The organism is Tissierella sp. P1, assembly GCF_002266425.1.
In the GTDB taxonomy this organism is placed as follows: Bacteria; Bacillota; Clostridia; order Tissierellales; family Tissierellaceae; genus Tissierella; species Tissierella carlieri.
In genome coordinates, this window is the sequence record NZ_NPMN01000001.1 from 115,343 (window position 1) to 230,685 (window position 115,343).

106 protein-coding genes, 4 tRNA genes, 4 pseudogenes and 1 riboswitch (1 of these 115 cut by a window edge) are annotated in these 115,343 nt (G+C 32.5%); of the genes and pseudogenes, 85 read left to right on the top strand and 29 right to left on the bottom strand.

Annotation, left to right across the window (positions count from 1 at the left end):
* Positions 1 to 129: 129 nt before the first annotated feature.
* From CIW83_RS00535 to CIW83_RS00560, 6 genes are all read right to left on the bottom strand, one after another.
* On the bottom strand, positions 130 to 1,143 hold the full coding sequence (locus tag CIW83_RS00535; protein ID WP_201259603.1) for a hypothetical protein: 1,014 nt from the start codon (positions 1,141 to 1,143) through the stop codon (positions 130 to 132).
* A gap of 174 nt (positions 1,144 to 1,317) precedes the next feature.
* Complete coding sequence (locus CIW83_RS00540; RefSeq protein WP_094898735.1) at positions 1,318 to 2,802, bottom strand: NAD(P)/FAD-dependent oxidoreductase; 1,485 nt, start codon at positions 2,800 to 2,802, stop codon at positions 1,318 to 1,320.
* Positions 2,803 to 2,807: 5 nt separating this feature from the next.
* Entirely contained in the window at positions 2,808 to 3,380 is a 573-nt protein-coding gene (locus CIW83_RS00545; RefSeq protein WP_094898736.1) for a TetR/AcrR family transcriptional regulator, read from the bottom strand.
* A gap of 266 nt (positions 3,381 to 3,646) precedes the next feature.
* Positions 3,647 to 3,722 (bottom strand) — tRNA-Thr (locus CIW83_RS00550).
* A gap of 136 nt (positions 3,723 to 3,858) precedes the next feature.
* Positions 3,859 to 3,935 (bottom strand) — tRNA-Asp (locus CIW83_RS00555).
* Between the two features lie 96 nt (positions 3,936 to 4,031).
* Positions 4,032 to 4,106, bottom strand: a tRNA-Glu gene (locus CIW83_RS00560).
* Between the two features lie 614 nt (positions 4,107 to 4,720).
* Between CIW83_RS00560 and CIW83_RS00565 the strand changes: the two genes are divergently transcribed.
* Positions 4,721 to 7,465: a calcium-translocating P-type ATPase, PMCA-type gene (locus CIW83_RS00565; protein WP_094898737.1), complete on the top strand. Its 2,745-nt coding sequence runs from the start codon at positions 4,721 to 4,723 to the stop codon at positions 7,463 to 7,465.
* A gap of 22 nt (positions 7,466 to 7,487) precedes the next feature.
* Here the strand turns inward: CIW83_RS00565 and CIW83_RS00570 are convergent, their stop codons facing one another.
* On the bottom strand, positions 7,488 to 8,111 hold the full coding sequence (locus CIW83_RS00570) for a manganese efflux pump (protein ID WP_094898738.1): 624 nt from the start codon (positions 8,109 to 8,111) through the stop codon (positions 7,488 to 7,490).
* A gap of 157 nt (positions 8,112 to 8,268) precedes the next feature.
* Between CIW83_RS00570 and CIW83_RS00575 the strand changes: the two genes are divergently transcribed.
* The 5 genes from CIW83_RS00575 to CIW83_RS00595 all read left to right on the top strand — a co-directional run bounded on the left by CIW83_RS00575 (position 8,269) and on the right by CIW83_RS00595 (position 11,823).
* Positions 8,269 to 8,360 (top strand) — tRNA-Ser (locus tag CIW83_RS00575).
* Between the two features lie 118 nt (positions 8,361 to 8,478).
* A complete protein-coding gene (locus CIW83_RS00580; protein ID WP_094898739.1) occupies positions 8,479 to 9,942 on the top strand; it encodes a serine hydrolase in 1,464 nt (487 codons plus the stop codon).
* A 208-nt stretch (positions 9,943 to 10,150) separates the two neighbouring features.
* Positions 10,151 to 10,891 (top strand): AraC family transcriptional regulator, encoded by a 741-nt coding sequence (locus tag CIW83_RS00585; protein WP_143598494.1) that lies wholly within the window; start codon positions 10,151 to 10,153, stop codon positions 10,889 to 10,891.
* On the top strand, positions 10,882 to 11,121 hold the full coding sequence (locus tag CIW83_RS00590; RefSeq protein ID WP_094898741.1) for a hypothetical protein: 240 nt from the start codon (positions 10,882 to 10,884) through the stop codon (positions 11,119 to 11,121). Before CIW83_RS00585 ends, CIW83_RS00590 begins: the two co-directional genes overlap by 10 nt.
* A 288-nt stretch (positions 11,122 to 11,409) precedes the next feature.
* Positions 11,410 to 11,823, top strand: coding sequence for a DUF3788 domain-containing protein (locus CIW83_RS00595; protein WP_094898742.1), 414 nt, complete (start codon positions 11,410 to 11,412; stop codon positions 11,821 to 11,823).
* A gap of 178 nt (positions 11,824 to 12,001) precedes the next feature.
* Here CIW83_RS00595 and CIW83_RS00600 read toward each other — a convergent pair whose 3' ends face one another.
* On the bottom strand, positions 12,002 to 12,928 hold the full coding sequence (locus tag CIW83_RS00600) for a DUF1848 domain-containing protein (RefSeq protein ID WP_094898743.1): 927 nt from the start codon (positions 12,926 to 12,928) through the stop codon (positions 12,002 to 12,004).
* 319 nt (positions 12,929 to 13,247) lie between these two features.
* Between CIW83_RS00600 and CIW83_RS00605 the strand changes: the two genes are divergently transcribed.
* From CIW83_RS00605 to CIW83_RS00635, 7 genes are all read left to right on the top strand, one after another.
* Positions 13,248 to 13,922, top strand: a complete 675-nt coding sequence (locus tag CIW83_RS00605) for a response regulator transcription factor (protein ID WP_201259604.1) — start codon at positions 13,248 to 13,250, stop codon at positions 13,920 to 13,922.
* 9 nt (positions 13,923 to 13,931) lie between these two features.
* Positions 13,932 to 15,197: a HAMP domain-containing sensor histidine kinase gene (locus CIW83_RS00610; protein ID WP_094898744.1), complete on the top strand. Its 1,266-nt coding sequence runs from the start codon at positions 13,932 to 13,934 to the stop codon at positions 15,195 to 15,197.
* Between the two features lie 245 nt (positions 15,198 to 15,442).
* A complete protein-coding gene (locus tag CIW83_RS00615; protein WP_094898745.1) occupies positions 15,443 to 16,288 on the top strand; it encodes a GNAT family N-acetyltransferase in 846 nt (281 codons plus the stop codon).
* 122 nt (positions 16,289 to 16,410) lie between these two features.
* Entirely contained in the window at positions 16,411 to 17,169 is a 759-nt protein-coding gene (locus tag CIW83_RS00620; RefSeq protein WP_094898746.1) for an ABC transporter ATP-binding protein, read from the top strand.
* 2 nt (positions 17,170 to 17,171) lie between these two features.
* Entirely contained in the window at positions 17,172 to 18,908 is a 1,737-nt protein-coding gene (locus CIW83_RS00625) for an ABC transporter permease (RefSeq protein WP_094898747.1), read from the top strand.
* Complete coding sequence (locus CIW83_RS00630) at positions 18,905 to 19,507, top strand: FtsX-like permease family protein (RefSeq protein ID WP_094898748.1); 603 nt, start codon at positions 18,905 to 18,907, stop codon at positions 19,505 to 19,507. The genes CIW83_RS00625 and CIW83_RS00630 overlap by 4 nt, the downstream gene beginning before the upstream one ends.
* Before the next feature lie 80 nt (positions 19,508 to 19,587).
* A complete protein-coding gene (locus CIW83_RS00635) occupies positions 19,588 to 20,346 on the top strand; it encodes a transposase (protein ID WP_094898749.1) in 759 nt (252 codons plus the stop codon).
* Positions 20,347 to 20,369: 23 nt separating this feature from the next.
* Here CIW83_RS00635 and CIW83_RS24720 read toward each other — a convergent pair whose 3' ends face one another.
* From CIW83_RS24720 to CIW83_RS00680, 9 genes and pseudogenes are all read right to left on the bottom strand, one after another.
* Complete coding sequence (locus tag CIW83_RS24720; RefSeq protein ID WP_369819346.1) at positions 20,370 to 20,744, bottom strand: DUF3788 domain-containing protein; 375 nt, start codon at positions 20,742 to 20,744, stop codon at positions 20,370 to 20,372.
* A 75-nt stretch (positions 20,745 to 20,819) separates the two neighbouring features.
* Entirely contained in the window at positions 20,820 to 21,728 is a 909-nt protein-coding gene (locus CIW83_RS00645; RefSeq protein ID WP_094898750.1) for a helix-turn-helix domain-containing protein, read from the bottom strand.
* Between the two features lie 651 nt (positions 21,729 to 22,379).
* Complete coding sequence (locus tag CIW83_RS00650) at positions 22,380 to 22,781, bottom strand: arsenate reductase ArsC (RefSeq protein WP_094898751.1); 402 nt, start codon at positions 22,779 to 22,781, stop codon at positions 22,380 to 22,382.
* A gap of 22 nt (positions 22,782 to 22,803) precedes the next feature.
* Complete coding sequence (gene arsB, locus CIW83_RS00655) at positions 22,804 to 23,859, bottom strand: ACR3 family arsenite efflux transporter (RefSeq protein ID WP_094898752.1); 1,056 nt, start codon at positions 23,857 to 23,859, stop codon at positions 22,804 to 22,806.
* A 50-nt stretch (positions 23,860 to 23,909) separates the two neighbouring features.
* A pseudogene (gene arsA / locus CIW83_RS24725) lies at positions 23,910 to 25,654 on the bottom strand (arsenical pump-driving ATPase).
* Positions 25,655 to 25,673: 19 nt separating this feature from the next.
* Positions 25,674 to 26,060 (bottom strand): arsenite efflux transporter metallochaperone ArsD, encoded by a 387-nt coding sequence (gene arsD / locus CIW83_RS00665; RefSeq protein ID WP_094898753.1) that lies wholly within the window; start codon positions 26,058 to 26,060, stop codon positions 25,674 to 25,676.
* A gap of 20 nt (positions 26,061 to 26,080) precedes the next feature.
* A complete protein-coding gene (locus CIW83_RS00670) occupies positions 26,081 to 26,404 on the bottom strand; it encodes a metalloregulator ArsR/SmtB family transcription factor (protein WP_094898754.1) in 324 nt (107 codons plus the stop codon).
* 196 nt (positions 26,405 to 26,600) lie between these two features.
* Entirely contained in the window at positions 26,601 to 27,605 is a 1,005-nt protein-coding gene (locus CIW83_RS00675) for a permease (RefSeq protein ID WP_094898755.1), read from the bottom strand.
* Positions 27,606 to 27,641: 36 nt separating this feature from the next.
* On the bottom strand, positions 27,642 to 27,932 hold the full coding sequence (locus CIW83_RS00680) for a helix-turn-helix transcriptional regulator (protein WP_094898756.1): 291 nt from the start codon (positions 27,930 to 27,932) through the stop codon (positions 27,642 to 27,644).
* Positions 27,933 to 28,207: 275 nt separating this feature from the next.
* Here CIW83_RS00680 and CIW83_RS00685 point away from each other — a divergent pair, with 275 nt between their 5' ends.
* From CIW83_RS00685 to CIW83_RS00740, 12 genes are all read left to right on the top strand, one after another.
* Positions 28,208 to 29,197 carry a sulfurtransferase gene (locus CIW83_RS00685; protein WP_094898757.1) on the top strand — a complete coding sequence of 330 codons (990 nt, stop codon included), beginning with the start codon at positions 28,208 to 28,210 and terminating at the stop codon, positions 29,195 to 29,197.
* 73 nt (positions 29,198 to 29,270) lie between these two features.
* Positions 29,271 to 29,966 carry a TVP38/TMEM64 family protein gene (locus CIW83_RS00690; RefSeq protein WP_201259606.1) on the top strand — a complete coding sequence of 232 codons (696 nt, stop codon included), beginning with the start codon at positions 29,271 to 29,273 and terminating at the stop codon, positions 29,964 to 29,966.
* Positions 29,967 to 30,032: 66 nt separating this feature from the next.
* On the top strand, positions 30,033 to 31,142 hold the full coding sequence (locus CIW83_RS00695; RefSeq protein ID WP_094898758.1) for a (Fe-S)-binding protein: 1,110 nt from the start codon (positions 30,033 to 30,035) through the stop codon (positions 31,140 to 31,142).
* 4 nt (positions 31,143 to 31,146) lie between these two features.
* Positions 31,147 to 31,806, top strand: a complete 660-nt coding sequence (locus CIW83_RS00700; RefSeq protein WP_094898759.1) for a TVP38/TMEM64 family protein — start codon at positions 31,147 to 31,149, stop codon at positions 31,804 to 31,806.
* Positions 31,799 to 33,037: an ABC transporter substrate-binding protein gene (locus tag CIW83_RS00705; protein WP_094898760.1), complete on the top strand. Its 1,239-nt coding sequence runs from the start codon at positions 31,799 to 31,801 to the stop codon at positions 33,035 to 33,037. The genes CIW83_RS00700 and CIW83_RS00705 overlap by 8 nt, the downstream gene beginning before the upstream one ends.
* 1 nt (position 33,038) lies before the next feature.
* Positions 33,039 to 33,902, top strand: a complete 864-nt coding sequence (locus CIW83_RS00710; protein ID WP_094898761.1) for an ABC transporter permease — start codon at positions 33,039 to 33,041, stop codon at positions 33,900 to 33,902.
* 4 nt (positions 33,903 to 33,906) lie between these two features.
* Positions 33,907 to 34,722, top strand: a complete 816-nt coding sequence (locus CIW83_RS00715; protein WP_094898762.1) for an ABC transporter permease — start codon at positions 33,907 to 33,909, stop codon at positions 34,720 to 34,722.
* Positions 34,715 to 35,740 (top strand): ABC transporter ATP-binding protein, encoded by a 1,026-nt coding sequence (locus tag CIW83_RS00720; RefSeq protein WP_094898763.1) that lies wholly within the window; start codon positions 34,715 to 34,717, stop codon positions 35,738 to 35,740. Before CIW83_RS00715 ends, CIW83_RS00720 begins: the two co-directional genes overlap by 8 nt.
* A gap of 4 nt (positions 35,741 to 35,744) precedes the next feature.
* On the top strand, positions 35,745 to 36,419 hold the full coding sequence (locus tag CIW83_RS00725) for a TIGR04283 family arsenosugar biosynthesis glycosyltransferase (protein ID WP_094898764.1): 675 nt from the start codon (positions 35,745 to 35,747) through the stop codon (positions 36,417 to 36,419).
* The gene (locus tag CIW83_RS00730; RefSeq protein ID WP_094898765.1) at positions 36,419 to 37,126 is read left to right on the top strand and encodes a TIGR04282 family arsenosugar biosynthesis glycosyltransferase; all 708 of its coding nucleotides are present in this window, start codon (positions 36,419 to 36,421) and stop codon (positions 37,124 to 37,126) included. Before CIW83_RS00725 ends, CIW83_RS00730 begins: the two co-directional genes overlap by 1 nt.
* On the top strand, positions 37,098 to 38,087 hold the full coding sequence (locus CIW83_RS00735) for a phosphotransferase (protein WP_201259607.1): 990 nt from the start codon (positions 37,098 to 37,100) through the stop codon (positions 38,085 to 38,087). The genes CIW83_RS00730 and CIW83_RS00735 overlap by 29 nt, the downstream gene beginning before the upstream one ends.
* A 202-nt stretch (positions 38,088 to 38,289) precedes the next feature.
* Positions 38,290 to 39,027 carry a rhodanese-like domain-containing protein gene (locus tag CIW83_RS00740; RefSeq protein ID WP_094898767.1) on the top strand — a complete coding sequence of 246 codons (738 nt, stop codon included), beginning with the start codon at positions 38,290 to 38,292 and terminating at the stop codon, positions 39,025 to 39,027.
* Between the two features lie 87 nt (positions 39,028 to 39,114).
* Here the strand turns inward: CIW83_RS00740 and CIW83_RS00745 are convergent, their stop codons facing one another.
* On the bottom strand, positions 39,115 to 39,999 hold the full coding sequence (locus CIW83_RS00745) for a nucleoside hydrolase (RefSeq protein ID WP_094898768.1): 885 nt from the start codon (positions 39,997 to 39,999) through the stop codon (positions 39,115 to 39,117).
* Positions 40,000 to 40,380: 381 nt separating this feature from the next.
* On the opposite strand from CIW83_RS00745, the gene CIW83_RS00750 reads away from it, so the two are divergent.
* From CIW83_RS00750 to CIW83_RS00765, 4 genes are all read left to right on the top strand, one after another.
* Positions 40,381 to 41,178, top strand: a complete 798-nt coding sequence (locus tag CIW83_RS00750; RefSeq protein WP_094898769.1) for an ABC transporter permease — start codon at positions 40,381 to 40,383, stop codon at positions 41,176 to 41,178.
* Between the two features lie 26 nt (positions 41,179 to 41,204).
* Positions 41,205 to 42,206 carry an ABC transporter substrate-binding protein gene (locus CIW83_RS00755; RefSeq protein WP_094898770.1) on the top strand — a complete coding sequence of 334 codons (1,002 nt, stop codon included), beginning with the start codon at positions 41,205 to 41,207 and terminating at the stop codon, positions 42,204 to 42,206.
* 116 nt (positions 42,207 to 42,322) lie between these two features.
* Positions 42,323 to 43,336, top strand: coding sequence for an ABC transporter ATP-binding protein (locus CIW83_RS00760; protein ID WP_094898771.1), 1,014 nt, complete (start codon positions 42,323 to 42,325; stop codon positions 43,334 to 43,336).
* Between the two features lie 27 nt (positions 43,337 to 43,363).
* Positions 43,364 to 43,912, top strand: coding sequence for a CD3072 family TudS-related putative desulfidase (locus CIW83_RS00765; RefSeq protein ID WP_094898772.1), 549 nt, complete (start codon positions 43,364 to 43,366; stop codon positions 43,910 to 43,912).
* A 263-nt stretch (positions 43,913 to 44,175) separates the two neighbouring features.
* On the opposite strand, the gene CIW83_RS00770 is transcribed toward CIW83_RS00765, so the two are convergent.
* The 3 genes from CIW83_RS00770 to CIW83_RS00780 all read right to left on the bottom strand — a co-directional run bounded on the left by CIW83_RS00770 (position 44,176) and on the right by CIW83_RS00780 (position 46,474).
* The gene (locus CIW83_RS00770; RefSeq protein ID WP_094898773.1) at positions 44,176 to 45,234 is read right to left on the bottom strand and encodes a DUF4179 domain-containing protein; all 1,059 of its coding nucleotides are present in this window, start codon (positions 45,232 to 45,234) and stop codon (positions 44,176 to 44,178) included.
* Positions 45,227 to 45,715, bottom strand: coding sequence for an RNA polymerase sigma factor (locus tag CIW83_RS00775; RefSeq protein WP_094898774.1), 489 nt, complete (start codon positions 45,713 to 45,715; stop codon positions 45,227 to 45,229). Before CIW83_RS00775 ends, CIW83_RS00770 begins: the two co-directional genes overlap by 8 nt.
* A 384-nt stretch (positions 45,716 to 46,099) precedes the next feature.
* Positions 46,100 to 46,474, bottom strand: a complete 375-nt coding sequence (locus CIW83_RS00780; protein ID WP_094898775.1) for a metal-dependent transcriptional regulator — start codon at positions 46,472 to 46,474, stop codon at positions 46,100 to 46,102.
* 237 nt (positions 46,475 to 46,711) lie between these two features.
* Here CIW83_RS00780 and CIW83_RS00785 point away from each other — a divergent pair, with 237 nt between their 5' ends.
* The 13 genes from CIW83_RS00785 (at position 46,712) to CIW83_RS00835 (ending at position 60,578) form a co-directional block, all read left to right on the top strand.
* Positions 46,712 to 47,701, top strand: a complete 990-nt coding sequence (locus CIW83_RS00785; RefSeq protein ID WP_094898776.1) for an AraC family transcriptional regulator — start codon at positions 46,712 to 46,714, stop codon at positions 47,699 to 47,701.
* Positions 47,702 to 47,824: 123 nt separating this feature from the next.
* Positions 47,825 to 48,358 (top strand): ABC transporter permease, encoded by a 534-nt coding sequence (locus CIW83_RS22520; RefSeq protein ID WP_201259608.1) that lies wholly within the window; start codon positions 47,825 to 47,827, stop codon positions 48,356 to 48,358.
* Positions 48,328 to 48,780: an ABC transporter permease gene (locus tag CIW83_RS22525; protein WP_201259609.1), complete on the top strand. Its 453-nt coding sequence runs from the start codon at positions 48,328 to 48,330 to the stop codon at positions 48,778 to 48,780. Before CIW83_RS22520 ends, CIW83_RS22525 begins: the two co-directional genes overlap by 31 nt.
* A complete protein-coding gene (locus CIW83_RS00795; RefSeq protein WP_094898777.1) occupies positions 48,777 to 49,577 on the top strand; it encodes an ABC transporter permease in 801 nt (266 codons plus the stop codon). Before CIW83_RS22525 ends, CIW83_RS00795 begins: the two co-directional genes overlap by 4 nt.
* On the top strand, positions 49,570 to 49,914 hold the full coding sequence (locus tag CIW83_RS24135; protein WP_201259610.1) for an ATP-binding cassette domain-containing protein: 345 nt from the start codon (positions 49,570 to 49,572) through the stop codon (positions 49,912 to 49,914). Before CIW83_RS00795 ends, CIW83_RS24135 begins: the two co-directional genes overlap by 8 nt.
* Entirely contained in the window at positions 49,905 to 50,360 is a 456-nt protein-coding gene (locus CIW83_RS24140; protein WP_201259611.1) for an ATP-binding cassette domain-containing protein, read from the top strand. Before CIW83_RS24135 ends, CIW83_RS24140 begins: the two co-directional genes overlap by 10 nt.
* Entirely contained in the window at positions 50,345 to 51,067 is a 723-nt protein-coding gene (locus tag CIW83_RS00805) for an ATP-binding cassette domain-containing protein (protein WP_201259612.1), read from the top strand. Before CIW83_RS24140 ends, CIW83_RS00805 begins: the two co-directional genes overlap by 16 nt.
* A complete protein-coding gene (locus tag CIW83_RS00810; RefSeq protein ID WP_094898779.1) occupies positions 51,064 to 52,680 on the top strand; it encodes a nickel ABC transporter substrate-binding protein in 1,617 nt (538 codons plus the stop codon). The genes CIW83_RS00805 and CIW83_RS00810 overlap by 4 nt, the downstream gene beginning before the upstream one ends.
* 120 nt (positions 52,681 to 52,800) lie before the next feature.
* Positions 52,801 to 54,618 (top strand): ABC transporter ATP-binding protein, encoded by a 1,818-nt coding sequence (locus CIW83_RS00815; RefSeq protein ID WP_094898780.1) that lies wholly within the window; start codon positions 52,801 to 52,803, stop codon positions 54,616 to 54,618.
* A complete protein-coding gene (locus CIW83_RS00820; RefSeq protein ID WP_094898781.1) occupies positions 54,615 to 56,345 on the top strand; it encodes an ABC transporter ATP-binding protein in 1,731 nt (576 codons plus the stop codon). Before CIW83_RS00815 ends, CIW83_RS00820 begins: the two co-directional genes overlap by 4 nt.
* A gap of 267 nt (positions 56,346 to 56,612) precedes the next feature.
* Positions 56,613 to 56,972, top strand: coding sequence for a BlaI/MecI/CopY family transcriptional regulator (locus tag CIW83_RS00825; RefSeq protein ID WP_094898782.1), 360 nt, complete (start codon positions 56,613 to 56,615; stop codon positions 56,970 to 56,972).
* A complete protein-coding gene (locus CIW83_RS00830; RefSeq protein ID WP_094898783.1) occupies positions 56,969 to 58,912 on the top strand; it encodes a DUF5301 domain-containing protein in 1,944 nt (647 codons plus the stop codon). Before CIW83_RS00825 ends, CIW83_RS00830 begins: the two co-directional genes overlap by 4 nt.
* 415 nt (positions 58,913 to 59,327) lie before the next feature.
* Positions 59,328 to 60,578 (top strand): nucleotide sugar dehydrogenase, encoded by a 1,251-nt coding sequence (locus CIW83_RS00835; RefSeq protein ID WP_094898784.1) that lies wholly within the window; start codon positions 59,328 to 59,330, stop codon positions 60,576 to 60,578.
* A gap of 216 nt (positions 60,579 to 60,794) precedes the next feature.
* Here the strand turns inward: CIW83_RS00835 and CIW83_RS00840 are convergent, their stop codons facing one another.
* On the bottom strand, positions 60,795 to 61,115 hold the full coding sequence (locus CIW83_RS00840) for a CGGC domain-containing protein (protein WP_094898785.1): 321 nt from the start codon (positions 61,113 to 61,115) through the stop codon (positions 60,795 to 60,797).
* A 174-nt stretch (positions 61,116 to 61,289) separates the two neighbouring features.
* Positions 61,290 to 61,475, top strand: a riboswitch (cobalamin riboswitch).
* Positions 61,476 to 61,686: 211 nt separating this feature from the next.
* Between CIW83_RS00840 and CIW83_RS00845 the strand changes: the two genes are divergently transcribed.
* The 28 genes and pseudogenes from CIW83_RS00845 (at position 61,687) to CIW83_RS00975 (ending at position 91,277) form a co-directional block, all read left to right on the top strand.
* Positions 61,687 to 62,742: an ABC transporter substrate-binding protein gene (locus CIW83_RS00845; protein WP_094898786.1), complete on the top strand. Its 1,056-nt coding sequence runs from the start codon at positions 61,687 to 61,689 to the stop codon at positions 62,740 to 62,742.
* The gene (locus CIW83_RS00850; protein WP_094898787.1) at positions 62,732 to 63,730 is read left to right on the top strand and encodes an iron ABC transporter permease; all 999 of its coding nucleotides are present in this window, start codon (positions 62,732 to 62,734) and stop codon (positions 63,728 to 63,730) included. Before CIW83_RS00845 ends, CIW83_RS00850 begins: the two co-directional genes overlap by 11 nt.
* A gap of 4 nt (positions 63,731 to 63,734) precedes the next feature.
* Complete coding sequence (locus CIW83_RS00855; RefSeq protein ID WP_094898788.1) at positions 63,735 to 64,526, top strand: ABC transporter ATP-binding protein; 792 nt, start codon at positions 63,735 to 63,737, stop codon at positions 64,524 to 64,526.
* A 22-nt stretch (positions 64,527 to 64,548) separates the two neighbouring features.
* On the top strand, positions 64,549 to 68,262 hold the full coding sequence (bchH, locus tag CIW83_RS00860; RefSeq protein ID WP_094898789.1) for a magnesium chelatase subunit H: 3,714 nt from the start codon (positions 64,549 to 64,551) through the stop codon (positions 68,260 to 68,262).
* A 14-nt stretch (positions 68,263 to 68,276) separates the two neighbouring features.
* Complete coding sequence (locus tag CIW83_RS00865) at positions 68,277 to 69,311, top strand: ATP-binding protein (RefSeq protein ID WP_094898790.1); 1,035 nt, start codon at positions 68,277 to 68,279, stop codon at positions 69,309 to 69,311.
* Complete coding sequence (locus CIW83_RS00870; RefSeq protein ID WP_201259613.1) at positions 69,271 to 71,193, top strand: magnesium chelatase subunit D family protein; 1,923 nt, start codon at positions 69,271 to 69,273, stop codon at positions 71,191 to 71,193. Before CIW83_RS00865 ends, CIW83_RS00870 begins: the two co-directional genes overlap by 41 nt.
* A 146-nt stretch (positions 71,194 to 71,339) precedes the next feature.
* Positions 71,340 to 71,900, top strand: a complete 561-nt coding sequence (locus CIW83_RS00875) for a hypothetical protein (protein WP_094898791.1) — start codon at positions 71,340 to 71,342, stop codon at positions 71,898 to 71,900.
* A gap of 197 nt (positions 71,901 to 72,097) precedes the next feature.
* Positions 72,098 to 72,442: a DUF1622 domain-containing protein gene (locus CIW83_RS00880; RefSeq protein WP_094898792.1), complete on the top strand. Its 345-nt coding sequence runs from the start codon at positions 72,098 to 72,100 to the stop codon at positions 72,440 to 72,442.
* Positions 72,443 to 72,496: 54 nt separating this feature from the next.
* Entirely contained in the window at positions 72,497 to 73,405 is a 909-nt protein-coding gene (locus CIW83_RS00885) for a nucleoside hydrolase (protein ID WP_094898793.1), read from the top strand.
* 87 nt (positions 73,406 to 73,492) lie between these two features.
* Entirely contained in the window at positions 73,493 to 74,029 is a 537-nt protein-coding gene (locus CIW83_RS22540) for a hypothetical protein (protein WP_201259614.1), read from the top strand.
* An 8-nt stretch (positions 74,030 to 74,037) separates the two neighbouring features.
* Entirely contained in the window at positions 74,038 to 75,267 is a 1,230-nt protein-coding gene (locus CIW83_RS00890) for a thiamine pyrophosphate-dependent enzyme (protein WP_201259615.1), read from the top strand.
* Positions 75,268 to 75,837, top strand: coding sequence for an indolepyruvate oxidoreductase subunit beta (locus CIW83_RS00895; RefSeq protein ID WP_094898794.1), 570 nt, complete (start codon positions 75,268 to 75,270; stop codon positions 75,835 to 75,837).
* A 250-nt stretch (positions 75,838 to 76,087) separates the two neighbouring features.
* A complete protein-coding gene (locus tag CIW83_RS00900; protein ID WP_094898795.1) occupies positions 76,088 to 76,405 on the top strand; it encodes a hypothetical protein in 318 nt (105 codons plus the stop codon).
* A gap of 10 nt (positions 76,406 to 76,415) precedes the next feature.
* Positions 76,416 to 77,471: a V-type ATPase subunit gene (locus CIW83_RS00905; RefSeq protein WP_094898796.1), complete on the top strand. Its 1,056-nt coding sequence runs from the start codon at positions 76,416 to 76,418 to the stop codon at positions 77,469 to 77,471.
* Positions 77,471 to 79,408, top strand: coding sequence for a V-type ATP synthase subunit I (locus tag CIW83_RS00910; protein ID WP_094898797.1), 1,938 nt, complete (start codon positions 77,471 to 77,473; stop codon positions 79,406 to 79,408). Before CIW83_RS00905 ends, CIW83_RS00910 begins: the two co-directional genes overlap by 1 nt.
* A gap of 15 nt (positions 79,409 to 79,423) precedes the next feature.
* On the top strand, positions 79,424 to 79,846 hold the full coding sequence (locus CIW83_RS00915; RefSeq protein WP_094898798.1) for an ATP synthase subunit C: 423 nt from the start codon (positions 79,424 to 79,426) through the stop codon (positions 79,844 to 79,846).
* Between the two features lies 1 nt (position 79,847).
* Complete coding sequence (locus CIW83_RS00920; RefSeq protein ID WP_094898799.1) at positions 79,848 to 80,153, top strand: V-type ATP synthase subunit F; 306 nt, start codon at positions 79,848 to 79,850, stop codon at positions 80,151 to 80,153.
* Positions 80,154 to 80,164: 11 nt separating this feature from the next.
* On the top strand, positions 80,165 to 80,794 hold the full coding sequence (locus CIW83_RS00925) for a V-type ATP synthase subunit E (protein ID WP_094898800.1): 630 nt from the start codon (positions 80,165 to 80,167) through the stop codon (positions 80,792 to 80,794).
* Positions 80,787 to 82,559 carry a V-type ATP synthase subunit A gene (locus tag CIW83_RS00930; RefSeq protein WP_094898801.1) on the top strand — a complete coding sequence of 591 codons (1,773 nt, stop codon included), beginning with the start codon at positions 80,787 to 80,789 and terminating at the stop codon, positions 82,557 to 82,559. The genes CIW83_RS00925 and CIW83_RS00930 overlap by 8 nt, the downstream gene beginning before the upstream one ends.
* 11 nt (positions 82,560 to 82,570) lie before the next feature.
* A pseudogene (locus CIW83_RS00935) lies at positions 82,571 to 83,946 on the top strand (V-type ATP synthase subunit B).
* Positions 83,947 to 83,955: 9 nt separating this feature from the next.
* A pseudogene (locus tag CIW83_RS00940) lies at positions 83,956 to 84,566 on the top strand (V-type ATP synthase subunit D).
* Positions 84,567 to 84,783: 217 nt separating this feature from the next.
* Entirely contained in the window at positions 84,784 to 85,377 is a 594-nt protein-coding gene (locus tag CIW83_RS00945; RefSeq protein ID WP_094898802.1) for a DUF6709 family protein, read from the top strand.
* On the top strand, positions 85,368 to 85,868 hold the full coding sequence (locus tag CIW83_RS00950) for a DUF6709 family protein (RefSeq protein WP_094898803.1): 501 nt from the start codon (positions 85,368 to 85,370) through the stop codon (positions 85,866 to 85,868). The genes CIW83_RS00945 and CIW83_RS00950 overlap by 10 nt, the downstream gene beginning before the upstream one ends.
* Positions 85,869 to 85,918: 50 nt before the next feature.
* Positions 85,919 to 86,554 (top strand): hypothetical protein, encoded by a 636-nt coding sequence (locus tag CIW83_RS00955; RefSeq protein WP_094898804.1) that lies wholly within the window; start codon positions 85,919 to 85,921, stop codon positions 86,552 to 86,554.
* 367 nt (positions 86,555 to 86,921) lie between these two features.
* The gene (locus CIW83_RS00960) at positions 86,922 to 87,863 is read left to right on the top strand and encodes a MoxR family ATPase (RefSeq protein WP_094898805.1); all 942 of its coding nucleotides are present in this window, start codon (positions 86,922 to 86,924) and stop codon (positions 87,861 to 87,863) included.
* 8 nt (positions 87,864 to 87,871) lie between these two features.
* Entirely contained in the window at positions 87,872 to 88,948 is a 1,077-nt protein-coding gene (locus CIW83_RS00965) for a DUF58 domain-containing protein (protein WP_158219977.1), read from the top strand.
* Complete coding sequence (locus CIW83_RS00970) at positions 88,949 to 90,154, top strand: hypothetical protein (RefSeq protein WP_094898807.1); 1,206 nt, start codon at positions 88,949 to 88,951, stop codon at positions 90,152 to 90,154. It abuts the gene before it with no gap.
* Between the two features lie 250 nt (positions 90,155 to 90,404).
* A complete protein-coding gene (locus CIW83_RS00975) occupies positions 90,405 to 91,277 on the top strand; it encodes a hypothetical protein (protein WP_094898808.1) in 873 nt (290 codons plus the stop codon).
* A gap of 62 nt (positions 91,278 to 91,339) precedes the next feature.
* On the opposite strand, the gene CIW83_RS00980 is transcribed toward CIW83_RS00975, so the two are convergent.
* From CIW83_RS00980 to CIW83_RS01000, 6 genes and pseudogenes are all read right to left on the bottom strand, one after another.
* Positions 91,340 to 92,794 carry a nicotinate phosphoribosyltransferase gene (locus tag CIW83_RS00980; protein WP_094898809.1) on the bottom strand — a complete coding sequence of 485 codons (1,455 nt, stop codon included), beginning with the start codon at positions 92,792 to 92,794 and terminating at the stop codon, positions 91,340 to 91,342.
* 655 nt (positions 92,795 to 93,449) lie between these two features.
* Positions 93,450 to 93,713, bottom strand: a complete 264-nt coding sequence (locus CIW83_RS00985) for a hypothetical protein (RefSeq protein WP_094898810.1) — start codon at positions 93,711 to 93,713, stop codon at positions 93,450 to 93,452.
* A gap of 10 nt (positions 93,714 to 93,723) precedes the next feature.
* Complete coding sequence (locus CIW83_RS22545) at positions 93,724 to 93,972, bottom strand: nucleoside recognition domain-containing protein (protein WP_201259616.1); 249 nt, start codon at positions 93,970 to 93,972, stop codon at positions 93,724 to 93,726.
* A 2-nt stretch (positions 93,973 to 93,974) separates the two neighbouring features.
* Positions 93,975 to 95,698: pseudogene (feoB, locus tag CIW83_RS00990) on the bottom strand (ferrous iron transport protein B); the annotation flags it as partial.
* A gap of 69 nt (positions 95,699 to 95,767) precedes the next feature.
* Positions 95,768 to 95,992 carry a ferrous iron transport protein A gene (locus CIW83_RS00995; protein ID WP_094898811.1) on the bottom strand — a complete coding sequence of 75 codons (225 nt, stop codon included), beginning with the start codon at positions 95,990 to 95,992 and terminating at the stop codon, positions 95,768 to 95,770.
* A gap of 125 nt (positions 95,993 to 96,117) precedes the next feature.
* On the bottom strand, positions 96,118 to 97,830 hold the full coding sequence (locus tag CIW83_RS01000; RefSeq protein WP_094898812.1) for a sigma-54-dependent Fis family transcriptional regulator: 1,713 nt from the start codon (positions 97,828 to 97,830) through the stop codon (positions 96,118 to 96,120).
* Between the two features lie 217 nt (positions 97,831 to 98,047).
* On the opposite strand from CIW83_RS01000, the gene CIW83_RS01005 reads away from it, so the two are divergent.
* The 9 genes from CIW83_RS01005 to CIW83_RS01045 all read left to right on the top strand — a co-directional run bounded on the left by CIW83_RS01005 (position 98,048) and on the right by CIW83_RS01045 (position 108,052).
* Positions 98,048 to 98,824: an SDR family NAD(P)-dependent oxidoreductase gene (locus CIW83_RS01005; RefSeq protein ID WP_094898907.1), complete on the top strand. Its 777-nt coding sequence runs from the start codon at positions 98,048 to 98,050 to the stop codon at positions 98,822 to 98,824.
* Between the two features lie 21 nt (positions 98,825 to 98,845).
* Positions 98,846 to 100,249 (top strand): aminomethyl-transferring glycine dehydrogenase subunit GcvPA, encoded by a 1,404-nt coding sequence (gene gcvPA, locus CIW83_RS01010; RefSeq protein WP_094898813.1) that lies wholly within the window; start codon positions 98,846 to 98,848, stop codon positions 100,247 to 100,249.
* A 21-nt stretch (positions 100,250 to 100,270) separates the two neighbouring features.
* Entirely contained in the window at positions 100,271 to 101,833 is a 1,563-nt protein-coding gene (gcvPB, locus tag CIW83_RS01015) for an aminomethyl-transferring glycine dehydrogenase subunit GcvPB (protein WP_094898814.1), read from the top strand.
* 15 nt (positions 101,834 to 101,848) lie between these two features.
* Positions 101,849 to 102,967 carry an ATP-NAD kinase family protein gene (locus tag CIW83_RS01020; RefSeq protein WP_094898815.1) on the top strand — a complete coding sequence of 373 codons (1,119 nt, stop codon included), beginning with the start codon at positions 101,849 to 101,851 and terminating at the stop codon, positions 102,965 to 102,967.
* 87 nt (positions 102,968 to 103,054) lie between these two features.
* Positions 103,055 to 104,512, top strand: coding sequence for a Na+/H+ antiporter NhaC family protein (locus tag CIW83_RS01025; protein ID WP_094898816.1), 1,458 nt, complete (start codon positions 103,055 to 103,057; stop codon positions 104,510 to 104,512).
* A gap of 213 nt (positions 104,513 to 104,725) precedes the next feature.
* The gene (locus CIW83_RS01030) at positions 104,726 to 107,098 is read left to right on the top strand and encodes a heavy metal translocating P-type ATPase (protein WP_094898817.1); all 2,373 of its coding nucleotides are present in this window, start codon (positions 104,726 to 104,728) and stop codon (positions 107,096 to 107,098) included.
* 129 nt (positions 107,099 to 107,227) lie between these two features.
* The gene (locus CIW83_RS01035) at positions 107,228 to 107,434 is read left to right on the top strand and encodes a heavy-metal-associated domain-containing protein (RefSeq protein WP_094898818.1); all 207 of its coding nucleotides are present in this window, start codon (positions 107,228 to 107,230) and stop codon (positions 107,432 to 107,434) included.
* 14 nt (positions 107,435 to 107,448) lie between these two features.
* The gene (locus CIW83_RS01040) at positions 107,449 to 107,718 is read left to right on the top strand and encodes a metal-sensing transcriptional repressor (RefSeq protein ID WP_094898819.1); all 270 of its coding nucleotides are present in this window, start codon (positions 107,449 to 107,451) and stop codon (positions 107,716 to 107,718) included.
* A 184-nt stretch (positions 107,719 to 107,902) separates the two neighbouring features.
* Positions 107,903 to 108,052 (top strand): aspartyl-phosphate phosphatase Spo0E family protein, encoded by a 150-nt coding sequence (locus CIW83_RS01045; RefSeq protein WP_094898820.1) that lies wholly within the window; start codon positions 107,903 to 107,905, stop codon positions 108,050 to 108,052.
* Positions 108,053 to 108,250: 198 nt separating this feature from the next.
* On the opposite strand, the gene CIW83_RS01050 is transcribed toward CIW83_RS01045, so the two are convergent.
* Positions 108,251 to 108,646, bottom strand: a complete 396-nt coding sequence (locus CIW83_RS01050) for a helix-turn-helix domain-containing protein (RefSeq protein ID WP_094898821.1) — start codon at positions 108,644 to 108,646, stop codon at positions 108,251 to 108,253.
* Positions 108,647 to 108,800: 154 nt separating this feature from the next.
* Here CIW83_RS01050 and CIW83_RS01055 point away from each other — a divergent pair, with 154 nt between their 5' ends.
* The 6 genes from CIW83_RS01055 to CIW83_RS01080 form a co-directional block, all read left to right on the top strand.
* Positions 108,801 to 109,010 carry an aspartyl-phosphate phosphatase Spo0E family protein gene (locus CIW83_RS01055; RefSeq protein ID WP_143598496.1) on the top strand — a complete coding sequence of 70 codons (210 nt, stop codon included), beginning with the start codon at positions 108,801 to 108,803 and terminating at the stop codon, positions 109,008 to 109,010.
* A 62-nt stretch (positions 109,011 to 109,072) separates the two neighbouring features.
* Positions 109,073 to 110,020, top strand: a complete 948-nt coding sequence (locus CIW83_RS01060; protein WP_094898823.1) for a DnaJ C-terminal domain-containing protein — start codon at positions 109,073 to 109,075, stop codon at positions 110,018 to 110,020.
* A 191-nt stretch (positions 110,021 to 110,211) separates the two neighbouring features.
* Positions 110,212 to 112,809 carry an ATP-dependent chaperone ClpB gene (gene clpB, locus CIW83_RS01065; RefSeq protein WP_094898824.1) on the top strand — a complete coding sequence of 866 codons (2,598 nt, stop codon included), beginning with the start codon at positions 110,212 to 110,214 and terminating at the stop codon, positions 112,807 to 112,809.
* 172 nt (positions 112,810 to 112,981) lie between these two features.
* A complete protein-coding gene (locus CIW83_RS01070) occupies positions 112,982 to 113,791 on the top strand; it encodes a GNAT family N-acetyltransferase (protein WP_094898825.1) in 810 nt (269 codons plus the stop codon).
* Positions 113,792 to 113,912: 121 nt separating this feature from the next.
* Positions 113,913 to 114,182, top strand: a complete 270-nt coding sequence (locus tag CIW83_RS01075; protein ID WP_094898826.1) for a CD3324 family protein — start codon at positions 113,913 to 113,915, stop codon at positions 114,180 to 114,182.
* A 364-nt stretch (positions 114,183 to 114,546) separates the two neighbouring features.
* Positions 114,547 to 115,343 carry the start of a sigma-54-dependent Fis family transcriptional regulator gene (locus CIW83_RS01080; RefSeq protein WP_094898827.1) on the top strand. It continues 1,231 nt past the right edge of the window, so the window shows 797 of its 2,028 coding nt (coding positions 1-797); it begins with the start codon at positions 114,547 to 114,549; the stop codon falls past the right edge of the window.

Consider the following 115,343-nt stretch of genomic DNA (forward strand, 5'->3'; position numbering starts at 1 on the left):
CACATAAACATATATAGAAATACCCAGACCTCCTTGTTTTTTCAATTATATATAGAAAACAAGTAAGGAACTGGGTTTCGTTTAAAGCTATACTCCAATATATTGATATACTAGATTATTTTAGTTTTTTTATACATTGGCAGTAGAAACTAAAATTGGTTTTTGTCCACTGAAACCTCCTTCTTCATTTACGGTAATCGAAAAAATATGCGGAGTCATCATAAATATTGTTGAAGTTGCATCAGCCACAACAATTATGCCATATTCGTTAATATGCACATCACCAGAAGCACTTGTATTAGGACCTGCAGTTACAGATATGCTGTCACCTACTGTAACATAATTATAGATGTTCTTAAGCTGGTCAGTATCGCAATTCTGAGGAAATTGGCTAGGTGGACTTAAATAAGTTATGGAATCATCATAAATACTATTTGGAAAATAAAGCATTGTTATTTTGTCGATATTAAAAGCAAATGATTCTTCTTCTGATTGAAGAACGAGCATTGGTATACTTTCAGCATCAGGAGCTTGGTAAAGGGAATGAATTGGTCCTGAAACTGTTGCAAGTCTATTTGAGAAAATACTAACAGAATCACCTTGATATATATTGACTATTTGTTCTAAAACATGAGCAAATTGCTCTAAAGCAAAGCAACGGCTATTATCAGCTATATCACTGTTTAAATAAAAAACTCGCAGATTAGCTTTAGATGGTATCGTATTTGAGAAAAAAACAGTAGTATTTGATGTATTTACCAATGAGATGTTGATAGGGGCATCACTAACATCTAGAATAGCTATTCCATTCATATTACCTGTTTTATTTGGTGAATTGCTATCAAATTCATGACCTTTGTCAGAAATTAACTTAAAAATAACGCTGCGTGAACCGAAGATTGACTGCATAGCTACATACCAATCAATGACATATAGACCATTTTCAGAAATAGTAATGGTACCTGTTATATTATTATAACTTATATTTCCTATCATACTAATTGTCTCATCAAATATAACATTATTATTGTTTAAAATACTATTATCATTATTTTTTTGAAGTTGTAATATTGTATTATTCATAATTACACCCTTTTTATATAGTTTAAATTGATCTTTATATATTATATGCCTTCGATTCAAAAGTGTTAAATACAATAGCCGCAAGTGAAGATTAAGGATATATTCATAATTTATCATATAAACTTAAAAATCCATTGTTGGTAGCAACGGATTTTTAATGAGGATCCATCTTAAGGATGTACGTTTTATATTTCTCTTTATAGGTACCTTAAAAATTAAAGTTATTTTACTGTTCTAAACATTTCCCTGAAATACCATATCAGTATCCCTGCATAAATATTGTACTGATTTTCGGCCCGTTTCAAGGGCAACAGGAAGTCCTCCGGGAATTATAAGTCGGTGGCCAGCAAAATAAAGATTGGATATACTTTCAGGCTTTGAGGGATAGGGATGCATTTTTACACCTTTACCCATAATTGACATCCATGAACCCTTATAAGAATTCAGATAGCGCTCATAAGTCAAAGGAGTAGCGATATCCCATACTTCTACCTTACCGGCAGTTTGAGGATATTTTTTTGCCAAAACAGCAATGAAGTTTTCCGCAAGCTTTTGCTTTTCAGATTCATAGCTACCCTTTATCTTCTGCTCTTTCCACCATTCATAGCTATCTCCTGGAAATATAGAAGTAATGGCAGTACATCCATTTGGAGCATAGCCTTCATAAGTCGCATAGTTATTTATACTGATTTCCTTGATTTCTTTTCCAGCACAGAATACCGGAGTATCACTTGTAAAGACCATACTTTCATGAATATTAGACAAGTCCTCTTTGATTCCTAAACAAATAAAAGTATTTAGCATAGGTTTGGTTTCAGAGCGCATCTTATCCGCCCATGGCTCTTTAAGTGGGTTGTCAAATAGAGTGTCAATCGCAGCCAGTGTATCTTGTGTGATGATGACTGCATCTGCAGAGATTTCTGTCCCATTAAAAACAATACCCGTAGCACTACCACTTTTAATCATAATCTTTTCAACTTTACTATTATATTTTATCACACCGCCTAAAGCTTCAAATCGTTTTGCTATCCTGCCAGCCATGGCAAGTGAACCGCCTGAAGGGTATCCTCCATCACCTTTTGCAAGGGTTGACAATGTGAAAAGCATGCTTGTGGCATTGTTATCATCGCTGACAACATTTCTGAATAAATCTTGTAAAAAAGGACTTTTATACCGCATAGCATATTCTTTTACCGTTTGATCTGAGTAGAAAGACATTCTAAAAAATGCAGGAATCATAGAAATCAATTTTGATATCGGTATAGCGGATTTTTCTTTAACCTTTACGTTTTTAATATCCGTAATGGGCATATCCACTTTCATAAATTTTTTCAAATCCCTGCAAAGGCAGATTATTTCCTTTTTATCTTCGGGTGATAACTCAATCAAATGAGACTGTAGTTTATCAATATCTCGATATAAAAAAGCCATCTTTCCCTTATCTTCAAAGGTAAAAAACGGGTCGCGGTTATAAATGGAAGTATTGTCATCCAATGCCCCGATTTCACGCCAAAGCTTATGGAGGGCAGTTTTTGGAGAAGAACCCGTCAGCCAGTGCATGCCACCTTCAAAGAGATAGCCCTTTCTTTTCCAGCTTGTAGATGCACCGCCTGGAATGGAATGAGCCTCATAAATCACAACATCAAAACCACTTTGGCGGGCATATACGCCTGCCGTTAGTCCAGCAATACCGGCACCGATAATAATAACCTTTTTCATCAGCCTTACCTCCTTATTATATCAATAATCCAATCACTATCAGGACATGGTGAATTTGGATTAAGCGCAATTTCCTCCGCAATGCCCCTTACGGCAGACCAAAAAGCAATTGAAAGAGCATAAGGGTCACCGCTGCGGATCGTACATTCTTCCTGACCTTTCAAAATCAGCTCAGAAGTTGGCTTATAAATATTAAAACTGGCAAGCATCTCTTTGACATAATCAGGAGCTGCTTCATTATAAAAGGCTTGATTCATCAATACAAACATCTTTGCAGTAAATGGCTCGGCTTTAATATAATGAAAAATTTGTCTTGCGACATCTTCAAAAAAGGCAAGAGGTTCTTTTTCAGTAGGAGCCATAACACTCATGGGTCCTGAAATGCCAAGACTTATCAATTCTTCATATAGTTTTTCCTTTGAAGCGAAATAATGAAACAACAATCCGACACTCATACCAACTTGCTCTGCAATGTCACTTACTTTTGTAGCAGAATATCCCTTGCGTATGAATAAATCCAGTCCAGCATTCAGTATCTCATTTCTTCGCTTTTCTTTTTGTTTTTCACGAATTCCCATTATTAAATCTCCATTCATTGAATATATATTCAATATTATATACCTATTATTGAGATTTGTAAACATTTTTCAAGAGAGTTCATAGGTTTCCAATATATATGATATTAAGAATGCTATTATAACAATGATAGAGATGTTTTTAATGATTTTTCTATAAAATACGAAAATGACACTGAATTTGAAAGAAAACTTTCAAATTCAGTGTCATTTTGTTTTGGTAAAAAACAAAGTACATAGGTTAATCTATGTACTTTGTTAAAATATTCTGGAGCTGGCGAGAGGAATTGAACCCCCAACCTACTGATTACAAGTCAGTTGCTCTGCCGATTGAGCTACGCCAGCACTTGTTTAATTCACAATTATCAGTTCACATTTCACAATTGAAAAACCAAACTCTCAAACCAATATTCTTAGTTTTGCTCAGAATATCATTTCTAACGCTTCTCAATTGTGCATTGTGCATCGTGAATTGATTTTTTGGCGACCTGGAAGGGACTCGAACCCTCGACCTCCAGCGTGACAGGCTGGCATTCTAACCATCTGAACTACCAGGCCAAATGTTTAAATTCATAATTGTCATTCCACAGTTCACAATTGAAATTTAAAAGACCAATAAAACGTTATTTAATTGTGCATTGTGAATTATAATTTTGGTGACCCCACCGGGATTCGAACCCGGGTTACCGCCGTGAAAGGGCGATGTCTTAACCGCTTGACCATGGGGCCATATCTGTCGTCAAAAACAACCTTTTTTATTATACTACGATTTATAAAATTTGTCAAAGGAAAAGTTTAAATATTTTTAGATATTTTGAGGAATGTTAATCTTTCTATATTTATATTAATTTTATCACTCTAGGATTAATGATTTAGGTCTCAATTTAGGGAAAAATAAAATAAGCAAATCTCTAGAATTAGCAAAAATTAGCTTGTTTTGTAACTAATTTTCACTCCTTTGAATAAAATAGTATAAAGGGATAGGAGTGTTAGTTATGAGAAGATACTTTAGCAGAAATAACGACACAAGAATGCTGATAAGAAGAATATCTGGAACAATAGGCATTATTATAATGCTTTGTATAGTCCCTTTCAAATTTCTAATGTTTGCTATAGGGTTAATCTGCTTAATTTTTGCTCTATTAATATAAAGATAAGATAGGGTTTGTCATTTTCTAAAGAATGGCAAGCCTTATTTTGTTCTATTTTATATAAATTACTTTAAATAAATTTCATAAAATAAAAAATGATGCATTAAATCAAAAAAATTCACATATGATTAGAAGGACAAGTCGTAGCATAACTTTGTATTAAATATTAGTTTACTACTGAGGAGGGGTGTTATGATATATTTTAATAGGGATAGGACGGAAGTTATAGAAGAACTTATGTCAGATGAAAAGAATGGTTTGAGTGATCTAGATATTAAAGCAGCACAGGAGAAATATGGACCAAACGAGTTTTCAAAAAGTAAGACAAGTTCATCCTGGGATGATTTATCAGATCCTCTGATAATTATACTTTTGATTGCAGCAGCCATAAGTTTTTTAATTGGAGAGTACATAGATGCAATTGGAATAATTTTGGCTATAACTTTAGGTTCTGTAATTGGGTACTTAACAGAAGAAAAATCTAAACAAGCTGCCGAAGAATTATCTAAAATAACGGAAAATATTTTTATTAAATGTATTCGAAATGGAGAAGTAAATCTTGTATTAAAAAATGATTTAGTCCCAGGTGATATCGTGCTCTTAGAGACAGGAAATATTGTTCCAGCTGATGGTAGAATATTGGAGTCAATGGGACTAAAGGCAAGAGAGGATATGCTAACTGGTGAATCTGATGATGTTGATAAGCATGCAGATATAATAGTTGAGATGGAAAAGGTTGAAGTCAAAGGAAATACTATAATTCAAGAACCAGTTCCAGCAAAACAAATAAATATGCTATTTGGTGGTACCCTTATTGCCAGCGGAAGAGGCAAAATGATAATAACTGCAATAGGTGATTCAACTCAAATGGGCAAGATTGCTCAAAGTATAAATGAGGTAGATAATGAAACACCACTCCAAATAAAATTAGGCGATTTAGGTAAAAACATTGCCAAACTATCAGGTTCCATTGCACTAATATTATTTATATTTATGATATTAAAGATGCTTATTCAAAAATTAATTATTATTGATAGCTCTGGAATTATTCCGTTTTTTAATTCAATTAAACCAGTGAAAAATGCCTTTGTTGTTTGTGTTGCCCTTGTAGTTGCTGCTGTACCTGAAGGGCTTCCTACAATGATTAATATGACTCTTGCTATTACAATGCAGAAGATGGCAAAGATAAATGCATTGATAACAAAAAAAGAATCTTGTGAAACAATAGGGTCAATTTCAGTTATCTGTTCCGATAAAACAGGAACATTGACACAAAATAGAATGACTGTAGAAAAGGTTTTTGTTAATGGAGACTATAAAGAAAAGTATGATTCAAATGAGAGCTACTTTATAGATAACTGTATAATAAATTCAACAGCTGATATAAAGTATATAAATAGGGAATGGCAATATATGGGAAGTGCAACAGAATGTGCATTATTGGTATATTTAGAAGACAAGCAGTATTTTGAATATAGGAAAAGTAAAGATATTACTTATCAGATTCCCTTTACGTCGAAGACAAAGAGAATGGATACAATTATTAGAGAAGGAGAGGATTATGTACTTTTATCTAAGGGGGCACCTGAGATTATTTTAGATTCTTGTGAATATGAATATTTAAATGGTCAGATTGTTAAACTTACAAAAGATAGAAAGCAATATATTGTTGAACAGATAAAAAAGCTTCAAGTTCAAGCAATGAGAGCATTAGGGTTTGCTTATAAAAAAACATCTAAATCAAATATTAATACATTTAACAACACTAATGTGGATCTTTATGAAAAGAATCTAATATTTACAGGATTTGTAGGTATCAGAGATCCTCTAAGGCCTGATGTAAAAGATGCAATTTCTATTGCAGAGAAAGCTGGAGTGAAGACTAAGATGCTAACTGGTGATAATATTAATACAGCAGTAGCTATTGGATATGAACTAGGATTATTAGAGAACAATAATAGAGCTGTAGAATCAACCTTTATAGATGCTCTCTCAGATCAGGAACTAAGAGAGGAAATAAAGACTATTTCAATAGTAGCTAGATCAAAACCTGAAACAAAGATGAGGATAGTAGAAGCCCTTCAAGATAATGGTGAAGTTGTAGCAGTAACGGGTGATGGAATAAATGATGTCCCCGCATTAGTAAAGGCAGATGTAGGTATAGCTATGGGTATTGCTGGTACAGAAGTAACCAAAAAATCTGCTAGCATAATTTTAACAGATGATAGTTTTAGCACTATAGTAAGAGGAATACAGTGGGGAAGAGGTATATATGAAAATTTTCAGAGATTTATTCAATTTCAGTTAACTGTCAATATAGTAGCTTTTTTAATAGCAATAATTTCTCAAATTATAGGTAGAGATATGCCTTTTACAACAATACAGTTATTGTGGATTAATATAATAATGGACGGGCCGCCAGCCTTATCTTTAGGCTTAGAGCCAGTAAGAGAAGATTTATTAAATAGAAAGCCTATTAAGAAAAATAGTAACATTATCTCGGAAACTATGTTAAAGTCAATTATTGTTAATTCAATTTTTATTACTCTAATATTATTTATACAAATGTTTTGGAATCCTTTAGGGGTATCAACAAGTAATTATAGCCAAGCTGGTATTTACGTTGGTAATGAAATGCAGACATCATTATTCGCATTATTGGCTTTTAGTGCTTTATTTAATGCTTTAAATTGCAGAGAATTTGGATTAAATAGTATAATCCCTAACTTTAGGAAAAATAATTTGGCATTGATAACATTACTTGCAACAGGATGTGCACAGATAATATTTATGACATATTATAATTATTTCTTTAATACAGTACCTTTAAGATTTGCGGTCTGGGTAAAGATTATAATTATGGCTTCTGCAGTTGTATGGGCTAATGAAATTTTAAAATATTTCCTACGATCAATGCGTTCAAAAACCACATATTAGTATGTGGTTTTTGATGCTTTTTCTATATTAACTTAATGATTGCCAAACAAATAAGGATTATGCCAGAGAGCCAAGATAAATTAATTTTTGATTTTTCGGCAAATTTTCTACCAATAAGTAATCCAAACCATATAAAGACTGAGTTTGTAATTAATGAAAACAACACCACAAGTTTTAAATTAATTGATCCCAAAGCGCTGGCAAAACCTAAAACAACAGCATCAATAGAAAGTGCAACTCCAAGATAGAGAATTTCTTTTAAGCTAATCTTTTCTACATTTATTAAATCATTTTTTATTTGATTGATATATATATTAGTTACAAATGTCAAATCAAATAATGTAAATATATATTTTTTAACTAATCCTTGATTTTTAGATATATAGGTTTTAGAAATACCTTGTAATAAATAAAATAAACCTAATGATCCTAAAGTGGCAAAACTTATTATTAAGGCACTGTTACCTGGAAGGATATTTCTTACCATAGCCCCACAAAATATAGATAGAGCCAATATTGAAGTGCTAATAAGGTTAAGGATTTGTATTGATAAAAAAGGTATTTTAACCTTATTTGCTCCATAAGCAATACTTGCTACAAATGAATCTAAGGAGCATGATAATGCAAATAAAAAAGCTTCTAGCATGATGATCTCCCTTCTCTTAAAAATATCAATCTAATATATATAATATCCTTATAGTTTTAATTTGTGCTTAAATAAATATTAAATGGAAGATAAATTTAATGCTCCCTCACCTGTTAAATTTTATTTTTGTATGTTATAATATGAAGGTAAATAATAGGGAGAGATGTCCGAGAGGTTGAAGGTGGCGGTCTCGAAAACCGTTGTGCAGTGCAAGCTGCACCGTGGGTTCAAATCCCACTCTCTCCGCCAGAAAGATAGGACAAAACAGATGCAAGATATCATCTGTTTTGTCCTAATTTTTTATGTTATACTAAGTTGAAGATAATTTATATTATCCGTACAGGTATTTTTTATAATGGAGGTTTCAATGAAAAAGATCATCGTTATCATGATAGCATCACTTATGCTATTCACAGGATTCGCAACACCAGTTTATGCACTATCGGATGCACAATCTGCGGCAATACAAGCATTGCTTGATGATGCCTGTCGCATATCTGGTGTACCGGGTATGTCAATTTCTATAATCACTGGAGAGGAAATGTTCTACTTTTCCTCTGGCTACGCAGACCGTGATAAAAGGTTGCCCGCCAGTGAAAACACTCTATACGAGCTGGCTTCGGTTAGTAAGGCTTTTACTGGTGTGGCCATTTTACTGTTAGAGGAGCAGGGACTACTGTCCATGACCGACCCTGTTCAGAAATATTTGCCTTGGCTTACGATGGAGTATAAAGGTATGCCTGTTGATATGCAGAGCTTTACACTTAATAACTTTCTTCACCATACCAGCGGCTTGACAAATCGAAAGCATATTCAAAGCATCCCGCAAGGCAGTACGCCAGATATGTTGCGAAAAACCGTGGAAGCATTGGTAGATGCTGAACTGGCATTTGCCCCTGGTGAGCAATACGAGTATGGAACTGTCAATTATGATGTATTAGGTTTGGTTATTGAGGTTGTGTCTGGTCAAAGCTATGAAAGCTTTATGACGGAGCAGGTATTTCGCCCCTTGAGCTTATATCATACTTATGTTTATAAAGAAGAAGCCCAAGCAACCGGGCAACTGGCGCAGGGCTACCGATCTTCTTTTTTTATAACAAGCCCATATAACGCCCCAGATTATGCCGGTAACAAACCGGCGGGATATATCATGTCCTGCACAAAGGATATGGCGCATTGGATGAATATACAGATGGGTGGTGTACAAGATATACCTGAAGTATTTAAAGCGGTTATCATGAAATCACATCATGGAGACGTATCTGTACCGGATGTCAATGGAATGTATTATGCGGCAGGATGGATGGTAAACGCTGACAAAACAATTATTGAGCACTCGGGGGGTAATCCCAATTTCTCAACCGAAGTGGTAATACTGCCAAATGAACGAACAGCCTTCTGCCTGCTAACCAACGGCGCTAATACCAATATCGGTCTGGTAAAAGGTATTAAAGATATATTGGACGGCAATCTTACGCAGTCGTATAAAATAAGCGGCATACAGTTTTTGGACATCATTCTTTCGTTTACCACAATTATTGTTTGCCTGTTGGCTATCATTTTCTTTATTTTGGGGTTACGCAGAAAGAAAATGAATGATCGGCAATCAATAACAAAAAAGAGAATATTCATAACCGTTGTTTGGCTAATGGTTACTGTTGCCATATGCATTATGTGCTGGATTTTCCCGATGTTCTTCGGATACGATTGGTCAACGTTACTTATTTGGCAAACATATAGTATTCTTACAGTTTTGATTTCACTGGCGCTATTAACTGCTTCTATTACATTCTTTGTATACACTCGCCAGCATAATGCCGTGTCCCGATAATGAGTATAATCTTACCTGCATCTATTTTGACCTAATAGCACAAATTCATCAGGCTAAAAAAGATATAGAGTTGTTTCTTTTTTAGCCTAAGTTTTATGATAGAATAAATTAAGATAGTTATAGGATGGTTAATAATGGACATTTGAAGTAATGATTATATAGTATATAATGAACCTTGCAGCAATTAATTTATTTTGCAGGGTATTTTTTGGCTGATTATGATACATTTATTTCGGAGGAGATAAATATGGAGTGGGTAACAAAGTTAAATGAAGCGATAAGTTATATCGAAGAGAATATTAAGGGTAAGATTGATTATGCCACTGCAGCACGTATTGCATGCTGTTCACTTACACGTTTTCAACGAACATTTTCCTTGGTTTCGGATACGACAATTGGAGATTATGTTCGATACAGGAAAATGGCATTGGCAGCTGATGAATTGAAAAGTTCCAGTATAAAAGTAATCGATCTTGCATTGAAATATGGCTACGATTCCCCGGATTCATTTACACGAGCATTTCAAAAATTTCATGGAATGTCACCCACCACCGTGCGTAAATTAGGGGTGTCAAAGGCTTATCCAGCCATCTCGTTCCAAATAAATATTAACGGAGGAAATGTTTATATGGGAAAAAAACCAGTAATACAAATTGAGGAATTCGTCGGCAAGCAAGTGGTCTCATTCTTTGCAGATCAAGTTGATCCCGAAAAACATGCATGGAATTTAATGCGCACTTGGGTGAAAAGTAATATCAAGGATTATTCTATGAGAAGATACATTGGATGTGCACCTAAAGGACATCATCCACAGGGTGAGCAGCATAAATCAAACGAAGGCCCTGTTAAACATGAATATTATGCACAAATGATTCTATCGACAACGAAGATATTAGCGATTTATGTAAGGATGTGGATATATGTACTGCGCCACAAGGCTTGTTTTTAATAGGAGATATAATTTTTAACGAATTTCACGATGATGGCACAATAGATATCGGGACATCCATGCAAAAATCATCTCAAATAATGTTTGACTGCATGAATGAAATCGGAGGTTATGAGCTGGACTTTAATCATCGATGCTTTTATGAAGAACATATTTTTCCTAAAGAATGGTTTTATGGAGCGGATGAAATGGCTGAAATGAAGCTATGGCTACCAATTAAGAAGGTGTAATCAATATATATATATTTTAGGCATAATGCCAGTAAAACCTGTTATCAGTAAGATTTTGATTTAAATTTACGCCGTATCTGTCCAAAGTCGGGTACGATATCAAACGATACCATTTTTATGGGAGAAGTTAAGCATTATAACATACTGTATAATATAATCAAGGGTATCTTTTTTACTAACTTTCTAAAATTATTAGACTAGGAAAGATAGTAATTTGTGTCTTCTCAGTCTAAGTTTTGTATGTTATATTTGAAAAGAGAATTCATTTTTAGCAAGGAGATATATCTTATGTATGAACGTATGCTCGATAAATTAAAAGAACCTTCCCTAAACGAAATGATAAAGTATTGCGGAATTACAGGAGAGCTATTTGAATGTCTTAATCAAGAGATTTTATTTAAGTACAAAACAGAATTTAAGATTCGTTTTCCCTATGGAAATCATTATGGATGGGGAATAAAACACAAATCCAAAAACGAACATATCTGTGATATTTTTGCTGAGAAAGACGCATTTACAATAATGATACGATTAACAAATAAACAAATAGATAAAATCTATTGGGAATTATCTGCATATACACAAGAAATATGCGACAATAAATACCCTTGTGGAGAGGGGGGATGGCTTAAATATCGGGTAGTTTCTAATGAATATATGGAGGACGCATTTAAGCTATTAAATACAAAATTACAAAAATGATTACTACATAATTATTAGCATAATCTTATCTGCCCTTATTTTGTGATAATAATACAGAATATTAGGTCTAAAAAGATGCCGTGGGTTAATCCCATGGCATCAGTATTTTGAAGGACTCAACTATAATTTTTATAAACATATGGAAACTCTATACATTTTGAAGGAGTATATACTGCCATTAAAACAGCTTTAATTGCCTAAGGATATTAGAATTCACTTTTCTATCTATAATTTTTTCATCATCTATTACTTCACCAATTAATAATTCTCCCATTGGATTGTGTTTGCTGCAGTTTTTGGCAACAGATGAATCACTGTAATTTGCATAACAATAAATACATCCGTTTTTACAGGTGTTGTATGCACCAATGTCAAAGCTTTTAAAGCAGCCGCAGCTATCACGCTGATTTTTGTCAGCGACAATATTAAGTTTTTCTCCGAGAATACGCTCAATAACATCTTTATCTATGCAGGAAGCCTTTTGGATTCCATATATCTGCAAGTTTATGTTTTCACAGCATGCTTTTATTGTTAATCCGTACTCTTTGGCACATTTACTCATAAAGATACTAATTTCTGCCATTTCCTCTTTAGAGGTAGGACGAATGGACTTTGTTTTAATCTTTGAATACATGTCTACAAAACTTATGGTTACTATTTCTGTAAAGTTATGTAATTTATCGCACATTCTTTCAAATTGTTTCTTGTGATAAGCTATATCAAGAACATCATTAAGTATTAAAGGGTCATATCTCCATAAGACACGTTCTTTACCAATTATTTTACTGAGTTCTATAAATGTATCTTCTATATCCGATTTATTACGCAGATTCCTCTCAATAGAACTGTCATAAGGGGTGAGGGTAAATTGAAAATAATACTTATATCCCAAACCATCAAGTATGGGCAACTTATCCATAATATTCTGTGCATCCTTAGTCCAAAATACAATACAGTCAATTACATCAGGAGACAAATCTATTCTACTGATTTGTCTGTGATTCATTGGATTCCGGGACAAAACATATCCAGCATTTAAACGATTAATGAACCACCTAGAATAATGGCAAGGTATATCTGTTCTGCGAGATGCGGAGATTATCATTATTTCACTTCTCCTCTCTGTATTAATTAGAAAAGCATTTCTAAGATTTACATATTTCTCCAAGACTAATTTATGACAGATAACATAAAGATTTGTATAAATATTTTTTAGCAGTTTTGGAGGTTTAGCCCCAAGGCATGTTGAAAAAATCAATTAAATGTAAATTCATTATACTTCAATAATGAAAAAAAGAAAAGAACTGTCTATGTACTATAGAAAAGTGCAATAAAGCTGTAAAACAAGAGACATTTACATCCTAGTATACATATGATAAAATGCAAGCAAATGGATTTTTACTTTCTGGAGAGGAAGATGTGCTATGGTGAAATATGACTGCTTAATAGTTGATGATGAAGAAGCATTATCTCAAAGTACCTGTGAATATTTCAATATGTTTGGAGTGAAAACCTTTTGGGCAGCAGATGAAAGGGCGTGTTCTGATTTTTTAAGCCAAAATAAAACGGATTTAATACTTTTAGATATTAACTTAGGGAAGTCCTCAGGATTTGAAATATGCAAGAAATTGAGAAATACAACTGATATACCTATCCTCTTCATAAGTGCAAGAACAAGTGATGATGATGTACTACTTGGTCTTAATGTAGGTGGAGATGACTATATTCAAAAGCCATACTCATTGAATATTCTTTTAGCTAAAGTCAGGGCTGTATTGAAACGATATAGGGGATACGAGGATATATTCTATTTTGGGAGTTTTAAAATCGACTTTATTATGGAAAAGCTTATGAATGATGAGAAGGAAATTAGATTAAAGGCTATGGAATATAAACTACTTGCTTATTTAATTCAAAACAGAAACCGTAATATTTCAAAAGAGGAACTTTTTCAAAAGGTTTGGGGTGACGCGATTACCAGTGATGGAACACTAAATGTTCATATTAGAAGACTTCGTGAGAAAATCGAAGAAAATCCAAATGAACCACATTATATTAAAACCTTATGGGGGACAGGCTATGCATTTGAAACTGATTAGGAGTTTAAGATGAATATTAAAAAATTAACTGCTTTAGCAATTACTATTTTTTTAATTGGTATGAGTATAATACTTTATGTTTTCAATAACACCGAAGATATTAGAATTGATACTGTTGTGGTAAATGATATTACCCAGTCCTTGGCAAAACAGTGGGATAATCTAGATAAATTAGATTTACCTTGTTTAAAATATGGACTTGACTATGTTGTTTTGGATAATAAAGGAAACTTCATAGGAGCAACAAGAGAAGGTCTTAACGAGAATATAAATTCTGCTGTAAATAATCGAGATACAATAGTTGATATTTTACTTGATACAAAAGTTTTGGGTAAGCTTATTATTTATAATAATACAAATGAACTTTGGAAACAGCATAGAGATAATTTGCTTATGACTTCTTTACTAATCGTAACGTCTACTACTTTGTTTTGGCTTGCCTATGGAATGTATATAGACAGAACTATTTTTAGACCATTTCGCAAACTGCAAGCTTTCGCCCGACATGTAGCGGCAGGTGAATTAGATATGCCCCTTGAAATGGATGAAGGTAATATCTTTGGTGCATTTACAGAAAGCTTTGACTTAATGAGAGAGGAACTGGCTAAAGCAAGGGAAAACGAAAGAAAAGCCAGTCAGAGCAAGAAGGAGCTGGTGGCATCATTGAGTCATGATATAAAGACACCTGTTGCATCAATAAAGGCTGTTTCTGAAATTATGATAGTAAAATCTAATAGTGAAGAAGATAAAAAACAATTGGGTATCATTAATTCAAAAGCAGATCAGATAAATATACTTATAAATAATATATTTAATGCTACTTTAGAAGAATTGCAAGAATTAAAGGTTATAGCGGGAGAAATATGGAGTACAGAATTATATGATTTAATAAAAAATGCTGATTATAATAACAGAGCTATAGTATCTATAATTCCCGAATGTATTGTTTCGGTAGATAGATTGAGGCTCTTACAGGTTATTGATAACATAATAAGTAACTCATATAAATATGCAGATACGTCAATTAATATCATTGGAAATATAAAAGGTCAGTATCTTGAGTTAGAGTTTAAAGACTACGGGTTGGGTATACCATCGGAAGAGGCACCCCTTCTATTTAATAAATTCTATCGTGGAAAAAATTCAATAGGGAAGAGTGGTACAGGACTTGGACTATATATTTCCAAATATCTGATGAATAAAATGCAGGGTGATATTGAATATAAAGCTACAGATAGTGGATTTGTCTTAATTCTCAAATTACGTATTTCATAAAAGATAACTGTCTTAGATGTAGCCTATCTTTTACAGCCTTTTTTAACATGGCTTTTATGCTATAATTGGCGTATGATTATTCATATGATAGGGAATAGAGCTATGGCAAATATTATAAAAGGATTAGAAACTACATTCAACGAAGTTGTCGAAAATTATGACAAAATGTGTCCGACATATAGATAGACTAGAATTGAAAATGTAGATTATATATAATGTTAACTTAGTTAGAGAAAGGAAAGAACATGAAAATTAAAGTCAAGGAAATGTCTGATATTGATTATGAAAAAGTAAATAAGCTTATTGATTTTGAAGATGCAGATGCTGAATTTCTAATGGCATATAATAATAGAGAAAAAAATATATATTGCCTTTATAACTATGATAAACTAGTAGGTATTGCACAAATCATTATCAATAAGAGGGCATTTTTGTATATTTTTATTAATCCCTCTTATAGAGGTAATGGAATTGGATTTAATGCTCTTAAGCTGTGTGAGGAAAAACTATATGAAAATGACATTGAGCAAATTATGACAACATATCGAATTGACAATTCTTACTCAAAAGCATTTGCGAATAAACATGGATATATGAGGAAGTTTTCTTCAGTTTATATGAAGTATTCAGGGATCCAGTTTGATGTACAAGAGCCATCTATTAGAAATTACTGTGATGATGATTATGAATCTGCACACGAAATGTATGCGGAGGCTTTTCATGAGATGCGGATTAGTGTAGGTGATTTTCTTGATTCAGTTATTGAACAACCTAATGACAAAATGCGTCAATACTGGGCTGAAACATCAAATGAGCGCTTGGTATATATTAGAAATAGTGAAATAGTTGGTTACGCTCATATTGATGGAAACGAAATAGGGAGTGTTTCAGTAAAATCACAAAAACAAGGGCAAGGTATTGAACGAAGCTTTGTAAAATATATTTGCAATAAAATTCTTGCAGAGGGAAATGAGGCGGTTTTTCTTTATTGTGTTGTGGGGAATAGAGCCAAAAGTTTATATGACAGTTTGGGATTTCAAGAAATATATACCTGTGAGTATGCAACAAAATTAAACTCATTAAATATTTAAGAATTGGTTAAGAAATGATTAAAGACTGGTTAAGGATTTACAATATATAATAGGGCTGTAAAAGATGAACTGCTTTAAATGCAGCAAACTTTTAACAGTCTTATTTTTGTAGGAGGGAATCAATGAAAAATGTGATTATATCAACTAATAAGCTTTGTAAGACCTTTTCAAACGGAGGAATGCAGCAGCATGTACTTAAGAATCTGGATATTGAAATATTTGAAGGAGATTTTACTATCATAATGGGTTCATCTGGAGCAGGAAAATCTACCCTTTTATATGCATTATCAGGTATGGATAAACCAACTTTGGGCTCCATTAAATTTTTTGATGAGGAGATTACAAAGCTATCCAATGATAAACTGGCAGTTTTTAGGAGGGCTAATTGTGGATTTGTATTTCAGCAAATGTTTCTTTTGGATAATATGAGTATATTGGATAATATACTTATGAGCGGTTTGCTCCTAAGCAAGGATAGAAAAGAAATTACAGCAAGAGCAAAGGAACTCTTTATACAGGTTGGATTAGATGAAACAATATGGAGAAAATTTCCCACCCAATTGTCAGGGGGAGAGGTTCAGCGTGCTGCAATTGTCCGTGCATTGATTAATCAACCAAAAGTAATTTTTGCCGATGAGCCCACAGGCTCTCTTAATTCAGCAGCAGGCAAAACAGTACTTGATATGCTTACTGAAGTAAATAACAAAGGACAAAGTGTCATCATGGTTACCCATGATTTGAAATCAGCTAGGAGGGGAAATAGAATTCTATATATGCGTGACGGTGTTATTCATGGAGTTTGCGACTTAGGAAAGTATATAAGTGGTGATAGAGAACGGCATATTAAACTCCAAGGATTTCTCGCCGAAATGGGGTGGTAAATATGAAGAAAATTTTTATGTTAAGTTTCGCAAATATACGAAAATCTAAAGGACAGACAGTTTCTCTTTTTATAATGTTTTTGGTGGCAGGGTTTTTATTAAATGCAGGTTTACTTGTGTTTATAAACTTCGGAAACTTTTTTGAAAAAATAACTGATGAACTTAATACATCTGATGCTTATCATATAATAGGTATGAACCTATATAATGAAGAAGTAGATCGATATATTAGAAATAATCATAATGTTTTAGAAATGGAAAAGTTTGATTCATTATATGCTTGGGCATCCATACCTTATAATGGTGATACACGTGAGCTAGCATTTCTCTTAAATGATGGAGATTTAGAGCGTAATCTTTCTAAATGGAAACTTATAGGAGAGTATTTGCCAACAGATTCCATGTCAATATACGTTCCATATGTATTAAATGTTGACGGAGGCTATGAGCTTAATGACGAATTTGAAATGAAAATTGATGATACAATTATTGAGTTTACCATAAAAGGTTTTACGGAGGATGGGTTTTTCAGTTCTGTAGACACTGGGGTTTTGGGACTTTATATGCCTCATGAAACCTATGAAAAAGTAAGAGAGATATTAGGTGATAGCTATAAAGGTACAGTTGTTTTTACTAATCTTATTAAAAACGATAAATCCCTTGAAACAGGAATCAGAGAATTGATTGAACAGGATAATATGATGACAAGGTCAGTATTGAGTATAGACTTACCTATTATACAGCTGTCTCGTACTATGATGGCAAGTATGACAGCAGCGATGATAGTAGTCTTTTCTGCTATTGTTGCGTCAGTATGCTTGATAGTTATCAGGTTTAAAATCAATAACAATATAGAAGAGGATATGATGAAAATCGGTTCATTAAAGGCCATAGGTTATACTAGCAGACAAATTATATATTCCATTGCTCTACAGTTTCTTTTAATAGCATTTGCAGGCAGTATAGGGGGAATAAGTATATCCTATTTTACAATTCCCATATATTCTCTTATATTTGAAAGTCAGTCTGGATTACATTGGGTACAAGGATTTGATGGTATAATCAGCGGAATTACCTTGAGCATAATTCTATTGGCAGTAGTAATGGTAACTTTAATCAGTGCAGCACGTATTCGAAGACTTCATCCCATCATAGCTTTGAGAGGCGGTATAATAACACATAATTTCCGTAAAAATTATCTACCTCTCCATAAATCGAAGCGTAATTTAACTATTGTCCTTGCCTTTAAATCAATGTTCCAGAATATGAAACAGAGTATTATGATAGGAATAATATTGATAGCAGTATCTTTTTCCAGTACCTTTGCAGTTATAATGTTCTATAATTCAGCAATTGATACTAAGGCATTTAATGAGATTCCGGGAGTTGAACTTTCAAATGTTATGGCTGTGTTAAATGATGATGCTGATACTGATCAACTGGTAAAGAAAATACGGAATTTAGATGGTGTGAGAAAAGTTCAATTCATAGATGAAACCATGGTTAAAATAGATGATAATGACACCCTTACCTATGTTATGGAGGACTATTCTAAGAAGGAAACTGATATAATCTATGAGGGAAGGTATCCTATTCATATAAATGAGGTAGTTATCTCGGGGCATTTGGCAGAGATGCTTCAAAAGAATATTGAAGATAATATTACATTAAAGAATGGTGAGAGAGAAGTAGAATTTATTATTACAGGTTTATCTCAAGGCATTAATAGAGGCTTATGAAAATCTTTATGACATATGATTCAATACTTAAGCTTAACCCAGATTTTAAACAGCAAAATCTACAAATATATCTGAATAAAGGAGCAGATGTCCCTGAATTTATAAAGACCCTTGAAAATTCATATGGAGACTCTATAATGACAATAGTAGATGCAGATAAGAATATGGAACAGAGTATAGGAATCTATATATCCATTGTTTCAAAGGTTGGAATTGCAATTTTGATTATAACAATGGCTGTAGTTGTTTTTGTTTTATACCTTATCATTAGTTCAGCCATTATAAGAAGAAAACATGAATTAGGAATACAAAAAGCAGTTGGATTTACAACATTCCAGCTTATGAACCAGATTTCCTTTGGTTTTATGCCTCCTGTAATTATTGGGGTATTTATAGGGACTATAGCGGGAATGACACAAGGAAATAAAATTATGTCAATAGCGCAGAGGTCAATGGGTGTTATGAAAGCAAATTATATAATAAATACTCTTTGGATTATTTCATTTAGTATTGCTATTGTAATTATATCTTATATTACATCAATGCTTATTACTTATAGCATTCGTAAAATATCAGCATATAAGCTAGTAAGTGAGTAACACAAGGGGACGGTTCTCCTGTGTCATTTTATATTGTTATCGCCTATGGTTTATGCTAAGCTAAAATAGAGGTGATTTCTATGCCAAGAAAGTCAAGAGAAAAAAGTGATACAGGAATATATCATGTGATGCTGCGGGGGATAAATGGACAAATAATATTTGAAGATAATGAGGATTATGAAAGATTAATCCAAAGTATTGGAGAGTATAAAGGAGTATGTGAGTACGAGATATATGCCTATTGTCTCATGAGCAATCATATACATTTGCTAATGAAAGAAGGAAAAGAAGACCTTGGAATAGTCTTTAGAAGAATAGGAGCAAGCTATGTCTATTGGTACAATGGAAAATATAGTAGAACTGGACATCTATTTCAAGATAGATATAAATCTGAGGTAGTAGAAAATGATGAATATTTTTTAACTGTACTAAGATATATTCACCAAAACCCTATTAAGGCAGGTATTGAAAGAGAGATAGGAAGATATCCTTGGAGTAGCTATAATGAATATCTAGGAAAAGAGGGAATCTGTAATGCTAAATTTGCACTAGGATTCTTCGGACAGGATGAAAAAAGTGCAATAGCAGCGTTTGAAAAATTCAACTATGAAGAAAATAATGATAAATGCCTTGAATATGAGAAGTCACTAAGAATAGATGATAATGAAGCAAGAAAAATTATAATGGAATTATTTGGAGTAGAGGATACAATTGGAATTCAAAAACTCGAAAAAGAAAAAAGAGATAAAGTCATTAAAAAATTAAAGGATAGAGGATTATCAATAAGGCAAATCGAGAGACTGACAGGAATTAGTTTTAGTATAATAAGAAGAACATGACACAGAAGAACCGTCCCTCTGTGTCATGTTGATTTTACCCGTATTTGAATTAAACTGATTACATCATCCAGAACCTTAGGTTCTGTAACTTTAATCATTAACCAGCGGCTTCCATGAGAAGAAGTAGTGTTCTGATATAGGTTTTGTGTGTATTTGGCATAGGATGGGAGCATTAATTGGGTTTCAAGACTCTCTTTATTGCTGATTACTATAAGAGCAATATAGAATCCTGACATGGGATAAAGTGTACATAAGGATTTTCCATATTTTCGGTATTTCACATTCCAACCGGGCTGCATGGAGCACTGGCTGTAATATAGTTTTGGATTAATATGATAAATACTTTGTAAAAACAAATTCAACCTTTGCCAAAGCTGAGTATTCACATATCTATTGATTTCATCTAATGAAGCTGATTATTTGGACCATATAATGCACTCCACTTCATACTTTTCTCTCCTTTTCTACAAGAGTTATTCTTCGGGTATAGGCATTACCCATACCTCCATACTAGTTGTATCTGGACTATGGTTTGTATAGCGTTCAATTGCAAAAGGTTTAGAAATAAGCTTATGATTTGGGAGCCATGTTTCAAACATATATTTATGAGCCTTGTATATTGCATCCATTACAAGATGTTCAAAGTCTTCCGCCTCAAAAGAACAGACTATATATTCTCCTTTAGGCAATTCCCATGAGGAAAAACCTAGAATCTCTTCATTAGAAGAAGCCTCAGCTCCAGCAAAATAACGGTAATAGCCATCCTTGGTTCCCATATAAGTAACACCAAGTTCGTCACCACCCTCTTTTAACCCTTCAATAGTCGGTTTACTTTCGTGAAAAATATTCCATAGCTTTCCAAGTGCATCTACACCAGTGTTACCGCTACCGGGCATCTGATCAATTGGTTCTTCTAATATAAGTCCAATAAAATATTGGGGAGATGAAATATTTCTTCGTGTAATTTCAAGAACAATTCCATCAGAAACCAAAGGAACATTCTCGTCCACAAGGGTATAATTCAGTAACAGCTGGGGTTTTACAAAATGATTTAGACGAACTGGATTGGTACGGTATTCCTCCGGAGTCATTCCAAAGGCATCTTTAAAGGCTCGTGTGAAAGTTTCGTGAGATGAAAAGCCAAAATCTAAAGCGATATCCAGAATTCGCTCATTGTTATCTTGCAAACCTTCAGATGCTTTTGCAAGACGGCGTAGCTTAATATATTCATTCACTGGCTTTTTGACTAATCGACTGAACAGCCTTTGATAATAAAATTGAGACAGTGAAGCAAGTTTTGCAAGAGCAGCAATTTTAATTTCCTCTGAAAGATGTTCCTCAATATAGTCTATGGTTATTTGTATTTGTTCCCATGCGTGCATATCTAAGCACCTCCTTATAAATAGAATAACATACCTATAATCAATTGGCTTGACCTCCAATGCCCTTTTATAAGGTTATTTATTTGCAGATAATCATATCATAATAGCAATTTGTATTTTACTTTCCATAATTAAATTTCAGATTGATCATTTTACTTGAGGCAATACGTTTCGTTGTGCTAGGTGATTTATGAGTAAGAGACAGTATCAGATAATTACTAACGTTTATTGTTAGATTGGCATGTATTTCGAAGGTGAAAAATTTCGGTACAATAATAAAATATTTGGTTATCCTCGGTAAAAATGTTGAGTAAATAAAGTGATAATGATACTTATGATTTTTATGGATATGGCATCTAGATTATAAAGAAAAATGATTAAATATACTCTCTGAATTTTGGAGGCTGTGATTATGTCGTCAGTTTTATGTTATCATATTATTCATAGCAAAACACAAACATCATACAGGTAAGCAATTTTAGTATAATGTATGACATCTCAAGAAATATTAAAATAATCTCTTGTGATGTAATAAGCATTTCTAATTTAGCTATAGCTTGATAGAATGCCATATTTATCTATACTTTCAGAAAAAAGGCTTTGAACACTTTCAATTGTTCAAAGCCTTTTAATATTATAAATGTATGCTTACTAAATTTCATTGTTTCTAACTCTTTTAATCAAATCTTCCACTTTTTCCTTTATTATATCTCTAGTTTCCCGATAGTCTTCAATGAGTCCACCAGATGGGTCTGTTAGCCCCCAATCCTCGATATGACTATTTGGAACAAAGGGACACACTACATTACATCCCATAGTTATAAGAATATCTACTTCCTCGGGTATATTAGATAATAACTTAGGATAGTGACCACTCATATCTATACCTGCTTCTTCCATTACTTGTACTGCCAAAGGCTTTACTTTTGGATAATTTTCAGTTCCTGCTGAATATACTTCCAATATATCACTACCTAATTTTTTCGCCCAGCCTTCTGCCATTTGAGAACGGCATGAATTGTGAACGCATATAAAAGCAACCTTCTTTTTCATTTAGTATTCCTCCAAATAAAGATTATTTAGCTTTATTAAACCATCCCCTTGTATTGTTTGCTATCCTTACAAGAGTAAGCATTACTGGAACTTCAACAAGTACACCTACTACAGTTGCTATTGCTGCTCCAGATTTCAATCCAAATAAAGAAATAGCTACTGCTACTGCTAGTTCAAAGAAATTTGATGCTCCAATCATACCTGCTGGTGCAGCCACATCATGAGGTAATTTCCATGCTTTCGCCCATAAATAAGCAACAAAGAATATAAGAAATGTCTGTATTATTAGAGGTACTGCTATCAATACTATATTCATAGGATTATCAACGATTATTTGACCTTGGAAAGAGAATATAATTATTAAAGTTAATAAAAGTCCTATTATTGTAACATTACTAAACTTTGGAATAAAGGTTTTTTCAAAGTATTCTAATCCTTTATTTTTAGTGATAACTACCCTTGAAATCCAACCAGCAGATAGTGGTATAACTACAAATAATACAACTGATAAAAATAATGTGGCCCACGGAATTGATATATCACTCATACCTAATAAGAAAGCAACTATAGGAACGAATCCAACTAATATTATAAGGTCATTTGTGGCCACTTGAACAAGAGTATACGCTGGGTCACCTTTAGTTAAATGACTCCAAACAAATACCATAGCAGTACAAGGTGCTGCTCCTAAAAGTACTGCCCCTGCAAGATAATCCTTTGCTAAGTCGGGGGATATAACGCTTTTAAATACTACATTAAAGAAAAATACTGCTATCGCGTACATTGTAAATGGTTTAATCAACCAGTTTGTAACCCATGTAATTATAAGTCCTTTTGGATTTTCACCAACTCTTTTTATACTATGAAAATCAACCTTTAACATCATTGGATAAATCATTAACCATATAAGAATAGCTACTGGTATAGAAACACTTGCATATTCAAACTTACTTAAAAATTCAGGTATATTTGGGAGATAGACTCCGATAAGTACTCCTACCACCATACATATAGCAACCCATAATGTAAGGTATTTTTCAAAGAAACTAATTCCTGATTGTAGATTTTCTTTTGCCATATCTATATTCCCCTTTCATATGAAATTACTAATTTGAATCTAAGTAAGCTCTATTTTAAGAGCTTACTTAGATTTTGACCCTTTACTTCTTCTGGGATCCACTTAATCACTGCAAAATCTCCGTCAGATATCTCATTTACTTTATTAATCCATTGTATCTCATTACTTGCCTTTACTTTTAAGATTTCATTAGTTGTATTAGTTGCATAGAAGCTTGAGTTAATAATCCACCATTTACTATAGATACCAGCCCTATTTAAGTCCTCCTGTAATCCCATAGCTTCATGAACAGGAGTGGTTTCAGCAAGTGTAACTATTATAACTTCGGTTTGACTACTATCTCTTAACTTAGGCAATAACTTCTTAACTGACTCAGGTATATCTCCTTGTGTTCGTGCAATTTCTCTATTATAGCTTTGTGTGGATTCTAATAATAACAGAGTATGACCTGTTGGAGCTGTATCGATGACTACTACTTCATTTTGTGAACGTTCTACTATTTCAGCAAAGGCTCTAAATACTGCAATTTCTTGAGTACAAGGAGATCTTAAATCTTCTTCAATATAAGCAATATCATCATCAGTCATGGTTTCCTTAGCTTTATTTAGTACTTCTTCTTGATATTTTTCTAGTTCTTTCTTTTCATCTATATTACTTATTGTAATTCCGTAACTTTCATCTATAACAAAGTTTAAATGTGCTGCAGGATCGGTTGTTGTTAAATGAACCTTCTTTCCTTTTTTAGCTAATTCAACAGCAATAGTAGCAGCTATTGTAGTTTTACCGACTCCACCTTTACCCATAGTAAAGATAACCTTTTTATCTCTTCTATATAAATCTTCTATTATAATATTAAGTGAAGGGATATTATCAACAGTTAATTTATCATCATTATATTTAATATTATCACTTTTAAAAAATGCTCTTAGGTTTTCCAAACCCGTCATATTATAAGGTCTTAAAGGAATTTTATAGGTTTCAATATTTTTAAGTCCTTCTGGTATTTCTTTTAATGCATTTTGTTGTTTGTCAAAAATAGCATTAGAAAGATAATCATCATGATCTCTAAGGGCTCCATTAACTATTAGAAGCTGATTACTTATTCCGATGTCTTTTAGCTCATTAGAAGCTCTATCAGCTTCTTTTAAAGTCGATACTTCAGGTCGGGAGATTAGTATAAGTGTAGTTTTTTCTTTGTCCGCTAGATTCTCTACTGCATTTTTATAGACTTCCTTTTTAGCTTCAAGTCCTGATAATTGGCCTAAACATGATGCGCATGAGTGCTTTCGCTAATGAAATTAGTCCATGCTGATGGAAGTTGAAGCATCCTTAGTGTATGACCTGTTGGTGCAGTATCAAATATAATATGATCATATTCTTCGGCTGTTTTTTCATCAGTTATAAAACCAGAGAATTCATTGAAAGCTGCTATTTCAACTGTACATGAACCTGAAAGCTGCTCTTCCATATTTTTTAGTACAACTTCTGGTAGCTTACCTCTATATGGTGATAATACAGATTCCTTATATTCAGCAGCAGCATCTTCTGGGTCAAAATTGGCTACTACTAGATTAGGGATTTCATCTATAGGCACACCTTTATTATTTAACTCTGTTTCAAATACATCTTGAAGGTTTGAAGCAGGGTCAGTACTGATAAGCATAATTCTTTTACCCTCATCAGCTAAAGCAACTGCAATAGCACAAGCAGTTGAGGTTTTTCCAACGCCACCTTTTCCGGTAAAAAATAAGTATTTTGTTAGGTTTATATCTTTTAAATTAAAATCTTTAAACATAATACACCTCTTTTCTATTTTAACAACATCCTTTTCCTCCACAACAGCCATTGTTTTGCTTTTTAGATTTTCTAGCTTCTAATTCAGACATGATATATTCCTTTGGTATCTCCAGCATCTTTATAAATTCCTCATTAGTTGGATATTCCTTTATTTTTACGACTTCTCCATCAACTATTGTAATAGGAAGAACATCTACACCTTCATCATTTAACATCTTATTTACTATTTTATTATCCACAAATATTTGAGGATTGTTGGTTAAATTATGTCTTTCAACTAATACTCCTTTTTTTTCTAACCTATTAATAACAGTTGCAACTCTTAAAAGCTCCTTATCAACAGATGGTCCACATACTCCTGTTGCACAGCACATAGCTGGGTCAAAGATTATCATTTTTTTCATACTTAGTTCCCTCCTATTATTTATTTACAGCCACATTTTGATATACCTTTACAGATGCAATCTTCAGTATCAGTTATAATATTCATTAAAAATAGAATAATTTTATTACATTCCATTAAATTTAAAGAATAGTGATTCCAAAGCCCATCTTTTCTAATATTTACTAGATTAGACTCCATTAAAACCTTCATGTGGTGAGAAAGGGTAGGCTGAGAAAAGTCAAAATGCTCTAATATATCACAGGCGCACATCTCACCACAAGATAATATATCAAGTATTTGAAGTCTCTTTGGATCTGATAATGCTTTAATAATTTTTGAGTTTTCTTCATAATTAACTTTCATTTAATCACTCCCTACATAGATATATGTCTATATAATAAATTATATGCACTTGGGAAAGCGTTGTCAATAGCACATGTAAATATAATTACAATATTTATTGATAGATGATTATCTATACATGGTATATATTTATAGATTTGAAAATGTTAGTAAAAATAAAATCCAGTCAAGAGAATTAATCTTGACTGGATTTTATTCATATAAATAAATATCCAAATATATTAAAGGCATATCCTATAATAAGTATTCCTAGAGTAACTACACCAATAAATATACCTAGAAGCTTTCTCTTAACAACCTTAGAAAGCATAATCATTGAAGGAAGGGAAAGTGCTGTTACACCCATCATAAAAGATAGAGCTGTTCCTAATCCTACTCCTTTTAATACTAATGCCTCTGCAATGGGTAATGTACCAAATATATCTGCATACATGGGTATGCCTACAAAGGTAGCTATTAATACAGAGTACCATTTATCTTGACCTAGTATTGCTGATATAAAAGATTCTGGAATATAGTTATGGATGGCAGCTCCAATTCCAACACCTATAAAGATATACATCCATACTTTCTTTATAATATCTAATACCTGCTCCTTAGCAAAGTTTATTCTATCTATAACTGCTAATTTCTGATCCGCTATATCAAGTACAGGATTGTTAAAAACAAAAGATTCCACATATTTTTCTAATCTGAATTTACTTATAACTGTTCCGCCAACTACAGCGAGGATTATACCGACTATAACATATGCTATAGCTATTTTCCAATTGAATATACTAGCCAATAGAATAATAGATGCTAAATCTACTAAAGGTGATGAAATTAAAAATGAAAATGTAGTACCAATGGGTAGGCCTGCACTAGTAAATCCAATGAATAACGGTATAGAAGAGCAGGAACAAAATGGTGTAACAGTACCAAGTAAAGCAGCTAAGATATTTGCTGTAATTCCATGGAATCTACCTAGTATCTTCCTAGTTCTTTCTGGTGGAAAAAAAGATTGAATATAGGAAATTCCAAATATCAATATTGAAAGTAAGATAAATATCTTAATTACATCATAGATGAAGAAGTGGATGCTTCCACCTAGTCTACTATGAATATCTAAGCCAAAAATATTTTCTACAAGAAGTTTAATTAGATTGAAAAGCCATTCCATTTTAAGTAATTGTGTATTTAGCCATTTTAAAATAACCATATATTTCACCTTCTTTAAATATTATTAGACAATTGATTAGATCTCTTCATAATGATTATCTATATCATTAAACAAGTCTTTTAATAGTTCTAAGGAATCCTTATTGATGGAGTATTTCATCCATATGCCATCCTTTCTTCCATTAACAAGCCCAGAATCGCATAATGTTTTCATATGATAAGAAAGTGTAGGTTGTGTAATATGGAATTCTTCCAATAATTTACATGCACAAAGCTCTCCGCTGGAAAGCATATGAAAGATTTTAATCCTTGTTTCATCTCCTAATGCCTTTAAAAGCAACGCATAATCTGTATAAGATATATTCATGTCTTCACTTCCCTTCTCTATAGTAGAATATTTTATAGAATTCAATAACACATAGATGAATATCTATATGTTAATTATATTACTATATATAGATAAATGTCAATGTGTTAGAAAAATTATTTAAATAAGCTACTTAATAGTTGCAGAACATATAAAAAATATCTATATATAAACAAAAACTATAGATAATCTTGATTTTATTTAAATTATTTCATATGTTAAAATTTAATCGGTGTTAAGAAGTGAAAGTAATGTCATATAAAGGAGTGGGTTAGGTGAAAAGATTTAAATTTATACTAATAGTTATTCTAGCCTTAGGATTAATAGTTGGTGGATGTTCAAATAAAAAAGATGTAGTAGATGAAGGAAATCATCAGCAACCTCCAGTTGGAGAAGGAAAGGAATCAGTAAATGAATTAGAAGAGGATACTATAGAGTTTGTAGATACCAGCTATATGGTAAGTGCTGACTGGCTAAAGGAAAATATGGCAAAAGAAAATCTACTAATATTAGATGCTAGAGGAGCAGATGCTCATAAAAAAGGTCATATACCAGGAGCTATAGCTATTATGTGGCAAGAGTTTTCAAATATGGAAGGTGCACCTGGTAAAGAGCCTAATTGGGGTACGGTTCTTGAAGCGAAAGCTTTATCTGAAAAACTGTCAGCATACGGAATAACGAAAGATAAAGAAATCGTTGTATATACAACTTCTCCAGATGGATGGGGAGAAGATGGAAGAATAGTATGGATGCTGAGAAGAGCAGGATTTGAGAATACAAAGATATTAGATGGCGGATTTGAATACTGGACGTCAAAAGACTATGAAGTATCTAAAGATGATGTAGTACCGACTCCTGCAACTGTTGTGATAGAATTCTTAGATAATAAGACAAATATAGATACTGAAGAATTGGCAGACAACTTGGATAATCTTGTAATAATTGATGTGAGGGGAAAAGATGAATATAACGGAGCTACAAATTTTGGTGAACCAAGAGGAGGTCATTTGCCGGGAGCTATTAATATAACTTTTAGCCAATTCTTGAACAAAAATGGTACTTTAAAAACAGCAAAAGAAATAAAAGATATACTTGATTCTAATGGAATTAACAAAGATGATGAAATAGTAACATATTGTACAGCAGGTATTCGCTCTGCTCATATGCAAATAGTATTAACTATGATGGGATATGATAACGTAAGGAACTATGATGCTAGCTTCTATAGTTGGTCTGGAAATGCTGATTTAGAAGTAGAAAAATAATACAGATAAATATATAGACTCTAATCTATTTCTAGGAGAATAGAGATATATTTGCAGGAAGGTTGTTGATACTTTGAAAAATATAAAAAAATCCACATGGATTAAATTAGGTGTTGTATTGGGATTAATTTTGATATACTTCTTTGTTAGTCCAGTTAGAAATGCTATAAAACAAATTATATTTATATTTAGTATGCTAGATGTAGATGCAGTAAAAGGGTATATATTGTCCTTCGGTATATGGGCACCTATAATATCATTCTTGCTTATGGTATTCCAGTCAGTAGCTGCACCATTACCAGCCTTTTTAATTACCTTTGCCAACGCAGGATTATTTGGATGGGTGAAGGGAGCAATTCTTTCTTGGACATCTGCTATGGCAGGAGCAGCCCTATGTTTCTATATTTCAAGAATATATGGAAGAAATACTGCCGAAAGGTTAACATCTAAATTTGCTTTGGAAGAAATAGATGGTTTTTTTGATAGATATGGTAATTATGCAATATTAATAGCTAGACTCTTACCATTTATATCTTTTGATATAGTTAGCTATGCTGCGGGGTTGACTTCCATGAGCTTTTGGTCTTTCTTTTGGGCTACAGGACTTGGACAACTTCCAGCAACGATAGTATACTCCTATGCAGGTGAAAAGCTAACGGGTGGAGCAAAGACCTTTGTCACGGGACTTCTCATATTATTTGCAGTTAGTGCATTAGGATTTTTAATAAAAAAGATATGGAATGAGAAGAACAAAAAAACTATTAATTAGAGAGTGTGTTAGGGTTGCTTCGAGAGGAGCAATCCTTTCATTGCTTTAATAAAAAGGATGTAATAAATGAAAATATCAGATAAAATTATAAAAATAATAAACGAAGAGGAAGAAAAATGCATAGGCTGTAAGCTATGTATGAATGGTTGCCCTATGTTAGATAAATTCTGTGATTCTCCGAAGGAATTACTAAAGGAACTTAAATGTAATGGAGAATTTGACTATATCTTACCCTACTCATGTATGCTATGTGGATATTGTACAAAGGTATGCCCTAAGGGAGTAGATTTAAAGAATTTATTCTTAGAACTTAGGAGAGATGTAGTTAATCAAAGCAATGGTAAACTAGCTAGGAATCTTAACACAAATGGAGTAGATTTACATCAAAAACTTAGTTTCTCTAATCTATTTACATCTAATATTCAAAACCTACAATCAGATACCATATTTTTTCCAGGATGTGGGCTTCTTTCTTATAGTCCGAAGATAGTAGAGGATACATATAGATATCTAAGAACTAAAATAGGGGGCATAGGAATATATACTAAATGCTGTGGAAAGCCTACAGCATTTATGGGAAAAGATGAGAAATTTAAGGAGTATTATTCTATTCTTGAAAAAGAATTTAGAGATAAGAATATTAAAAGAATAATAACAGGATGTCAAAACTGCTTTATGACCATAGGAAATAATAGTAAGGATATAGAAGTAATATCTTTGTGGGAAGTACTAGCTAATGTGGGAATACCAGAAGAAAAAATAGGTATTGGGAAATCCATAAATGTAGAGTTTACGATTCATGACCCATGCCCTACCAGAGATATAGATATAATTCACAGCTCCATAAGACAAATAGTGGATGAACTGGGCTTTAAAATAGATGAAATGGAGTATAACAAGGGAAAAACACTTTGCTGTGGTTCAGGCGGTATGGTGTCAGTTACTCAAAATCATGTATCTGAGGCTCATACCATAAGAAGAGCCCAAGAAGCAAAAACAGAATATATTATCACCTATTGTCAGGAATGTGTAGAGTCTATGAGAAGAGGTGGTAAGAAATCTTACCATATACTTGATTTATTATTCACTGAAGGCTTTCAAAATATGGAGCAGAAAAATCAAGGGGTAATAACAAAATGGACTAATAGGTACAAAGGAAAGAATATAGGGAAGTGAAAATATGAAGGATAGAAGCTCAGTATTAAAAGCAATAGCAATAATTATTTTAATAATAGCTTTAGCTTTATTGCTCAATAAATTTAATATTCTTAAAGGCTATGGACCAAATGAGATTAAAGAGTTTATTCAAGGAAAAGGTATTATGGCACCGGTTATTTATGTAGCATTACTATCTTCCCTGCCTTTGCTACTATTTCCAGATTCTGTTTTGGTAATAGCAGGTGGTATGATATTTGGTCTTTTTTGGGGGACAGTACTTACTACAATAGGCTCATTAATTGGAGCCGCCATAGCATTCTATATTTCTAGAAAGCTGGGGCAACAAGTGGTGAAGAAGTTTATAAAAAAGGAATTAGTTTTATTTGATAAAAAGAATAGTGGATTTTTCTTGATTTTAATGTTAAGATTAATCCCCTTATTCCCCTTTAAAATAGTAAGCTATAGTGCAGGATTGTCAGATGTAAGGTTTAGGGATTTTGCATTGGCCACAACCATAGGTTCAATGCCGGGCATCATAGTATATACAAACCTTGGAGATAAGACAACAGTATTTGGCTCAAAGGATTTTTATATTTCTATAGGCTTATTAATAGGGTTGTTTTTAATTTCTTTTATAATGAAAAAAGTATTTCAAGGAAAAGGAGACAAGATCAATGAATAAAAAGTTATGGTTACTTATATTATCAGTAGTATTAATATTTAATTTAGCTGGATGCAGTACGAAGACAGTGAATAATGGGAATATATTAGATCAAGATTTTGAAGAATTATTAGAAGCTGCAAAAGGGACGACTGTTACCTTCTATGGATGGGGTGGCAGTCAGCAAACTAACTCATGGATAGATGGTTATTTATCAGAGAATGTAAAAAAAGACTATGATATTACCGTAAAAAGAGTTGGAATGAATATAGATGAAATATTAAACAGTCTTCTAAATGAGAAGCAGCTTAATGTAGAAAAAGGAAATATAGATGTAGTATGGATTAATGGAGAAAATTTCTTTACTGCTAAGGAAAACAATTTATTATTTGGACCTTTTACTGATAAATTACCGAATTTCAATAAATACGTAGATAAGGATTCACCAGATGTAAAATATGATTTTGGTTATCCTGTTGAAGGTTATGAAGCGCCCTATGGAAAAGCTCAGATGGTAATGGTATATGATAGTGAAAAAGTAGACAAGACTCCTGTTGACCACAAGGAGCTATTAGAGTGGGCAAAGAAAAATCCAGGTAAGTTTACTTACCCAGCATTACCAGATTTTACAGGATCTGCTTTTGTTAGAAATATAATATGTGATATAGTAGGGTATGAACAATTTATGGACATGGATGCTGATGAAGAAACTGTAAGGAAGGCTATAGAACCGGCTATTGAATATTTAAAGGAACTAAAGCCTTATCTATGGAATGAAGGAAAGACTTATCCAGGGGATGCACCTCTTCTTGATAATATGTATGCAGATGGAGAAGTGTGGATGACTATGACTTACAATCCAAACTCAGCATCAGGAAAAATTGCAACGGGAGAATATAAAGAATCTACTAGAACCTTTATATTTGACAAAGGAACCATAGGTAATACCCATTTTCTAGCTATACCATTTAATGCTCCGAATAAGGCAGGAGCTATGGCTCTTATTAACTATATATTAAATGTAGAATCTCAAGCCACGAAATATGAGCTGGAGACATGGGGAGATTTACCAGTACTAGATAACGATAAATTAAGTCAAGGGGAAAAAGATAGATTTGCATCTATTCCTTTAGGTATGGCAACTTTACCTCAGGATGTATTGCTAGAACATAGAATTCCAGAGATGCAGGCAGATCTAGTTCCAATAATTGAAAAAATATGGATGGAAATGATACCAGGTGAAGGTGAGTAATTTGAGGGAGAAATTAAAACCCTATCTATTGCTATTTCCAATACTATTTGTTTTGATTACCATTTTTGTTTCAGGAATAATAATGGGGCTTATACAAAGCTTAGGATATTTTAAGGCAGTAGGTTTAACAGAATTTACATTAAAATACTATAAAGAGGTATTAACTAGTAAGGGATTTATATCATCCCTTAGATTCAGCCTTTATACTTCTTTTACCTCATCTATTATGGCAGTAGTTTGTGGAGTACTTTTATCTTATGCAATTCTTCAAGTAAAAGGAAAAAAAGAGATGGTAGAATCTCTATATAGAATACCTATTATAGTACCCCATATAGTTTCTGTTTTATTAGTATATAATATTTTATCTCAATCAGGAATTCTTCCGAGAATTTTATATGAAGCTGGCTTGATTACTGATCAAAGCCAGTTTCCGTCTATTCTCTACGAGAGAAACGGAATTGGTGTAATAATAGCATATCTATGGAAGGAAATACCCTTTGTTGCTCTTACAACCTATACCATACTTAGTAAGGTCAGCAGTAAACTATCAGATGTAGCAGGTAATCTAGGAGCTAATAAGAGGCAGATATTTTTTTATATACTTCTCCCTCTTATTATGCCTTCTGTCTTTTCCTCCTTTATTATTATCTTTGCATTTTCCTTTGGAGCATATGAAGTACCTTTATTATTGGGACCAACACAGCCTAAGGCTTTGTCGGTACAGGCATTTATAGAATATAACAACCCAGTACTTGCAAATAGACCATATGCCATGGTATATAATATATTAATTACTTTAATAGCTTTGATTCTTACATGGCTTTATTATAAGGCCTTTGAAAAAGCCTATAAATACGGCAGGTGATAATATGAAAGATAAAACTAAATTAAGATATAAAATAATAATAGGAATATTTTTAAGCTTTTTATTATTACCCTTAGCAATTATATTTCTATGGAGCTTTGCAAAGAATTGGCCGTGGCCTCATTTATTGCCAGAAAATTGGGGGTTAAGAGGATGGTCTTATTTTTTAAATCCATCGTCAAAGAGCTTATCTACTCTATTATTTAGTATGTTTTTATCCTTTGCAGTGACAATGATTACTCTAGGTATAACTATACCAGCAGCTAAGGCACTGGCTCTTTACAAATTCAAGGGGAAAAAATTAATAGAAATGCTAATATTTGCACCAGTTATAGTGCCTACTGTTACAGTAGCCATGGGTATACATCTTCAGTTTATTAAAATGGGGCTTGCTAATACCTTTTTAGGAGTAGTATTGATACAACTTATACCTTGTATCCCATATAGTATTAGAATCCTTAAAAGTGTTTTTGAAATAATAGGTGAAGAAATGGAAGAGCAAGCTAGGGTTTTAGGGGCTAATGGATTTCAGACCTTTTATTATGTAACATTTCCTATGATACTTCCTGGAATAATCTCTGCTGGAAGTATGGCTTTTATAGTATCCTTTAGTCAATATTTCCTTACATTTCTAATAGGAGGAGGAAGAATAATAACCTTCTCAATGCTAATGTTTCCCTATATTCAGAGTGGTGATAGAATGATGGCATCTGTTTATAGCGTAGTCTTTATATTTACTACTTTGATATTTTTAATTATCGTAGAAAGGATTACAAATAAGTTCTATAAAGATAAGTTGAAGGAGTATAATTATGTCTAAAATTACCTTGAAAAATATAGAGAAATCCTTTAATAAAATTAAGGTCTTGAATAATATTAATTTCGAAGCGCCAGAGGGAAATGTAGTCTCCTTATTGGGACCTTCTGGTTGTGGCAAAACTACTACCTTAAAGATAATAGCAGGGCTGATTAAAGCTGATAATGGGGAAATATTTTTAGGAGATAAGGATATAGCAAATGTTTCTGTGGAAAAGAGGGGTACTGTAATAGTTTTTCAGGATTATTTATTATTTCCTCATTTGAATATAGAAGAAAATATTGGTTTTGGTCTTAAAATGGCGAGGATACCAAAGAAAGAGATAAGCCTTCGAGTAGAGAGGATGCTGGAATTAGTCCAACTAAAGGGATATAATAAAAAATATCCGAATAAGCTTTCGGGAGGGCAACAACAGAGAGTAGCATTAGCCAGGGCTTTAGCCATAGAGCCAAAAGTACTCTTACTTGATGAACCTTTTTCTAACTTAGATACAAAATTAAGGAAAGATATGAGAGAATTTACTCTAGAAATACAAAGGAAGCTAAATATCACAACGATTTTGGTTACCCATGATAAGGAAGAAGCTTTGATGTCCTCTGATAAAATAGCTATTATGCTCAATGGAGAAATTAAACAATTTGGAACTCCAGAAGAACTATATGAAAGACCTATTTCAATAGAAGTAGCAGATTTCTTTGGTGAAAAAAACTATATAGATGGTTTAGTGGAAAATAATATGTTTATATCCGATATTTGCAACCTTCCTGTAGAAATGGAGGATATAAAAAAAGCAAAGGCCATGATTAAACCAGAGAATATAAAAATATATCCCGAAGAAACCACTGACTTAACAGGAATAGTAGCATCTAGTAAATATGCTGGGGAGAGAGTTTATTATACTGTATTAATAAAAGGAAAGGAACTAAAGATAATATCTCAAAACTCTAAAATATATAAAGTAGGAGATAAGGTGTCAATAGATATAGATATTGAAGGTATAAAGATATTTAAGGAGAAGTGAAACTATGGTGTCCATAATAGTACCTGCGTTGAATGAAGAAAAAACTATAAAGGAAAACTTGGAGAATTTAATTAAAATAGAGGGAAATAAAGAAATAATAGTAGTGGATGGGGGTAGTTGTGATAAAACTGTGGATATTGCAAAAAAATATGCTATAGTTATCAACAGCACCAGGGGTAGAGCAAGACAGATGAACGCAGGTGCAAAAATTGCAAAGGGTAATATATTGTGGTTTGTTCATTCCGATTCGAAATTAGAGAAAAATAGTATATTAGAAATGGAACAGATAATAGAAGATGGTTATATTGGAGGATGCTTCAAGCTATATTTTTATGACTTAGATACTCCTTTTATGAGATATGTATCAAACTCTTCAAATAGAAGAGCTAAATATTTGAAACTGATATTTGGGGATCAAGGTATATTTATGAGAAAAGATATATTTGAAGAATTAATGGGATATAAGGAAATGGAACTAATGGAGGATTGGGAATTTTCCCGCAGAATTCATAAACTTGGTAAGATGAAGGTATTAGATAAAAAAATAGGAACTTCTGCTAGAAGATTTAAAGAAGGAGGACAACTTAAAACTCTCCTATTGATGCATAAAATAAAAATATTATATATGCTAGGCACTCCAGCAGATAAATTGGCTAAAATATACAGGCAGGTGAGATAATGAATGCACTAATACTTATGACAAGAATACCAATGGCAGGACAAACGAAAACAAGATTGATGGATATTATGTCTGGAGATGAATGTGCGGAGCTTCATATGGCTTTTTTGAAGGATTTATTCAATACTTTCAAGAAGCTGAAAGAAATAGATATATATCTTACCTATACTCCTGAAAATTCATTAGATACTATAGAAAATATAATACCTGAGTTTGTTAAGACTTTACCCCAAATAGGAGAAGATTTAGGCAATAAAATGTATAATGCAATAAATGATATATTATCTTTAGACTATGAAAAGGTAATATTAATAGGTTCAGATATACCACATATTAAAAATGAAGATATACTCCATTCCTTTAAAATATTAGAGGAAAAAGATATAGTACTGGGACCATCCTATGATGGAGGATATTACCTAATAGGGATGAAAAAACCAAATGAGGGGATATTTCATATATCTAAAAAATGGGGTGGAAAGTCAGTACTGGAATCCACCATAGATATGGCAAATAATCAAAGATTAACGGTAGGTCTTGCTGCTAAATATATGGATATTGACACTAAGGAAGATTTATTTGCATTTATGGATAAATATGAAGGTCATAGGGACAAGATAGCTTTAAAAACAGTGAAATTTATAAAAGAATGGAGGGAGAACACTGGTCAAGGACAAGTTGATAGAACAAATAAAAGGATATATTAATATTAATAGAAAAACTACTTTAAGGGAACTTGATTTAAAGGAAGATTTTGAAATTGAATTCTTAGCTCAGGGTGAATATAACATTAACTTTACCTTAAGCTCTTTTCCTAATAAATATGTATTTAGAGTAAATACTGGAAGCCAGCTGCAATTAGAAAATCAAATAGGATATGAGTTCAATTCTCTAAAATATTTAGAGAAATCCTCAGTAACTCCTAAGGTATTCTTTGTAGATGGTTCTTTAATGTATTTTGATTATGGGATACTCATTATGGAATTCTTAGAAGGAGCACCTCTTGATTATGGAAAGGATTTAATGAAGGCAGCAAGGATATTTTCGAGAATTCACTCCTTAGAAATAGCTAAGGATAATCATTTTATAACAGAAAAAAATATATTTAGTGCTAGGATAGGTGAAGGGGAAAGACTTCTTTCTAATATCTGGGACAGTCCTATAGTGGATAAAAGAGTTAAATCCTTTTTTGATAAATTCTTAGATTGGGCAAATGTTAATAAAGACAAAGAGAAATACTTTATAGATAATCCTTGGTATGTAATAAATAATACGGAAGTCAACTCTCATAATTTTATCATAGGAGAGAAATCTTATTTGATTGATTGGGAAAAACCAGTGATTAGTGATCCTGCTCAGGATTTAACTCAATTTCTCGCACCTACTACTACATTGTGGAAGACAAGCTATATATTGAGCTCTGATGAAAAAGAAGAATTCTTTAAGAACTATATTAATGGATTAAATGGAAGGGATAAAAATATAAGAGATAGAGTTAATCTCTATACTCCCTATTTATATTTAAGAGCTTTAGGTTGGTGTGCTCATGCCTATGTAGAATACCATGATCCTAAGAAAGAAATAAAGAATATGGATACATTTGAGAAGATAAAGGAGTACTTGGATATAGATTTTATGGAGGGGTTATTAAGGAAGTTTGGAGTATAGATTTTACTCTTAAAAATATGATAAAAGCAACCTTAAGTAATTGATATATTATAACGATAAATATGAGATTATTAAATAAATCTATGCAATTATTTAATGAATAGATATTTGCTATATAAATTGAAAATAAAAATTCATAATGTTATAATCAACGAGGAAAATCAATGTATATATAAAATGTATATATAATAAGGAGGAAGAAATGAATAATAGAAGATTTAAATTTATTACTTTATTAATGGTAATGATGTTAACGCTGACATTAACAGTTGCATGTACAAAAAATGAAGGAAAACAAGCAGATGGTAATTCAGATGTAGCTACAATAAAAACAATGACAGGTGAGAAACTTGTAAAACAAAATTCAGGAAAAGAAAAAGATAAAGTTTTAATTATTGATGTACGTTCTCCAGAAGAGTACAAAGAAGGTCATATTCCACATGCTATTAATATCAATGTGGAAGGTTTTGAAGATAGAATTAGTGAGCTTGAAGATTTAAAGGAATTCCCAATTATTACTTACTGTAATTCAGGAAAGAAAAGTGGACAAGTTGCAGAGATTTTAGTTAATAATGGATTTAAAGATGTAACTAATGCCGCAGGAGTTAAAGAATTTGAATATGATTTAGTTCACTACGAAGACATAAGAGGAGCTGCTTTCCAAAAACTTATTGATGAAAATAAAGATATTGTATTAGTAGATGTTAGAGAAGAGAAACAAGTTGCAGAAGAAGGAATGATTGCAGGAGCTATCAATGTCCCATTTAATGCTATAGAGACAAATCTTGATAAATTACCAAAAGACAAGACTATTGCTTTATATTGCAATACTGGTACTAAGAGTGCTGAAGTAGCAAAGCAATTAGAAGATCTTGGCTATGAAAACGTAGTAAATTCTATTGAAGGTGTAAAAGAATATTCATTTGAATTAGTAAAATAAATATATTAGAAAAACTCCCAGATAAGCTTATTTGGGAGTTTGAATTTTTATCGGCACCAGTTGTGTGGCACTTAATAGTTCATTACATCAATTATTTTCTACAGCTACATTACTCCAAGCTTCAAAAACCAATTCATTAAACAACTTCACATTCTTTATCATAGTAGGGATATTTATTTTACTTCCTTTTTCATTACTTTCATCTATTCTTAAAAATCCAGTTTTTAAGTCTTCTACATCTGAAACTATAGATTCAAAATTATCATCAAATAGTTCAGGATTTGTTATATATATAGCAGAAACTATATCCCAATTAAAGAAGCCTTCAGTATTAAATAATTCTCTAAAATACTCAAACCAAGCGTAGGAGTTTTCCTTGATATATACATAAGAAGGTATATCTTTATTATCCATCAATCTTTCATACTCTTCTTTTTTAAATTCTGCTTGAAGACAGATATGACCCGTCATCGTAGTGACTTTTGCACCAGAGTGCAGAACATTGTGACTTGCTTCATTATCAACAGAGAAATTTAACTCATTTAAGTTTTTACCATTGATTATCAAGGGTTTAGTTAGTCCTCCCATAAGTACAATTTCCTTAATTTTTTTATAGAAATCATTGTCAAGAAGATAGGCACCATATAGATTAGATAGAGAACCTGTTGCTAATATAGTAACTTCATTAGGATATTTATTTACTATATCTACAAGAAATTTAGCCGCTTCACTCCTTCTATCCGAAGCTTTTGCTGACCCCTTCTTTAAAGGGATATTTGTAATATTTAAATCCTTAAACAATTTAGCAGTAGCTGCAAATACATCTTCTATATTACTATTTCCGAAAGTAGTGGTAACTCCAAGCAAATCTATAGCCTTATTACCTATTAAGTACATTAAGGTTAAACCATCATCTACATCCTTGTTTGGCAATCCCATAGTATTATCACAGTCAAAAATTACTTTAATCAAAATTAATACCTCCCAACTATACTATTTTAATCTGCTTCAAAGTATATACTAACACAACTTATTGCTTTATGTTAGAATACAATGTGCGGGAAGGTAAAAATATTGCCAATATAACCATTCATATAGCAATATTTTACAAAAGGGGATATAGTTAAGTGGTAATATCTTTTGTTGAGGAAGTTCGGAGTATAGATTTTAGCTAAAACAATGTCAAGGTTATTTTAAATTAAATATATTATTAAGAAAAATAATAGTAATTAAATTACTATTATTTTTTTAATAACACTTCAATATCTTATATTGATAGATTATTATATGTATACAGCGTTATATTGTTGACAATATTCGACAATTTTGGACCAATATGAAAGGATGGTGATTATGGAGAAGAGAAAAAATAATTTTATAATTATTACAAGAATATTGATTGTTATTCTATTTATATCTTTCTGGGAAATTACCGCTAGATTTAAGCTTTATAATGCTTTTTTTACAAGTTATCCAAGTGAGATTGTTTTAGATCTAAAACAATTTTTTTTAAGCGGAGATTTAGTAAAACATACATCTATAACCTTACGTGAGGCACTTGCTGGATTATTTTATGGTACTATTATAGGAATTTCTGTTGGTCTATTATTTGGACAGGTACAATCATTAGGTAAAATTTTTTTACCGATAATTACAGCTATTCATGGTGTACCTCAACTTACACTAGCACCAGTATATATATTATGGTTTGGACTAGGTTTAACATCAAAGATATTTCTTGCAGCATTAATGGTCTTTTTTAATGTTTTTTTCTCTACTTATGCAGGTATTCAAAATGTAGAACCTAAGCTTATTGAATCCGCCAATTTACTGGGTGCAGGAACAATACAAACACTATACCATGTTGTGCTGCCATCTAGTATGCCTTGGATAATATCTGGTATTCGTAATGGTGTAGGGGCTTCTTTAATTGGCGCAATCATTGGAGAATTCATGGGGGCTTCAGCAGGGTTTGGATGGATGATTGCTTATGCGTCATCATATTTTAAAATTGCTCGTGTTATGTCATGTATTTTTATTTTATTAGTAGTAGGTATTATTCTTAATTTTATTCTTGATAAGATTGAGGCATATTTACTGCGTTGGAGAGCAGTTACAAGATTATCTCTACATCATGAAAAAAATACATAGAATCTAATTAAATAAGGAGGCAGAATATGAAAAAATCAATAATTATCGTACTTATAATTTGTTTAGCAGCCGGAGTATTTACCGGATGCACATCAAAAGATGTTTCTAATGATTCTGATCTTACGAAAGTTGTAATATCTGAAATGAGAGGGGAGTCTTGGATTCCTGTATATGCAGCTGAAATGCTAGGTTATTTTAAGGAAGAGGGTTTAGATACTGAATGGGTTGTTTTTAAAGATGGTCCAATAGCTTTCCAAGGGATGCATGCAGGAGATTCACAATTTTGTATGTTATCTACTGAGCCGGTACTTCGTGCTTTTGAAGAGGGGTTAGAGTCTAAGATTGTTATTTCAACAGTAAAGAATAAGCAATATATTTTTGCTGGAAATTCTGAAATCACAAGCGTTGAACAATTAAAAGGTAAGGCTATTTTTGCTGGTATGCCAGGCTCTGCTCCTTATTCATTTGTTCTTTCTGCTTTAGAAGAAGCAGGACTTTCTGAGAATGATGTTGAATGGATAAATATGGAGTATGGAGCTGCTTTGGCCGCACTTGAGCAAGGAAATATAGCCGCATCATTTTTTGATGGAATTCATATTAATGAGATTAAAAATCTAAATGCCAATATTTTAATTAATACCTCAGATCCTATACAGCATGAGGCACTTTATGGTTCTAAGTATTATGAATCACAAATGGTTACAGTTACTAAGGAGTTCGCAGAAAAAAATCCTGAGACAGTTCAAAAATTTGTAAATGCTGTTATAAAAGCTATGGCTTGGCAATCAGAGCATACTGATGAAGAACTTGCAAAATTAGTTTCTCCTATGTTTGAAGGTAGAGATTTGGTTGAAATTGTTGGCATATTGAGAGGGTCACTTTCTAATGATGGTTTCTTTTCCGAGGAAGGCTATAATGCAATCGAAGGTTTTTGCTTAGAACAAGGAATTATTAAAAACCCTATTGGATATGAAAATGTGATTGATATGTCTTATGTAAATAATGCAAGAAAATCATTAGAGAAATAGAATTCTTTGAAAATATATTATAACAGTTAATCTAATTTCTAAGAAAAGCATATTAGAAGTTAGATTAACTTTAATTTATTGTTTATAGATGATTTAATTAAATTAAGGAGATAAACATGACATATATTGTTTTTGAAAATATAGAGAAATATTATGGTGAAAATCATGTCCTTAAAAATACCAATCTTTCAATTCATAAGGGAGAATTTGTTACATTACTCGGTTCTTCAGGCTGTGGAAAAAGTACACTTCTTCGATGTCTTGCAGGATTAGAAGGGGTAACCAGTGGAAAGGTATTTCTAGATGGAGAAGATATTACCTTTCGGAATCCTAAGGATCGAAATATCGGAATGATATTTCAACAATATAGCCTTTTCCCTAATATGAATGTATATAATAATATTTCATTTGGTCTTAGGATGAAGAAGGTTAAAAAAGACACTATTGATGATCTTGTGAAAGATACCTTAAAAATAGTTGATCTTCAAGGTTATGAAAATCGATATCCCTACCAGCTTTCAGGTGGTGAACAGCAGAGAGTAGCATTAGCAAGATGTATTGTCACTAAGCCTAAGGTATTACTACTAGATGAGCCATTAAGTGCAGTAGATGCGAAGCTTCGTAAATCTTTACAAGCTAGAATAAAAGAAATACACAGGGAACTTAATATGACTTCTATATTTGTCACCCACGATCAAGATGAAGCAATGACTATGTCAGATACAATTCATATAATGAGAGATGGTATTATAGAACAATCAGGAACCCCTTTTGAAATCTATAGTAATCCAAAAAGTATTTTTGCGGCAAGTTTTGTTGGAAATTACAATATATTGGAAAAGGGCCAATTCTCAAAATTAATAAATCAAGAGTACTCAACTTATTCAAAAATTGTAATTAGACCAGAGACTATTGAAATATCTCATGTTGAGTTGGAATCTTGCAAAGATTCATATTCTATTTCGGGTAAAATTATCGATATACTCCCTCAAGGTAATATTATAAGATATACAGTTGATATCAATTCTGTTTCTTTAAAAGTGGATGTACTCTTTAATGATTTAGAACTTTATGCTTTGGGACAAGAAGTATATTTAAAATTAAAGAAAAATCATTGTATTGGTCTATAATTATCTAATAGTTAAGGAGGATGGCAATTGAAAAGGAATAAAAAGATAATATTAATCTGTCATTGTATCATTAATTCCAATTCCAAGGTTGAAGGTCTTAGTCAGTATGGGGGAATTTTTAAGGAATTTGTAAATCTTATTGCAGAGAAAGATATTGGTATTATTCAACTTCCATGTCCAGAAATGATTGTATATGGAATAAAAAGATGGGGGCATGTAAAGGAGCAATTTGATACTTTATTTTATAGAGAACAATGTAGAGAAATGCTTAGACCAATAGTTCAACAGACTAAAAGTTATATTGATGCGGGATATGAAATTTTAGGAGTTGTAGGTATAGATGGAAGTCCAAGTTGTGGAGTTAATCATACTTGTTCTGGAGAATTCAGAGGAGAAATTTCAAATAATGATGAATTAGAAAGCATCCTTGAAACTTTAAAGGAAGTCAAAGGTTCCGGCGTATTTATGGAAGAATTAAAAAATTATCTAGAAGAAGTTGGAATAAAAATACCTTTTACAGCAATTAATGAAAATGATGTATATAGTTCTTTGGATAAAATAGTAGAATTTATATAAAAGAGGATGATTTTCTCATACAATTAAATTTTTGATAGTGTTTTCGCTTATGCTGAAATAAGATTGGGGCAAGGCTTTTAGATTAGTAGTTGGCTAAAAGCTTTGTCCCCAAAATTTTATCTCAATTACCTTTATATTTTCTTTAATCTAATTTTACTATCTGGAGTAATCTTTATTATAACGAATAGGAAAGTTCGTCTTTAATATTTTAGCATTGAGAACTTTCAGTAAATGAGTTTCAAAAGAAGCCTTTTTATAATTAGTTATTTTTTAATTTCTTCAATAGGAAAAGTCACTTCCCAATTACCTTGTGTAAACAGTCCACTGATAACAAAATCACCATATAAAGAATATTGCCCAATTTCAGATTGAGGAATATCAAATATATATTCATCATAATCTATTCTATTTTCACTGGTTATATTTTCTCTAAATCCGATATTGTAATCACATTGAATATTATTTCCGTTTTTATCTTTTAGATAAATGAGACCATGATTATCTGTTGTTTCCTTATTTTTTGTTGCTGTTTGGACATGGAGCATACCATCTACATATCCTATAGCTGTAATTTCTATGTAATCAACAGGAAAGTCAATGGAATTTATACTAGAAAGGACTTTTACCTTGTAATCATAATCCATAGTTTTAAAATCTGGCATATATTTTTCATAGTTGATACCACCACCGCCTGTTATTTTCACAAGTTGTGTATTGATATTATTATCTAAAAGAGATAAATCCACATCAATAGGAGTATTATCATAGTGATGTTTGCCACTTAAAAATTCTCTTACTGAAAAAGTAAGCTTTTTACCTGTTATTTTTTTGTTGTCAAATTCCGAAATTGTAATTAAAAACGTAGCTGTTTTTGTTTTAGCATCATACCCAACAAGAGTGCAGCCAGCTGCACTGGAAAATGGGCGATTAATAGAATAACTGTCAAATAAATCTGTTGTTTCATCAATACGTTCTCCTATAAGATCTTGCATGGTAATGTAAATTTCAGCAGCATTATCATGAATATATGCAGCTTCTACCTGCATTTTTATTCCATTATCCTCGCAGGATTTTTGGATAGGTTTAAAAAATTGGGCAGTACTTGGTGAAATTTGATATATAATTTCATAAATGGCTGGTACTGTAGCTGATAATACTGGAATTGTTGTAAATATACAAATCATCAACAAAGCAGTTATGGCAATTGGTTTGTGAAATATATATTTCATTTTATTGTTATTTCCTTCATAGATAACATTATTTATAAGCTGAGATGACGGTTTTATTTGTTCATTCATATGATGATACTTTTCTTTAAACATCATAGTCCTCCTTTAATATTTCTTTTAGCTTACGTCTCCCACGAGTTAATTGAGTTCTAACTGTAGATGGTTTTTGCTTTAATATATGACTGATTTCTTCTATACTTAAATCCTCGTAATAAAATAAGTGAATAACGGTTCTATACTTAATAGGTAATTTTTTAAGTTCATAATGTAAATTATTATCCTCTTCAGTTTCAAAAGCAATTTCATCATCTAAAGGTTGAGTTTTCTTTGCCCAAGACGATGTCCACAGTTTTTTTGCACAATTAATAGTAACCCTTATAAGCCATGCTTTTCGATGTTCTTCTGTTTCAAAATTTGGTTTATTCTTTATATATCGTAAAAATACTTCTTGGAAGATATCATCGGCATCGCTTTTATTTCGGGTCTGTGAAAATGCTAACCTATAAACCATATTTGAATAGGTATTTACAATATTATCTATGCTTTCATCTATGCATAGTGGTTTTATCGACACTTCTTAACCTCCTTTCACTATGAATACCCTGAAGCTGTACAAAAAGCTACAGTAAATGTAAAATTGCTATGGAAACTGATTAGTATTCATACAAAGGGAGGATTTTTTAAATATAACCGCTTCTAGTTGAAATACACTAAAAAGTTAAATAATAGATTTTAATTTTAGCATTATAAGTACAATATTTCATCCAACTTCAATGTTATATCCATATCTTTTAGAAATTCTAAGATGGATATTTACTGAAAAGAGAAATATAGATATAAAATTTCTTGGGAAATAATAGATATTGTAGAACAAAATATAAAATAGGTAAAAGGATAAAGAGACAGCTTTCTTGTATCAAGAAAAATTGATATAAGAAAGCTGTCTCTTTATAAGTTGTTACATTTCTTTGAAGTGATCAAAATGTTTTTTCAGGCATTGATAACTCTCATCACTTATATCGTGTTCAATTTTGCAGGCATCTGCAAGTGCTATTTCTTCGCTAACACCAATAGCCATTAGAAATTGTGCGAGGAATTTATGTCGATTATACATCTCTGTTGCGATTTCAAGACCAGTATCTAGCAGTGTAATATATCCATCAGAATCCATTTTGATATATCCATTTTCTCGAAGTCTTTTCATAGCAATGCTTACACTAGGCTTAGTGTATCCCATTTCGTTTACTATATCAATAGAACGCACCTGTCCAATACGCTCCCTAAGCATTAAAATCATTTCTAAATAATTTTCTGCCGATTCATGTATTTTCATTTTATATCACCCCGGAAAATTGTTCTTTATATCTATGTTATTATATACTAGCTATTTTTTCAAGGACAGGGTTTCACTGATTGACAACCCTATCTCATAATGCTAAACTAATATTCAAATAAGTTAGTCTAAACTAACTGTATAAAAGCTAAAGTTAGCAATGGGTAATGCGGTCTAAGAAAATATAGGAGATTATTTCTGATATATAAATCAATGATGTAAGGATGGTGAAAAGATATGAGTATTTTATCAAAAGACAAAGGTATATATGGTCCTGAAGTAGAGATGATTAAACGAGACAATGACTGTATGATATACAAAATGAAAAACCATGATGGTGAAGGTGTCATGACTAGCTATCAGGTGTTTCCAGGTATTGAATTAATTTATAATGATTTTCATATGGGGGATTGTTTTCACAATAAACAGCCACATGCTGATATTATGGAAATTAATCATTGCCGTCTGGGACGATTTGAATGTGAATTCCTAAATGGAGACTATGTATATCTAGAGGAGGGTGATCTTGCCGTAAATATGTTAAGTAACAGGACTGCAAAATCATGCTTTCCCCTAGAACATTATCATGGTGTATCAGTGGTGATCTGTCTTGGCGAGGCAGAAAGATCAATTTCTTGTGTATTGGAAGATATATCAATTAATTTATATTCTTTGCGTGATAAGCTATGCCATAAAGATAGATGTTTTATTATGCGTGCTAAGAATTCTATAGAACATATCTTCTTTGAACTATATACAGTGCCTGATGAAGTGAAGCGGGGATATTTTAAATTGAAAGTACTGGAGCTGTTATTGTTTCTTAGTGTTGTAGATATTGCAGAACAGAGAGAGGAAAGACAATATTTTCATAAAAGTCAAGTAGACATTATAAAGGAAATCAAGGAATATATGACAGAGAACTTGGAGCAGCATAATACTCTTGAAGAATTATCTAACCGTTTCAAGATACCTATAACAGCGATGAAGCTTTGTTTTAAGGCAGTCTATGGAACCTCTGTTTATGCTTATATGCGTTCCTATAGAATGCAGGCTGCTGCCGTAATGCTTCGCCAAGGAAATGATAGTGTCGCTGCTATTGCTGGGAGAGTAGGGTATAATAACTCCAGTAAATTTGCATCTGCATTTAAAGATATTATGGGTATGTCACCTTTGGAATATAGAAAAACAAATCGTCCAAACGGATTATTATCTGACGGTTTGGAGTAGAAACTATCCTTAGAAAAAGTTATAATTTTCTCTGATGATACTAAAAATATGCTTTTCAGCATATTTTTTAGTATAAAGGTTAGTATAGACTAACCAAAGGTAATTATATTAGGAGGATGATTCATGAAGAAGGATAGTATACAACATATTTTGGAAAAAACAGTGGAAATCATTTTAACACTTTTCATAGTCACAATTCTTTCATTTTTATTAATGCGTCTTTCTCCTGTTGATCCTGCTACTGCCTATGTAAAAAGAAATACACCTATTGTAACTGAAGAGCAAATTCAAGAGGCGAGAATAGAACTTGGTCTTAATAAGCCTTTGATTTTACAATATTTTATGTGGACAAAAAATGCCTTGCACTTAGATTTTGGTATTTCTCTAAAAAATGGACAGCCAGTAGTAAAAGAAATACAAAAAGTATTGCCTGTTACATTAACGGTTGTACTGCTATCGGCTTGTATAATGACTATTGGGATATTGATACTTGGCCCTATATATTATTTTCTTAGAAATAGTATTGCCAATTATTTTTTAACCTTTTTCTGTATTGCTGGCATCTCTATTCCCCCATTTTATCTTGCAAGTGTATATATAGATATTTTTGCAGTTAGGTTGGTATTATGTCTGTTGTTGGAAATGTGGGGCTTATGAGGTATCTTCCTGCATCTTTATGTCTTTCCATAGTTGGAATCGCGCTCTATTCTCAGCTTTTAGGTAAGAGTATTGAGTGGGAGATGAATGAAGATTATGCTTTTTATGCTAGATGCAGAGGATTAAAGGAAAGTCGGATTCTAATTTTTCATGCATTACCTCATGCAGTTGGGGATTTACTCCCAAGTTTTTTGCAAATGTTAGGGCTTTTTATGGCAGGAGCTGCTGTTGTAGAAAGTGTATTTTCTCTACCTGGTCTTGGACATCTGATTATAGATAGTGTAATTCATAGGGATTCACCGATGATTCATGCTGGAGTATTGGTTTTAGCATTAAGCATTGTATTATTTAATATCATAGCTGATGTTTTACAAGGCTGTCTCCGAAAACATAGAAAAGCGATGGAGGTAGATGCAGCATGAAGAAGATGAAAGAAACTATTTTAGTTGCAGTCCCAATACTAATTATACTTTTTTGTGCCTTTGGTTATTTGTTTGCCCCTAATGATCCTAACCATGTGAATTTAACTGTTAAGCTTGAAAGACCTTGTGAAGAGTATCCTCTAGGAACTGATCATATGGGAAGGTGTATTCTTTCTAGAATTCTTTATGGTGGAAGAACAACTGTTGGTATTGTATTAATTGGCTCTGCCATTGTTATTGTTGCAGGTACTTTTTTAGGACTGGTACTTGGGCAAAAAGGTAATAAGCAAAATGTGGTAGTGGAGAGCATATTGAATGCAGTCACTGCTATTCCTCCAATTGCATATTTGATGATCTTCATCGGGGCATGGGGAAATGGAGTTCTAACGATGCTCATAGCCTTAACTGTGTCTTTAATTATGCGCTTGATTAAGCTAGTAAAAACTAAGACTGAAATTGAAATTGAAAAAGCTTATATTATGTGTGCAATTGCTTCTGGTGCCTCTCAAGGGCGGATTTTATTTGTTCATATTGTTCCAAATCTTATAAAAGATGTAATACATTATATATGCCTTTCTTGTACAGATATGATTATGGCAATAGTAGGATTTTCATTTATAGGCATTGGACTTGGAGATAATGTAATTGATTGGGGGATAATGGTTTCTGAATCCAGAGGAGTTATTATTATGCGACCAGACATAATATTATATCCAATTGCATTTATTTTTTTATGTGCTCTTTCTTTCAATCTAATGGCAGGAGCAGTTGAAAAAGGAGGAGAGATCCATGCTTGAGATAAAAAATCTATCAGTTGAATCGAAAAAACATATAAATTTATTAAATGATATATCTTTTTCTTTGCAATACGGTGAGTCTATTGGCCTTACAGGGCAAAGCGGTGCTGGTAAGACCACATTAATTAAGGCTGTGATGGGGATATTGGGGAAAACCTGCCGAGTGAAAGAGGGAGATATACTATTAGATGGATTGGGACTAACTGCATTATCTTCTAGTCGGAGACGTGATTTATGTGGTGCAACATTAGGATATATTCCTCAAAATCCCATGACTGCATTTGATAGGAGGATAAAGATTGGAAAGCAAATCATAGAACTTTTCGGATGCGTTTAAGATTATCAAAGGAGGAAGCATATCATTTAGCCCTAGAAAAGCTTCAAATGGTGAATCTTGATGATACGAGCCGTGTTATGGAGAGTTATCCTCTGCAGCTTTCTGGTGGAATGTTGCAGAGAGTATCTATGGCAATATTGCTAGGATTAAAGCCTAAATATATTTTAGCGGATGAACCAACCTCTACTCTTGACGAAGATAATAGAGATATGATTTTAGATCTATTGATGAATCAGATGAATGATTCAGGAATATTGATGATCTCCCATGATGTATTTGCCCTAGAGTCATTGTGTGAGATGATCCTAGTGATGGAAAGAGGCAGAATCATTGAAGGAGGTCCTATGGAGAAACTCCTGCTGTCACCTAAGCAAGAATGGACAAAGAAATTTTCCGCTGCCAATATAAAGCTAGATAGGAGGAAATGGGAATGGATGGAATACTAATCCAAGACTTATATAAATCATATAAGAATGAAAAAGAGTCTAGTTTTGCTGCCTTAAGTGATCTTAATATACATATAAAGAAAAGTGAGTATGTTGCACTTATAGGGGAAAGCGGTTCAGGCAAGAGTACCCTTGCTCGTCTGTTGATTGGTTTAGAAAAGCCTACTTCAGGTCGTATATTAATAGATGGTGAAGAAACTATTAATTGGAGCTATAAAGTATGGAGAGAAAACAGAAGAAAGATTCAGGCTGTATTTCAAGATACATCAGGTACCCTCAACCCTATGTTGTCAGTTTATCGAAATATAGAAGAAGCATTGGTTAATTTGACCAATTTAAGCAGTAAAGAGCGTAAAAATCGTATATATACTTTAATGGAGCTGATTAGTATGGACCGAAGGTTACTTAAAGTTCCAACAAGGCAATTATCAGGAGGGGAGCAAAGAAGATTATCTTTATTACGAGCTTTGTCTATTCAGCCTGATTATCTAATTCTTGACGAGGTTATAAGTGGTCTAGATTTGATTTCTGCTGATGAGGTCATGACTGTGCTGGAAAAATATCACCAAGAATTTAACTGTGCTTGTCTATTTGTCACTCATGATATGAATAGTGCTTATAGGGTTTCAGATAGAATTCTAGAGATTAAAGATGGAAAAATAATTCGTGAAGGGATAAAACATATTGAAGGGAGAATTAAAATATGAAGAGAAATAGATGGTTTAGATTATTGTCTATAGGAATATGTATAATTATTATGTGTGGAGTTTTAGCTGGCTGTACTTCTCAGCCAAATGTAAAAACTGTAAAAGAAGAGCAAGAGATACAGAAAAAGACACTAATTTTTGCTACCAGTGCGGAGTTGACAACTTTATATCCATTAAATATGGACCCACAGAATGATTGTGCTACTAAGTTAGTGTACGAAGGACTGGTGACCTATGATAAAGGTGAAATAAAATCACTTCTTGCAGAAAGCTGGGAATTCAATGAAGATGGTACTGAACTTACTCTTCATCTGAAACAAGGAGTGAAATTCCATGACGGTGTAGATTTCAATGCTGAAGCAGTGAAAAAGAACTTAGAATATTTCCACTTAAATCCAAATCATCGTGCATTGAAGGCCGTTGCTAATTTAAAAAATGCAGAGGTTATAGATAACTATACTTTAACATTACATTATGATAATCCGTATTTTGCATACTTAAATGACCTTTGTTACCCAGAAGTTCTAGTCATGGTTTCTCCTAATGTCATTGAAGAAGGTAATTTTCAGAATATGAAAGAAGTTGTGGGTACAGGCCCCTATATATATAAGGAAAACAAAAGTGGTGAATATACTTGTTTCACAAGAAATGAAGATTATTGGGGAGAACAACCATATTATGATGAAGTCATGGCTAAATATATACATGAATCAGCTTCTAGACTTCAAGCACTACAAAATGGAGAAATTGATATGTTATATGGAAATGTATTAATTTCTTATGATGAATATCAGCAGGCAATTTCTATGAACCATATTAAGGGTAAAATATCAAATGTGAATTCTGAAACGAGAAATCTTGCCGTAAATGCAGGAAGTAAAAATCTTGCAGATATAAATGTTCGTGAGGCTATAGCTTATGCCATAGATAAGGAAACCATTTCAAAAGGATTGACTTATGGCTATGAAGAGGTAGCAGATAAACTATTTGATTCAGGTATACCTTATACTGATGTAGAACTTAATATAATAAGAAAATATGATAAAACTAAAGCTGAGGGACTTTTAGACAAGGCTGGTTGGAAACTTAATACTGCAACAGGTATACGTGAAAAGGATGGAATTCCATTAAAGCTTGTCTTTACCTATGATTCTGGTGAGGTGTTGAATAAATCCATTGCTACATTAATCAAAAGTCAGCTTGCAGAGGTTGGGATTCAGCTGGAAACTATAGGACAAGATATGTATACTTGGTGGAAAGAAGGAGTTTCGGGTAATTACGATTTGACTATCTGGTGTACAGAACAGCCGTATTCCGCACCTCATAATTTCTTTACCCCAATGTTGGATTCCTCACCTCATGTACCTGCAATAGCATCTCTTTCTGATGGTGAGAAATTTATAGCGGGCATAAGGGAATTTTCTACTGCAGATGATAAAAATAGAGTTGGTGAAATTTTTGATTACCTTATTAAATATAGCAATGATGAAGTGCTAAATATTCCTCTTACTTATGTTAAGGATATGATTGTTTTCAATACTGATAGAATTGAAGATTATAATTTCACAGGTACTCCAAAGTTCTTTGATATTAGACAAGTGAAAGCAAAATAAGTTTTCGTCTGATTGGAGCTAAATCAGCTTTACGGAGTAGAACAGAAAAATAATAATGATTATAATAGAGGATGGTTAGCTTAGACTAACCAATTTCTATTTGAGAAAGGAGTATTAGCTATGAAGCAAGAAGTTAAGAAAAAGCAGGGGCTTTCCCGTCTGTTTGAAATAGCTGGTGAGAAGAAATTATTGTTAATAATATCAGGTATTTTGGCAGCATTGAGTGCAGCATGTATGCTGGTGCCCTTTATATCTGTTTATCAGATTTTAGGAGAATTGCTGAGAAGTGGAGGAAATATTTCTCTGGTAGATGGTACCATGATGACAAGATGGGGATGGATTGCATTTGCTGGATTGATTGCAGGTCTTCTTCTTTTATATGCTGCAATTATTTGCTCTCATGTGGCAGCTTTCCGTATTCTATATGGGATGCGTATGGGACTTGCAAGACATATTGGAAAATTACCCCTTGGATATTTAAATAGTACTGCAACAGGTGCTATAAAAAAGAATTTAGAGCAGGATGTAGAACGAATTGAGCTATTTGTCGCCCATACGATTCCAGATCTTGTAAATGTGGCAGCCACAGTTATCGTTATGTTTGCTATATTTTTTAGTCTGAATGGCTGGATGTCACTTACTTGTATAATTGCTTTTGCTATTAGTATAGCCATGCAGGCTTCAATGATGTTCGGTAAGAAAGCGCAGAATACAATGAAGGCCTATTTTGATGCACAGGAGCGTATTCATTCTTCAGCTATACAGTATGTACGAGGAATACCAGTGGTTAAGATATTCGGACAAACTGTTTTCTCTTTCAAGAAATTTCATAATGATCTAATTGCCTACAGAGATTGGGCAGTTGCTTATTGTGATAAATTTGAAAATGGTATGGCGGTTTTTACTGTAGTGCTTAATTCCTTTTTAACTTTTATTTTACCTGTTGGTTTGTTGATTATGAGCGGTGATCCAAATAATATTTCCTTTGCCCTTGTATATCTGTTCTTTATTATAATGGCTCCTGGTGTATCGTCACCCTTATATAAATTGACTATGCTTGCATCAGGTACAAGGGAGATTTTTGAAGGTGTTTCACGTATTGATGCTATATATGCTGAAGAACCAGTTAGAGAGACTCTGGAGCCAAAGCATCCTTCCGGCTATAATATTTCCTTTAAGAATGTATCTTTTGCCTATGAAAATAAGGCGGAGGCTACAAGAGTCGAAGCTTTGGCAGATATTAATTTTACTGCTAGATCTGGAGAAATTACTGCATTAGTAGGACCATCAGGCTCGGGGAAGTCTACAGTGGCTAACTTGATTCCACGTTTTTGGGATATCCAAACTGGAGAAATAAAAATCGGCGGAGTAAATATAAAAGATATACCTACAGGAGAACTTATGAATACAGTATCTTTTGTATTCCAAGATACATTCCTTTTTTATGATACTTTGTTTGAAAATATTAAGGTAGGTAGACCAAATGCTACAGATGAGGAAGTATATGCAGCAGCAAGAGCGGCACAATGTCACGAGTTCATTGAGAATCTGCCAGATGGTTATAACACACTTATAGGTGAAGGTGGGGTATTCCTTTCTGGAGGAGAAGAACAGCGGGTTTCCGTTGCTCGCGCTATTCTCAAAAATTCACCTATTCTTGTTCTTGATGAAGCAACAGCCTTTGCTGATCCTGAAAATGAATATAAGATGCAGATTGCATTAAAAGAACTTATTAAAGATAAGACTGTTATAGTTATTGCTCATAGGTTGTCTTCTATAAAGACTGCTAACCAAATCATTGTATTAAGGGATGGTAGGATTGAACAGATTGGCACTCACGATAATTTAGTAGCTGAAGAAGGTCTGTATCAGCGAATGTGGGAAGCTTATACTAGTGCTTATGATTGGACATTGAAGGTAGGAGGTGCTAAAGCATGAAAATTTTTCAAAATATTACCGTAGGACAACCAAAAAAACTTATAAAGCCCATAGGATTTACCATCTTGGCTAATTTAGTCAATGTAGTTCCCTTTATGTTTTCTATTGAAGTGATAAAGATTATATTTAACGCTTTTGATGGTTCTAGCACAGGACTTGATATGGCTAGACTTTGGAAGATTATTGGTATATTATTTGCTTACATGATAGTGATGTTTATTGCTGAAAAGCCTGCATATCGTCATAGCTATCGGGATGCTTATGCACTTTCTGCAGAGGGTAGGGCTAATCTTGCAGAACATCTTCGTAAACTTCCATTAGGTTATATTACAAGTCGTGATCCGGGAGATTTAGCTAATATGATGATGGGTGATTTTACCTTGATTGAAACAGGGGTATCTCATATTGTTCCCCAATTATTTGGTGCGTTAGTTATGCCTTTTATTGCTTTTATTTCTCTCTTATGGATTGACTGGCGTATGTCCGTTGCCATGTTTATAGCTCTGCCTATTACAATACTTTTACTATGGGGTTGTTCAAAACTTCAAAAACGTATGGCAGATAGACAAATGAAGTCAAAGCTAGATGCAGGTAATCGCTTGCAGGAGTATTTGCTAGGTATCCGTGTTATGAAGGCTTATAATCTTGTAGGGGAAAAATTTGCTCGTCTTGAGAATTCTTTTAGAAAATTAATGAAAGAATGTATTCGATTTGAAGCTTTATCAGGACCTATTATTCTTACTTCCATTACCCTTATTCGTGCAGGTCTAACTTTAATGATTTTAACGGGTACCTATTTATTGATAGGAGGGTCTTTAGACGTATTAACCTTTGTAATGTTTCTAGTTATAGGTTCTAGGGTATATGATCCTCTTACATCTGCATTGATGAAATATGCGGAGCTTCGTTATGATGAGAGGGCAGGAGAGCGTATCTTAAATTTAATGAATGAGCAGGAAATGGGTGGAGATAAAGCACCTAACGGTAGTACTGATATCGTGTTTGAAAATGTTTCCTTTGGTTATGGAGACAAAGATGTTTTGCATAATGTTTCCTTAAGGATGAAACAAGGAACATTGACAGCTCTTGTAGGACCATCTGGAAGTGGTAAAAGTACAATATTGAAACTTTGTGCCAGATTTTATGATCCTAGCAAAGGTAGAGTTATGTTTGGAGGCATTGATGAATCAACCCTTGATCCTGAGAAGTTAATGAAAAAAATTTCAATGGTCTTTCAAGATGTATATCTGTTTCAAGATACAATAGGCAATAATATTCGTTTTGGAAAAGAGAATGCTACAGATGAAGAAATGATAAGGGCAGCTAAAAAAGCTTGCTGCTATGACTTTATTATGAAGCTTCCAAAGGGATTTGACACTATGGTTGGAGAAGGAGGCTGCACTCTTTCAGGTGGTGAAAAGCAACGTATTTCTATTGCCCGTGCTATGCTAAAGGATGCTCCTGTTGTTTTACTTGATGAAGCAACAGCTTCCCTAGACCCAGAAAATGAGGTGGAAGTACAAAGAGCAATCAACGAGCTGATAGCAGGAAGAACAGTCATAGTAATTGCCCATCGTCTTAAGACCATTAAAGATGCGGATAATATCATTGTTATGGAATCTGGAAAAATTGCAGAAGAAGGAACACATGATGAACTTATGGACAGGAATGGTCTTTATAAAAAACTATGGACAATACAGGCAGAATCAAGTGGTTGGGAGCTATAGCATATTAAAGATTTTCTATTAAAAGAGATTTAGATTTTACCATAAGAATATTAGTTCAATATACTTACCCCCTAGAGAACAAATAACTCTAGAGGGGTATATTTTTATATAAATTATAAACTAAGTCTAATGTATTATTACTTCTATTATTAGGATAATATTAAAATACATAAACAACAGTAAAAAATTATTCTTGACAGAATAGGTTTGTCGGGATAAACTATAGGCATAAAGGTTTGTTACATCAAACCAAAGGGGGGAATAAAAATGGAAAAATTTAAACTTTTTGATGCAGAATATAAATTTATGGATATCATCTGGGAGCTCGAACCAATAAACTCCACTGAGCTTTCAAAAATATGCTTTTCCAGATTAGGGTGGAAGAAGCCAACCACATATAATATGATACGAAAGCTATCAGAGAGAGGGATATTGCAAAATGAAAATGCTATTGTTATATCATTAATTGGACGAGAACAGGTGCAAAAATATGAGACTGAGGCTCTTTTAGAAAAATCTTTTGATGGTTCACTCCCAGCTTTTATTGCAACATTTTTGAAGGATAGAAAATTATCAGAAGAAGAAGCGCAGAAAATCAGGAAAATGATAGAGGAGGCAACAAAATGATAGATCGTTTTATTGCTATAATAAATATGAGTCTAACTGCAAGTTATGTTGCCTTAGGAGTTATGATAGTACGATTATTGCTAAAAAAGGTGCCGAAGATATTTTCATATATACTTTGGGGTATAGTATTATTTAGATTGATCTGTCCTTTCTCCTTTGAAAGTAGTTTAAGTCTAATGTATTCTAGTGATATTTCAAAGGAGGTAATTTATACTCAAGTCCCTAACGTAAGCAATAATGTTGAGACAACTGACAATATGATAAATGCTGTAAATGAAAAACCAATTAAAGTTCCTGACTCTGGAACAAGTGTTAATCCTATGGAATTAGCTTTAAGGATAGGCTCTAGGCTATGGATTTTAGGTATTATAATTTTACTTTCCTACGGACTGTTTTCTTATTTTAAATTAAAACATAGACTAGCTACTGCTATATTGATCCAAGATAATATTTATGAAACAGATTTAATTAGTACGCCTTTTGTACTTGGATTTATTCAACCCCAAATTTATATACCTGTTGGGTTAGATATGAATGATTTTGATTATATACTTAAACATGAGCAGATGCATATTAAAAGACGAGATTACCTTATTAAACCTATTGCATTTATAGCACTGGCAATACACTGGTTTAACCCCATAATTTGGATATCTTTTGTTTTAATGGTGAAGGATATGGAGATGTCCTGTGATGAAAGTGTAATGAAACAATCAAGGGAAGATATCAGAGGAAGTTATTCTAATTCTTTACTTTCCATATCAATAAAACAAAATGGCTTGATTTCCCCTATTAGCTTTGGTGGAGGAAATACTAAGGGACGAATAAAGAATGTATTAAACTATAAGCGCCCTAGGTTTTGGATTGTGTTTATCGGTATATTTGTTGTCATTACAACGGGAATTGTATTGCTGTCTAATCCTAAAACCCTATCCCCTAAAAAAACAGATTTCTCCGTTTATGAAATATATAAAAACAGAACTGAATATGTAGGGGACAATGTAAAGGTAGTTAATATAGTAGATAGACTTCCTATATCACAGGTGTTAACTAGGTCAAAGGTAGAGCTTTTTACTAAGGAAGAACCCTATGTAATAGAGATAACTTATGATACTTCAAGGACCGTAAGGGAGTATTTCTCTGGAGCAGCTAATCAGAATGTTTTTGATCAAAATGCTATTTTAATATTTGCATTAGTTGGTAATGTTGAATATGTAAACTTTGTTTTAGATGATGGGGAAAATGATGAATTAATTCAGCGAACTAGAGATTGGGCAAATAATAATATGAACAAGGATATATGGAAGGATTCTTCTAATATGGAGCAATTTGATTTATTATCTCAGAAAATTATGGATAATTTAGCAAAAGATAATATTGCTTATGAGCTGGATATTTTGGCTTTAATCAACAATGGAAGGAGAACAAAAAGGCTAAGTGTAAATGATGCCCCATATGTAGAAGATTATAAAAGGATAGAGGTAATAGGAGAGATTTATTATATATATGAGGATGGAAATAAATATTATGTAGAGAAGCCCTATGCATTTATCAATGAATTGACAGGAGAGGACTATAACGATATAAATAATACAAATGAATGGATATCCGGCAAAATAGAAGAGTCAGATAATAAGATTTCTCAGGAAATAGTAGATATAGTAGAGGAAAACTTAAGTATTATAATGTCATCACCTAAAGATGCATCTAATCCATGGATTTATATTGACATGCATCAGAATGAATACGAAGAAATTATAAAAAATGGTGGGGAAGAAGCTCTTCAATATATGATTTCTCAGTTTGAAGCAGGTAATATAGATGGTTTAAGAGGACAAATTATGATGATTCTATGCAAAGAATTACTAGGAGATAGAAACAATGTAATAGATGAAGCTTTATCTCCAGAGGAATGGTTTTCCCAGCTTAATATAAAATAAAATACTATTTTTATCGATTATATTTATGATGAAAGGATTCTACTTGGCAAATTAAATATTGACTAATCCTATAGAAGTAGAGAGATAGAGAGATTAAGAACCTGATTCATGAGGAAAATAAAAAGCTTGACTAGTCTTAATATGATAAGAATAATTTCACATAGAAAGGTTGTCCTCCTACATGAGTGCATAATGACAATATTGTCGAATGTTGCAAAACGATGTCGAAAAATATATTATTGACGAGTCAAATAGACTAAATATACAATGATAGTAAAGTTATATTTAAATAAAAGATTTAAACCATAGATGCTACGGAGATTTATAGTAGTATCTATGGAAAGATCAGAATGGATTTATCGATTTATTTACAGACTTTGTTCTTGTGATAATTCCATCGAAAGGAGATAAAAAAATGATTTCAGTAATAGGATTAGGATATGTTGGACTTCCCACAGCAGTTTTGTTAGCCAATGCAGGAAACAAGGTAAGAGGTATTGATATCAATGAACAATACTTATCAAAAATTGCTAATTGTGAAATAGAGACGGAAGATATTGAATTAAATAATATGTTAAGTAAGGTTCTGAATAATGAAAATCTGACATTGGAGAATAAAATAAGTGAGTCGGATGTATTCATTATAGCAGTACCTACTTTAGTAGTGGACAATGAAATTTGTTTAGATCATATAAAAGCAGTTTGCACAGAGTTGGTAAAGGTATTAAAAAAAGGAGATTTGGTAATTGTTGAATCTACAATTGCACCAGGAACAACAGAAACTGCTATTAAAGCTATGTTAGAAAGTAACGGCCTAAGTGGTATTGATGACTTTTATCTTGCACATATGCCAGAAAGAGTAAAGCCTGGAAACACATTAAATGAATTGGTTTATAATGATAGAGTAGTAGGAGGAGTTACTCCGAAGGCTGCGGAGCTTGCGAAAAAAGTATATGAATCCTTTGTCAAAAGTGAAATAAAAGAAACTGATGCTCTAACAGCAGAAATGGTCAAGGTAGTGGAAAATACTTTTCGAGATATTAATATAGCATTTGCCAATGAGGTCCTAACAATTTGTGAAGAAGCCAAAGCTGATCCATGGAAAGTCATTGAGTTGGCAAATATGCATCCAAGGGTTAATATTCATAGGCCAGGACCTGGTGTTGGAGGATATTGTATTCCAGTTGTTCCATGGTTTTTAGCACAATTGGCTCCCAATGAAGCTAAAATTATTAAGGAATCTAGAGCAAGAAATGATTATATGCCAGTTAAAGTAGCCAATGATATAAAAAAGATAATGGATAAGAATAATCTAAGTAAGGTTTTATTATTAGGGACAACCTATGCTGGTAATGTGAAGGAAACAAGATTCAGTCCTACGTTGGATATTATAAAAGAATTGGAATCATTAAATATCAATTATTCAGCTTATGATCCTATTTCAAGAGATAAATTAGAAAATCAAGAAAATGATTTTACGAAAGCAATATTAGGTGCTGAATTAGTAGTTTTCTTAGTAGGACATGATATGTTTAAAGAAATCACCGCTGAAGAATTAAAAGAATATGGAGTATTGGAAATCTTTGATTGTACAGGTCAGATATACTTACAGCATTTGGATCAGAAAGAAATAAAGGTTCATGTATTGGGAAAATTGGATATATAAATATAATGAAGTAGTGAAATTAATAGGATAAATAAAAATATTAAGGGAAATTAGTTTTAGTATAATGAGTATAAGACACAAGAGAGCAATTATGCTCCACCTGTGTCTTATATATTTTCTCAAGCCTTAAAAGTCAATTCATTAAACAACTCTATATCCTTATTTGGCAATCCCATAAATATTACCTTAATCAGATTATGTACATTTTATTTTACCTTAATGAGTACCTTCTACTACCTCTATATCCATAGATTCAAAGATTTCTTTAATTTCATCTTTTCTATCAGCCTTGCATTTAACAGCACAAGCCCCTAGATGTACTCTATCTACTCCAGAATCTTTCAGTCTCTCTGCAATAGTAATTATATTTTCTTTAGAATCCATAGAACATATATTGCATGAGAATAGAGATATAAGTTCAGTTTCTATATCCTTGTATTGAGAAAAATGTTTTTCCTTGTTATTGTATGTTCGAAAACATCCCATAGTAGAACACTTACCATTTATTTTTTCACATATTCCAATTGCGATTTTCATGTTTACTCTCCTAACTGTTTTATCTAATAATTTGTTCCTGTCATATTACTATAAAGATTATATAATGTCAATGAAGAAAAAAGTAATAGGGGATATTTATTAGCAAAATAATAACAAATACATTTGCTGATACTTGTTTAATAATTATTTATATAGTATAATTGGTGATGAAAATTGAATATGGAATAAATAGGTTTATAGAATTAGAATTCTATAAGTAATAGGGAAGCAAAGTGAAAATCTTGCACGGTCCCGCCGCTGTAAAAGAAGAGTCTTTTCTAAATGTCACTGGGAAACTGGGAAGACAGAAAAGATGATGAGGCTTAAGTCAGAATACCTTCCTATTTATTAGCAAAAGTAACTCTACGGTGGATGGAGAAAGCTAGTATATTATGTTAAATTGTTTTATTTCGCTATCCTTCTGATTATTTTCAGGAGGTTTTTTGATAGAACTTACTTTAAGATTTATCATATACAGGATTTTTATTTAACAGGCTTAGAAACTTCAACAATCGTAGGGAACTATGAGGGTTGAAGTTTTTTATTTATGAAAAAGGAAAGGATGAAAAGTATGAAGGGTTATAAAAAGGTATTGTGGATAATGACTTTAGCTATAATGATATCCAGTGTTTCAGGCTGCACTAACACTACTGGTGCGGGAGGATTAAGCAATACGAAAAATGTGGAGAAGACAGAGGATAGTCAGTTATCAATAACTGTAGAAGGAGATATGTATCCTTTAAAAGTAAAAGACTTTCTTAAAAAAGAAACTATTTTAGAAAACAAACCAGAAAAGGTAGCTGTTTTATCTGGTACTCCTTTAAATATCTGGTATGATTTGGGCAGAAAATCTGTATGTACATCTGATGTATCAGATAATGTAAAGCTTATACCTGAATACGAAGAAGAAATACGAAGCCTTCCAACAATAGGACCAGTATATTCTATAGATATGGAATCTGTAATACCTCATAAACCAGATTTGATTATAGCCCAAGTTGGAACTCAGTCAACACAAGCAAAGAAATTGAGAGAAATGGGTTTCAATGTAATTACTACTCATATAAGAGGATATGATGATGTGGTATCAACTTATAAAGCTTTTGGAAAAATACTTGAAAAGGAAGAGTTAGCTGAAACAAAGATAAAAGAGCTGGAAAGACAGAAAAAGGAAATCGTATCTAAATTACCAGAGGAGAATAAATCTGTAGTCATATTATACATAACATCTAAAACCCTTGCTGTTAAGCTTGATAACAGTATAGCTGGGGATATAGCTAAAATACTGAGACTTAAAAATATTGCTTCTGATTTACCACCTGATACCATAGGATCAGAAACTACTCCATTAGATATAGAGTATATAGTGGACAAGAATCCAGATTATATTTTGGTTACAAGTATGATTTCCAGCAATGAGGGGGCTGTAAAAGCTATAGAAGAAGAATTTGCAACAAATCCAGTATGGAATGGAGTAAAAGCTATTCAAGAGGGTCGTGTTGTTCATCTTCCACAAGAATATTTTTTATATAATGCAGGACCTTATTATCATGAAGCTATAGAATATATGGCTAGAAGTATATATCCAGAAGTATATGGAGAGGTGAATAAACAGGATGAAAAATGATATTTCCCTTAAAGACAATACAGGTTATAAAGTAGCTATTATTGCTATTCTAGTAATACTTTTTTTTGTAGCTTTTATATTGGGAAATACTAAAGGGACTCTTGAGGTAGGGGCAAGGCGTATATTTGAGGTTATTATGACGGACGATGGAAGTTCAGAAAGAATGGTAATTTGGAATATCAGATTACCAAGGATGATACTAGCAGCTTTAGTTGGTGCAAATCTTGCTCTGTCAGGTGCTATTTTGCAAGGAGTAATGAAAAATACCTTAGCCGATCCAAGTATCATTGGTATAAGCAGTGGTGCAGGGCTCTTTGGAATTGCTGTATTAGTTATTTTACCCCAGCATATAGGACTAGTACCAATTGCTGCTTTTATAGGGGCCATGACTGCGGCATTTATAATATATATTTTATCTTGGAAAGGTGGAATACAGACAACAAGGATAATATTAGCAGGAGTAGCTGTATCTGCTTTGTTTGGAGCTGGTATTTCGGGTATATTGGTTTTTTATAGTGATCGTGTCCATGGGGCTCTTACTTTCATGAATGGCAGCCTTTCTTCAAGAAGCTGGCCAGAGGTACAGACAATCTTACCTTATACCATAATAGGAGTCATTTTAGTAAATATATTTGCAGAAAAACTTAATATTTTAATATTAGGCGATGATGTTGCAAGGGGTCTTGGGTTAAATGTAGAAGCTACAAGATTTGGATTTACAGCTTTAGCAGCTTTTCTGGCTGCAAGTGCAGTAAGTGTTGTAGGGCTTTTAGGTTTTGTAGGTCTTATAGTACCTCACAGCATAAGGCTAATAATGGGAAACGATTATAACTATATGTTTCCTGCAACAACTTTATTGGGTTCTGTGCTTTTAATGTTTAGTGATACCTTTGCAAGAACCTTTCTAAGTCCTACAGAGATACCAGTAGGTATTGTGATGGCAGTATTAGGAGCACCATTCTTTTTATTCTTGCTGAGAAGGGAGTAAATAGATGAAAGAAGATATTATATTAACGATTGAGGATTTAAGCATAAGCTATAAAAATAAAGATGTTTTAAAAGGAATAGATTTAAGGATAGAAAAAGGAAAGGTCTATTCTATTATTGGACCGAATGGATGTGGGAAAACTACCTTAATGCGTACTATGAGCAGAAGTATAAGACCAAGACAAGGAAAGGTTCTCTTGCATGGGAACAATATATTCGAGATGAAAAATAAGAATGTAGCTAAGAAGATGGCTATATTGAATCAAAATAATAATACCATAAGCGATATAACAGTAAGAAAATTAGTTCAATATGGTCGGTATGCCCATAAAGATTGGTGGAAAGGCATAGATGATGAAGATGATAAGATAGTTGAATGGGCTATGGAAAAAACAGGAGTAACAGATATTCAAAATAGAAAAATAGATACCCTTTCAGGTGGAGAAAAACAAAGAGCTTGGATAGCAATGTCCATTGCACAAAAGCCAGAAATCTTACTACTAGATGAACCTACAACTTATCTTGATATATGTCATCAATTAGAAATAATGGATCTCGTATCTAGACTAAATAGAGAAGAAGGAATAACCATAGTTATGGTACTACATGATATAAATCATGCAGCTAGATATTCAGATGAACTTATTGTAATCAACAATCAAAAAATATACAGTCAAGGTGATCCTTGGACCATATTAGAATCTAGGGTACTTGAGGAAGTTTTCAAAGTCAGAGCTGAGATAACGATGGATATGGATACAAAAAAGCCAATATTTTATGCGAAGAAAGTTGTTTAGAATATATTAGGAGGTTGTTGAGGTGAAGATTACATTTATAACTGTGTCAACTCCGGGAATTAAAAACTTAATTGAGGCAGGAAAGGAGATAAACAAAAATCATCCTGAAATCCTTGATTTAAGTATCTATTATGGAAAAGAAGAATTAGATGATAAAAAAGCAAAACAAATGATAGAAGATATTAAAAATAGTCATTTAGTATTTGTAGACTTAATGGGAAGCCCTTCATCTGTAGTTAAAAATGTATATATTGGACTCCAAGAATGTAATGGAAATATAATCCCTTATGGAAGCTCAGCAAGGGAATATATGCGTCTTGGCAGTTTCACCATGGATAGTATGAAGAGTCAGAATAAAAAGATGGATATGGCTGCAATTGAAAAGATGAGAAATACAGCAGAAATGCTTGGGAAGATAATGCCGGGCAAGATGAGAGATATGAGAAATTATTCCAATATAATGAAATATTTTAAGGTGGCAGACAAATCCAATATTCTGAATATGCTTTATCTCATGATGAGGGATTATGGAAATATAAAAGAATTGCCGAAACCACTTGAACCAAGAGAAGTAGAAGAAGCTGGCATATGTAACCCAGAAAACATGAGATTTTATAAAAACTATGAAGATTATGAAAAAGATTTTCCCTTTGATGATAAGAAGCCTATAGTAGCTATGCTCTTTTATGGGCACACATATCCTACAGATACATCTTCTTGTATTGGACAAATTAAGAGTAGGATTGAAGAATTTGCAAATGTTTTGCCCGTTGCAGTTTCAGGGACATTTGCAAAAAATGAAGAAAAACTTAGGGAGATAATATTAAAATCTACTAAAAGGTCTGTTGATCTTATGTTAAATTTCATGTCATTTAGATTTGGAGCAGGACCAATGGGAGGAAATTCACAGGCAGGTATAGATCTATTGAAGGAAGTGGATGCTCCATACTTTCATCCTTATTTTATGTCAAGGAGAACTGTGAAGGAATGGGAAGATTCTATACAGGGCTGTAGTACATCAGAGGTACTGATTTCTGTTATGCTGCCTGAATTAGATGGATGCATTGAAACATATCCTGTTGGAGCTATGGCAGAGCCAAAATATGATATGGAATTTGATATTATGACTGATGAACTTGTAATCATAGATGAAAGAGTAGATAAGCTGATTTCAAGAATTAAATCCTATATTCTTCTTAGAAAGAAGGAGAACAAGGATAAAAAAATAGCTATCATATGTTATAACTATCCTCCGGGAGAAAGCAATCTATTTGGAGGAGCATTTTTAGATACTTTTACTTCCGTTGAAAATATATTAAAAAATCTCAGAGCCAGTGGATATAACTTAAATCCTCTTAGAAAAGAAGAACTTATGGATATATTTACTGCCGGAGGTGTAGTAAACTCAGGAAAATATAGTGATGATTGGGAAAACGTAATAAAGTATAAGGACAAAGAATATAAGGAAGAGTTAAAGGAAAATCCTGATTATGAAGAAATAATAAAAGAATGGGGACCAGTACCGGGAACTATAATGAGCAGTGATAATAATGAATTCTTGATTCCGGGAATAGTTGAAGGAAATATATTTTTAGGATTACAGCCAACTCGAGGTATACATGAAGAGATTGAAAGGGCGTATCATGATAAAACCTTGCCACCTCATCATCAATACTTAGCATTCTATAAATGGATCAAGGATGAATTTAAAGCAGATGCAATTATCCATGTGGGAACTCATGGAACCCTAGAATTTTTAAAGGGCAAGGAATGCGGTATGAGTGGCAATTGTTACCCCGATAGACTTCTAGCAGATATTCCCCATATGTACTTATACTACTCAGGCAATCCATCTGAATCAACTATTGCTAAAAGGAGGTCCCATGCAAATTTAATAGGATACCAGCCCCCTGTATTCATTCAAGGAGAGCTTTATGGAGATTATTCAAAGTTAATGTCAATGATAGATAATTATCGTCAATCTTTGTTATTGGCTCCTCAAACCAGTAAAGATATATTATCAGATATATTGGAGTTAGGAGAAAAACTCAATATGCCGAAGAATATTGATGAGATGGAATCTGAATTATATAGGATGAAAAAAAGTCTAATACCAAAGGGACTTCATGTATTTGGTCAAGGATATAACCAAGAAGAAGTAAGAGAATATGCAAAGGGACTGTTAAGATACAATAGAAATGGGATTTTTAGTATAAGAGAATTAATTGCAAAGACTAAAGGATATGACTTAGATTTTCTTTTAGATAATGATCAATATGAGGTTATAAAAGAACTTGATGAAGAAGCAGATAAGATTATTGACTATTATTTTGAGAATGGAGAACTAAAGAACTGTGAGTATGTAGATAAAGTGAATAAAGATGAACTTGTAAAGTCTTTAGAATATGGACAAAGAATCATTAAATCATCTCAAGAGAACCATGAGATAGAAGGGTTGTTACGAGTATTAGAGGGAAGATATAATCCTGTAAAATTGGCAGGAGATATCTATAGACATCCAGAAATATTGCCTGCAGGATATAATTTGTATCAATTTGATCCAAGACTTATTCCTACTAAGACTGCTTATATGAGGGGAGAAAAAATCTGCTTGAACACCCTTGAGGCTTATAAAAGAGAAGAAGATTCTTATCCTCTATCTACTGCTGTGGTTCTATGGGGGTTGGAGACCTCGAGAACTCAAGGAGAGACATTTTCTCAGATTTTATCTTACTTAGGTGTTAATATTGCAGAAAATGGAAGTGAATGGGAACCAAAATACGATATTATCCCAGTTAAAGAATTAGGAAGGCCTAGAATAGATGTAACAATAAATATATGTGGATTTTTCAGAGATATGTTTCCAAACCTAATAACAAGTCTTAATGAAATCTTTGAAAGACTTTGGAATCTAGATGAGGATGATGAAGATAATTATTTTAAGAGAAATTCAAAAAGATTATATAAAAGACTTATTGATGAAGGATACGACGAAAAAGAGGCAGAGCAATTAGCTATCTCTAGGATATTTGGACCTAAAGAGGGCAGCTATGGTACAGGAATAACCGGAATAATTGAAACTAAAAATTGGGAAGAGGAAGAACAACTAGGGAAGGTATATATAGATAATCTCCAGCATGTATATAATGGGAAAGTCCGTGGAGAAAAAGTGGAGGGACTCTATGAGGAAAATTTAAAAACTGTAGAAATTATATCTCAGATAAGAAGTAATCACGAGTATGAAATTACAGATTTAGACCATTATTATGAGTACTTCGGCGGATTATCCAAGTCTGTGGAGATGGTAAAAGGTAAAAAAGCAAAAATGTATATAACAGATACAACTGGAGATAGGATTCTTAGTGAAAGTATAGAAAAGTCCATATCAAGAGGTATAAGAACAAGAGTATTGAATCCTAAATGGATTGATGGAATGTTAGAGCATAAATATCACGGAGTTCAAAAAATTGCAGATAGATTTGAAAATATCATGGGTCTTGCAGCCACCACAAATAGTGTAGAAGAATGGATATATGATGATGTGTATAACTCCTATGTAGAGAATGAAGAACTTAGACAAAGACTTGTTGAAAATAATCCTTATGCGTACATGGATATATTGGAGCAGATGACTGAGTATTATAACAGAGGCTATTGGGATGCTGATAAAGAAAAGATAGATAAGATTAAAGAGTTATATTTGGAACTTGAAGGCAATATAGAAGAAAACTTATAAGGAGGTGTGAAAATATGGAAAGTCATAGATTAATATATCCTTTTACCGCCATAGTAGGTCAGGAAGATATGAAAAAAGCATTAATATTAAATATCATAAACCCTCGACTAAATGGGGTTCTAATAAGAGGAGAAAAGGGTACAGCAAAATCTACTGCAGTAAGAGCCTTGGTAGATATTCTTCCTATTAGAGAGCAAATAGCAGACTGTATTTTTTCCTGTGACCCCAGAAATAATAGCAATTGGTGTGAAACATGTAAAGATACTTTCAAGAAAGAAAACGGAAAAATAAAAAACCAAAGGATGCGTGTAATTAACTTACCTGTTGGTGCAACTGAGGATAGGGTAGTTGGAACATTAGATATAGAGCATGCAATAAAAGAAGGAGAAAAGAAGTTTGAATCTGGAATTTTAGCAGAGGCTAATAGGAATATTTTATATGTAGATGAAGTAAATCTTTTAGATGACCATGTGGTGGATGTACTTTTAGATGCTGCTGCTATGGGAGTTAATTCAATTGAGAGAGAAGGAATATCTTATACTCACCCATCAAGGTTTGTGTTAATAGGAACTATGAATCCAGAGGAAGGGGATTTGCGTCCGCAGTTAATAGATAGATTTGGGCTAGTTGTAGATGTACATGGGGAAAGAGACATGAACTCAAGGGTTGAAGTGATTAAGCGAAGACTTAGTTTTGAAAATAATCCTGAAAAGTTCGTAAAAGAATATGAAGAAGAGCAGAAAAAATTAGCAGAACAGATAGAAAATGCTAAAGAGCTATTGGATAAAGTAGTATATTCAGAGGAATGTTTAAGGCTAGCGGCAGAAATAGCCATAAAAATAAGTGTAGATGGACATAGAGCAGATATAACGCTTATAAAAACAGCCGTAACCCATGCTGCTTATAGAGGACAAATAAAGGTAGATAAAGAGGACCTTTTTGTAGCAGCAAAACTGTCCCTTCCACATAGAATGAGAAGACAACCCTTTGAAGAAGGGGTTATTGATTTTGAACAGATCAATAATCTTATCGAAAAAGCAATATTGTAAATATAGAAAGGTCTGTGATTTAACTATGTTTGATAATTGTTTCCCTTTTTCAGCTGTGCTGGGACAGGAAAGGATAAAAATGGCTTTAATACTAAATCTGATTAATCCCTATATAGGAGGAGTTCTTATAAGTGGTGAAAAGGGAACTGCTAAATCTACATTGGTAAGAGGACTCTCAGCTGTAGTTGATTATGTTGAGGTAGTGGGATTGCCGCTAAATGTTACTGAAGATAGACTTATAGGAAGTATTGATATAAAAAAAGCCATAAGAGACGGGGAAAAGAAATTTGAAGAAGGAATCTTATATAAGGCTCATAAACAAATTCTATATGTGGATGAAATAAATTTATTAAGTGAACATATTGTAAACATACTTTTAGAAGTATTATCTACTGGTACTAATATAGTAGAAAGGGAGGGTATATCCTATAGCCACCCATCAGATTTCATATTAGTAGGCTCTATGAATCCGGAAGAGGGTATTTTAAGACCTCAATTATTGGACAAGTTTGGTTTATATGTGGAAGCTAAAGGAGAGACAGATATAGATAACAGAATAGAAATCATTAAAAGGTTTCTTGATTATGAAAGAAATCCATTAGAATTTTATTTAAAATGGGAGAAAGAGAATAGAGCAGTACAAAGCTTAATAGATAGAGGAAGAACAATAATTAAAGATATTAAAGTAAAAGATGAAGACTACAACTTTGCTGTAGATTTATCTAGACAAGGAAATTGTTCAGGTAATAGAGCAGAGATAATATTAATTGAAACTGCTAAAGCTATTGCAGCATTTAATCAAAGATGCTATGTAACTCAAGAAGATATCAGGGATGCAGCATCTTATGTATTGCCGCATAGGGTAAGAGAGTCTATAACGGCTGAAGAAATGGAAGAATTTTCAGATGACAACATGATGGAAGAAAACAATGTTAAAAAAGAAGATTATGAGGAATATAGAGATAACTATGATTCAAACAAAGAGTCACTTGAAGAAATTATAAATACAGAGACTAAAGAAGAGACATTAAAAGAAAGCATAGAGGATATAATACCGATTGCTCAAGATATTTCCATAAATATGGAATTTGGCAAAAAAACCAGTAATAAAGGATCAGGAAAAAGAAGTAAGGTAAAGACAGATAGCCATAAGGGAAGATATGTAAGATACAGGCTTCCTAAAGGAAGGGTTAGTGATATAGCTTTTGATGCTACCTTTAGGATAGCTGCCTTTAATCAAAAAAATAGAAATAAAGGTGAACTAGCTGTATGCATAAAACCTCAAGATATAAGAGAGAAGGTTAGAGAAAAACATACGGGAGCTACGATTTTATTTGCAGTAGATGCAAGCGGTTCAATGGGTGCAAGAAGGCGAATGGGAGCTGTGAAAGGAGCAGTACTCTCATTATTAAAGGATGCTTATCAGAAGAGGGATAGTATTGGGATTATTACTTTCAGAAAAGATAGGGCTGAAATATTATTAAATATTACAAGAAGTGTAGACTTAGCTGAGAAATGTCTTAGGAAACTACCTACAGGAGGAAAAACCCCCTTAGCAGCAGGGCTTTATACATGCTATCAAATTCTTAAGGCAGATAAAATAAAAAATCCAGATCCCTTGCAATACCTTATTATAGTTTCTGATGGAAAGGCAAATGTTCCATTTAAAACAGAAAATCCTTTAGAAGATGCTTTTATCTTAGGGGAAAAGATAAGAAATGAGGGAATTAAAACCATGGTAATTGATACTGAAAAAAATTATATTGAATATGGATTTGCAAAAGAACTGGCTAAGAAGATGAATGGCGAATATATAAAAATCAGTCAATTATCAAAGAATGATGTTGAGACAAGTGTAAAAAGCTTGCTTAATATAAACTAAGACTCAGTTCAAGGGGAGTTTTAACTTCAACTGAACGCTAGGTCGTGTTATCTAGGGGCTATGCAATTCTCATTTTTCACTTATAAAAGTGAAAAATGAGAATTGTAAGCCATCAGATAAATTAATAACAAAAGGAGAGAAGTCATATGAAAAAGATAGTATCATTATTATTAGTACTTATGTTAACAATGGGAATGGTTGTAGGATGTACAGGGAAAGATAAAAAGGGAGAAGAGAACTTACCAGCAAATAATATTCAAGGTGAGAATAATAATCAAGAAAAATCAAAGTTTGAAGAAAAAGATGGTATTTTAGTATATACAGATGTGGAGAATGGACCTTTTGAGGAATCAGGATTAAAAATATCAATTAAAAAAGGCGATGATGGATATGTTGAATTTATAAAAACAGATTTAGAAGGAAATGAAACAGTAGATTATTATAAATTTGACTGTTCAACTAATACTGTGGAGAAATATTATTATGTTTCTGCAATGGGAACAGCATTTTATTATTATTATGATTTAGAAAAAAATGAATTGGATAAAGTAGAAGATGGGGATCATAATGATAATACTGAGAAAATGAAAAGTTCTGGTAGATGGGATAGTGCTGCTGAAAAAACAAAAGAAGAAGTAAGTATTCTCGAAGATTATTTTAAGGAACAATATAGTATGACAATAAAAGAAGCAGTTCTAGGGAAATAAACATATATAGATAAATGACAAATACCTTTAGTTTGTGTTAGATTTCAGACTAAAGGTATTTTCAGTATAAAATTTAGCATAAATTATATACTAACACAATTCATTGTTTTATGTTAAAATATAATGTGCAGGAAAGTAAAAATCTTGCCAACAGAACCGTCCCCCTGGCAATATTTTACAAAAGAGGAGAGAGTTAAGTGATAATTGAGCATTTTTTGGAAAAGATAATTCCTTATATTACTGGTTCCTTAGAGTCCATTGGGGTGTTCATCATCACAATAGCAGCATTAAGAGGAATTTTTCAATTTATTAAAAATGGATTTGATTTTAGAGATGATGATGTAGCTATTGATTTTGCCAAGGCGATGGCACTTAGTTTAGAGTTTAAGCTAGCAGCGGAAATTATAAAGACAGTAGTAATAAGAACAATAGATGAATTCATTATACTTGCGGCGGTAGCAATACTTAGAGTAGTACTGACATTTGTATTACATTGGGAGTTAAAGAGTGGAGCAAAGACTATAGAACATGCAGAGAAATAAAATTATAAAATTTTATATTATCTAGAGAGAAACATTAACAGCTGGGGGGATATTATGATTAGACCAATTATTATAGATTGCGATCCAGGATTAGATGACTCAATAGCATTGATAGCTGCTCATAAGGTACAGGATATAGAAGTAGTTGGAATAACAACTGTAGCTGGAAATGCTAGTTTAGAAAATACTAGCAAAAATGCATTAAATTTATTACATACAATAGGATGGGAGTTACCAGTTATAATTGGATCAGAACATCCTTTAATTAGAGAGCGGAATTTATCAAATAAAAAAACTGGTATAGGAGAGGTAGTATTACAAGAATCTAATAGAGAATTTTACAAAATAGATGTAACGGATTTTATATATGAAGAAGCTAAAAAGCATGACGGTAACCTAGAGATTCTTGCTTTAGCTCCCATGACCAATATTGCAAAAACACTAATAAGATATCCAGATATAAAACCATTGATTAAGTCTATCACTTTTATGGGTGGAACAACTAGGGCAGGTAATATTACACCATCAGCCGAATTTAATATGTATATAGATCCTCATGCGGTAGATATAGTGTTTAAATCTGGAATACCACTTACTATGGTAGGATTAGATGTAACTAAAAAAGCGTATTTGCAATTAGAAGATATAGATTACTTTAAATCATTTAACAATCCTCATGGTCAATTAATTGCTGAACTTCTTATGGCTATACATAATAGAGAATGTCTATGTGGAGAAAAGGCTATTGAAATCCATGATGCAGTAGCTCTTGCAGTCATGGTTCTGCCGGAACTAGCGAAGAAGAAAAAATTCGGTGTATCAATAGAAATAAACAATAAACAAAGCTTAGGCATGTTGTTATTGGATTATAGGAATATTTCTGATGAAGAAAAGAATATAGATATATCAATAGATATAGATGTTGATAAGTTTAAAAATTGGTTAAAAGGGCTGAATTGTTAAAAATTGACCCTAAAATCAAAAAACTTAATACAATTAATGATATATTTGATATAATATTATTGTACTATATTTGATAGGAGGGATTCCATGAAAAAGCTTTTAACAGGTAATGAAGCTATTGCAAGAGGAGCTTATGAAGCAGGATGTTTAGTGGCAGCAGCGTATCCAGGTACACCAAGCACTGAAATTCTTGAAAACATCTCACAATACGAAGAAATATATTCAGAATGGTCCACCAATGAAAAGGTTGCTTTAGAGGTTGGAGCAGGGGCATCCATAGCAGGAGCTAGATCTTTAGTTGCAATGAAACATGTAGGGTTAAATGTGGCAGCAGACCCGTTATTTACCATTGCATACGAAGGAGTAAATGGAGGACTTATAGTAATCACTGCTGATGAGCCAGGTATGCATAGTTCACAGAACGAACAAGACAATAGACTATTTGCACCTCATGCAAAGGTAGCTATGGTAGAACCATCAGATAGTCAAGAATGTAAAGATTTTATAAAACATGCTTTTGAAATATCCGAAACTTATGATACTCCAGTATTATTTAAAGTAACTACTAGGGTTTGTCATAGTAAGGGTGTAGTAGAATTAGGAGAAAGAGTCCCAGTAGGATAAAGGAGTATGTGAAGGACCCTAAGAAATACATAATGGTACCAGCAAATTCCAAGGCAAAACATATAGAAATGGAAGCAGATAGAATTCCAAGGCTTAGGGAATACTCAAACAATAGTCCATTAAATAAAATCGAATGGAACGATAGAAAAATAGGTATTATAACATCCGGTGCATCATATCTTCATGCGAAAGAAGTATTTGGAGATACGGTTTCTTACTTAAAGGTAGGATTTAGTTGGCCACTACCAGATAAATTATTTAAAGAGTTTAGTGATGGTGTGGACAAACTATATGTAATAGAAGAAAATGAACCTTACATGGAACAATTTATTAAGGCCATGGGAATAGAATGTATTGGAAAAGAAATATTCTCAGTATGTGGAGAAATAAACCCACAAATTATAAGGGAAGTAATGTTAGGTGAAAAAGTAGAAGTTGAACATAAATTAGATTTGGAAGTATCCTCAAGACCACCAGCACTATGTGCAGGATGTCCACATAGAGGTATATTCTATGCATTATCTAAACATAAAAATAAGGTAGTGGTTACATCTGATATAGGCTGCTATACCTTAGGAGCTATGCCACCGCTGGGCATGGGAGATACAGTAATATGTATGGGTGCTGGAATCACTGCAGGTATTGGTTTTGATAAGGTTAACCAAATGGCAGATAGAGGAAAGAAAGTATTTGGTTTTGTAGGAGATTCCACATTCTTCCATTCTGGAATGACAGGGTTAGTTAATGCAGTATATAATAAGAGTAATATGGTTGTAGTAATTCTTGATAATAGAATCACTGCCATGACAGGACATCAGGAAAACCCAGGTACAGGAAAGAATATATCTGGTGTAGAATCACCAATGATCGATATAGAAGGCTTAGTAAAAGCAATAGGAGTAAAGGAAGAAAATATAAGAGTTATAGATCCATATAATATGGATGCAAATACAAATGCAGTAAAGGATGCATTGGAAGCTACAGAACCATTTGTAATCATTACAAAGCAACCTTGCGCACTTATTAAAGATGTACAAAAAAGAAGAGCAAATTTATATTGTCAAGTAAATCAGGAAAAATGTAGAAAATGTAAGACTTGTCTAAGAATAGGCTGTCCAGCTATATCTATGAAGGATAATGTAGTTAGTATGGATACTGCAATGTGTAATGGCTGTACAGTATGTCTACAAGTATGTCCATTTAAAGCTATAGAATCTTTTGGGAAAGAGGTGATTTAATTGACAAAATCTTTACTTTTAGTAGGTGTAGGAGGGCAAGGTACTATTTTAGTATCTAAAATATTATCAGAAGGACTCTTAGAAGAAGGCTATGATGTAAAAATGTCAGAAATCCATGGTATGGCTCAAAGAGGTGGTAGTGTTACCACTCAAATTAGATTTGGAGATAAGGTATACTCACCAACTATAAATCTAGGAGAAGCAGATGTACTAGTATCCTTCGAAAAACTAGAAGCAGCAAGATACGTACCTCAATTAAAGAAAGATGGAACATTAATAGTTAACGAAGAAGAAATGTGGCCATTACCAGTATTAGCGGGATTTGAAAAATATCCTGAAGGGATAATGGAAGAATTAAAATCTAAAATAAATAATGTAATATCTATAAATGCAAGAAGTATAGCTGAGGAACTTGGTGAGCCAAGATCCCAAAATATTGTAATGTTAGGTCTTATAGTTAAAGCATTAGGCTTAGAAAATATAGATTGGAAGAGTAAGATCAAGAAGTTTCTTCCAGAAAGAGTACATGAAGTAAACATTAAAGCATTTGAAAGAGGAATAAATTCATAAAAATAGTGGATACACCCATATGGGTGTATCCACTATTTTTATGGAACAAAATTTATTAAATATTTGTAACAAATATTAAAATGTGAGAAAAACCAAGAATAAGATAGAAAATCAAAGATAAATAAAGAGAAGTTTATTATTGATAGTCAATATATTATTTATTTTCACTCCTATAGGTCATAGGAGGCATTATTTGAGTTTACATAAGATATAGGAGGAGTATAATAGTTTAGTCAAGGAGTGATTAGTTATGGATGAAATTATCAACAAGATAATAAACATTGATAAGGAAACTGTAAGGATGAAGCTAAAGACTGAAGAGATCATAGGGGATAAGGAAAAGGAATTAAAAGAAACTCTTCAGGAATTAGAAAAAAAATATATGGAAGAAGGTAGATTAGAAGGGGAAAAAACTTACAATGAGATCATAAGAAATGGAGAATCAGAAATCGAAAGGTTGAAATCTCAGGATGTTGAAACCTTAGAAAGAATAGATAAGGTATATAAAGGAAGTAAGGATAAATTAATAGAGGGCCTATGGAATAGTTTATTTAGAGGCAAAGAATAGAGGTAGAATCATGAGCAATGAAAGAAGATTTGCAGCTATAAACACTAAAATAAGAGTTTTACGATCAAAATCATTAGATAGAAAAGATTATATAAATCTGATGGAAAAGAAAAACGTAAAAGAACAAATTGCCTATCTGAAAGAGAATACTATCTATAAGGAAGAATTAAGTAAAATAGAGGAATTAGATAATATTCAGCAGGTGGAAATAGAGCTAGAACGTCACCTAATAAACCAATTTGAAAAAATAATAAGATATTTTACTGACGACTATAGAAAACTATTCAGAGCTTTAATGCTAAGGTATGAGATTGAGGACCTAAAACTATATCTAAGAGCATTAGAGAGAAAAGAGGACCTTAATAAAATAGAAGGCTTAAGCTTACTAAAGGAAAAATATTATAGTTTTAATCTAAAAAAATTGAAATCTTCTCATAGTATAGAAGAGTTTATCGAAAACTTGAAGGGAACTATTTACTATGATGCTTTAAACACTTACAAAGAAGAAGAACATGCAAAGATTATATTTTATATGGAGATGAATTTAGATAGACTATACTTTAATTCTTTAAAATCTGAATCTAAGAATCTAAAGAAGGAAGATAGAATAATATTCGAAAAAATCCTTGGAATAAACGAAGATTTATTAAATATTGAATGGATTTATAGAGGTATTAAATTCTATAACTTACTTCCAGAGGAGTTAATAAACTTTACATTACCCCATGGATATGAATTTAATTATAAGAAATTAAAAAAGATGTGCTACTCAACAGAGGAAGAATTAAAAGAAATAGTTTTACAGACAGAGTATGATTTCTTATTTGATACTGAAAAAGATGTAGATTTATACATGGAAAGAAGAATTCAAAGATATTTGTATTATAGATTTTTAAATGCCTTTAAAAAAGCAAAATTAGATATAACTTTATCCATTGCTTATATTCATCTTTTAGAGTATGAAATAAGAGATATTATTTCTATGTTGGAAGCTAAAAAATATGGATTAACTTTACAAGAAACAAAAAATTATTTAGTAAGGAAAGTCGAAGGAAGTGATGAGTAATGTCTGTTGAAAAGATGACCATGATGAATGTCATCGGAAATATCTCAGATGTAGATAATGTGTTAAAAGATATAATTCTATCAGGTAAAGTAGATTTAGTATCTGCATTATCACAAATAGAAGATAATAGTTTCGTTTTTAATGTAAAGGATGAAAATCTAGAGAAAGTTATAGATTTAAACTATATTACATCCTTTTCAAAGGATAAAAACTATGAAGAACTTCTTAAAAAAGGGGAAGAATTAGAATCAATTTTAAATATGAAATCTAATTATATGGAATCTAATCTAAAGGTGGATATAGATATACTCAAGGCATCTGATGAATTGAGCCGTATATATGAAGAAGTAAAGATGCCTAGTGAAGAGTTAAAGAAAGCTCAAGAAGAACTAGGAGAAATTGAAGATTTTTACAAAAGCTTTTCTAATATTAGGGATATCAATATTCCCATAGAGAATTTAAGAAGTCTATCACATTTTGATTTTAGATTTGGAATTCTATCTAAAGAAGATAGAATAAAGCTTAAGAAAAATTATGAGAATATCTTAGCGATTATCCTTCATACTGGAACTGGAAAGGAAGGAGAAGTTTATTTAACTATATATCCTTCAAACATAAGAGAAGAAATGAATAGAATTCTAAGATCCTTGAATTTTAAAGAAATCCAAGTTCCAGAGGAATACAAGGGAACACCAATAGAGATGGTTAAGTACCTAAAGGCTAAGAAAGAAAGATTACAAAAAGATATAGACTCTTTGGAAAGAAAATTATCTAATTTAAAAGAAATTCATCAAGATGCAATTATATCAGCAGTGAATCAATTAAAAACAAAGGAAAAAATAGAGGATATTAAAGAAGAATTAGCTAGATCTAATAAGTTCTTCTATCTTTCGGGATGGGTGTCTAAGAAGGATAAAGAAAAGCTTGGAGAAATCCTAAAAGGATATAAGGATATGCTAGTGATGTTTAAGGATGAAACAGACCTTACACCTCCTACTAAACTTAGAAATATCTGGCTTTTTAAACCCTTTGAATCTTTAGTTAAGATGTATGGAATGCCGTCTTATAACGAACTAGACCCTACTCCATTTTTGTCTCTTTCCTATATGTTTTTATTTGGAGCTATGTTTGGAGATTTGGGGCAAGGCCTTATATTACTTTTAGGAGGAGTACTTCTAGGTCGTAAAAACAAAATGTTTGGTGGATTATTAGGGCGTCTAGGACTTAGTTCCATGGTATTCGGAACTTTATACGGGGCAGTATTTGGCATAGAAACTATTTTGCCAGCACTTTTAATTAAGCCCTTTGAAAATATTAATACTGTTTTAGTATCAGCTATATTTATAGGTATAGCACTTATACTTATATCCTATATCTATGGAATGATAAATAGTGTCAAAAGAAAAGACATGGAAGATGGTTTATTTGGAAAAGAAGGCTTAGCAGGATTTTTATTTTATCTGTGTTTGCTTATTTTAATAGGTGGAAATCTTTTAAAGAAACCTATACTCTCCATGGAGGTAGGTGTAGTAATTATTATACTATGTATAGCTGTCATGGTATTTAAACAACCATTGACTCACTTAATAAAGGGTAAACGTCCTCTTCATGGTGAAGATATTACTGGATACTATATAGAATCTGTATTTTCTATTATAGAGACTTTACTCAGTATGCTAAGTGGTACAGTATCTTTCATTAGGGTAGGAGCCTTTGCTTTAACTCACGTTGGCTTATTTATAGCCTTTGAGACCATAGGTCATATGATAGGAACTACGGCAGGTAATATCATAGTACTGATTATAGGTAACATTGTAATCATAGGTATGGAGGGACTTATAGTATTTATTCAAGGTCTAAGACTTCAATACTATGAGCTATTCAGCAGATATTACAAGGGTGAAGGCAGGGAATTTAAACCTGTAAATATTAAATAATTAGGAGGAATTGAAATGCAATTTATATTAGTATCAACAACTTTAATGGTTTTATTAACTATAGGAACTGGAATTTTTATGATTTACAAGAATGTAGAAGGTAATAGAAAAACTCTTAAAAAGATTTTAAGAACAAATCTATATGTGTTTTTACCAATACTTGTTGCAGCTATAATTACTTTAGTACCAGGAGCAATCAATGCTGAAACTACTGGTTCAGCAGCACCATCAGGACTTGGATTTCTTGCAGCAGCATTATCAACAGGTTTAGCAACTGTAGGTGCTGGATATGCAGTTGCCGTAGTAGGTTCTTCAGCTCTTGGAGCTGTTTCTGAAGACTCAAGCATATTAGGTAAGACTTTAATATTCGTAGGTCTTGCAGAAGGTATTGCTATCTATGGTCTTATAGTATCTATCCTAATCCTAGGAAGGTTATAATATGAAATCCTTTTTAATCAGCCATAATAAGGATACAATTATAGGCCTAAGGTTGGCAGGAATAGAAGGGATTTTAGCAGAGACAAAGGAAGAAGTTGAATTCTATTTTTCTAAGGCCGTTGAAGATCCTAATATTGGGATTATCATCATAACAGAAAAAATATTTGAAGAGATGAAGGAAAAGGTATTAGAGCTTAAGAGAAGTGGAAATTCCCAACTTATAGCTACTATTCCAGATAGAACTGGCCTAAGGGATAAAAACTTTATAATGAGATATATAAAAGAATCCATAGGTATAAAAATTTAGGTGGTGATTCGATGATTACTCTTGATGATAAACTAGATATTTTCCATAAGGTAGTATTTAAAGAAGAAGAGGAAAAATGTAAAAAAGCATTAGAAGAATTAGAAGAGAAAAACAGATTCATATTAGAAGAGAAAAAAATAGAGCTTGCAAAGAGAAAAGAAGAAATAATAAATAGAAGAAGAATCTTGGCAGAAACTCAAAAAAATGAGATGCTTTCTAAGGCTACTCAAGAAAACAGAGGAAAAATTCTTGAAAAAAGGGAAGAAGTTTTAAGGGATTTGATTTCTTCTTTAGAAGATAGAGCCAGAGAATTTGTATTATCTCATGATTATAATGATTATGTTCTTAGCAAAATTGAAGATTTAATTAGAGAAATAGATGAAAAAGAGATAATAATTGGATTGAAGGAAAAAGATAAAGTAAATCTAGAAGATTCTATTCTCAATTTAGGTAAAGAGAATAATAAAGACATATCCTTTAATATTGTTGTGTCAGATATAATTGGAGGATTTATATTGTCAGATAAAGATATGAGTTATAATCTAGACAATAGCTTTAAGACTATTATTGAAGAAAATAGATATCTAATAGGTAAGAGATTATATTCATCTCTAGAAAAGACAGGTGGTTTAAATGGATAATTTAACAGGAAAAATAGCTATGATAAATGGTCCAGTAATACTTGGAGAGAGCATGACTGGATTTAAGATGAGAGAGATGGTATTAGTAGGAGAAAAGAAGCTAATCGGTGAAATCATATCCATAGATGGTGATAGTGGTACAGTGCAAGTATATGAAGAAACAGAGGGTCTAAAAAGAGGAGAAGTAATAGTATCAACTGGTAAGCCGCTTTCTCTAAAGCTAGGACCAGGTATGCTTGGTAATATGTTTGATGGTATTCAAAGACCACTTAAGAAAATAAGAGATGACTTTGGCAGCTTTATCCCAGAAGGTATAGGACTTATATCAATAGATGAAGAAAAACTTTGGGAAGTAAACTTAAATGTAAATCTTGGGGACTATCTGAGAGAAGGAGAAATATTTGGGACTGTACAAGAAACTTCTTTGATTACTCACAAGCTTTTAGTTCCTGTAGGATTAGAGGGTAAAGTCCTAAAGGTAGTCAAAAACGGAAGATACAATATTGAAGAAAGGTTGGTTGAAATAGAAGATAATGGAGGAAATAGACATTTCCTTAAAATGTATCAAGAATGGCCCGTTAGAATTTCGAGACCTGCTAAAGAGAGATTGCCTATAGATAAGCTATTGGTTACAGGACAAAGAGTATTAGATATATTTTTTCCTATAGCTAAGGGCGGAACAGCAGCAATACCTGGTGGCTTTGGTACGGGAAAGACTATGACTCAGCACCAATTAGCAAAATGGTCAGATGCAGATATTATTGTTTATATTGGCTGTGGTGAAAGAGGAAACGAAATGACAGAGGTACTAGAGGATTTTCCAGAACTTATAGATCCTAAGACAGGCAAACCTATAATGGAAAGAACTGTTCTTATAGCTAATACATCTAATATGCCTGTAGCTGCAAGGGAAGCCAGCATATATACAGGAATTACCATGGCAGAGTATTTTAGAGATATGGGATACCATGTGGCTATAATGGCAGACTCTACTTCTCGTTGGGCAGAAGCCCTGAGAGAGATATCAGGAAGGTTGGAAGAAATGCCTGCTGAGGAAGGATATCCAGCATATCTACCCTCAAGACTTGCTCAATTCTACGAAAGGGCAGGATATGTAAGCACTCTATCTGGAAAAGAAGGTTCTGTAACTATAATAGGAGCGGTTTCTCCGGCAGGAGGAGATTTCTCTGAGCCAGTTACAGAAAATACTAAGAGATTTGTCAATGTATTCTTAGGATTAGATAGAGAATTAGCTTATTCAAGACATTATCCAGCTATTAATTGGTTAAATAGTTATAGTGGATATATGGAAATGTTAAAGACCTACTATGAAATGGAACTAAATGAAGAAGTAGGAGAGCTTCGTGGAAAGATGCTAAGACTTTTATTTGAGGAAAGCAGACTTCTTGAAATAGTTCTTTTAGTTGGAGAAGATGTTCTACCAGATGACCAAAGATTGATTCTAGAGATTGCTAGGGTAATTAAAATAGGATTTTTACAACAAAATGCTTTCCATAAAGAAGATACTTATGTACCTTTAAGAAAGCAGCTAGAAATGTTAAAGACTATTGATTTATTATATGAAAGAGGTCTACAAGCCATAAAGAAAGATATCCCTATTTCTCAGGTTAGAAATGGAGAACTTTATGGTGAAATTATAAAGATGAAATATTCTATACCCAACGAAGATATAGATAAAATAGAAGAGCTTAAAAATATGATAAACGATTTTTATAATAAATTAGAATTAGACTATTCTAAATAGTAGGTGATGAAGTGAAAAAGGAATATTTAGTATTAGATAAAGTTGAAGGAGCTCTTATAGAGCTATCGAAGGTTCATGCTGTTGGATATGGAGAAATAGTACAGGTAGAAAACAATTTAGGTGAAAAAAAGCTAGGCAGAGTTATTAAAATAGATGGAGATAAAGTAGTAGTGCAGGTCTTTGGTTCTACCTTAGGTCATTCAGTGGAGAATACTAAGGTAAGCTTTGAAGGAAGACCCTTTGAAATTCCATTATCTAAGGATATACTAGGAAGAACTTTTAATGGTGTAGGTATGCCCATAGATAATGGTGGAGATATATATGCTGATAAATTCTATAATGTAAATGGTAGACCCATAAACCCAGTGTCTAGAGAATATCCAAGGGACTATATTCAAACAGGAATATCATCCATAGATGGGCTTATAACCTTAATCAGAGGACAAAAGTTACCTATATTTTCAGGATCAGGTTTACCTCATAATGAACTAGCTGCTCAAATAGTTAGGCAGGCAAAGATTAAGGTGAAGGGAGAGGAAAGAGATAATTTCTCCATAGTCTTTGCAGCAATAGGTGTAAAACATGATGAGGCATTTTTCTTTAAAGAAGCCTTTAAAAAAGCAGGAGTTCAGAATAAGGTAGTTATGTATATTAACTATGCAGATGACCCTATAATGGAAAGAATAATAGCACCAAGAGCTGCCCTTACAGCAGCAGAATATCTGGCATTTGAAGAAAATCAACACGTATTAGTTATAATGACAGATATAACTAGTTACGGTGAAGCCTTAGAGAAGTTTCATCTTTGAGAGAAGAAGTACCTAGTAGAAGGGGATATCCAGGATACCTTTATTCTGACTTAGCATCTCTTTATGAAAGGGCAGGGATGTTAAAGGATAGGGATGGTTCTGTAACATTAATACCAATACTCACAATGCCAAATGATGATATAACTCACCCTATACCAGATTTAACTGGATATATAACAGAAGGACAGATTGTATTGTCAAGGGAATTACATCAAAAAAATATCTATCCTCCTATAAATGTGCTTCCTTCACTATCAAGACTTATGAAGGATGGTATAGGTGAAGGATATACAAGGGAAGATCATCCAGATGTATCTAATCAATTGTTCTCTGCCTACTCCAAGGTTCAAGAAGTTAGAGCATTGGCACAAATAGTTGGAGAAGACGATTTATCTGATAAGGATAAGAAATATATGAAATTTGGAGAAGCCTTTGAAGAAAATTTTGTTACTCAGAGCTATGTGGAAAACAGAGATATAGAGAATACATTGGAGCTATCTTGGAAAACTCTTTCTTTATTACCTCAAGAAGAATTAGATAGATTGAAACCAGCCTTAATAGAAAAGTATATGAAATAAGGTGATTAAATGGCAGTATATAAATTGACGCCTACAAAGGCAAACTTGATAAAATCCAAGAATTCCCTCCAGTTTGCAAAAAAAGGCTATGAGCTATTAGATAGAAAGAGAACAGTTCTCATAAGAGAAATGATGTCTCTAATAGATAAAGCAAGTGAATTGCAAGAAAGAATAGATACTGAATTTAAACAAGCCTATGAGCTTTAAAATTAGCCAATATAACAATGGGTACTGAATCTGTAGAGGAGATAGCAGGCTCCATTGAGAAAGAACAAGATTTCCATATATTATTTAAATCTGTAATGGGAGTAGAAGTTCCCATGATAAAGAGGGAAGATACTAAGCTTACAACGGAATATGGATTTTTCAGAACAAATCCAGCTTTTGACAAAGCAGTATTAAATTTTTCAGATATAAGAAAACTTATTTACGATTTAGCAGAAATAGAAAATTCAGTATATAAATTAGCAATGGAGATAAAAAAGACTCAAAAAAGAGCTAATGCTCTAGATAAAATCCAAATCCCTAAATATACTACAACTATTAAGTATATTGAAGAAGTATTGGAAGAAAAGGAAAGAGAAGACTTCTTTAGACTTAAGAGGGTTAAGGGGAAGTAGATAATATAAAAGTACCAGAAGGATGGAAAGTTCTTCTGGTATTTTTATTTTACATATTAAATTGCATTGACTTTTTTGGATTTTTGAATGTTTTTAAATACGCTTGATATTGTTAATTTTTATTCAATCCATCAAAACCAAGACCTAGGTAGTATATACAAAAATATAGATTTATATATAATGTTTATTATCTACAAATATGACTGGAGGTACTTTTATGGAAATTTATGAATCTCAAATGTTGTTATTATTAAAGAAGAAAGGAAAAAACATAGCTATACTTAGAACAGTTATTATTTTCGCTCTTATAATTACATATTTTGTTTACTCTGATTTTGCACCTATTAAATTAATTCAGGGACCTGCACCGTTGGAGGATATCAGTGTTGCCGATTATAATAATCAATATGTAGCAGCGGAGATGAATCTATCACTTGGTTCCTATATGGATACCTTCTCCACTGATGAAAAAACCAATACTTCAACCACCATAAGATCTGCCTATGTAATACCTACAAATGATGAGAAGCTAATGGGAGTTTCCATTGTCGAATCAGATATTGAATTGGCAAATAGGATAGTGGATGAAACCTATGATTGGTGGGAGAAAAAGATTGAATATCCTACTTCCTCCATTGAAGTCAAAGGAACACTTCAAAAGATGGATGACGAGGAATATCGTTATTTTGTTAGATCCATGGAATATCTTGGTTATACAACAGAAGAAATAAATGGATTTGCTATTCCCTATGTTTTAAAGCAAGGATATATTGGTAAATTAAATGAGAATGCTGTTGTTTTTTGGGAATAACATTCATTGGTTTAGTATTATTTGCTATTTATACATTAATAAAAGCTTTTAGTGGTTCTTATCAGAAAGATATATTAAAATACATTGACAATAATCCGTCAATAAGCTTTAAAGAACTTGAAGCTGATTTTTCTACAGCCATACCCGTAGGTAAAAAGATATGGGTAGGAAGTAGATGGACTTTTTATTTAGATGGTGCGGCAGCCCAATTAGTGGACAATAATGATATTATATGGGCCTATCGCAGTGAACACACAGTAATAGGGAAAGGGGTATTCAATAGAACTATAAGTATTAAATTATTTGATATCAATAAGAGATATACAAGTTTAAATGTTAAAAAAGATGCTGAAGCTGATCAGATACTGCAAATATACAATGATATTCATAATCATATGGTTATTGGATATAATCGTGAGCTTGAAAGGTGCTTTCAAAAAGACTTTGATGCATTTTTAGGTATGAAATATCGTGCAGCAGTTCAAGAGTAAGTCTTGATATAAGTGTACACAATAAATATTAGAAACAGGGGTGCTACTTTATGCAGTGTAAAAACGGAATAAAATATATACTAATTTTTCTTGTAATGATCTTAATAGTTTCAGGTTGTAGTAAGGAACTAGAGAAAGAATCGGAAGCAGTTGACCAAATAGATGTAATAATAGATTATGGTGACTTCCAATTAGTTGTAGGAGATACGCGATTAAAGGACATACAAGATGCAGGATATGTTGTTGCATTAGATAAACATTTAAAGGAAGGGATTGAAGGTGAGGTTATGCCTTCAAGAAGCTATTCTGTTGGTGGCTATATGGGACGAGATGATAAGTTATACTGCGAGTTCGAGTTCTTAAATCCTTTAATAGATCAAACCATGTATTTTGAAGAATGTCTGATTAATCAAGTCACAGTATCATTTATTTCTTTACCTTACCAGTACGAATATGACAACAGCAATACCTTAATTAATGGTGAGAACTATAATGGTCTAACTGTTTCTGAGGTTGATGAAAAGTTGCTGGATATTACAACTGACCATAATGAGTTTAAAAATCCTGATGGAAATGTTGGAATAAAAACTTATCTATTAGAAAACAACAAGCTTTCCTTTGATTTTGATTATGAAACTCACCAAGTGAATTCAGTAAGGATTGAGATAGCACATTATAATTATTAGTATTCCTTAGGATATGAATAAGCTATCTTAGCGACAATCTTTAGCAGAAATGCATCATTTAATGACTATTATCGTGCAGAACATTAGAATGTAGAAAGAAGACATAAAAGCTATAATTGAGCAAACTGCTGACTTAACTGAATTCAGACATTAGGTTAATGATAAAATAGATAAACTAACGAAAGAATTTTATACGATGGAAATAGTTACATCAAAGGATTGGAATGATATAGCAAAATTAAAAACAGCCAGATGATACTAAGGAACTCATAAGAGTTCTTTTTTCTTCCTTGTTTTATCTTTATAATATAAGGTATAATCTAAATATATAGTATAAAAACAATTTTCAGAAAAAGGGGGAAGGCTTATGGACTTACAAAGATTTACTGATTTTAAAGAGAAAATAGTAGATAATGTATCAAAAGTGATAATCGGCAAAGAAAAAGAGATAGAGCTGATTATAGTATCATTTCTTTCAGGGGGACATGTTCTTTTAGAGGATATACCAGGCATGGGAAAGACTATGATGATAAAGGCATTCTCAAAGACATTAGATTTACCCTTTAAAAGAATCCAATTTACACCAGATTTGCTGCCATCAGACATTACAGGAATTAATTTTTACAATCAAAAAACTGGAGATTTTGAGTTTAGAGAAGGACCTTTATTCTCCAATATAGTCCTTACAGATGAAATAAATAGAGCAACACCTAGGACTCAATCATCTCTTCTAGAAGCTATGGAGGAAAAGCAAATTACAGCTGATGGGGAGACTAGAAAGTTACATATGCCATTTATGGTGCTGGCTACTCAGAACCCTGTAGAATCCTTTGGAACATTTCCACTTCCTGAGGCACAACTAGATAGATTTTTTATGCGTATTAAATTAGGTTATCCTACAAAAGAAGAAGAAAAAATCATAATAAGGAAAAACATAGGGGATCCCCTGGATAATATAGAACCAATAATTAGTCATGAAGAATTAAAACACATATTATCAGAGATATCTAAAGTATCTATTCAAGATGAAGTTATGGATTATCTAGTAAACATAGTTAATGAAACTAGAAACAAGAAAGAAATTGAGCTAGGAGTAAGCCCAAGAGGCTCGATAGCCTTATTTAAAGCTTCGAGAGCTTATGCTGCTATCAATGGGAGAGACTATATAGTACCTGAAGACATAAAGACAATGGCTCCATATGTATTAAACCATAGGATAATTGCTCGTGGTGTAAATAGTATAGAAGATTCATTAGAACTAGTTAAGGGAATAGTTGAAACAGTGGAAGTTCCCTTAGAAAATATATAGGTATGGCCATGATTTGGTTTCTAATAGGTTTAATTGGTGTTACCTATTTAATTAATAAGGCAACCTTATACTATGGTTTTAGGAATTTAACGTATAAAATGGAAGTAGGGAAAAATACTTTTGAAATAGGAGAAGAAATTGAAATTGTTTCCATAATTGAAAATAAAAAACCTCTAACAATTTCCTTTCTTAGTGTAGAAGAAAAATTCCCAAAAGGTTTTAATATAGATGGAAATATATACACATTATTTATTATGCCTTATCAAAGGGTGAAAAGAACCTATAAGATATCTGGAGAAAAGAGAGGATTATATAGAATAAAGGATGTGAATTTAGAGTTAGGAGACTTTGTTGGATTTAATAAATCCTATGAGAATATAGAAATAAAAAGAGAGCTAATAATATTTCCTAAAAAAATAGATCTTAATGAAAGCATTTCTCCAATAGGATCTCTAAATGGCGACATTTCAGTAAAGAGATGGATAATAGATGATCCTCTTATGACCATTGGCATAAGAGAATATACTGGAAATGAACCACAAAAATTTATTCACTGGCCATCATCTGCAAAGTATAATAATCTGATGGTTAAGAATTTTGATTTTACTACGGATAACAGTGTTCTCATAGTTTTAAATATTGAGAGTGCGAAGCCCTATTGGCGTGGAATAGATGATGATAGAATAGAGAAAGCCATATCTATTACAAGGACAGTAATGGAAGAATTTGAAAAGTTAAGGATCCCTTATGGATTGGCATCTAATGCATGTAATGCTGGTTCTAACTATATAAAAGGTCATTTCTATCATCCAGGATTGGGTGCTAATCATCTTTATCATTTTCTTGAAATCCTAGGGAGTATGAGTTATACAGTATCATTTACTTTTGAGGAGACCTTAAAGAATATTAGCAGAAGACAAGGAAATTACACTACAGTTGCAGTTATTACACCAAAGATACTAGAATCCTATATAAAGCCTATAAATTTCTTAGGAAAAACTGTAAATAAAACAGTGGTCATATCTGTGGATGATAAGTATTTAGAAGATTTAGATAAGAATATAATTAGGTTTAGGGGTGATTAGATGACAGGAATAATTTTGCTTGAAATAATATCCGTAGTGTCGTTTATATACTCTTTGCTGACAATATTTTTCCCCTTTGCCTCTATTAGTGAAATATTTATAATCTTTATTTGGTCAATTACAGTATCTGCTATATTTGCCTATACTTATAGACGGTCAAAGACATATCAAATTATTGCTTTGCTTTTATTAGCACCGTTGATATTCTATAATAATATGGAGTCTATCTATTTTGTAGTTATAGCAGCTTTTCTTATTCATGCCTACATAACAAAATCATTTATGAAGGGCAGTTATAGTGAATATGTAGATAAATTAAAAAAGACTTATATAGTATATGGAGTAACGTGTATTTTGATATTAACGATAAATGAAGGATATTACAATTTTATTAATATTAGTATACCTTTTGCTATAATATATTTGATGACTACAATTATACTGGTAAGGTCAATTAGACATATATCAACTGGTATGGATATGCAAAAAATAAATCAAGTAAATTTAAGGTATATAGTGATGATATCTGTTACATCTTTCATAGTTACATTAGATAAGTTAAGGAACGCCATATTCCTTATAATTAAGGGAATATATTTATTTTTAATTGAGATAATAATGAAGATATTATATTATCCTATCACCATTATGATAACTATATTAAATAAAGTCATGGAATATATAAGAGGAAAAATGATGGAGGGTGGGAATGATGTATTAGAACAATTATTAGAAGAGTCTACTAATGAATCATCTCGGACTTTAAAAAAGAATGCAGTTAGATGGGGTAATACATTAGTTCAAAAAGTAATAGGCATCCTGCTGATTATAACTACAATCTATATAATTTATAAACTGATCATCAAAGTAGGAGAGAGAAGCTACAAAGGCCTAGAATATACAGAGGAAAGAGAATATATAAAAGAACCTAGGAAAAAGAAAAAAAGATTTTCTAGAGAAAAGTATCCAAGGGAATTAAATGAGCAAATAAGGTATTACTATAGAAGATATCTGGAAAAGCTAGATAAGAAGAAGATTCAAATATTAAAATCTGACACTTCTCTAGATATAAATGAAAAGGCTGAGGAGATATTTGAAGATAAAATTGAAGGAATTAGAAAGATATATATAGACAGTCGCTATGGTAATAAAGATGCAGATAAAAATATTGTAGAAGAAATGGAAAGCTTATATAAGAATCTATAACAAGGAATAAGTATCATTTGCGGTGGCCGTTTTAGCTAGCTTATATGTAAGAAAGCGAAAGTTGCACCAAAAATGATACTTTTTATTTCAAAGAATCTGCGATACTATAAAATGAATTAATAACTCTGATCCTGTATTTATTTAAGCCTGAGATAACTATAATTAGTTTCATTAAAGATGACATACTGTTGTCAAGTATTATAGATTATAATCATTATATACATGTTTTATATGTCAAGGAGGATTTATAATGAATGATGTTATTAGCTGGCTTCTCGAAGATGATACACCTGAAATAAAATATCGTACTATGGTTGAGTTATTGGATATGCCTAAGGATGATATATGTGTAAAAACAGCATATGATAAACTTATGAACTCCGATGCTGTTGCAAATATCATGATGAAGTTTGAGCTTGATAAAAAATGGGAGGACTATAATGCCTTTTCAGCACTTGCAGAATTTGGGTTAACAAGATATGATGTTAAAATTGATGAATACGTTGAGCGTATTATAGCTAATACAGGCTTTAAAATGCTATGCGGGGAAGGGTTTCTCCTTCGCAATCTAGTAGCCCTTGGCTATTATGATAATCCCATGGTTAAAGAGGAAATTCCAAAAGCATTTTCTGTGCAAAAATCTGATGGAGGTTTTGGATGTATAAGTAAAAGTAAAAAAATAAATGATCCTAAGCTACCTCATAAAAGCTGTATACGAATTACAGCGTCCTATCTTTTACTTGCAGCAGAGCTGAAAAAAATTGATGTTATTTTACCACAGAATAGTCAATTAGTTGATTATTTTATAGATCGTAATGTAGTATATCGTCATGATGATAATACAAGATTTGTTGTCAATGAAATGGCAGGAACTTTTTATCCCCTTGATCCTATAAAAATTGGATTACAAAGTAGTCTATATGCACTTGCAATTCTTGGAGCTGGAAATAGAGCAGGTTATATAAAGGCTAGAAAAATCTTAGAAAGTAAAAGGGATGATGAGGGCAGGTATCTTCTCGATAAATCATTATCAAAACCGTATTTCAAGATTGGGAAAATTGGCAGGCCTAATAAATGGATAACATTATATGCATTACTTGCTGATAAGCATAGTAAGGAATAAGATAAGAGGGAGATCCTATTGCGGCAAAATTTGCAGCAGAAGAGTCCCCTCTTAATGTTTCATTACCTATGTTTCTTTAGTAACTCATCTTTAATATCCCATAATGATTGAGATAAGTCTACAAAATATCTATGAGGTCTTTCAAATCTTTTAACTTCATCCCACATCAAATCTAATTGTTCTTTACAATATGTTCTTATATCATGAATATTTGGATTTTCATAAATGCAATGACCATTTTCAAATATCTGTACTAAGAGTTTCTTAACATAAAAATTCTCCAATGTTTTTCTCTTCCATGTATATAGAGGATGGAAGATTTCATAAGGTTTAGTCTCATCGATGATTTCATTGTGTAGAGTGATTACATCAGCGATAGCTTTATTTGTAGCCTTATCAAACAATCTGTAAACTTGTTTAAATCCTGGAGTAGTTATTTTACCTACATTTTCACTAACTTTTATCTTAGGTATAAGCTTCCCGTCTTTTTCTATTGTGGTTAGTTTATAGACACCACCAAAGACTGGCTGAGATTTTGCTGTTATAAGTCTTTCACCAACTCCAAAGGAATCAATTTTTGCACCTTGGATTAATAAATCTCTTATAACATACTCATCTAAAGAGCTGGATGCTACAATATTACAGTCGGAAAATCCTGCTTCATCAAGCATTTTACGAGCTTCTTTAGATAAATAAGCAATATCACCACTATCGATTCTGATGCCTTTTGGCCTAAATCCCAATGGCAAAATTTCTTCATTGAATACCTTTATTGCATTAGGGATACCTTCTTTTAAGGTGTTGTAAGTATCTACTAGAAGAGTACAGTTATTTGGATAAATCTTAGCATATGCCCTAAATGCATCTAATTCTGTAGGAAACATTTGTACCCAGCTATGAGCCATGGTTCCTAATGCAGGGATATCAAAATCCCTATCTACTATGGTATTAGCAGTTCCAATACAGCCCCCAATATATGCAGCCCTAGCACCTAAAATTGCCCCTTCATAACCTTGAGCACGTCTAGAACCAAATTCCATAACAGTTCTACCATCAGCAGCCCTAACTATTCTATTAGCCTTTGTAGCAATTAAACTTTGATGATTTATAGTTAGGAGAACCATAGTTTCTATTAGTTGAGCTTGCACTACTGGACCTCTGACAACTACTATGGGTTCTTGAGGAAATATAGGTGTTCCTTCAGGAATAGCCCATACATCGCATTCAAACTTAAAATTTTTTAAATAGCTTATAAAATTTTCGGAGAAGATTTTTTTAGATTCAAAATAAGCAATATCTTCTTCATCAAATTTAAGATTTCTTAGATACTCTATTAGTTGCTCAACGCCAGCCATAATAGCAAATCCACCATCATCTGGTATAGTTCTAAAGAACATATCAAAATATGCAATCTGATTCTCCATACCATTTTCTAGATATCCATTGGCCATAGTGAATTCATAGAAATCTGCCAACATAGTAAGATTTTTTCTCTCTTTCCAATCCAAACTTATCATTTGTAGTCTCCTTTTTGTATATATTACCCTAATTATAGTCCTATAACAGAAAAAATTCAATAAAGGAAATTAACAAAAAATAATAGATGGGTAATTTCTTTTGTTTTTAGAAACTACCCATCATTTAAAATAAAGCTTTTTGCAGCTACTCCAACCTAAACAATTTGGTTCAATTGCTAAATTCAATCTTTTGATACACTCCTTAACTTTGGACTAATGAGGGGTTAAAAAACTTACCACAACATTTACTATACTTCTACTACTAAAATCTTTATGAGATTTAAATGTTTTTCTTGTAGGAGCTTCTTTACGCTTCTACATTTCCAATCTTTGAAGGTTGGATAATATACAGAATATCTTTTCTGCATTTACTAAAGGATTACTTATTCGATTTTCCTCAAATTTTTACCATTGATACTATACTAATCAAATACTAAATCGTTACTGCTATTACTAACAAACTTCCAAATAGTTAGGTTGAAAGTAACTAAAGCTTTATTTATTTTAATTATATACCACTTCAACGCTTTAGTCAAGTGATTTGATAAAATATTTTAGTGATATATGTATTAATATTATACCCAGATATTTGATTTTAAACATAGAAGATAAAAAACTTCAATGAAATTTATATAATTTCATTGAAGTCAAATAGTTACATATTTCCTAATATTTTTTTCCCCTTATCTGTTATACTAATGGTCTTTATTGGGACTATATTACATAAAGATTTCATTGAACAACCGCTGCATTTTGTTTCGCAGGTAGGGGATCCCATATCTTCAATAATATATTTCATTCTAGATAATTCTTTCACTGTCTCCTCAACTAAAGCTTCTGGTATATTTAAATTTTTTGCAATTAGAGGAATAGAAAACACTTTAGAACTAGATATTTCCTTCAAAACATTTTTAAGCATAAAGCTCCTCCTAAAAACCTAATAACCTACCAACCTGATAAATAATAACAGCAGCTATCCAACCTATAACAAAAGGATAAATTGCCATAAATATAGCCCATTTGTTAGATTTAGTTTCCTGTTTTACAGTACCTATTACTGCTGCACAAGGAGTGTATAAAAGGGTCATAACCATAAATGAAATAGCAGTAAGAGGTGTAAATACATTTTGTAAAGCACCTACTAACTGAGAACCCTCAGATACACCAGCATAAACCATACCTAAGATGCTACTACAGCTTCCTTTGCTGCTATACCAGCAAATAAACTAACTGTAGCTTGCCAAGTGCCAAATCCTGCAGGTATAAATATTGGTGCTAAAATTGTACCTATTCTACCTAATATACTCTCTTGACTATAAGGCTCTACTCCAAAAGGTAAAACCGATAGAACCCAAAGAAGAGAAACTACTACAAATATGATAGTTCCAGCTCTATGCAAGAAATCCCATACTTTATCCCACATGTCTCTTACAACATATTTAAATATAGGTAATCTATAAGGAGGCAGTTCCATAATAAAGTGAGAAGATTCACCTTTAAATAATGTCTTTGAAAATAACTTACCTACTAATAACGCTACTACTATACCTAAAGCATAAAGAGCAAATAGTACAATTCCTCCATGTTCAGGAAAGAACGCAGCAATAAATACTAAATAAATAGGCAACCTTGCTCCGCAAGACATAAATGGGTTAATGAGTAGAGCAATCATCCTATCCTTCTTGTTATCCAAAGTTCTAGTAGACATGACTCCCGGAACATTACAACCAAAACCTACTATCATGGAAATAAAGGTTTTACCATGAAGTCCAAGTGACCTCATTAAGCCATCCATTACATAGGCAGCTCTTGCCATATAACCTGTATCCTCTAATATACCTATAAAGAAATATAATACGGTAATAAGAGGTATAAACTCAAAGACAGCACCTACTCCACCAAAGATACCTTCAGAAAAGAAGGATTGTAACCACTCGGGAGTGCCTATTATATCTAATAGGTTAACTACATATTCTCCAATGGTTTCTATAATAGTTGCTATATAGCCGCCAAAGATATCACCACCAATGACAAATGTCAACTGGAATATTACAAACATAATCAAAGCAAATATAGGAAGCCCTAAATATTTGTGGGTAATGATTTTATCTATTTTATCAGTTCTGGTCTCTATTATCTCAGAAGGTTTCTTTACAGATTTATTTACGATTTTACCAATAAAATCATATCTTTTATCTACAATTTCTAACTCATACTCTGTGGCCTTTTCTCCTAAAGAAATAAGTCTTTCTTTAATTGGATCTGGAGCCTTATTCTCTATAAGCCTGTAAATCTCTTGATCTCCTTCTAAAAGTTTTACAGCTATCCACTTAGTAGGATATTCTAAGCTTGAACTTTCAAGTATAGATCTTATGTCCTCAATTTCTTTATCAATATCCTCACCATAGCTAAATGTCAATCTAGAATCTTCATTTTCATTAATATATTGAATAGATTCTTCAATTAAGGTATCTAGACCTTTGTTCTTAGAGGCAACGGTGGGAATCACTGGAACTCCTAATTCTTGTGATAGTTTCTTCAAGTCTATTTCAATATTTTTCTGTTTAGCCTCGTCCATCATATTAAGAGCTATAACAACTTTAGCACCCATTTCAATCAATTGTGTTGTTAAATATAGATTTCTTTCGATATTAGTGGCATCAACTACATTGATTACAACATCTGGATTTCCCTTAAGTATATAATCACGAGCAACAACTTCATCTTCTGAATAAGCCCCAAGACTATAAGTGCCGGTAAATCAACAACATTATATTGATTGCCTTTATATTTAAATTTTCCTTCTTTCTTTTCAACAGTAACTCCAGGCCAGTTACCAACATGTTGATTGGAACCAGTTAGAGCATTAAAAAGTGTAGTTTTTCCACTATTTGGATTACCTACAAGAGCAATAGTATTCAAAAAAATTCCCCCTTTAAATAATGATAATCATTATCAATAAACGATAAAAAATTAACGCTCGACTATAACATGACAAGCTAATCCACGGCCTAGAGCCAATTTGTTACCAGATAAATTGATAATAAGAGGGCCAAAATCATTTTTAATAACCCTAACACATGCGTTTTTATGAAGACCAAGTTCATATAATCTTTTTTTGGCTTTGCAGCATCCTGAAATTTCTTTAACTCTTCCGCATTCATTAGGCTTTAAAGAAACTAAAGATAAAGTACCCATAAATATCATCCTTCCAATTATGTAAAATAAATTATAATGATAATCATTATCATTATCAACATCAACATTAATAGTATAATGTATTTTCTTGATAAATGCAATAACTTTATTATGGAATGTAAGTTTTAAAGCCCTAATTCTTTTAACTTTCTGTATAGAGTTCTAACACTAATGCCTAATTCATTTGATGCTTTTTCCTTTCCCTTTAAATTCCAGCCATACTTATCTAAAGTATTTGTAATTAAATTTGCTTCTTCTAGTGCTATTGATTCTTTTAAATTACTTTTTTTATTTGCTGACTTTATTACTTTATTGGGGAGATTACTGAGCTGAATGGTTTCTGTGTCCTCTATATTCATTGCATATTCTATGGCATTTTCCAGTTCTCTTATATTTCCAGGCCATGGATATAATCTCATAATATCTATAGCTTCTTTGGAAATATTATTGATATTTTTCATTAGCCTTCCATTATATTTATCTATAAAATGGTCTATAAGTATGTCTATGTCTGCTAATCGTTCCTTTAATGAAGGTAAATGAATTGGTATTACATTTAATCTATAGAATAAATCAGCTCTAAAGGTATTTTCATCCATCATAGATTCTAAATCTTGATTGGTAGCGGCTATTACTCTGATATCTACTGGAATGGGCATAATACTACCTAATCTTTGTATAGAATTTTCTTGAAGGACTCTAAGTAACTTTGCTTGCAAATGTAAAGGAAGTTCACCAATCTCATCTAAAAATATGGTTCCGCCATTGGCCATTTCAAATATACCTAATTTACCACCTTTCTTAGCACCAGTAAAAGCCCCCTCTTCATAACCAAAGAGTTCAGATTCAAAGAGGGATTCTGGTATATTGGCACAGTTTATTGGAACAAAGGGATGATTAGATCTATTGCTTGTATAGTGGATAGCTTTTGCTACCATTTCTTTTCCTGTGCCAGTGTCACCAGTTATTAAAACTGAAGAAGATGAATTGGCAATCTTCTTTATCTTTTCTTTTATATTTTTCATTTCAGAATCCTTAGAAAGGATAGAGTCAAGATAATTTTCATGCATAGATATCTTAGAATTATTTTTATCTCTTTCTAATTTTAAAATATAAGCTACTATTTCACCTTCAATCTTCAAAGGAGTTGAATGTAAAATTCCTTGAAAACCTTCCATAACACAATGTTTTTTTCCCTGTCTGGCTCCAGTAAATATCCAATTAGTAATATCTTTGGGAAACATAAGATCTATAGCTTGAGTATAAAGGTCGCAATAGGAAAATAAATCTTGAATGCCTTTATCCCAATAAATCAATAGGCCTCTGTTATCCACTATAAGATAGTTATATTCTATTTCTTTGACGATTTTATCAATTACCTTATGTAAAATTTGAGTATCTTTTTTTGAGCTTTCGTTAAAGGCAAACATTGATATTAAATTGGAGATATATTCTAATATATCCATATAATCACGAATGTTTTCTTCAATCATATTATGCCCTTCTTGAGAGAAGGAAGTGAGGCTTATTACTCCTATAGGCTCTCCATCTAACTTTATACAAGATAGAATTTCTATAGTTGAAGGACAATTATTGACAAATCTGCATCCTATACAGGACATCATTGATCCCGGTTTGTTGACGATTACATTACCTTGATTTAAAACCTCTTCTATTGAAGCAGAATGAACATTTCTGCCTTTTCTTTGTAAATAAACTTTTGTGCTGCTTACTAATTCAGCATTAGTATTAAATATAGCATATTCCATATTAGTCAAATTAGCCATTGTGGATACTATATTTCCTAAGTTAGGTTTTAAATTCTTTAAGTTAATCACATTAAACCACCTGCCATGTTTGGCAAACAAATTGCCGTATTTGTCAATCAAGACAGATTAATTATATCATATTACCTTGATAAAGTAATTATAAAATTATAAGAAGTCTGAAAAAATGAGAATTCAGTATAATATATTTCCTACTTCATATTTTGGCACAATTTATGCATTAAAAAATGTTAGAATGTATCCAAAATCAATTAGAAAGGGGATAATTATGAAAAATCCATTAAACTTAGAGGGCAAAGTAGCGATTGTTTCTGGTGGAGCTTCTGGTATTGGATTAGGGACGGGTAAATTATTAGCTGAATATGGAGCAAAAGTTGTATTACTTGATATTAATCAAGAAAAAGGAGATATGGCAGTTGAGGAAATTACTAATGAGGGCAATTTTGCTACTTTCAAGAAATGCGATGTGACTAATAATGAAGACTGCAAAAGCACTATTGAATTTGTAGAAAAAGAACTGGGTAGAATTGACATATTATTTAACAATGCAGGGGTCACAGTTAGAAAGACGGTTGTAGACTTAACAGAAAAAGAGTGGAATTTTGTCATTGATGTAGGTCTCAAAGGTACATACCTACTTTCTAAATACACTATACCTATTATGGCTAAAAATGGTGGAGGAAGTATAATCAATACTGGATCTGGATGGGGATTAAAGGGTGGAGACAAAGCAGCAGCATACTGTGCTGTAAAGGGTGGAATAGTGAACCTAACTCGTGCTATGGCAATTGATCATGGACCACAGAATATTAGAGTTAATTCTATAAATCCAGGAGATACTGACACAGCAATGCTAAGAGATGAGGGAAGACAACTTGGAGAAACAGAAATAGATGCTTTCCTTGTAGAGTCAGCTAAGGGAAGACCCTTAGAAAGGTTAGGAGAACCTCTGGACATTGCAAAGGCAGTACTATTCCTATGTAGTGACTTGTCAACTTGGATAACAGGAACTGCATTAGTTGTTGATGGCGGTGGAATTGCATAATAAAAGTTAGGAGGTAGAAGTATGACAATACGTGGATTTAAAAATCATCCATATATTCCAAACTCAGATTTGGAAGTTCAACAAGAAATGTTAGAAGAAATAGGGTTGAAATCTTTAGATGATTTACATGTTGAGATACCAGAAGAGTTAAAGCTAAAAAGACCTTTGAATTTGCCAAAACCTTTTGAATCGGAGTATGAATTAAAAAGAGCTATAGATAAGGTTTTAAAGAAAAATGTATCATCTAAGGAATATTTAAATTTTCTCGGAGCAGGATGCTGGCAACATTACGTACCAGCTGTATGTGATGAGGTAAATAGTAGGTCTGAGTTTTTAACTGCTTATGCTGGAGAACCCTACAACGATCATGGTAGATTTCAAGCATTATTTGAGTATGAATCTTTATTAGCTGAATTACTTGATATGGATGTGGTAAGTGTTCCCACATTTGACTGGCCGCAGGCAGCAGCCACATCTCTTAGAATGGCTTCAAGGATGACTAAAAGGTCTGAGGCCTTAGTAGTAGGAACTATAAGTGCTGATAGGTTAATGATAATAAAAAATTATTGTGATCCAGGAGTTAAAATTACTTTAATTGATTATGATAGAGAAACTGGAAAAATGGATTTATGGGATTTGAAAAGAAAAATCTCTGATAATACTGCAGCGGTATACTTTGAAAATCCATCATATTTAGGCTTCATTGAAGATCAAGGAGCTGAAATTTCTAAAATAGCTCATGAAGCTGGTGCAATATCAGTAGTTGGAGTTGATCCAAGTAGTTTAGGAGTCATAGCTCCACCATCATCCTATGGTGCGGATATTATATGCGGGGATCTTCAACCTTTAGGTATGCACATGAATTATGGCGGGGGACAATCAGGATTTATTTCTACTAGAGATGAAGAGGAATTTGTAATGGAATATCCATCTAGATTATTTGGTGTAGCCCCAACTGTGAAGGAAGGAGAATACGGATTTGGAGATATAGCCTATGATAGGACTTCATTTGGAAACCTCAGGGAGAAGGGTAAGGAATATGTAGGTACTCAAACAGCTTTACTTGGTATTACTGCTGGAGTTTACTTATCTTTAATGGGACCTAACGGAATGTTTGAGTTAGGACAAAATATTATACAAAAGTCTTTATATGCTATTGAAGAATTATCTAAGATTAAGGGCGTTAAAGGCTCGAGATTTAATAATATTGGATTTAAAGAATTCATAGTTGATTTTAATGATACTGGTAAAACAATAAAGGAAATAAATAAGGAATTACTAAATGAAAGTATATTTGGTGGGAAGGACTTATCTGAGGAGTTCCCTGAATTAGGTCAATCAGCTTTATACTGTGTTACCGAAGTTCATTTAAAAGAAGATATAGATACTTTAGTAAATGCTATTAGAAAAATCGTAGAAGGATAATCTATAGAAAGGATTGATTAAATGAAGCGAATAAATAGAAACTCTAAGGTTAGAGATTTTCACCAAGCAAGGTGGAATGAGCCCATAATATTTGAGCTAAGCCGTAGGGGTGAAAGGGGAGTCTTGGTTCCTAAGGCAGAAGAAGCTATAGTTAATCAAGTAGGAGATGGATTATCTAAATTACCCTTATCTATGAGAAGAAATGGTCTGCCTAATTTACCAGAAATAAACCAGAAAAGAGTTTTAATGCATTATTTAAGACTTTCTCAAGAAACTCTAGGTGGAGATATAAATGTGGAAATTGGTCAAGGAACTTGTACTGTAAAATATAATCCTAAGATCAATGATAAAATTGCCAATACTGAAAAGATGATAGATTTACATCCTCTACAGGATGAAAGTACAGTTCAAGGCATATTGGAAGTAATCTATAAAACAGATGTGATTATGAGAGAAATTTCAGGTATGGATTATTTCAGTTTCCAACCCGGTGGAGGTTCTCAGGCTACTATGACTATGGCTTCTATTGTTAGAATGTACCATAGACTAAGAGGCGAAGAACATAAAAGGGATGAGATAATAACCACAGTGTATTCCCATCCTTCCGATGCAGCAGCTCCAGCTTTAAAGGGATATAAGATAATCACAATTATGGCTGATGAGAACGGACATCCTGATTATGAAGCTTTTAAGGCGGCAGTTAGTGAGAGGACAGCTGCATTTGTTGTAGCTAATCCTGAAGATACTGGAATATTCAATCCAAGGGTAAAGGAATTCACAGATTTGGTAACTAAGGCTGGGGGATTAAATTGTTATGATCAAGCCAATGCTAATGGACTTTTTGGTATAGCTAGAGCAAGGGAAGCAGGATTTCACATGTGCTATTTTAATCTCCATAAATCCTTCGGAACACCTCATGGATGTGGAGGACCAGGTTCTGGAGCAATAGGGGTAATAAAAGAGCTAAGGGACCATCTGCCAAAGCCATTAATAGATTATGATGGAGAGAAATACTTTTTAGACTATAATTTAAAAAATAGCATTGGAAAAGTAAAAGCCTTCTATGGTACACCACAGGTTGTTCTTAAGGCATATGCTTGGATAATGAGTTTAGGAGCTGAAGGGCTTTATGAGGTTGCTAAAATAGCATCACTTAACAATGCTTATTTAATTAAAAAATTACTAAAACACAAAGGGATAACACTTCCTTATAGACTAGATACACAAAGAATAGAACAGACTAGATATACTATAGAGACGATAACCGAAGATACAGGAATTACTTCTGGAGATGTAGCTCGTAGAGTAATGGATTTTGGGATGCATATCTGGTCAAGTCATCACCCATATTACATTCCTGAACCACTTACATTGGAACCAACAGAATCGCCTTCTAAGGAAGATTTAGATGAGTATGCATCGACATTACACCATATATTCAATGAAGCTTATGAGAATCCAGAAACAATCCATGATGCTCCACATAATAGCACTATTCATCAAGTAGATGAATCTAGCTTAGATGACCCAGAAAAATGGTGCCCAACTTGGAGAGTTTATCTTAGAAAGGCAAAAGCAAACTAAATTGGATGTGATAGTATGAAAACCATTGGTCTAATTATAAATCCAGTAGCTGGAATGGGTGGTAGAGTTGGACTAAAAGGGACGGATGGTAGAGAGATTTTAGATATGGCAATAGAGCTAGGGGCTGTGAAAGAAGCCCCTAGTAAGGCGGTTAAGGCTTTAGAAAAATTAGTGCCTATTAAAGAAGAATTATTAATCTTAACTTCTTCTTTTGATATGGGTGAGAACCAGTGTAAAGCCTTAGATTTTAATTACGAGATAGTTCATAAAACCAATAGTATAACTGATTTTTCAGATACCTTAAAGTCGGCTAAAATAATGGAAGAAAGGGGTGTTGAACTGATTATCTTTGTAGGTGGGGATGGTACTGCTAGGAATGTTTACGAGGCTGTAGAGGATAGAGTAACTGCATTAGGTATCCCAGCAGGAGTAAAGATTTACTCGCCTGTCTATGGGAATACACCAGAATTAGCAGGGAAATTAGCTTTGATGTATTTGAGTAATGGCAGCTTTCATACAAAAGAGGAAGAAGTTATTGATATAGACGAAGAATTATTTAGAAATAATCAAGTAAAAACACAACTCTTTGGATATTTGAAGGTGCCTTATAAAAAAGAATTATTGCAGAATAAAAAAGCGCCAACTCCTTTAGAGGAAGAAGTAAGTCAAAGGGTAATAGCATTAGATATTATAGATAATATGAAAAAGGAGATATATTATTTAATAGGTCCAGGTACAACTACTAGAACTATTATGGATGAATTAAATTTACCTAATACTTTATTGGGAGTAGATATAATTAAGGATAAGACCATAATTAAACTAGATTGCAATGAAAGAGACATTTTAGATATCTTGGATGATAAAAAAGGAAAGCTAATCATCACTCCAACAGGTGGTCAAGGATACCTTTTGGGAAGAGGAAATCAACAGATAAGTTATAGGGTACTAGAAAAGCTTGGAAAAGATAATATTTTAATAATATCTCCTAATTCTAAAATAGTAGATTTAAAAGGGAGGCCTCTTTTAATATATACAGGGGATGAAGTTACTGATAAGAATTTGGCAGGATATTATAGAATTAAAGTTGGATACGGAATGGACATCATATATAAGGTTTCAGGAGGATACTAATGAAACCTTATTTTACAGCTAGAAATTTCAGAAGATTTGGAAAATTGGTCGTATATTAACAAGCTTAAATTATAAGGAGGTTATATAATGGCAATTGTTAAATTAACACCTATATTTTTACTAGCTGGTTTAATGATATCGGGTATGGACTTGGTGATAGCAGCTCCATTAGCTACAATTTATGCTGGATTAATGGCTGGTTTTACTGAAAAACATAGATATGATGAAATAATGGAAAATGGTTTCAAGGCTGTAAAGGAAATGATTCTTGTATTCTTTATTCTAATGTTTGCATATGCAGTAGCAGAAACCTTTATGGCCACGGGAGTTGGAGCTTCTATTATAATAATTTCCCTGAAACTAGGAGTTACTGCCAAGACAGTTGCTGTAGTTGGATTTGCAGTTACATCACTATTGTCCATAGCTACGGGAACCTCTTGGGGGACCTTTGCATCTTGTGCTCCTGTATTTTTATGGCTTAATCATATAGTAGGAGGCAATATTTTACTTACAACGGCTGCCATAGCTGGAGGGTCATGTTTTGGAGATAATATTGGATTAATTTCAGATACTACAGTTGTTAGTTCAGGCTTGCAAAAAGTTACTGTAACGGATAGAGTCAGGCATCAAGGGGTTTGGTCAGGTTTGGTGCTATTGGTATCTGGAATAATAATATATTTAGTTAGTCTTTCAATGGGTTTACCTAATACAGTAGGTAGTGCAGCTGAAGCTATTAATTCCATACCAGCTGATGTATTTGAAAGACTGGCAGAAGTTAGACCTGCTGCAGTTACATTGTTAGAACAGGTAAAATCAGGAGTTCCTTATTACATGGTTATACCGATGTTTCTTGTAATAGCTATAGCATTTAAGGGTGTCCCTACAATGATCTGTCTAGGTATTGGAATTATCTCTGCACTGATTTTTGGATTAGCTGCCGGTACTGTACAATCTCTGAATAGTTTTTTAGAATTAGTTCAAGCTGGATTTGAATCTGCAGGTAGCTGGTCTGTAGTTATGATGCTTTGGATAGGTGCTTTTGGTGGTATTATGAGTAGTATTAAAGCATTTGAACCAATATCTAAATTTGTACTTAAGATTTCTAAATCAGTTAAACAGCTAATGTTCTATAATGGTGTTCTTTGTCTAATTGGTAATGCTGCCTTAGCTGATGAAATGGCTCAAATAGTAACAATAGGACCAATAATAAAGGAAATGACCGATGAAAATGTGGAAGCATCTGAGGAAGATATGTATAAACTTAGATTAAGAAATTCAGCATTTTCAGATGCAATGGGAGTATTTGGATCTCAGCTTATTCCTTGGCATTGCTATATGGGATTTTATGTAGCGATATGTATGGCAGTTTATCCTCTACACGAGTTTAATGCATTAGACATTATTAAATATAATTATATGGCAATAGTAGCTGTGGCTTCAATGTTAATTCTTACATTGACAGGTTTTGATAGATTTATTCCACTATTCAAGTTGCCATCGGAACCACAAGTTAGCTTAAAGAAAGAGAAACAAGCAATATATTAGAAAAATGAAATAGTTTATCTATTGGGTATATTCAATGGCTGGCTTATGCTTGTATTGGTTATACTTAGAAGACCTCTGAAAATTATAATTTCAGAGGTCTATATCTATTTATCAATGACATTTTAAAATTTTATTGACAAAATAGATATAGAGGCATATAATATAAGTATACGCCCCCCAGGGGAGGGGGTAAAGAGGTTAAGGAGTGATATAATGACAGCCAAAAAAATAAGTATAGATGTAGTAGGTATGACCTGTGCGGCTTGTTCTACTAGGGTAGAGAAGGCCCTATCAAAACGAGAGGGAGTAATTTCTGCCACAGTAAATCTACTGGCTAATAAAGCGGCTATTGAATTTGATACAGATAAGGTCAAGCCAGAGGATTTAATTAAAACTATAGAAAAAACAGGGTATGAAGTTCCCTTAGTTAAAAAAACTTTAATTGTAGAAGGTATGACTTGTGCAGCTTGTTCCACTAGGGTAGAAAAGGTATTAAATAAGCTAGAGGGAGTAGTTAAAGCTACTGTAAATTTATCTACTAATAAAGCCACAATAGAATATCCATCTGGTGTAATAGATGAAGATATTTTAATTAAAGCTGTAGAAAAAGCAGGATATAAGGCGGAGCTAGAGGTAGAAGGAGACTTAGATAGGGAAAAGGAGATGAGAGAAAAGGAAATCAAATCTCTTAAGACTTCCTTCATCTTTTCGGCAGCACTTAGCCTACCTTTATTTTCAGCCATGTTCTTTCATATGGCCGGAATCCATACTATTTTAACTGATGGATGGTTCCAATTAATTCTTGCAACCCCTGTGCAATTTCTCATAGGTTATAGGTTTTATAAAGGAGCGTATAATTCTTTAAGAGGTGGAGGAGCCAATATGGATGTTTTAGTATCCATGGGAACCTCGGCAGCCTATTTTTATAGTATATATAATCTTATAATAGGAGTTAATGAATATTATTTTGAAGCTTCCGCAGTTATTATAACATTAATACTATTAGGTAAAACTTTTGAAGCGGTTGCAAAGGGAAAAACCTCAGAGGCAATAAAAAAATTAATGGGCCTGCAGCCTAAGACAGCAAGAATTATAAAAGATGGAGTAGAAATGGATATACCTATAGAAAAGGTAGAGATTGGAGACATTATAGTAGTTAGACCAGGAGAAAGAGTTCCAGTAGATGGAATTATTGTTGAAGGAAATTCAGCCGTAGACGAATCCATGATTACAGGGGAAAGTATTCCAATAGATAAAGCTATAGACGATGAAGTAATAGGAGCTACTATAAATAAATTTGGTACATTTAAGTTTAGAGCAACCAAGATAGGTAAGGATACGTTGTTGTCTCAAATAATTAAACTTGTTGAAGATGCTCAAGGTTCAAAGGCTCCGGTTCAAAGACTGGCAGATAAAATATCAGGTATATTTGTTCCAATAGTTGTAGTCATTGCTTTGGCAACGTTCTTAGGATTCTATCTTATAGGAGGAAATTTTAATATAGGACTTATAAACGCAGTTGCAGTTTTAGTTATAGCTTGCCCATGTGCTTTAGGTTTAGCTACACCTACGGCTATTATGGTAGGAACAGGTAAGGGTGCTGAAAATGGGATACTGATTAAATCAGGAGAGCATCTAGAGAGAGCTCATAAAATGGATACAATAGTATTTGATAAAACGGGTACAATAACTAAAGGCGAGCCAGAGGTAACAGATATCATTTCTTTTAATGATGTAGATAGAGATGAGATTCTCAGGATAGCCGCATCAGTAGAAAAAACTTCAGAACATCCTCTAGGGCAATCCATAGTAAAAAAGGGTGAAGAAGAGTTATTGAGATTATCAGAGCCTGAAAAATTTATGGCAGTTCCAGGTAAGGGACTTAGAGCTACCTTTGAAGGAAAAGAAGTTCTTGTTGGTAATAGAAGGCTAATGGTTGATAATAATATTTCTATAACAAACGGAGAAGATACTCTATTAAAATTAGAAGAAGAAGGAAAAACTGCAATGTTATTATCTTTGGACAATAAATTATCTGGTATAATAGCAGTAGCAGACCAAATCAAGGAGACATCAAAGAAAGCTATAGAAGAGTTAAAATCTATGGGCTTAGATGTATATATGATAACAGGAGATAATGAGAGAACAGCACAAGCTATAGCTAAGGAAGTAGGTATAACAAATGTATTGGCAGAAGTATTGCCAGAAAACAAAGCAGAGGTAGTAGAAGAAATTAAATCAAAAGGTAAACATGTAGGAATGGTTGGAGATGGAATCAATGATGCTCCGGCTTTAGCAGCAGCAGATGTAGGATTTGCAATAGGGACAGGAACAGATGTGGCTATGGAAGCAGCAGATATTACTTTGATGAGAGGAGATTTATCTGGAGTAGTCACAGCTATAAGACTTAGCCATAAAACTATGAGGACCATAAGGCAAAATTTATTTTGGGCATTTTTCTATAATAGTTTAGGGATACCTTTTGCAGCATTAGGATTTCTAGATCCAATGATAGCAGGTGCAGCTATGGCATTTAGTTCAGTTTCTGTAGTTACAAACTCACTAAGACTTAAGAAGTTTAAATAACAATTATTAGAGAACAAAGAACAATTAAAAGACAATAAGAAAGATTTCTAATTTTTAACTGTTGATTGATTAGGCATTGTTAATCGTTAATTGTTAATTGAAAATTGATTAAAATGGGAGGAAAGAAAGATGAAAAAAACATTATTAGTAGAAGGTATGTCCTGTGGACATTGTGAAAGGGCAGTGAAAAATGCATTAGGAGAATTAGATGGAGTATCAAAGGTAGAGGTAGATCTTGTAACTAAAAAAGTAGAGGTTGAAGGAGAAGGTCTAAATGACATCCTCATAAAAGGAGCTATAGAGGATGCAGGATATGAGCTAATAGAAATAAGGTAGAAAGTAGTGATTCCATGAGTGAAGGTAAAAAAAGAGCAGCAGCTAAGTTAAAGACTGCTAGAGGACAAATAGATGGCATAATAAAAATGCTAGAAGATGATAGGTACTGTGTAGATGTTTCTACACAGATCCTATCTGCTATCGGACTTCTGAAGAAAGCAAATATAGATATATTAAATGGACATATAAGGTCCTGTGTAGCAACTGCAATCTTAGAAGGTGAGGAACAAGGTGAAGAAAAGATAGAAGAAATAATAAATATTATAGATAAATATATAAAATAAATAAAAGACATAAAACAACCTGTATTTTGAGAAAAGATACAGGTTGTTTTATAATGAATAGGAAAGTTGTATTTTTGTCTTTTTTGTTTTAGAAAATATTTGTTAAAATATAATAAAAGGTATTGTACGTACATATACTTTGCCGTATAATGTTAATAATATCAGTGCATATAGGAGGAAGAAAATGAAAAGAAAAATAAATAAAATTAGGGAAAAATTATATAAAGAGATGCAGTCTAAAGAAATGGCACACGAAAATATAATCGAAATAAGCGAAGAATTAGATCAACTTATTATTAAATATTATAAGGAAGAGACAGAATCACAAGAATAAGAAAATTATCATATAAATTAAGAAAAATATTGATTTTTCCCTAAAAAAGATTCTAGTTAACTCAAAGGCCAAAGAAGATTGAAATATTCAAACTAATGTTGTATGTATTTATGAATTTTAATAATAACTATTAATTTCATAGTGTAAACAAATAAAAGAGATATTATAATCTCTTATTTTTGTTTAACATTTTGATAGTTATTTTCTAATAGAAGGTAAAATAAGTTTACAAACATCTTTTATAAGAGATAGTTGTTCTTTAGAACTACCTTTTAGGACATTCAGCAATTCCTTTAATTCATCATCAATGGACTCTTTGTAAATATCATCAAAAGCCTCTGAAATACATATATTCTCCATATAATAGGTATACCCATATAGAAGATAATCTACTGATACATTTAAAACATTGGATATGTTTACTAATGTATCGACACTCATTTTACGATCTCCTCTTTCAAGTTGACCGATATAAAATGACGACAATCCAGTTATTTCAGCAAATTTTTCCCTAGATAGTCCTAATTTTTCTCTTTCCAATCTAATTCTCAGTCCCACATCTTTATAATTTAACGTCTTTTTAGTTTCATCCATTTTTGCCACCTCAATAATACTGTATACATTTCTTCGATTTAACTAAATTGGCTAATAGCATATAAATATTATTGCCTATATGCACAAAAAACATTGTATTGCACATAGGTCTTATTATATAATAAATATAATAAACTTTATCGGGGGGAAGGAAATGAAGAATAGAATTGATGAATTAAGGGAACATTTACATCAGACGATGGAATCTAAAAACTATGAAAAAATGCTAAAGGTAAGTCAAGAATTAGATGAACTAATTGTGCAATATTTTAAAGAAAAAAAATTGCATAGAAAAGGGCAAAGATTAATGAGTTATATTAATAGATATTATATTGATTTTTTTAAACAAAATAGGTATAATTAAATTAAAGGTCAAAGAAGGTCAAATGAATTTGACTATTTAATTATAAAAAGGGAGCAGATTTTATGGAATATAAGGATTATTATAAAATACTGGGAGTAGAAAAAAACTCATCTCAGGATGAAATAAAAAAGGTATATAGAAAATTAGCTAAGAAATATCATCCAGACTTAAATCCAAACGATCCTAAAGCTCAAGAACGATTTAAGGAAATAAATGAAGCGTATGAAGTATTAGGTGATGAAGAAAAAAAGAAAAGATATGATACTTTTGGCTCTGGATATAACTTCACCAACGGACAGAATTTTGACCCATCTCAGTATGGGTTTGATAACTTTGGAAATGGCTATAGTTACACTTATACCACATCTGGAGGAGATTTTAGTGATTTCTTTAATATGTTCTTTGGAGGAGGAGGGAATCAAAGGACTAGTGGGAGAACAGGTGGCTTTGACTTAGGAAACTTATTTGGTGGAGGTAGAAAAAATACAAGAAAAGAAGTTCCATCCTATGAGTCAGAATTAAATATTACCTTAGAGGAAGGTTATCATGGAGGGACTAAGAATATTACTATTAATATAGGTGGAGAAAATAAATCCATGTCAATAAATATCCCAAAAGGAATATTGCCCGGGAAAAAATTGAAGGTTAAAGGTGAAAAATGGGGAATAAAGGGAGATGTTTTATTTAAGATAAACCTTATAGAGGATGGAAAAAATAGACTTGATGGATTAGATATAGTATCAAAGTTGGATTTGTTTCCATGGCAGGCTGCTCTTGGAGATAAAGTAGTAGTGTCTACCCTAGATGGAAAAATTAAAGTGGATATTCCTAAATCCATTTCATCTGGCAAAAAAATTAGAATACCAAGAAAAGGGTATATAGATATGAAAGGAAATAAGGGAGATTTATATATAGAAATAAATATAATAAATCCACCAAGCCTTACAGAAGAGGAAATTAAACTGTATGAGAAATTAAAGGAAATATCAATCGAAGCAAAGAACAATTAACAAAGAACAGTTAACAAATAACAAATAACAATTAAAACATTAAAAGCTCAATATTTTTTAAAAAATTTAATTGATTCTGATGTTTTCTAATTGAGTAAGTGGTTTTGGCTATTAATCGTTAATTGACAATTGATTAAACATTGTTAACTGTTAATTGTTAACTGATAATTGATAAAATTGGAGGGAGAAATATGGATTTAAACAAATTCACGCAAAAATCTTTAGAAGCAGTGCAAAATTCACAAAACATGGCCATAAAAAATGGAAATCCACAACTAGAAGAAATCCATATTCATTATGGCCTAGTGACACAAAATGATGGATTAATCCCAAAAGTCTTATCTTATATGGGAGAAAATCCAGAGTTAATTAGAATGGATGTAGAGAGAGAAATAGATAAACTACCAAAACAATCTGGCGGTGGAGGATCTATATACCCTAGTAGGATATATACCAAAGTTCTATTGAATTCTGAAGAAGAGGCCAAGAAATTTGGAGATGAATATGTAGGAGTCGAGCATATTTATATATCACTCCTTAAGGAAAAGGCAACAGCTTCAGAGCGAATATTTATTAAATATAATATCAACTTGCAAAGATTTTTGGAAGCTTTGAAAAAAATAAGAGGAAATCAAAATATTACCTCTGACAATCCAGAAGCTACCTATGAAGCATTGACTAGGTTTGGCAGAGATTTAGTAGAAGAAGCTAAAACTGGAAAAATTGATCCAGTTATAGGTAGAGATGGTGAAATACGAAATGTAATTAGGATATTATCTAGAAGAACTAAAAACAATCCAGTTTTAATAGGAGACCCGGGAGTAGGTAAGACAGCCATAGTAGAGGGATTAGCCCAAAGGATAGTCAATGGAGATGTACCAGAAGGACTAAAAGATAAAACGATATTTGCTCTAGACATGGGAGCTTTAATAGCTGGTGCAAAATATAGGGGAGAATTTGAAGAAAGATTAAAAGCAGTGCTATCTGAAATAGAAAAATCAGATGGTCGAATAATAATGTTTATAGACGAGTTACACAATATAGTAGGTGCTGGTAGAACTGATGGGGCAATGGATGCATCTAATCTTCTAAAGCCTATGTTAGCAAGGGGAGAGGTTCATACCATAGGGGCTACAACCTTAGATGAATATAGGCAATATATCGAAAAAGATGCAGCATTAGAGAGAAGATTTCAAAAGGTATTAGTTACAGAGCCAACAGTGGAGGATACTATATCAATACTTCGAGGACTTAAAGAAAAATATGAGATACATCATGGAATAAGGATATCTGACGGTGCTGTAATAGCAGCAGCAACTCTTTCTGATAGATATATATCTGATAGGTTTTTGCCTGATAAGGCGATAGATTTGATGGATGAAGCTTCAGCTATGATAAGAACCGAGATAGATTCTATGCCTGTAGAGCTTGATGAAACAAGAAGGCGAATACTTCAATTGGAGATAGAAAAATCAGCATTAAAGAAAGAAACTGATGAAGGATCTAAAATAAGACTAGAAAAGCTGGAAAAAGAATTATCAAATTTCAAAGAAAATTATGATATTATGAAAGCTCAATGGGAAGATGAGAAAAAGAGCATATCGAAGGTCAAAGAAGCTAAAGAAGAAATAGATAGAGTAAAGAGACAAATAGAAGAGGCAGAGAGAAAATATGATTTAGAAAAACTATCTCAATTAAAATATGGAACTTTAGTAGAATTAGAGAAAAAATTACAAGAGGCAAATGAAAAGAATGAAAAAGATGAGAGGATGCTAAAGGAAGAGGTTACAGAAGAAGAAATAGCAGAAGTTGTGGCTAAATGGACTGGAATACCAGTGTCAAAATTAGTTGAGACAGAAAGAGAGAAGCTTCTGTCATTGGGTGAAATTCTTCATAAAAAAGTAATAGGTCAAGATGAAGCAGTGGAATCTGTAGTGGATGCTGTAATTAGGGCAAGGGCTGGAATGAAACAGTTAAACAGGCCTATAGGTTCTTTCATATTTTTGGGCCCAACAGGAGTAGGAAAAACAGAGTTATCAAAGGCTCTAACTTCATCTTTATTTGATGATGAAAGAAATATGATAAGGATAGATATGTCTGAGTATATGGAAAAGCATTCTATATCAAGACTTATAGGAGCACCTCCGGGATATGTAGGTTATGATGAAGGAGGACAATTAACAGAAGCCGTAAGGAGAAAGCCTTATTCAGTGATTTTATTTGATGAAATAGAAAAGGCTCATCCAGATGTATTCAACATATTGCTTCAAGTATTAGATGATGGGAGATTAACTGACAACCAAGGTAGAACAGTTGATTTCAAAAATACGGTTATCATAATGACTTCTAATATAGGTTCGTCATATCTACTTGAAGGTATAAGACCAGATGGAAGCATAGATGAATCGGCAAAAGATAAAGTAATGAATGAAATGAGAAGAATGTTTAGACCAGAATTTTTAAATCGTGTGGATGAAATCGTAATGTTCAAACCATTGCAAAGAGATGAGATATTTAAGATAATAGATCTTCAAATAGAAGAAATTAGCTCTCGCCTAGAAGATAGACAAATATCCGTAGAGCTAACAGATGAGGCAAAAGACCTTATCCTAAATAGAGCTTATTCTATCCAATATGGAGCAAGACCAGTTAAAAGATTCTTGCAAAAATATCTTGAAACAGAAATTGGCAGAATGATTATTAGAGGAGATTTGAAGGATAAGGATGATGTCATAGTTTCATGTGATGAGCAGGGCAATTTAAAAATAAGTTTAGAAACTATTAAGTAAACTATGAACTATATTAACTTGGTACAATTATAAAATAGATTTTATAATTGTACCAAGTTTTTTAAATTCAAGGGTAAAAATTATTATAATTGTTTTTTCTATATTATTCTTATAAGATAAATGATAAAATTAGGTTATCTGCTTAGTATGGCAATGGGATGGGGGGATAAAAGTGGAAAACATTAATAATATTATAGATAAAAAATATAAATATACTTCTTTAGAATATATAGACGAGGAGGATATAAAAGATGCTAAAGTAATATATCAAGATGAGACTAGCATTCTTTTATATAAGGAACTAGATGAAACAATACAATTGTTTTGGGCAGCAGATTCTAAAGAGGGATTTATGACAGGATTAAATAATCTTGAAATATTAATAGAGGAGAATAAGATCTCTGGAAAAAAGGTACATATAAAATTTATTCCAGAGGAATTTATTAGTTTTTTAGAGAAAAAAGGCTTTAGAGTTATAGCAGAGTTTGTTGATTTCTGGAATAGAGATATACAGGTTATTTCTATAGATGAACATGATACTTCTAATATACGGAGGTTAAAAGAAGATGAATATAGTATAGCAGGTCAGGTGACTAGAAATTGTATAGGATATTCTAGAGGATTTACAGGTGAAGATGATGAATGGATTAAAGAATGGAATGAATCTAGCAATTCCTGTATTTTTGCAGCAGAAATGGAAGGAAAGATAGAAGGCATATGCTGTGTTAACTTATATGGATTTGAAAGTGATAAGGGAATAGTGCTATGGATAAGGGAAGTAGCTGTAGACCCTCAATATCAAGGTAAGGGAATAGGTCGCTTATTGCTAACATATGCTATTAAATGGGGTAAACAAAATGGAGCAAAAAGAAGTTTTTTAGCCTGTGATGTAGAAAATCATAGAGGTATTAATCTATATGAAAGTTTAGGATATGTTAGAGCCGAAGGCAGAGGAGAAATTAGAATGGAAAAATTATTATAGAAGTCATTATTAAAATATATAAATGATATTAAAACAAATATATTAAGGGAGGTGGGTATTATGAAGAAATGTGTAAACCACATTTGTCGATCTAATACTTTTTTATGGGGGGTACAGATATTTGAGTTACAAAAATGCAGCAGAATTATTACCACCTCATCTGTTAGAAGAGGTGCAAAAGCATATTGACGGAGGGCTGATATATATACCTAAAGCAAGCAGCAGGGTAAGCTGGGGTCAGTTGACAGGCTCCAAGGAAGCTATTGAAAAGAGGAATAAAGATATCATTAAATTATTTCAGAAGGGTATTTCTATTAGTAAGCTGTCAGAGAAGTATTATTTAAGTCAAGAGACGGTTAGAAAAATAGTATATGGTAAAAAACTATTATAATTATTCTCTCTATATCATTTTTATATGATAAATGAGAGAATATAATTAACCGGTTAGTATAGAAGAAGGGAGATGGTATTTTGAAAATAATAGAGGTGTTTTTAGTATAAACCCTTAAGTAAATGAGCTAGGTCATAACTGACCTAGCTTATTTTATGTATATAGGAAGATTCTTACTTTTTTTAATCTTTTTAATATGAACTTGAGATAAGTGAATTCCAAAAAATGATTTCCTAATTCGCAAACGCCTAGATAAAGGCCTTTTTTCATTTTTCTTTTTTAATATTTTGTTATATAATATTGGCAAATTATGATTAAATTTTAACTATTTGTCACTATTACTATATGGAAGGTAGGTAAATAAATGAAGAAAATTATAATGATTACTCCTGGGAAAGTAACTTCCATTAATTTGGCTATTCAGCTTGAAAATATTTTTGGTGAATATACTGAGGTTAAATCTTATTGTCTGGAAGATGATTTAGATTTTGATCCTACAAATGCATTGGTTGTTCTTTCATCTCCTAATACTATGGATAAAAGAATACAAGATTTAATAGATAATGGTTTAGAATATATTGTAGCGCAGAGGGTAATAAATCATCGGTATATATCAGAATTGTTAAACTTACCTAGAGGGACAGAAGTTTTATTAGTTAATGATAGACCAGAATCCAGCCATGAAGCAATGGTTCAATTACAAGCTCTAGGAGTGAATTATATAAAGTATTATCCTTATTATCCGGGCATAGCTTCCTATCCAGAGCTAGATATTTCTGTCACAGTTGGGGAACCTCATCTTGTTCCCTTTGGTGTAAAGAAAGTAATCAATATAGGAACTCGCCAGATTGATATAGTAACTGTAGTTGATATAGCTAATAGGTTGGGACTGATGAAAGCTTTAGGGGACAGGCTCTCTTCTCAATATGTAAACCATATAATAAATTTACTAAATAGAATAAATGATACAGCCAAAGATATGAGAATTATCAGTAGCAGATTAGAAACAGTTGCTAATTGCTTGGCAAAAGCTATTATATATATCAATAAATCTGGTGATGTTATAGTAAGTAATCAGGAAATGTGTAATATTTTAAAATGTTCCTATGATGATATTGTTGGAAAAAATATTAAAGATATATTACCTCAAATATTAAAAAT

Excerpts from the sequence above, each read along its gene's own strand:
- CIW83_RS00805 (WP_201259612.1), top strand. The coding sequence starts at position 50,345 with ATGGATGGAATACTAATCCAAGACTTATATAAATCATATAAGAATGAA.
- CIW83_RS00740 (WP_094898767.1), top strand. The coding sequence starts at position 38,290 with ATGAATAATAGAAGATTTAAATTTATTACTTTATTAATGGTAATGATG.
- CIW83_RS00700 (WP_094898759.1), top strand. The coding sequence starts at position 31,147 with ATGAAGGATAGAAGCTCAGTATTAAAAGCAATAGCAATAATTATTTTA.
- CIW83_RS00570 (WP_094898738.1), bottom strand. The coding sequence starts at position 8,111 with ATGCTAGAAGCTTTTTTATTTGCATTATCATGCTCCTTAGATTCATTT.
- CIW83_RS00635 (WP_094898749.1), top strand. The coding sequence starts at position 19,588 with ATGCCAAGAAAGTCAAGAGAAAAAAGTGATACAGGAATATATCATGTG.
- CIW83_RS00785 (WP_094898776.1), top strand. The coding sequence starts at position 46,712 with ATGAGTATTTTATCAAAAGACAAAGGTATATATGGTCCTGAAGTAGAG.
- CIW83_RS00900 (WP_094898795.1), top strand. The coding sequence starts at position 76,088 with ATGGATGAAATTATCAACAAGATAATAAACATTGATAAGGAAACTGTA.
- CIW83_RS00705 (WP_094898760.1), top strand. The coding sequence starts at position 31,799 with ATGAATAAAAAGTTATGGTTACTTATATTATCAGTAGTATTAATATTT.
- CIW83_RS01025 (WP_094898816.1), top strand. The coding sequence starts at position 103,055 with ATGGCAATTGTTAAATTAACACCTATATTTTTACTAGCTGGTTTAATG.
- CIW83_RS00855 (WP_094898788.1), top strand. The coding sequence starts at position 63,735 with ATGAAAGAAGATATTATATTAACGATTGAGGATTTAAGCATAAGCTAT.
- CIW83_RS00985 (WP_094898810.1), bottom strand. The coding sequence starts at position 93,713 with ATGCTTAAAAATGTTTTGAAGGAAATATCTAGTTCTAAAGTGTTTTCT.
- CIW83_RS01030 (WP_094898817.1), top strand. The coding sequence starts at position 104,726 with ATGACAGCCAAAAAAATAAGTATAGATGTAGTAGGTATGACCTGTGCG.
- CIW83_RS00645 (WP_094898750.1), bottom strand. The coding sequence starts at position 21,728 with ATGCACGCATGGGAACAAATACAAATAACCATAGACTATATTGAGGAA.
- CIW83_RS00670 (WP_094898754.1), bottom strand. The coding sequence starts at position 26,404 with ATGAAAGTTAATTATGAAGAAAACTCAAAAATTATTAAAGCATTATCA.
- CIW83_RS00565 (WP_094898737.1), top strand. The coding sequence starts at position 4,721 with ATGATATATTTTAATAGGGATAGGACGGAAGTTATAGAAGAACTTATG.
- CIW83_RS00625 (WP_094898747.1), top strand. The coding sequence starts at position 17,172 with ATGAAGAAAATTTTTATGTTAAGTTTCGCAAATATACGAAAATCTAAA.
- CIW83_RS00770 (WP_094898773.1), bottom strand. The coding sequence starts at position 45,234 with ATGTTTAAAGAAAAGTATCATCATATGAATGAACAAATAAAACCGTCA.
- CIW83_RS24135 (WP_201259610.1), top strand. The coding sequence starts at position 49,570 with ATGCTTGAGATAAAAAATCTATCAGTTGAATCGAAAAAACATATAAAT.
- CIW83_RS00995 (WP_094898811.1), bottom strand. The coding sequence starts at position 95,992 with ATGGGTACTTTATCTTTAGTTTCTTTAAAGCCTAATGAATGCGGAAGA.
- CIW83_RS24140 (WP_201259611.1), top strand. The coding sequence starts at position 49,905 with ATGCGTTTAAGATTATCAAAGGAGGAAGCATATCATTTAGCCCTAGAA.
- CIW83_RS00615 (WP_094898745.1), top strand. The coding sequence starts at position 15,443 with ATGAAAATTAAAGTCAAGGAAATGTCTGATATTGATTATGAAAAAGTA.
- CIW83_RS00960 (WP_094898805.1), top strand. The coding sequence starts at position 86,922 with ATGGACTTACAAAGATTTACTGATTTTAAAGAGAAAATAGTAGATAAT.
- CIW83_RS00580 (WP_094898739.1), top strand. The coding sequence starts at position 8,479 with ATGAAAAAGATCATCGTTATCATGATAGCATCACTTATGCTATTCACA.
- gcvPB (WP_094898814.1), top strand. The coding sequence starts at position 100,271 with ATGAAGCGAATAAATAGAAACTCTAAGGTTAGAGATTTTCACCAAGCA.
- CIW83_RS00965 (WP_158219977.1), top strand. The coding sequence starts at position 87,872 with ATGATTTGGTTTCTAATAGGTTTAATTGGTGTTACCTATTTAATTAAT.
- CIW83_RS00980 (WP_094898809.1), bottom strand. The coding sequence starts at position 92,794 with ATGATAAGTTTGGATTGGAAAGAGAGAAAAAATCTTACTATGTTGGCA.
- CIW83_RS00910 (WP_094898797.1), top strand. The coding sequence starts at position 77,471 with ATGTCTGTTGAAAAGATGACCATGATGAATGTCATCGGAAATATCTCA.
- CIW83_RS00600 (WP_094898743.1), bottom strand. The coding sequence starts at position 12,928 with ATGATAATCTCCGCATCTCGCAGAACAGATATACCTTGCCATTATTCT.
- CIW83_RS00760 (WP_094898771.1), top strand. The coding sequence starts at position 42,323 with ATGACATATATTGTTTTTGAAAATATAGAGAAATATTATGGTGAAAAT.
- CIW83_RS00945 (WP_094898802.1), top strand. The coding sequence starts at position 84,784 with ATGGAAATTTATGAATCTCAAATGTTGTTATTATTAAAGAAGAAAGGA.
- CIW83_RS00715 (WP_094898762.1), top strand. The coding sequence starts at position 33,907 with ATGAAAGATAAAACTAAATTAAGATATAAAATAATAATAGGAATATTT.
- CIW83_RS22525 (WP_201259609.1), top strand. The coding sequence starts at position 48,328 with ATGTCTGTTGTTGGAAATGTGGGGCTTATGAGGTATCTTCCTGCATCT.
- CIW83_RS01055 (WP_143598496.1), top strand. The coding sequence starts at position 108,801 with ATGAAGAATAGAATTGATGAATTAAGGGAACATTTACATCAGACGATG.
- CIW83_RS00970 (WP_094898807.1), top strand. The coding sequence starts at position 88,949 with ATGACAGGAATAATTTTGCTTGAAATAATATCCGTAGTGTCGTTTATA.
- CIW83_RS00780 (WP_094898775.1), bottom strand. The coding sequence starts at position 46,474 with ATGAAAATACATGAATCGGCAGAAAATTATTTAGAAATGATTTTAATG.
- CIW83_RS00810 (WP_094898779.1), top strand. The coding sequence starts at position 51,064 with ATGAAGAGAAATAGATGGTTTAGATTATTGTCTATAGGAATATGTATA.
- clpB (WP_094898824.1), top strand. The coding sequence starts at position 110,212 with ATGGATTTAAACAAATTCACGCAAAAATCTTTAGAAGCAGTGCAAAAT.
- CIW83_RS01045 (WP_094898820.1), top strand. The coding sequence starts at position 107,903 with ATGAAAAGAAAAATAAATAAAATTAGGGAAAAATTATATAAAGAGATG.
- CIW83_RS00930 (WP_094898801.1), top strand. The coding sequence starts at position 80,787 with ATGGATAATTTAACAGGAAAAATAGCTATGATAAATGGTCCAGTAATA.
- CIW83_RS00545 (WP_094898736.1), bottom strand. The coding sequence starts at position 3,380 with ATGGGAATTCGTGAAAAACAAAAAGAAAAGCGAAGAAATGAGATACTG.
- CIW83_RS00540 (WP_094898735.1), bottom strand. The coding sequence starts at position 2,802 with ATGAAAAAGGTTATTATTATCGGTGCCGGTATTGCTGGACTAACGGCA.
- CIW83_RS00680 (WP_094898756.1), bottom strand. The coding sequence starts at position 27,932 with ATGAATATATCTTATACAGATTATGCGTTGCTTTTAAAGGCATTAGGA.
- CIW83_RS00795 (WP_094898777.1), top strand. The coding sequence starts at position 48,777 with ATGAAGAAGATGAAAGAAACTATTTTAGTTGCAGTCCCAATACTAATT.
- CIW83_RS00605 (WP_201259604.1), top strand. The coding sequence starts at position 13,248 with ATGGTGAAATATGACTGCTTAATAGTTGATGATGAAGAAGCATTATCT.
- CIW83_RS01035 (WP_094898818.1), top strand. The coding sequence starts at position 107,228 with ATGAAAAAAACATTATTAGTAGAAGGTATGTCCTGTGGACATTGTGAA.
- CIW83_RS00815 (WP_094898780.1), top strand. The coding sequence starts at position 52,801 with ATGAAGCAAGAAGTTAAGAAAAAGCAGGGGCTTTCCCGTCTGTTTGAA.
- arsD (WP_094898753.1), bottom strand. The coding sequence starts at position 26,060 with ATGAAAAAAATGATAATCTTTGACCCAGCTATGTGCTGTGCAACAGGA.
- CIW83_RS00750 (WP_094898769.1), top strand. The coding sequence starts at position 40,381 with ATGGAGAAGAGAAAAAATAATTTTATAATTATTACAAGAATATTGATT.
- CIW83_RS00650 (WP_094898751.1), bottom strand. The coding sequence starts at position 22,781 with ATGAAAAAGAAGGTTGCTTTTATATGCGTTCACAATTCATGCCGTTCT.
- arsB (WP_094898752.1), bottom strand. The coding sequence starts at position 23,859 with ATGGCAAAAGAAAATCTACAATCAGGAATTAGTTTCTTTGAAAAATAC.
- CIW83_RS00695 (WP_094898758.1), top strand. The coding sequence starts at position 30,033 with ATGAAAATATCAGATAAAATTATAAAAATAATAAACGAAGAGGAAGAA.
- CIW83_RS00885 (WP_094898793.1), top strand. The coding sequence starts at position 72,497 with ATGATTAGACCAATTATTATAGATTGCGATCCAGGATTAGATGACTCA.
- CIW83_RS01020 (WP_094898815.1), top strand. The coding sequence starts at position 101,849 with ATGAAAACCATTGGTCTAATTATAAATCCAGTAGCTGGAATGGGTGGT.
- CIW83_RS00955 (WP_094898804.1), top strand. The coding sequence starts at position 85,919 with ATGCAGTGTAAAAACGGAATAAAATATATACTAATTTTTCTTGTAATG.
- CIW83_RS00720 (WP_094898763.1), top strand. The coding sequence starts at position 34,715 with ATGTCTAAAATTACCTTGAAAAATATAGAGAAATCCTTTAATAAAATT.
- gcvPA (WP_094898813.1), top strand. The coding sequence starts at position 98,846 with ATGACAATACGTGGATTTAAAAATCATCCATATATTCCAAACTCAGAT.
- CIW83_RS00675 (WP_094898755.1), bottom strand. The coding sequence starts at position 27,605 with ATGGTTATTTTAAAATGGCTAAATACACAATTACTTAAAATGGAATGG.
- CIW83_RS00620 (WP_094898746.1), top strand. The coding sequence starts at position 16,411 with ATGAAAAATGTGATTATATCAACTAATAAGCTTTGTAAGACCTTTTCA.
- CIW83_RS00905 (WP_094898796.1), top strand. The coding sequence starts at position 76,416 with ATGAGCAATGAAAGAAGATTTGCAGCTATAAACACTAAAATAAGAGTT.
- CIW83_RS00845 (WP_094898786.1), top strand. The coding sequence starts at position 61,687 with ATGAAGGGTTATAAAAAGGTATTGTGGATAATGACTTTAGCTATAATG.
- CIW83_RS00595 (WP_094898742.1), top strand. The coding sequence starts at position 11,410 with ATGTATGAACGTATGCTCGATAAATTAAAAGAACCTTCCCTAAACGAA.
- CIW83_RS01050 (WP_094898821.1), bottom strand. The coding sequence starts at position 108,646 with ATGGATGAAACTAAAAAGACGTTAAATTATAAAGATGTGGGACTGAGA.
- CIW83_RS00865 (WP_094898790.1), top strand. The coding sequence starts at position 68,277 with ATGGAAAGTCATAGATTAATATATCCTTTTACCGCCATAGTAGGTCAG.
- CIW83_RS01040 (WP_094898819.1), top strand. The coding sequence starts at position 107,449 with ATGAGTGAAGGTAAAAAAAGAGCAGCAGCTAAGTTAAAGACTGCTAGA.
- CIW83_RS01060 (WP_094898823.1), top strand. The coding sequence starts at position 109,073 with ATGGAATATAAGGATTATTATAAAATACTGGGAGTAGAAAAAAACTCA.
- CIW83_RS00825 (WP_094898782.1), top strand. The coding sequence starts at position 56,613 with ATGGAAAAATTTAAACTTTTTGATGCAGAATATAAATTTATGGATATC.
- CIW83_RS00755 (WP_094898770.1), top strand. The coding sequence starts at position 41,205 with ATGAAAAAATCAATAATTATCGTACTTATAATTTGTTTAGCAGCCGGA.
- CIW83_RS00915 (WP_094898798.1), top strand. The coding sequence starts at position 79,424 with ATGCAATTTATATTAGTATCAACAACTTTAATGGTTTTATTAACTATA.
- CIW83_RS22540 (WP_201259614.1), top strand. The coding sequence starts at position 73,493 with ATGAAAAAGCTTTTAACAGGTAATGAAGCTATTGCAAGAGGAGCTTAT.
- CIW83_RS00875 (WP_094898791.1), top strand. The coding sequence starts at position 71,340 with ATGAAAAAGATAGTATCATTATTATTAGTACTTATGTTAACAATGGGA.
- CIW83_RS00725 (WP_094898764.1), top strand. The coding sequence starts at position 35,745 with ATGGTGTCCATAATAGTACCTGCGTTGAATGAAGAAAAAACTATAAAG.
- CIW83_RS00925 (WP_094898800.1), top strand. The coding sequence starts at position 80,165 with ATGATTACTCTTGATGATAAACTAGATATTTTCCATAAGGTAGTATTT.
- CIW83_RS22520 (WP_201259608.1), top strand. The coding sequence starts at position 47,825 with ATGAAGAAGGATAGTATACAACATATTTTGGAAAAAACAGTGGAAATC.
- CIW83_RS00830 (WP_094898783.1), top strand. The coding sequence starts at position 56,969 with ATGATAGATCGTTTTATTGCTATAATAAATATGAGTCTAACTGCAAGT.
- CIW83_RS00975 (WP_094898808.1), top strand. The coding sequence starts at position 90,405 with ATGAATGATGTTATTAGCTGGCTTCTCGAAGATGATACACCTGAAATA.
- CIW83_RS22545 (WP_201259616.1), bottom strand. The coding sequence starts at position 93,972 with ATGGTTTATGCTGGTGTATCTGAGGGTTCTCAGTTAGTAGGTGCTTTA.
- CIW83_RS00920 (WP_094898799.1), top strand. The coding sequence starts at position 79,848 with ATGAAATCCTTTTTAATCAGCCATAATAAGGATACAATTATAGGCCTA.
- CIW83_RS00610 (WP_094898744.1), top strand. The coding sequence starts at position 13,932 with ATGAATATTAAAAAATTAACTGCTTTAGCAATTACTATTTTTTTAATT.
- CIW83_RS00850 (WP_094898787.1), top strand. The coding sequence starts at position 62,732 with ATGAAAAATGATATTTCCCTTAAAGACAATACAGGTTATAAAGTAGCT.
- CIW83_RS01005 (WP_094898907.1), top strand. The coding sequence starts at position 98,048 with ATGAAAAATCCATTAAACTTAGAGGGCAAAGTAGCGATTGTTTCTGGT.
- CIW83_RS00730 (WP_094898765.1), top strand. The coding sequence starts at position 36,419 with ATGAATGCACTAATACTTATGACAAGAATACCAATGGCAGGACAAACG.
- CIW83_RS00835 (WP_094898784.1), top strand. The coding sequence starts at position 59,328 with ATGATTTCAGTAATAGGATTAGGATATGTTGGACTTCCCACAGCAGTT.
- CIW83_RS00630 (WP_094898748.1), top strand. The coding sequence starts at position 18,905 with ATGAAAATCTTTATGACATATGATTCAATACTTAAGCTTAACCCAGAT.
- CIW83_RS00840 (WP_094898785.1), bottom strand. The coding sequence starts at position 61,115 with ATGAAAATCGCAATTGGAATATGTGAAAAAATAAATGGTAAGTGTTCT.
- CIW83_RS00820 (WP_094898781.1), top strand. The coding sequence starts at position 54,615 with ATGAAAATTTTTCAAAATATTACCGTAGGACAACCAAAAAAACTTATA.